Source organism: Burkholderia sp. NRF60-BP8, assembly GCF_001522585.2.
GTDB lineage: Bacteria > Pseudomonadota > Gammaproteobacteria > Burkholderiales > Burkholderiaceae > Burkholderia.
The window spans coordinates 454,278-568,476 of record NZ_CP013373.1 but is presented as its reverse complement, the minus strand read 5'-3'; the positions used below and the strand labels follow the sequence as shown (position 1 = coordinate 568,476).

The window sequence follows — 114,199 nt, the reverse complement described above, 5'->3', positions numbered from 1 at the left end:
CCCGTGCTCGGGCGCCGCGACGATCGAGTATGATTGCCGGATCATGTCTCGCAAACCTCTTGTCGACCCGCGGCGCGTCCGCGAGGAAATCGCCCAGTCAGCCGCCCGCCTGATCGCGGAGGATGGCCAGGACTACGCCGGCGCGAAGCGCAAGGCCGCGCGCCAGTTGCTGGGCGATTCGCGCGTTGCCGGCGAATGGCTGCCGGATAACGACCAGATCGAGGAAGAACTGCGCGAGTATCTCGCGCTGTTCCAGAGCGACACGCAGCCGGACGAACTGCGCCGGCTGCGCGAGATCGCGCTCGACTGGATGCGCCGGCTCGCCGAGTTCCATCCTTATGTGACGGGCGCCGTGCTGAACGGCACCGCGAACGCGCATTCGGATATCCATTTGCAGGCATTCACCGACAACCCGAAGGACGTCGCGATCTACCTGCTGAACCAGAACGTCCAGTACGACGTGTCGGAGACGCGGCATTTCGCGGGCCGCGGCGACGTCGAGACGCTCAGTTTCCTGTGGCGCCCGCGGCGCGACATGGACGCGATCGGCATCCATCTCGCGCTCTATGCGAGCGACGATCTGCGTGGCGCGGTGAAGGCCGACGCGCGCGGGCGCGTCGCCCGCGCGGATGCCGCCGCGCTGCGCGCGCTCGTCGACGCGAGCCAGGCCCCTTCCGAACCGGAATGATTCAACGATGATGAAACGCATGTTGGCGCTCGCGGTGGTCGCGGCCGCCGCCGTCGCCGGCGGGATCGCCGCCGGCCACTGGTTCCGCGGCACGGCCGACGACGGCGTCGCCGTCGCGGCGCCGACCGCCCACGGCAACCCGGTCGACCAGCTGTGGGCGTCGTCGCTCACCGGCATCGACGGCAAGCCGGCCACGCTGGCCGCGTTCAAGGGTCAGAAAGTCGTCGTCAATTTCTGGGCGTCGTGGTGCGGCCCGTGCGTCGAGGAGATGCCCGAGCTCGTGGCGCTGTCGCATCAGTACAAACAGAAAGGCATCCGTTTCGTCGGGATCGGCGTCGATTCCGAGCAGAACGTGAAGACCTTCCTGCAGAAGGTGAAGGTCGACTATCCGGTCTTCGTCAGCGGCTATGCAGGCGCAGATCTGGCCCGGAATTTCGGAAATACCGCCGGCGCGCTGCCGTTTACCGTCGTCATCGACGAAACCGGCAAGGTCCGCGAGACAAAATTGGGACAAATCCAGCCGGCCGAGCTGAAAAAGACGCTCGACGCGCTGTAATCGGCCCGAACGGCGGCCTGCGCGTTGACGGCGATTTGCAGGTCGATCGCCGCAATTTCGCGTGAATTCGCCGATAGTGCGCATCGGCACCGGTAATTCTTGCAGGGCCGGCGCGCCCGACCGTTCGGCAAAACTAGACAAATTTCTCTAAATAGCGCTAAAGTTCGCGCAATTCCGCAGAAATAGAAGCGACCATGACACGATTGCTGGTGCTGCACGGCCCCAACCTGAACCTTCTCGGCACCCGGGAACCGGAGGTGTATGGCCGCGTCACGCTCGCGCAGATCGATCAGGCGCTTGCCGCGCGCGCCCGGGAAGCCGGCGCCGAACTGTCGTCGTTCCAGAGCAACCATGAAGGCGCGCTGGTCGACCGCATCCAGGCCGCGCGGGAGGAACAGACCGATTTCATCCTGATCAATCCGGCCGCGTATACGCATACGAGCGTTGCGATCCGGGACGCGATCGCCGGCGTCGGCATCCCGTTCGTCGAGGTTCACTTGTCGAACGTGCATCGCCGCGAAGCGTTCAGGCACCACTCCTACTTTTCCGACCAGGCCGAAGGCGTGATCTGCGGGCTCGGCTGGAAAGGTTATCTGTACGCGCTCGAGTACGCGCTGGACAAGCTGCAAGGCGCGTCGCGCGGCTGATTTCGCGATCTAGATTCAGCGCCGGCCCCTAACCGGCGCTTTCACGTATTGAAAAGGGGAATTCCCGATGGATCTTCGTAAGCTGAAAACTCTGATCGACCTCGTTTCCGAATCCGGCATCTCCGAGCTGGAAGTGACGGAAGGCGAAGGCAAGGTGCGCATCGTCAAGAACGCGCCGCCGGTCTACGTGCAGCCGACGGCTGGGTATGCCCCGCAAGTCAGCGCGCCGGCGCCGTCGGCCGCGCTGCCGACCGATGGTGCAGCGGCGGCGCCGGCAGCCGGCGCCCCGGCCGCACCGGCCGCCCCGCAGGGCCACGTCGTGACGTCGCCGATGGTCGGCACGTTCTATCGCGCGCCGTCGCCGGGCGCCGACCCGTTCGTGCAGGCCGGCGACACGGTCAAGGAAGGCCAGACGATCTGCATCATCGAAGCGATGAAGCTGCTCAACGAGATCGAGTCGGACAAGGCCGGCGTGATCAAGGAAATCCTCGTCGAGAACGGCCAGGCCGTCGAATACGGCCAGCCGCTTTTCGTGATCGGCTAAGCCCGCCGCGCGGCCACCCTGCCGCGCGCCGCCGATGCTCGCCAGGCGCCGTTCGCGCGCCCCTCGAAGAGACGAATACTCGCTATGTTTGAAAAAATCCTCATTGCCAACCGCGGTGAAATCGCGCTGCGCATCCAGCGCGCGTGCCGCGAACTCGGCGTCAAGACGGTGGTCGTCTACTCGGAAGCCGACAAGGAAGCCAAGTACGTGCGCCTCGCGGACGAAGCCGTCTGTATCGGCCCGGCCCCGTCGAACCTGAGCTACCTGAACATGCCGGCGCTGATCAGCGCCGCGGAAGTGACCGATGCCGAGGCGATCCACCCCGGCTACGGCTTCCTGTCGGAGAACGCCGATTTCGCGGAGCGCGTCGAGCAGTCGGGCTTCACGTTCATCGGCCCGCGCCCGGAAACGATCCGGATGATGGGCGACAAGGTCACCGCGAAGCAGACGATGATCAAGACCGGCGTGCCGTGCGTGCCGGGCTCGGAAGGCGCGTTGCCGGAAGATCCGAAGGAGATCGTCAAGATTGCGCGCGCGATCGGCTATCCGGTCATCATCAAGGCGGCGGGCGGCGGCGGCGGGCGCGGGATGCGCGTCGTGCACACCGAGGCCGCGCTCGTCAACGCGGTCAACATGACCCGCGAGGAAGCCGGCCGTGCGTTCGGCAACCCGCAGGTGTACATGGAGAAGTTCCTCGAGAACCCGCGCCACATCGAGATCCAGGTGCTGTCGGACGCGCACAAGAACGCGATCTGGCTCGGCGAGCGCGACTGCTCGATGCAGCGCCGCCACCAGAAGGTGATCGAGGAAGCGCCGGCGCCCGGCATTCCGCGCCGCCTGATCGACCGCATCGGCGACCGCTGCGCGGACGCGTGCAAGAAGATGGGCTACCTCGGCGCGGGCACGTTCGAATTCCTGTACGAAAACGGCGAGTTCTACTTCATCGAGATGAACACGCGCGTGCAGGTCGAGCACCCGGTATCGGAACTGATCACCGGCGTCGACATCGTGCAGGAACAGATCCGCATCGCAGCCGGCGAGAAGCTCGCGCTGCGCCAGCGCGACATCCAGTTCCGCGGGCATGCGATCGAATGCCGGATCAACGCCGAAGATCCGTTCAAGTTCACGCCGTCGCCGGGCCGGATCACGTCGTGGCATACGCCGGGCGGCCCCGGCGTGCGCGTCGACTCGCACGCCTACAATGGCTATTTCGTGCCGCCGAACTACGATTCGATGATCGGCAAGCTGATCACCTACGGCGCGACGCGCGAGCAGGCGATCCGCCGGATGCGCATCGCGCTGTCGGAAATGGTCGTCGAAGGCATCCAGACCAACATCCCGCTGCACCGCGAGCTGATGATCGACTCGAAGTTCGTCGAAGGCGGCACCAGCATCCATTACCTCGAAAACCGGCTCGCGCAGAAGCAGCAGGTCGCACCGGAAGAAGCGTAAGCATGAGTTATCGCGAACTCGTCGTCGAACTGGCCCGCGAGCATGCGGAGGCGCTGTCCGACGCGCTGCTCGAGCTCGGCGCGCTGTCGGTGTCCGTCGAAGACGCCGACGCCGACACGCCCGACGAACAGCCGCTCTTCGGCGAGCCGGGCCTCGTGCCCGATCGCACCGCGTGGCAGCACTCGCGCGTGGTCGCGCTGCTGTCGGCCGACCATGAACCGGCCGTGCTGCTCGCGGCGGCCGCGAACGAAATCGGCGTCGCCGAGACACCGGCGTTCGTCGTGCGCGACGTCGAGGAGCAGGACTGGGTGCGGCTCACGCAATCGCAGTTCGAGCCGATCCCGATCGGCGAGCGGATCTGGGTCGTGCCGTCGTGGCACGATGCGCCCGATCCCGATGCGCTCGTCCTCGAACTCGACCCCGGCCTCGCGTTCGGCACCGGCAGCCACCCCACCACGCGCCTCTGCATGGAGTGGCTCGAACAGTCGGTGAAGCCCGGCCAGTCGGTGCTCGACTACGGCTGCGGCTCGGGCATCCTCGCGATCCTCGCGAAGAAATGCGGGGCGAACCCCGTGATCGGCATCGACATCGATCCGCAGGCGGTCGAATCGGCGCGCCAGAACAGCGAACGCAACCGGGCGGAAGTCACGTACGGGCTGCCCGATGCATGCCCGGACGGCGAATTCGACATCGTCGTCGCGAACATCCTGTCGAATCCGCTGAAGCTGATGGCATCGATGCTCGCGTCGAAGGTCAAGCCGGGCGGCCGCATCGCGCTGTCGGGCGTGCTCGCGCGCCAAGCGGACGAGGTCGCGGCCGTTTATGCGCGCTACGTCGACATCTCGGTCTGGCGCGAACACGAAGGTTGGGTATGCCTCGCCGGAACCCGCCGCGAAAGCCATTAGAATAGCGCTGTCCTTCACTCTGGCCCGCAGGCCGCCCGGCTCGACATGCTCCTTGCGACGCGCTGCCCTCATTGCGAAACCGTCTTCCGGCTGCAGCAGGAACAGCTCTCGCTGCATCAGGGGCTCGTGCGCTGCGGGCATTGCCACGAAGTCTTCAACGCTTCCGAGTCGCTCGTTCCCGAGTACGCGCAGCAACCCGAACCGGCGTTGACGGAACCGGCTGCCGCGCCGCATGACGGCGACGCACACCAGCAGGCCGCCCCGGTCCGACTGTTCACCGCCGACGCGCCGGCCGGCTTGCCGACCGGCACCGATTACAAGTCGGATGGCTGGGACATGTGGGCGCCGTGGCTCGACGCCGGCGTCGATCCGTCGCTGCAGCACAGCGCCGAGACCGTGCGCACCGAGCCGCTGATCCCGCTCGCGCTCCCGTCCACGGAAGCCGGCGTCGTCCACCTGTCGGGTACGCCCGCGCCGTTCGCCAACGCTCCGGCCGAGCTCGATTCATCGGCTGCCGTCGAGCAACCGGCCGAACCGCATTCGCCGCATTCGCGGCACGAACCGCACGAAACCGGTGAAACCGCGCCCTCACCCGTCGAGCGCGACCCGCGCGAGCCACGCTTCGTCGCCCACCTGCCGTCGGAAACGGAAACCGCCGCCGAACCGGCCGAACCCGTCGGCCACGCGCACTTCGCCGTGCCGGACGACGAACGCACGCCGCGCGAACCGCGCTTTGCGTTCACGCCCGCACCGGCCGTCGCCGAAACCGGGACCGCATCGGAATCCGACACCCTCGCCCGACACGACAAGGCCCCGGCCGGAGCGGCAACCGATGAACCGGCCGTCCAACCGGCCGTCCCACTGACCGTCCCGTTCCCCGCCGCGCCGGCCGACGACGATCGTCCGCACTTCGCCGTCACGCGCGAGACGCGCGCGCCGCAGCGACGCGGAATGCTCGGCGGCTTTTTCGGCGGCCTCGTCGCGGCCGCGCTGGTCGGCCTGCTCGTCGTGCAACTGGCGTGGTGGCAGCGCGAAGCGCTGATGATCTACTGGCCCGTCACGCAGAGCTGGTTCCGGCAGGCGTGTGCGCCGCTCGGCTGCACGGTCGCGCCGCCGCGCGCCATCGACGGGCTGCGGCTCGATGCGACCGACCTGCGCCAGATCGACGGCCCGCACAAGCTCGAACTGAAGGTGCCGCTGACGAACCGCTACCGCGTCGCGCTCGCGTACCCGTCGCTCGAACTCACGCTGCTCGACGACACCAATCACGTCACCGTGCGCCGCGTGCTCGCGCCGCGCGACTACGTGCGCCCGGGCACGCCGATCGACGCCGGGCTGCCGCCCGGCACGACGCAGACGATGGTCGTCCGCCTCGACACGAACGGCACGCCCGCCTCGAATTTCCGCGTCCAGATCTTCTATCCGTGACGCGCCGCGGCGCGCTTGCGCGCCCGTCTCAACCCGCGCGCCCGAGCGGCGCGCTATTTCGGAGCACGAACATGAGCAAAGTTACGCTGGGTGGCAACCCGATCGATCTCGCCGGCACGTTCCCGGCCGTCGGCGCGCAAGCCGCCGATTTCAAGCTGGTCGGCAAGGACCTCGCCGACCTGTCGCTCGCCAGCTTCGCCGGCAAGCGCAAGGTGCTGAACATCGTGCCGAGCCTCGACACGCCGACCTGCGCGACGTCGACCCGCAAGTTCAACGAAGCCGCGTCGTCGCTCGACAACACGGTGGTGGTGGTCGTGTCCGCCGACCTGCCGTTCGCCGCCACGCGCTTCTGCACGACCGAAGGCCTCGAGAACGTCGTGACGGCATCGACGTTCCGCACCGGCCGCGCGTTCGCGAACGCGTACGGCGTCGACGTGACGAGCGGCCCGCTGAACGGCCTGACCGCACGCGCGGTGGTCGTGCTCGACGCGCAGGACAAGGTGATCCATGCGGAACTCGTCGGCGAAATCAAGGACGAGCCGAACTACGATGCAGCGCTCGCCGCACTGAAGTAAGCTTTCTTCCGCTTTCCCCTGCCGCGCCGCGCCCTTCGCGCGGCGTTGTCGCGCAGGGCCCCTCATTTCTACAGGAACGCACACCTTGGCTACGCTGATTTGCGGCTCGATCGCCTACGACTCCATCATGACCTTCGAAGGGCGGTTCCGCGAGCACATCCTGCCCGACCAGGTGCACCTCATCAACCTGAGCTTCCTCGTGCCGACGATGCGCCGCGAATTCGGCGGCTGCGCGGGCAACATCGGGTACGCGCTGCACCTGCTCGGCGGCGACGCGCGCATCATGGGCACGATGGGCGCGCTGGATGCGCAGCCGTACCTCGACCGGCTCGACGCTCTCGGCCTGCGCCGCGACCACGTTCGCGTGCTGCCCGATACGTACACCGCGCAGGCGATGATCACGACCGATCTCGACAACAACCAGATCGCGGCGTTCCACCCCGGCGCGATGATGCAATCGCACCTGAACCATGCGGGCGACGCGCCGGACATCAAGCTCGCGATCGTCGGCCCGGACGGCTTCGACGGGATGGTGCAGCACGTGGAAGAGCTCGCCGAGGCCGGTGTGCCGTTCGTGTTCGATCCGGGCCAGGGCCTGCCGCTGTTCGACGGTGCGACGCTGCGACGCAGCATTGAACTTGCGACCTATGTCGCGGTCAACGACTACGAGGCCAAGCTGGTGAGCGACAAGACGGGATGGTCCGAAGATGAAATCGCCAGCCGGGTCGACGCCCTCGTCATCACGCGTGGCGAGCACGGCGCGACCATCCGCCACAAGCAGGGTGCGGAACAGATTCCGGTCGTGCCGGCCGAGCGCATCGCCGATCCGACCGGCTGCGGCGACGCCTTCCGGGGTGGCCTGCTGTACGGCATCGAGCAAGGCTTCGACTGGGCAACCACCGGCCGCCTCGCAAGCCTGATGGGCTCGCTCAAGATCGCCCATCAAGGGCCCCAGACTTACGTACTGACGCGCGCCGAAATCGACGCACGCTTCGAGACTGCATTCGGTTACAGTCTCAAATGAATATTGTGGGAGAGCAAAGATGTTGACGAAAAAAACCCTCACGCTCGCGGCCATGCTGACCGCCACGCTGACGCTCGCCGGCTGCTTCACGGCGCCCGGTTCGGCGGATGTCTATAGCGTCGGCCAGGCGCAGCGCGAACAGACGGTCCGCATGGGCACGGTCGAAAGCGTCCGTGCGGTGCGCATTCAGTCCGACGGCGGCGGCAGCGCGATCGGCACGCTCGGCGGCGGTGCACTCGGCGCGGTCGCGGGCAGCGCGATCGGCGGCGGCAAAGGCTCGATCCTGACGGCGATCGCCGGCGGCCTCGTCGGTGCGGTCGCAGGTAACGCGGTCGGCGAAAACCTCAGCACCGCGAACGGTGTCGAAATCACCGTGCGCCTCGACAACGGCGATCTGCGCTCGATCACGCAGGCGGCAAGCGGCGAAGCGTTCCGCGCCGGCGAGCGCGTGCGCCTGCTGTCGAGCGGCGGCGTCACGCGTGTCACGCACTGACCGGTATCCTCAGCACGCGGCGCAAGCCGCGATCGAACGCATGTGCGAAGCCGCACATGCGTTTTTTTTCGTCCGCCCGTTCTCGTCCGCGCTCGCGTCGGCCAGCCCCGCCGGGCGCGCCATCGGCAACCACAGGGACGAAAAAAATCCCGCCACCTGAGCCAGATGGCGGGATTGATTGAGTAGCGCTACTCAACCCACGGACACCACGTGAGTGTCCGGGTGATGCTGCTCAGCCGCGATTACGGACGGCTGCCGGTCGGGAACGGCCATGCCGCTGCCGGGTTGAGCGCGGTCTTCACGCCCGATGCCGGCGCAACCGATGCGGTCGACGCGGTCGTTGCCGGCGCAGCCTTCTTCACGACGGCCTTCTTCGGTGCAGCAGCCTTCTTCGCCGGTGCGGCGGCCTTCTTCGCAGGGGCAGCCTTCTTGGCAGGCGCAGCCTTCTTCGCGGCAGCCTTCTTCGCCGGCGCGGCCTTCTTCGCAGCAGCCTTCTTCGCCGGCGCAGCCTTCTTCGCAGCAGCCTTCTTCGCCGGTGCGGCCTTCTTCGCAGCAACCTTCTTCACTGCGACTTTCTTGGCTGCAACCTTCTTCGCAGCGGCCTTCTTGGCCGGTGCTGCCTTCTTCGCAGCAACCTTCTTCACCGCGACTTTCTTCGCTGCAACCTTCTTCGTTGCGACCTTCTTTGCAGCGGCCTTCTTCGCCGGTGCGGCCTTCTTCGCGGCAACCTTCTTCACCGCGACCTTCTTCGCAGCGACCTTCTTCGCAGCGACCTTCTTCACTGCGGCCTTCTTCGCCGGAGCAGCAGCCTTCTTCGCAACGGTCTTCTTGGCGGCAACCTTCTTAGCAGCCGGTTTCTTCTTGGCAGTAGCCATGTTGTTCTCCTTCAGGTTCAGATGAGAGTCAGTTCAAACTACACCCTTCGTCAAAACCCGCTTCCCGCGGACGCTGTTCAGGACGTGCGCTTCGAAGCGGGCTATTCATCGGCGTACGCAGATACCGCGCGCTTACGCTAATGAATACGGTATGGCGCGCGTGACCCCATGGCCTCGCGCGCCAAATCAAGTCGGTAGCCGGCGCACCTCGCGCCGCTACCCCTAATCGCTTGATCAAGCGGACCGCCACACGGCCGTCCGCTTTTTCCGGAGGGAAGTTTGCCCATCCCACTGAAGGGTTCGCAAAGTGCCTGTCGTATCGTTGGGCCGTTAAGGCACCGGGCATGCTTTGCATCAGGCGTTCTTGCTCCTAAACCTTGGGCCGGGGCCGAGAGGCCACCGGCTGCTCCATCATGTAACGGGTTCGCTGCTGCGGGTCATTCCCAGGACAGCGCGCCCCCCGTCTGATACTCGATCACACGCGTCTCGAAGAAGTTGCGCTCCTTCTTCAGGTCGATCATCTCGCTCATCCACGGGAACGGGTTCTCCTCGTTCGGGAACAGCGGGTCGAGGCCGATCTGCTGGCAACGGCGGTTGCTGATGAAGCGCAGATAGCTCTTGAACATCGACGCGTTCAAACCCAGCACGCCGCGCGGCATCGTGTCTTCGGCGTAGCGGTATTCGAGTTCGACAGCCTGCTTGAACAGCTCGCGGATCTCAGCGCGGAATTCCGCGGTCCAGAGATGCGGGTTTTCGAGCTTGATCTGGTTGATCAGGTCGATGCCGAAGTTGCAGTGCATCGACTCGTCGCGCAGGATGTACTGATATTGCTCTGCAGCACCCGTCATCTTGTTCTGGCGGCCGAGTGCGAGGATCTGCGTAAACCCGACATAGAAGAACAGGCCTTCCATGATGCAGGCGAACACGATCAGCGACTTCAGCAGCTTCTGATCCGCTTCGAGCGTGCCGGTCTTGAAGGCCGGGTCCGTCAGCGTATGAATGAACGGGATCAGGAATTCGTCCTTCGCGCGGATCGACGTGACCTCGTGATACGCGTTGAAGATCTCGCCTTCGTCGAGGCCGAGCGATTCGACGATGTATTGGTACGCGTGCGTGTGGATCGCTTCCTCGAACGCCTGGCGCAGCAGGAACTGCCGGCACTCGGGCGCCGTGATGTGGCGGTACGTGCCGAGCACGATGTTGTTCGCCGCGAGCGAATCGGCCGTCACGAAGAAGCCGAGGTTGCGCTTCACGATGCGGCGCTCGTCCTCGGTCAGACCGTTCGGGTCCTTCCACAGTGCGATGTCGCGGGACATGTTGATTTCCTGCGGCATCCAGTGGTTCGCGCAACCGGCCAGATACTTTTCCCACGCCCACTTGTACTTGAACGGCACCAGCTGATTGACGTCAGTCTGGCCGTTGATGATGCGCTTGTCGGCGACATTGACCCGCGCTTCCGTACCGCCGGCGGGAACAGCCGATGCTTGCGGCGGCACCGCAAGATCGCCTTCGAAAATGTCGCGGACCTGATGGGCGGCAGGCGTTGCAGCCTGCATTCCGACAGCCATCCCGGCGGAGGTGCGCATCGCGTTTTGCTGCGCTCCGCTCGCGGGGGTTACGGCAGTCTTCTCGTCATCCCAGTTGAGCATAAATTCTCACCATCAATTTAGAACGGTTTGTACCATCTTTTCCTGAGCGATAAAAGGGTTCGCTCACGAAAAATCCTTTTTTCGATTCGCGTTGCGACCTCGATACAACACTTTGAGCAACGCATCGTCGTTCATGCAGTGCGCGACGTGCGTCGCGCTTGTGTCGCGAGGTGCGCTCGACGCATCGAACGCCGATCGAAACGCGACGCCGTCGGGGATGTTTCGATCGCTTGTCACTGCCTGCAACGCAGGTGTCGCGTTACAGATTCCTTATCATTTTTTTAGTTGAGAGCGGCGCACACTTCAACCTCGATCGGCCGTCGTGTGCGCCGCCCTGACCTGCTTTCTCAGATCAGGCGCACTGCGTTACTGGCACGCTTCGCACTCGTCGAAGCCGGGATCGCCCGGACGCATCGTGCACACCGGACCGTCTGCTTCGACCGGCGCGAGTGCCGGCGCCGCGTTGACCACGCCCGACGACGCATCGCCGCCTGCCGCACCGAAGCCGCCCGCCGCGCCTTGCGCGCCGCCGCTGCCCGAGCCGCCGCTGCCTGCACCGCCCGTCGGCACTGCGTTCAGCGCACCGTGTGCGACCGTCGACTTCTCGACGTGCGTCGCCGCCATCGTGCGGAGGTAGTAGGTCGTCTTCAGGCCGCGCAGCCATGCGAGCTTGTAGACCTCGTCGAGCTTCTTGCCCGATGCGCCGCCCATGTAGATGTTCAGCGACTGCGCCTGGTCGATCCACTTCTGGCGACGCGATGCCGCTTCGACCAGCCACGTCGGGTCGACCTCGAACGCGGTCGCGTAGATCGCGCGCAGGTCGGCCGGGATGCGGTCGATGCGCGACAGCATGCCGTCGAAGTACTTCAGGTCGGCGACCATCACTTCGTCCCACAGGCCGCGTTCCTTCAGGTCGCGGACGAGATACTCGTTCACCACCGTGAATTCGCCCGACAGGTTCGACTTCACGTACAGGTTCTGGAAGGTCGGCTCGATACAGGCCGACACGCCGATGATGTTCGAGATCGTCGCCGTCGGCGCGATCGCGACGCAGTTCGAGTTGCGCATGCCGTGCGCGGCGATCCGCGCACGCAGCGTCGTCCAGTCGAGCGATTCCGACGTGTCGACCTCGACGTAGCCGCCGCGCGCTTCCGTCAGCAGCTTCAGCGTGTCCTGCGGGAGGATGCCGCGATCCCACAGCGAGCCGCGATAGCTCGAGTAGCGGCCGCGCTCTTCGGCCAGCTCGGTCGACGCGTAATACGCGTAGTAGCAGACGGCTTCCATCGAACGGTCGGCGAATTCGACCGCCGCTTCCGACGCGTACGGCGTGCGCAGCAGGTGCAGGCAGTCCTGGAAGCCCATGATGCCCATGCCGACCGGGCGGTGCTTCAGGTTCGAGTTACGCGCCTTCGGCACCGCGTAGTAGTTGATGTCGATCACGTTGTCGAGCATGCGCATCGCGACGCTGATCGTGCGCTTCAGCTTGTCGTGGTCGAGCGCGTAGCTGCCGTCGGCCTGCTTCACCAGGTGGGCGACGAGGTTCACAGAGCCCAGGTTGCACACCGCGATTTCGGTGTCGCTCGTGTTCAGCGTGATCTCCGTGCACAGGTTCGACGAGTGGACGACGCCGACGTGCTGCTGCGGCGAGCGCACGTTGCACGGATCCTTGAACGTGATCCACGGGTGGCCCGTCTCGAACAGCATGCCGAGCATCTTGCGCCACAGCTGCTGCGCCGGAATCTTCTTGAACAGCTTGATCTCGCCGCGCGCGACCTTGTCTTCGTAAGCCGTGTAAGCCGCCTCGAATTCCGCGCCGAACTTGTCGTGCAGGTCCGGGCAGGTCGACGGCGAGAACAGCGTCCACTCGCCGCCTTCCATCACGCGCTTCATGAACAGGTCGGGAATCCAGTTCGCCGTGTTCATGTCGTGCGTACGGCGGCGGTCGTCGCCGGTGTTCTTGCGCAGCTCCAGGAACTCCTCGATGTCGAGGTGCCACGATTCGAGGTACGCGCAGACCGCGCCCTTGCGCTTGCCGCCCTGGTTCACCGCGACGGCCGTGTCGTTCACGACCTTCAGGAACGGCACCACGCCTTGCGACTTGCCGTTCGTGCCCTTGATATGCGAGCCGAGTGCACGCACGCGCGTCCAGTCGTTGCCGAGGCCGCCGGCGAACTTCGACAGCAGCGCGTTTTCCTTCAGCGCTTCGTAGATGCCGTCCAGATCGTCCGCGACCGTCGTCAGGTAGCACGACGACAGCTGCGAGCGGTGCGTGCCCGAGTTGAACAGCGTCGGCGTCGAGCTCATGAAGTCGAAGCTCGACAGCACGTTGTAGAACTCGATCGCGCGCGTTTCGCGGTCGATCTCGTTCAGCGACAGGCCCATCGCGACGCGCATGAAGAATGCCTGCGGCATTTCGATGCGGGTGCCTTCGACGTGCAGGAAGTAGCGGTCGTACAGCGTCTGCAGGCCGAGGTAGCCGAACTGCAGGTCGCGGTTCGCGTCGAGCGCTTCGCCGAGGCGCTTCAGGTCGAACTGCAGCAGCTTGTCGTCGAGCAGGCCGGCGTCGACGCCGCGCTTCAGGAACTGCGGGAAGTATTCGGCGTAGCGGGTCGACATCTCGGCCTGCACGACTTCCTCGCCGAGGATCTCGCGGCGGATCGTGTGCAGCAGGATGCGGGCCGTGACCTGGCTGTATGCCGGATCCTTTTCGATCATCGTGCGCGCCGCGAGGATCGCCGAGTCGTAGACCTGGCTCATCGGCACGCCGTCGTACAGGTTCTTCACCGTCTCCGCGACGATCGGGTCAGGGTTAACCGCAGCGCCGAGGCCGTCGCACGCCGACACGATCAGCGCGCGCAGCGCGTTCAGGTCGAGCGGGCGCGTGACGCCGTTGTCGACCACGTTGATGCCGGTGGTCGACTCGCCGCCCGCGGCCGCCGCTTCCTCGCCCGCATGCTGGCGCTCGAGGTGACGCTTCTCGCGATACAGCACGTACGCACGCGCGACGTTGTGCTCGCCGCCGCGCATCAGCGCGAGTTCGACCTGGTCCTGGATGTCTTCGATATGGAACGTACCGCCGTTCGGGCGGCTGCGCACGAGCGCGCGCACGACGTTGTGCGTCAGTTGCTCGACCTGCTCGCGTACGCGCGCCGATGCCGCGCCCTGCCCGCCATTGACGGCCAGGAAAGCCTTGGTCACCGCGATCGCGATCTTCGACGGTTCGAACGACACGACGCTGCCGTTGCGGCGGATCACCTTGTAGTCGGCGAACGTGGCCTGCGGCGCGAGCGCCTTCGCGCCCTGTTCGGTCCCGCCGAGCGGACGGCTCGAGGCGCTCTCGTACTGGGACGTCGCGTTGTCGGTGGTTTGCATGTGCAAAGCTCCTGGTGTTGGATGGTGCGGAGAGAACCGCGGATTAAAACGAACGCCGCGCCACGCGGTGCGCGAGCGGTAAGAGGCGAGCGATGCGCCGGGGAAGCCGGTTCGGTCGATGCGCGACAACCCGGCCGGTCGTGTGCTTCGTCATGTATACCCTGCCCCGTCGATATTCGCTGCGCTGATCGCGACGCCCGGACCGCCCGGCCTGACGCGCCGCCTTGAGAACCCTGTCCGCCGGCGTTGCCCGCCGGCCGGTGCCGCTCGGGTTTTCCCCTGCGACACACACTATATCTAGTGCAGAACTGCTCAACTGGCACCAAGTATAGTGGACATTCGGAGGACGTCCAAACGGATAATTTGCGATAGAGGTCTTGACATCGCTCACGCGCAGACACGGCAAGGCATTGGTCGGAGAAAAAACTTTCTCCGCTCAAAAAACCCCGCGATCAGTGCTGACGGAAAGGAAAGTATTCGGCGGAAAAACCGGCATCGCTCGCGAAGCGTTGCCAATCGAAGTGCGGGCCCGGGTCGGTCTTGCGGCCCGGCGCGACGTCCGAGTGCCCCGCGAACGCGTCGACCGGGTAGCGCGCGGCGAGCGCGCGGGAGAGCGCGGCGAGCACCGCGTATTGCGCATCGTCGAACGGCACGTCGTCCGCGCCTTCGAGCTCGATGCCGATCGAGAAGTCGTTGCAGCGCGGGCGGCCGAAGAACTCGGACGAGCCCGCGTGCCACGCGCGCTCGTCGCACGACACGAACTGCACGAGCTCGCCGCCGCGGCGGATCAGGAAATGGGCGGACACCCGCACGCCGCGCAGGTGGCGCTGATAATAGGGGTGCGCATCGCAGTCGAGGCGATTCAGGAACAGCGCCTCGATCGCGTCGCCGCCGAATTCGCCGGGCGGCAGGCTGATGTTGTGGACGACCACGAGCGTCGGCACCGCACCCGCGGGCCGCATCTCGAAGTTCGGCGACGGCGCATGACGCGCTTCGCGCACCCAGCCGTTCGCGTCGACCGACAGCACCGGCGCGTCGCTCATCGGGCGTCGCGACCGTTCACGCGCGCGGCGTGGCGCCGCGCATGCTCGGCGCTGCAGAAGTATTCGCCGCTCGCGGCGACGGCGTCGCCCTTCGGCGCATGCACGCCGCATTCGGCGCAGCGCACCATCGGCTCGGGCAGCGACCGCGCGTCGCCGTTCGGGCGCGCGGCGCCGGCGCCGGGCGCACCGTCGTGACCGGCGCCGCGGCCGGCGCGCGCCTGTGCCTGTTCCTGCGCATGGCGCAGTTTGCGCGCGAGCCACGAACCCGCGAAGAAGAGAAGGATCAGGAGAAGAATCTGTCGCATCGGAAACCTGCGGTCAAACCACGGAGCGGTGCAGCAGCACCTCGAAAACGAACCGGCTGCCGACATACGCGAGCAGCAACGCGGCGAACGACACGAGCACCCAGCGCGCGGCGCCGCGGCCGCGCCAGCCCGACGTCTTGCGGGCGATCAGCAGGCCGCCGAACATCAGCCACGACAGGATCGCGAACACCGTCTTGTGATCGAGCCGCAACGCGCGCGCGTCGACCTGCTCGCTGAACAGGATGCCCGATGCGAGCGTCAGCGTGAGCAGCACGAAGCCGGCGCCGATCAGGCGGAACAGCAGCTTCTCGAGCGTGAGCAGCGGCGGCAGCGTTTCGAGCCAGCTCGCGATCCAGCCCGTCGAGCCGTCGCGCCCGCCGCTGCGCAGCGACTGCAGGCGCCGCTCGACCATCAGCATCAGGATCGCGTGCAGCGCGGCGATCGCGAAGAGGCCGTACGCGATGTTCGCGATCAGGAAATGCAGCTTGAACAGCGGCGCCGCGGCATAAGGAAGCACCCGCACGCCGCCGAACACGAGCGGCAGCAGCGACGCGCCGCACGCGAGCGGCAGCACCAGCAGGCGCAGGCTGTCGAGCGGGAAGAAGAAGCTCTCGATCCAGTAGATGCCGGCGCCGAGCCAGAACATCGCGGACAGCGCGAACGCGAAGCCGAACACCATCGCGTCGTTCGGAAAGATCGTCATGTGGAGCAGCACGCCGTGCGCGACCAACGCGGCGAACAGCAGCGCACGGCCGGCCCCGCTCATCCCGGACGCGGCGGACGCGGGAACCGGCACGGCCGGCACGCTCGCGACGAGCGGCGTCGCGCCCTGGCGGTGCGCGCGCCAGCCGGCGACGGCGAGGCCGCCGTACAGGAATGCGGTGAGGGCATACAGTACAATATCCATGTTCGAAGTTTACACTAGGCCCCCTTCCCGCGACGGCTCCCTTTGTTCGGTTCCGCCGCGCCTTCGGGCCCCACTGTCCATCGCTCCCCATGCTCGACAATCTCACTCAACGGATGGCGCGCGTCGTCAAGACGCTGCGCGGCGAGGCCCGGCTCACCGAGGCGAACACGCAGGAGATGCTCCGCGAGGTGCGTCTCGCGCTGCTGGAAGCCGACGTGTCGCTGCCGGTCGTCCGCGAATTCATCGCCAAGGTCAAGGAAAAGGCGCTCGGCGAAGAAGTGATCAGCAGCCTGTCGCCGGGCCAGGCGCTCGTCGGCGTGGTCCAGAAGGAACTGACCGCCGTGATCGGCGGCGACTACGAAGGCAAGGCCGCCGAGCTGAACCTCGCGGTCACGCCGCCTGCCGTGATCCTGATGGCCGGCCTGCAGGGCGCGGGCAAGACCACGACCGCCGGCAAGCTCGCGAAGCTGCTGCGTGAGAAGTACAAGAAGAAGGTGCTGACCGTATCGTGCGACGTGTATCGCCCGGCCGCGATCATGCAGCTGAAAACGGTGAGCGAACAGGTCGGCGCGGATTTCTTCCCGTCGACGCCGGACCAGAAACCCGTCGACATCGCGCTCGCGGCCGTCGACTGGGCGAAGCGCCACTACCATGACGTGCTGATCGTCGACACGGCCGGCCGCCTCGGCATCGACGAAGCGATGATGCAGGAAATCGCCGCGCTGCACGGTGCGCTGAAGCCGGCCGAAACGCTGTTCGTCGTCGACGCGATGCTCGGCCAGGACGCGGTCAACACCGCGAAGGCGTTCAACGACACGCTGCCGCTCACCGGCGTCGTGCTGACCAAGCTCGACGGCGACTCGCGCGGCGGCGCCGCGCTGTCGGTGCGCCACATCACGGGCAAGCCGATCAAGTTCGTCGGCGTCGCCGAGAAGCTCGACGGCCTCGAGGTGTTCCACCCCGACCGGATGGCCAACCGGATCCTCGGCATGGGCGACATCCTCGCGCTGGTCGAGGAAGCGCAGCGCGGCGTCGATGTCCAGGCCGCGCAGAAGCTCGCCGACAAGGTCAAGAAAGGCGGCGACTTCGACCTGAACGATTTCCGCGCGCAGATCTCGCAGATGAAGAACATGGGCGGCCTGTCGTCGCTGATGGACAAACTCCCCGCGCAGTTCCAGCAGGCGGCAGCCGGCGCCGACATGGGCCAGGCGGAGAAGTCGATTCGCCGGATGGAAGGCATCATCAGCTCGATGACGCCCGCCGAGCGCGCGAAACCCGAAATCATCAAGGCGACGCGCAAGCGTCGCATTGCAGCCGGCGCGGGCGTGCCGGTGCAGGAAGTCAACCGGATGCTGAACCAGTACGATCAGATGCGTACGATGATGAAGAAGCTGAAGGGCGGCAACATGCAGAAGATGATGCGCGGCCTGAAGGGCATGATGCCCGGCATGCGCTGATTTCGCCCGTCGGCCAGCGCGCGGGTTTTTGCCGTAGCGCGCGCCTGCCGTTCTGCTTCATCCTTATTTGTATACCGACTGCCCGCCAGAACACATGAACCGCGAAGAAGCCCTCCACATTTTCGACCACTCCGAAGAGATCGTCTCGGCCGACGCCGTCAACGCGTCGATCTCGAAGATGGCCGACGCGATCCGCGCCGAGATCGGCGACGCGTTCCCGCTCGTTCTCTCGGTGATGGGCGGCGCCGCGGTGTTTACCGGGATGCTGCTGCCGCATCTCGATTTCCCGCTCGAATTCGACTACATCCACCTGACCCGCTACCGCAACACGACGCAGGGCAGCCCGGAAATGCACTGGCGCGTCGCGCCGCGCGAATCAGTGAAGGACCGCATCGTGCTCGTGCTCGACGACATCCTCGACGAAGGCGAGACGATGGCCGCGATCCGCGACCGCATCCTCGACATGGGCGCGCAGCGCTTCATGTCGGCCGTGCTGTGCGAGAAGACGCTCGCGAAGGCGAAACCGCTGCACCCCGACTTCTGCGGCTTCTCGGTGCCGGATCGCTACGTGTTCGGCTGCGGGATGGACGCGAAGGGCTACTGGCGCAACCTGCCGACGATCCGCGCGCTGACCGCGAACGTCTGATCGCCGCCCCGCCGGCTATATCAATAGAAAGCGGCGCTCCGGTTTCCCGGAGCGCCGCTTTTTTCGTCGACCGCGCCGCCCGCGCTACGGCTGCAACTGGTGCACGAACGCGCGAATGCCCGCCAGCAGCATCTCGACCGAGATCGCGACGAGCACGAGGCCCATCAGCCGCTCGAACGCGGCGACGGTCCGCTCGCCGAGCCACGCCTGAATCCTTTCGGCCAGCACCAGCGTAATCGCACAGACGATCATCGTGACCGTCAGCGCGCCGACCCACTCGAACATCTTGCCCGGCGCCTGCGACGTCAGCAGCATCACCGTCGCGAGCGCGGACGGCCCGGCCAGCGCAGGGATCGCGAGCGGCACGATGAACGGCTCGCCGCCCGCACGCGGATCGCTGCCGAGCGCACCGTCCGGATGCGGGAAGATCATCCGCAGTGCGATCAGGAACAGCACGATCCCGCCGCCGAGCCGCAGCGACAGGTCGGTGAGGCTCATCATCCGCAGGAAGCGATCGCCGACCACCATGAAGAACAGCAGGATCACGAACGCGATGCCCACTTCCCGCAGGATCAGCTTCACGCGCCGCTCGCGCGGCACGTCGCGCATCGCCGAAATGAACAGCGGGATGTTGCCGAGCGGATCCGTGATCAGCACGAGGAGCACGGTGGCCGACAGGAACGTGTATTCCATCGTGTCCCCCGGTCGCCGCGCTTAGTGCGCGAGCGCGGCGCGGATCTTCTCCGCGACCGTCGCCGCGGCCGTGTCGGCCGGCAGCAGCGTCGCTTCGGTGTCGCGGCGGCCCTGGTACTCGATCTTGCCTTCCTTCAGCCCGCGCTCGCCGATCACGAGACGATGCGGCACGCCGATCAGCTCCCAGTCGGCGAACATCACGCCCGGGCGTTCGCCGCGATCGTCGAGGATCACGTCAATGCCGGCCGCGACGAGTTCCGCGTACAGCTTGTCGGCCGTCTCGCGCACCATGTCGCTGCGGTCATAGCCCATCGGGCACAGCACGACCTCGAACGGCGCGATCGACTCGGGCCAGACGATGCCGCGATCGTCGAAGTTCTGCTCGATCGCCGCGCCGAGAATACGCGTGATGCCGACGCCGTAGCAGCCCATCAGCATCGGCTGCGGCTTGCCCGACTCGTCGAGGAACGTCGCGCCCATCGCTTCCGAGTACTTGGTGCCGAGCTGGAACACGTGGCCGACTTCGATGCCGCGGCAGATGTCGATCGCGCCCTTGCCGTCCGGCGACGGGTCGCCCTTCTTCACGTTGCGCACGTCGGCGACTTCCGGCTCCGGCAGGTCGCGGCCCCAGTTCACGCCGGCGATGTGATAGTCGACCTCGTTCGCGCCGACGACGAAGTCGCTCATGTTCGCGACCGTGCGGTCCGCGATCACCTTCACCGGCTTCTTCGTGCCGACCGGGCCGAGGTAGCCCGGCGGCGTGCCGAACCACTCGACGATTTCCTGCTCGGTCGCGAAGCGGTGGTTCTTCAGGCCCGGCAGCTTCGACACCTTGATCTCGTTCAGGTCGTGATCGCCGCGCAGCATCACGAGCCAGATGGTCGGCTCGGCGCCTTCGTTGTCGGTCGCGAGCACGATCGACTTGATCGTGCGCTCGAGCGGGATGCCCAGCAGTTCGGCGACGGCCTCGCACTTCGCCTTGCCGGGCGTCGCGACCTTTTCCATCGCTTCGGCCGGCGCCGCGCGCTCGGCAATCAGCGGCAGCGCTTCGGCCGCCTCGACGTTCGCCGCGAATTCGGACGTCGGGCAGTACGCGATCGCGTCCTCGCCGGTATCGGCGATCACGTGGAATTCGTGCGAGAAGTTGCCGCCGATCGAGCCGCTGTCGGCCGCGACCGCCCGGAACTCGAGGCCGAGACGCGTGAAGATGCGCACGTACGCGTCGTACATCTTGCGGTACGACTCATTCAGGCCCGCCGCGTCCTTGTCGAACGAATACGCGTCCTTCATGATGAATTCGCGGCCGCGCATCACGCCGAAGCGCGGACGGATCTCGTCGCGGAACTTCGTCTGGATCTGGTAGAAGTTCACCGGCATCTGCCGGTAGCTCTTGATCTGGTTGCGCGCGATGTCGGTGACGACTTCCTCGTGCGTCGGCCCGATCACGAAATCGTTGTCCTTGCGGTCCTTGAAGCGCAGCAGCTCGGGGCCGTACTGCTCCCAGCGGCCCGACTCCTGCCACAGCTCGGCCGGCTGCACGGCCGGCATCAGCAGCTCGATGGCGCCCGCCCGGTTCATTTCCTCGCGCACGATCGCCTCGACCTTGCGAATCGAGCGCAGGCCGACCGGCAGGTAGTTATAGATGCCGCCGGCGACGCGACGGATCATGCCGGCGCGGACCATCAGCTTGTGGCTGACGATCTCTGCGTCGGCCGGTGCCTCTTTCAGGGTGCCGATAAAGAAACGGGAAGCTTTCATGCGGACGGTTCCAAAAACGGCGCCCCCAGGCGGGGCGCCCGAAAAAGTTTCAAGGTGAAAAAGCTGCGCGCCGTGAACAGCGATGGCGCAGATGACGTAGCAGACTAATCAGGGACAATTCAGCCGGTGTGCCCCGCGCGGATTCGCTCCGTCACGGTGCGCAGCGCCCGTTATCTGTTTATAATCAAAGCAATTTTAAAGGATTCGAAGGTGGTTGTATGCTGGATCGTGAAGGCTTTCGCCCGAACGTCGGCATCATCCTCTTGAACGCGCGCAACGAGGTGTTTTGGGGCAAGCGGCTCCGCGAGCATTCCTGGCAGTTTCCTCAAGGTGGGATCAAGTACGGCGAGACCCCCATGCAGGCGATGTACCGGGAACTGCACGAGGAAACGGGCCTGCATCCGGAACACGTCAAGATAATCGGCCGCACCCGCGACTGGTTGCGTTACGAGGTGCCTGACAAGTTCATCAAACGCGAAGTACGCGGTCATTACCGCGGCCAGAAGCAGATCTGGTTCCTGCTGCGGATGGTCGGACGCGATTGCGACATTTGCTTGCGCGCGACCGACCACCCGGAGTTCGATGCGTGGCGCTGGAACGAGTACTGGGTGCCGCTCGATGCGGTGATCGAGTTCAAGCGGGATGTCTATCAGTTGGCGCTGACGGAACTGTCGCGCTTCCTGCGCCGCCCGGCGCAGCGAGCCGAGAAGCCGCGCGGGCCGCGTGTGTCGCGCTATCCGCGCGTCATTGGCGCACCGGCCCAGCCGCTGACGATTGTCGACACATCGGTGGTCTGTTCGGAGATCGAAGTGGAGGCGAGCTCGCTCGACGAGATACCGCCCCGCGTGATCGTCGGCAAATGACGAGTCGGACTGCATGACCGGGCGCGACCTTGGTGTCGCGCCCTTTTTTTACGAGGAATGCATATTGAAAGCGATTGCTCTCGCGCTCGCATCGATCGCCGCGGTGGCCGCCCTGGCCGGCTGCGCGAACTCGAAAGCGCCGTCCAACAAGGATGACAGCGAGTTCGTGTACCTGCTCGACCGTCAGGGGACCTGGAAGGAAAACGCCGTCGATACGCTGCCGCCGCTGCCGCAAACGGGCGACCTGCTGCCGTTCAACGTGTCGCAGAACACGCCGCTGAAGTTCTTCGTCGATGCGAAATCGCTCGACGTCGGTACCGACGGCGTCGTGCGCTACGCAGTCGTCATCACGAGCCCGGCCGGTGCGCGCAACGTGAACTACGAAGGCATCCGCTGCGACACCTACGAATGGCGCCAGTACGCCGGCCTGAACTCGGACCACGACGGCTGGGATCGCACGGTCGAGAACGACTGGCGGCGCATCGAGAACGGCGAGCTGAACGCCTACCACTCCGCGCTCTACCAGGACTACTTCTGTTCGAACAAGATGCCGCAGGGCTCGACCCGGCAGATTCTCGAAAACATCCGGTTCCACCGCACCGCGATGACGCAGTTGCGCTGACGGCACGCGATGCGGGTTGCCCGCATCGTCCCGCGCATGAAAAAGCCCGCATCGCGCGGGCTTTTTCACTTGAACGACGGAACCGGCCGGCGATTACACCAGCACGAGGTTGTCGCGATGAATCAGTTCGGGTTCCAGCATATAGCCGAGCACGGTCTCGATCTCGCCGCTCGGCTTGCGGTGAATCAGCTTCGTTTCCGCGCTGCTGTAGTTCGTGAGCCCGCGCGCCACCTCGCGCCCGTCCGGGCCGACACAGGCGATCACCTCGCCGCGCGCGAACGCGCCCTGCACGTCGGTCACGCCGATCGGCAGCAGGCTCTTGCCGCCGGCCGTCAGTTTCTCGACCGCACCCGCGTCGATCACGACATGGCCGCGCACCTGCAGATGGTCGGCCATCCATTGCTTGCGCGCCGCCATCCGCGCGGTCCGTGCGATCAGTTGCGTGCCGATCGCCTCGCCGGCCGCCAGACGCACGAGCACGTCGGCCTCCCGGCCGCTCGCGATCACGGTATTCGCGCCGCTGTGCGCCGCACGCTTCGCCGCGAGGATCTTCGTCAGCATCCCGCCGCGACCGAGACTCGAGCCGGCCCCGCCTGCCATCGCCTCGAGCTCCGGCGCGCCTGCATTGGCCTCGCCGACGAGCGTCGCGTTCGGGTCCTTGCGCGGATCGGCCGTGAACAGCCCGGACTGGTCGGTGAGGATGATCAGCGCATCGCCTTCGATCAGGTTCGCGACGAGCGCGCCGAGCGTGTCGTTGTCGCCGAATTTGATTTCGTCGGTGACGACGGTGTCGTTTTCGTTGATGATCGGCACGACGCCGAGCCGCAGCAGCGTGAGCAACGTCGATCGCGCATTCAGGTAGCGCTCGCGATCCGCCAGATCGGCGTGCGTGAGCAGGATCTGCGCGGTACGGATGCCGTGCTCGGTGAAGCGGCTTTCGTAGACTTGCGCGAGCCCCATCTGGCCGACCGCGGCGGCGGCCTGCAGCTCGTCGATTTCCCGCGGCCGCTTGCTCCAGCCGAGCCGTTGCATGCCTTCGGCAATCGCGCCCGAACTGACGAGCACGACCTCCTTGCCCTGCGCACGCAGCGCAGCGATCTGAGCCGCCCAGCGGCCGATCGCAGCATGATCGAGCCCCTTGCCGTCGTTGGTCACGAGGCTGGAGCCCACCTTCACCACCAATCGCTTCGAATCCGCGATGATCGAACGCATCCTGCACTGTCTCCTGTATCTGATGCCTGCCCGGCCGGGCGCGATTGAACGCCAACGCCGGGCGGCACGCCCGGCGCGTCAGCGAACGTTCAGGCGTCGTCGCCCGGCGCCGCACCGCCCTTCGCCGGCGGCGCATCGCGGAAACGCACGTCGGCCGCGAGATCCTCCGCCTCCGCCGCACGATGCGCGTCCGAGTGTTCGGAGAGATAGTCGTAGATCGCGTAACACAGCGCTTCGCAGCCCTGGCCCGTCAGCGCCGAGATCTCGAACACGGGGCCGTCCCAGCCGAAGCGGTCGAGGAAATCCGCGACGCGCGCCTCGCGCTCGTCTTCCGGCACCATGTCCAGCTTGTTGAGCACGAGCCAGCGCGGCTTCTCGTAGAGGGCCTCGTCGTACTTGCGCAGCTCGCCGACGATGGCCTTCGCTTCCGCGACCGGATCGACGCTTTCGTCGAACGGTGCGAGATCGACCAGATGCAGCAGCACGCCGGTACGCTGCAGGTGACGCAGGAATTGATGCCCGAGGCCCGCGCCTTCGGCCGCCCCCTCGATCAGCCCCGGGATATCGGCGATCACGAAGCTCTTGCTCGGGCCGACACGCACCACGCCGAGATTCGGCGCGAGCGTCGTGAACGGGTAATCGGCGATCTTCGGCTTCGCGTTCGACACCGACGAGATGAAGGTCGACTTGCCCGCGTTCGGCATGCCGAGCAGGCCGACGTCGGCGAGCACTTTCAGCTCGAGCTTCAGCATGCGCCGCTCGCCCGGCTTGCCGTCCGTCTTCTGGCGCGGCGCGCGGTTCGTACTCGACTTGAAATGCAGGTTGCCGAGGCCGCCGGCGCCGCCCTGCGCGAGCATCACCTGCTGGCCGTGCTCGGTCAGATCGGCGATCAGCTCGCCCGTATCCATGTCGCTGATGATCGTGCCGACCGGCATGCGCAGCGTGACATCGTCGCCGCCCTTGCCGTAGCAATCCGAGCCGCGACCGTTCTCGCCGTTGCGCGCGAGGTGCTTCTTCGCGTAACGGTAGTCGATCAGCGTGTTGATGTTGCGGTCGGCGATCGCGTAAACGCTGCCGCCCCGGCCACCGTCGCCACCGTCCGGCCCGCCGAACGGGACGAATTTCTCACGGCGCATCGACGCGCTGCCATCGCCTCCGTCGCCGGCGATGACTTCGATTCGTGCTTCGTCAATGAACTTCATTCGTCACTCCGCCCAGTATTTCCGCTATTGTGCCGCGCGCCGGCGCGCTTGAACAATCTGCCGTTCGGCCGATCGCACGCCGGTTGCGCGAGGGTCGCCGGCACGCACATGCGCCCGGCGACCCAATAAAAAAGGCCCCGCGAAGACTGCGGGGCCTTTCGGCTACGAAGCCCGTGGGTGCCTGACTTAGGCAGCCGCCGGGACGACGATGACCAGATGCTTCTTGTCCGCGCCCTTCGTCGCGAACTTGACGTGACCGTCGACCAGCGCGAACAGGGTGTGATCCTTGCCCATGCCGACGTTATCGCCAGCGTGCATGCGCGTACCGCGCTGACGCACGATGATGCCGCCGGCATTGATCGCCTGGCCGCCGTACACTTTCACGCCGAGACGTTTCGACTCGGAGTCGCGGCCGTTCCGGGAAGAGCCGCCTGCCTTTTTGTGTGCCATCTGATTGCTCCTTTACCGAGGCGCTTACGCGTTGATCGCGTCGATGCGCAGCTCGGTGTAGTTCTGGCGGTGGCCGCCGTGCTTTTGGTAGTGCTTCCGGCGACGCATCTTGAAGATGGTGACCTTGGCATGACGACCGTGCGACACAACGGTGGCCTTGACGGAAGCCCCACTGACCAGCGGCGCACCGAACTTAATCGATTCGCCTTCGCCCACTGCGAGAACCTGGTCGAGCGTGATTTCAGCGTCAATGTCAGCCGGTATCTGTTCTACTTTGAGTTTTTCGCCAACGGCAACCTTGTACTGCTTGCCGCCGGTTTTTATGACCGCGTACATTGAGAACCTCACTCTGGATCCAATTTTTCCGCACACCACGCGCGGAAAACACGTGATTATACATGGGGTTAGCACCCAAGTCAAAGCCGATCGACGATTGCCGCGCGCGGGCCTCGGCCGGACGGCCAAAATCGCGCTGCCGGTACGTCTGACAGACCGGCATATCGCGGATTCGACTTATAATCCGCGGCATCACCCAATTCCATCATCATGTCGTCGTCCACCGCCTCCCCCACCCTCAGCGCCGCCCACCTGCTCGCCCCGATCACCAGCGACATGGAGCAGGTGAATCGCGTTATCCGGCAAAGCCTCGCGTCCGACGTGCTGCTGATCAACCAGATCGCCGAGTACATCATCGGCGCGGGCGGCAAGCGGCTGCGTCCGGCGCTGCTGCTGCTCGTCGCCGGCGCGCTCGGCGAAACGTCGCACCAGCGGCACGTGCTGGCCGCCGTCGTCGAGTTCATCCACACGGCCACGCTGCTGCACGACGACGTCGTCGACGAATCCGAGCTGCGCCGCGGCCGCCAGACCGCCAATGCGCTGTTCGGCAACGCGGCGAGCGTGCTGGTGGGCGATTACCTCTACTCGCGCTCGTTCGAGATGATGGTCGGCGTCGGCAAGATGCGCGTGATGGAGATCCTGTCCGAAGCGACGACGATCATTTCGGAAGGCGAGGTGCTGCAACTCCTCAACATGCACGACGCGGACGTCGACGAAGCGCGCTACATGCAGGTGATCCGCTACAAAACGGCGAAGCTGTTCGAGGCGTCGGCCCGTCTGGGCGCCGTGCTCGCGGGCGCCGATGCGCCGACCGAGGCCGCCGCAGCCGAATACGGCCGCCGGATCGGCACCGCGTTCCAGATCATGGACGACTGGCTCGACTATGCAGGCACCGCCGAGGCGATGGGCAAGAATGCCGGCGACGATCTCCGCGAAGGCAAGCCGACGCTGCCGCTCATCTATCTGATCGAGCGCGGCACGCCCGAACAGTCGGCGCTCGCACGCGAGGCGATCGAACAGGGCGGCACCGATCGCTTCGACACGATTTTCGAAGCGATCACGCGCTCGGGCGCGCTCGATCACACGCTCGAATGCGCGCGTCAGGAAGCGCAGGTGGCCGCAGCGGCGATTGCCGCGTTCCCCGATTCGATCTACAAGGAAAGCCTGCTCGGGTTGTGCTCATACTCGACGTCGCGGCAATCGTAAGCACGCCGCGAACGGTGAGCGAGGCCTTGTCCCGAAAAATTTCTTCATCCAAGTATTCCCTTTTAGAAAAAACATCGTTATAGTTACGTTCTTGCTTGAGACGACGCAGCGATCTTCATGAAGACGGCGAAGTCCGAAGAGCAAAAATCGGGGTGTAGCTTAGCCTGGTAGAGCGCTACGTTCGGGACGTAGAGGCCGGAGGTTCGAATCCTCTCACCCCGACCAGATTTAAAAAAACCGTGCACCGTGTGCACGGTTTTTTTTCGTCCGGCGGCCGCGGCCCCCGTGTCGCGCGCGACACATCGCGGTCGCCGGCCTCTGCTATATTTCCCCCATCCCTGTCCTTCACTGCCCTTTCCAACGCGTGGACCAAATTCCCTTATGGGCGCAAATCGGCGCCGTCTTCCTGCTTCTCCTCTGTTCCAGCTTCTTTTCCATTTCCGAGACCGCGATGATGGCGCTCAATCGCCATCGGCTGAAGCATCTCGCCGGCCAGGGCGTACTCGGCGCGAAAACCACGCAGGGGCTGCTCACGCGCACTGACTTGCTGCTCAGCGTGATCCTGATCGGCAACAACCTGTTCAACACGATCATCCCGGTCCTCACGACCTCGCTCGCGCTCCATACGTTCGGCCGCAACAACCTCGCGCTGTCGATCGCGACCGGCGTCGTCGCGTTCCTGATCATCGTGTTCGCGGAAATCGCGCCGAAGATCGTCGGCGCGACGTTCCCCGAACGCATCGCGCTGCCCGCGAGCCTCGTGATCGCCCCGCTGATGCGCGTGTTCAAGCCGGTCGTCTGGTTCGTCAATGCGCTCGCGAACGGCGTGCTGTGGGCGCTGCGCATCAACACGAAGAAGGGCCGCGACCAGCGGATGTCGGCCGACGAGCTGCGCGCCATCGTGCTCGAATCGAGCAGTTTCATGCCGACCAAGCACCGCAGCATCCTGCTCAACCTGTTCGACCTCGAGAACATCACGGTCGACGACGTGATGGTGCCGCGCCGCCAGATCGAGTCGCTCAACTTCTACGCGCCGCTCGACGACATCCTGCATCAGCTCGAAACCTGCTATCACAACCGCCTGGTCGTCTACGAAGGCGACATCGACAAGGTGCTCGGGGTGCTGCACGTGCGCAAGACGCTCACCGCGCTGCACAACCAGGATTTCGACCGCGAGACGCTGCGCGCGCTGCTCGCCGAACCGTACTACGTGCCGTCGGGCACGCCGGTGGTCCAGCAGCTCCAGTTCTTCCAGGAAACCCGGCAGCGCACCGCGCTCGTCGTCAACGAGTACGGCGAACTCGAGGGGCTCGTCACGCCCGAGGACATCATCGAGGAACTGATCGGCGAATTCACGACGTCGATGCCGCGCAGCGAACGCGCGGGCGGCTGGGACGAGAACGGCGAATGCATCGTCTCGGCCAGCATGCCGCTGCGCGAACTGAACCGCTGGCTGCACCTGAAACTGCCGACCGACGGGCCGAAGACGCTGAACGGACTGGTACTCGAGATCCTCGAGGAAATTCCGGAAGACGACGTGTGCGTGAAAATCGGCGACGTGATGCTCGAAGTGATGCGCAGCGACGATCAGGCCGTACGCACCGTCAAGCTGTTCAAGCCGCGCGGCGCACGCACCGGACGCGCCGCCGCGCGCTAGCCGAACGGCCGACTGCCGGCGCCGCCCGCGACGCGCGATCATCTGCGCATCACGGTCAACAGGCGGCCAGCGTGCCGGCTCACATGCATTTCCCTTCCTCCGGGGCACCGCTGCACACGCAGTCGTCGCCCGCGCATTCCGGCGCACCGCCGGCCGCCGCGCCCCCTGCACTCGATGCGGCCCAGCTCGACGATGCCCCCGCCGTACGCCTGCTGACGGACACACTGCATGCGGCGCGCGTGCGCGACGCATCGGACATCCACGTCGAGCCGTTCGAAGCCGGCTGGCGCATTCGCCTGCGCGTCGACGGCGTGCTGCATGAACTGGCGCGACCGCCGCTGCACCTGCGCGATGCGCTCGTCACGCGGATCAAGGTGCTCTCGCGCATGGACATCGCCGAGCGGCGGCTTCCTCAGGACGGCCGGCTGCGCATCGCGATCGACGGCGGCACGCGCGGCGACTACCGCGTCAGCTCGCTGCCCACGCTGTTCGGCGAAAAGCTCGTGCTGCGGCGGCTCGAAACGCTGCCGCCCGATCTCACGCTTGCCAACCTCGGCTTCGACGCGCAGCAGGCGGCCGCGATGGAGGCCGCGATCCGCGCGCCGCACGGCCTCGTGCTCGTCACGGGCCCGACCGGCAGCGGCAAGACGCTGTCGCTCTACTGCGCGCTGCAGATGCTCGATCGCGACGCGCACAACGTCTGCACGGTCGAGGATCCCGCCGAGATCCAGCTCGACGGAATCAATCAGGTCGGGGTCGCCGACAAGGCGGGGCTCACGTTCGCGACGGCGCTGCGCGCGTTGTTGCGGCAGGATCCGGACGTCATCATGGTCGGCGAGATTCGCGATGCGGAGACGGCCGATGTCGCGATCAAGGCCGCGCAGACCGGTCATCTCGTGCTGTCGACGCTGCACACGAACGACGCGCCGGCCGCCGTCGCGCGGCTGCTCGACATCGGCGTCGCGCCGTACAACCTCGCCGCCGCGCTGCACCTCGTCACCGCGCAGCGTCTCGTCCGGCGCCTGTGCGTCGCCTGCCGCGTGCGTTCGGACGCGTCGGCGCGCGCGCTGCGGGAATCCGGGTGCGACCCGGCGGCGCTGGCAGCCGGATGGCGGCCGTTCGTCGCGCGCGGCTGTTCCGCCTGTCACGGGATCGGCTATCGCGGCCGCATCGGCCTGCACCAGACGATGCCGGTATCGCCCCGGCTGGCCGAGCGCATCGTCGCGCGGGCGAGCGTCGGCGAACTCGCGCAATGCGTGGCGACCGAGGGCGTGCGCACCCTGCGCGACGCGGCACTCGCGCGCGTCATGGACGGCACGACGAGCATCGCGGAAGCCGTCGCCGCCACACCCGCGGCGTGAACATGCGCACGCCGCCGCGCGAAACCCGCTTTGCATGGCGCGGCCGCCATCGCGACGGCTCGCCGCGCCGCGGGATCGTCATCGCCTTTGACGCCGCGGCCGCGCGCGCCACGCTCGCGCGCGACGGCGTCGCGGTACTGTCGCTCGACGTCCGCGGGCCGGCCCGTCCGCCTGCGGCGGCCGCGCGCGACATCACGCGCTTCACGCGCCAGCTCGCGAGCCTGCTGCAAGCCGGCCTGCCGCTTGCGCCGTCGCTCGAGATGCTCGCGCGCACCCGCACGCGCGACGGCGTGCCGCGCATCGCCGCGGGGCTCGCGCGCGAAATCGTCGGCGGCCGGCGCTTCGCCGATGCGCTCGCACGCTATCCATCGCAGTTCGGCACGCTGTATCGCCAGTTGATCGAAGTCGGTGAAGCGTCCGGTTCGCTCGGCATCGTGCTGACGCGGCTCGCGGAACACCGCGAGCGCGCCGATGCGCAATGGCGCAAGCTGCGCGCGGCGCTCGCGTATCCGGCCGCCGTCATCCTGTTCGCGCTCGCGATCTCGGCAGCATTGATGGTGTGGGTCGTGCCGACCTTCCGTCAGATCTTCGACGGTTTCGGCGCCGCCCTGCCCGCACCGACCCGCGCACTGCTCGCGCTGTCCTCCGCGCTGTCGGCCTGGGGCGGTGTGCTTCTGGCCGGCGCGGCCGCCACGGGGCTCGCCGCGCAGCACGCGCTTCGACGCTCGGCCGCGCTGCGTCATGCGCTCGCGCGACACCTGCTGCGCGCCCCGCTCGCGGGCAGCGCACTGGAGCGGTTCGCGGCCGCACGCTGGTGCCGCTCGCTGGCGACGCTGCTCGGCGCCGGCGTGCCGCTCGCCAATGCATTCGCCACGCTCGAGCGCACGGCCGGCCATCCGGTGTTCGCGCACGCCACCGCGCACATCGCCGCACGCGTGTTGCGCGGCGTGCGTCTGGCCGATGCGATGCAATCGGCCGGCTGCTTTCCGGACGACGTCGTGCAACCGATCGCCGTCGCCGAGGAATCCGGTGCGCTCGACACGATGCTGGCCGACATCGCCGCGTCGTGCGAACGCCAGCTCGACGCGCGCCTCGATGCGCTCGCCGCGCTCGGCGAACCGTTGATCGTGATCGTCCTGGGCGCCCTCGTCGGCGGCCTCGTGATCGCGATGTACCTGCCGATCCTTCAACTCGGCAACGTGGTGTAGCATCGCAACCGATTCTGTCGCCTTTTTGTCCGAACCTCGAGCCTCATGACGCCAGCGCCCCTGTCCGCCGTTTCCGATTCGCCCGAGCGCGCGCTGCTCGCGCTGGCGTTGCTGCCGCCCGCGCTGCAGTATGCGTTCGCGGTCGTCATCGGCCTTTGCATCGGCAGCTTCCTGAACGTGGTCGTGCACCGGTTGCCCGTGATGATGCAGCGCGCGTGGCAGGCGGAGATCGCCGAAGCGACGGGCGCCGCGAGCGCCCCGCCCGACGACGGTTATCCGCCGCGCTACGATCTGTGGCGCCCGCGCAGCACCTGCCCGCACTGCGGCCACGTATTGCGCGCGTGGGAAAACATCCCGCTCGTCAGCTACCTGATGCTGCGCGGGCGCTGCCGCCGCTGCGGCCATGCGATCGGCGTCCGCTATGTGCTCGTCGAACTCGCGTGCGCGCTGCTCGCCGCCGCCTCGCTCGCGGCGTTCGGCCCGACCGTCGCCGCGCTTGCCGCGTTCGCGCTGTGCGCGGCGCTGCTCGCGATGAGCGCGATCGATATCCGGACCGGCTACCTGCCCGACTCGATGACGCTGCCGCTGCTGTGGGCCGGGCTCGTCATGAACCTCGGCGGCACCTTCACGTCGCTGCGCTCGGCCGTGATCGGCGCGATGGCCGGCTACCTGTTCCTGTGGTCGATCTACTGGCTGTTCAAATGGCTGCGCGGCATCGAGGGCATCGGTTTCGGCGACCTGAAGCTGCTTGCCGCGCTCGGCGCGTGGATGGGCTGGGCCGCACTGCCGCAGGTCGTGCTGTTCGCAGCGGTGACCGGTGCGATCGTCGGGCTCGTCGCGACCTGGCGCGGCCGCATGCGCTTCGAGGAGCCGATTCCGTTCGGCCCGTTCCTCGCGGCCGGCGGCGTCGCCACGTTGTTTTTCGGCACCCCTTTCTATGCGGCGCTCGGAGGCTGACATGTTTTCCGTAGGACTCACGGGCGGTATCGGCAGCGGCAAGACGACCGTCGCCGACCTGTTCGGCGCCCGTGGCGCATCGCTCGTCGATACCGACCTGATTGCCCATCGCATCACCGCACCGGGCGGCCTCGCGATGCCGGCGATCGAGCAAGCTTTCGGTCGCGACTTCGTGGCCGCCGACGGCTCGCTCGATCGCGCGAAGATGCGCACGCTGATCTTCAGCGACGATGACGCGCGCCGGCGCCTCGAAGCGATCACGCATCCGCTGATCCGCGCGGAAACCGATCGCGAGGCGCACGAAGCACAGGGCCCGTACGTGATGTTCGTCGTGCCGCTGCTGGTCGAATCGGGCACCTGGAAGGCGCGCAGCGATCGCGTGCTCGTCGTCGACTGCCCGGTCGAAACGCAAATTGCGCGCGTGATGCGGCGCAACGGTTTCACGCGCGAACAAGTCGAAGCGATCATCGCGCGGCAGGCGACGCGCGAAGCCCGCCTCGCGGCGGCCGACGACGTGATCGTCAACGACGCGGTCACGCCCGCCGCGCTCGCCGCGCAGGTCGATGCACTGCATCAACGTTATGTCGGATTCGCGGCCGCCGCGCACTGAGCGTCGCGCGCGATCGTGATGGTGTACGAAATTGGTGCGTTGCTAGGGTAGAGAGGGGGCATTAGAATGTCCTTCATTGTTTCAATCCCTACCGACGAGGCGAGCGCGCTTGATTCTTTACGAGTATCCGTTCAACGAGCGAATTCGCACGCTGTTGCGTCTCGAAGATCTGTTCGAGCGCTTCGCGTTCTTTTTGGCTCAGGAGGACCCGCGTGAACACCACGTCGCGTTGACGACGCTGTTCGAAATCGCCGAGGTAACGGGCCGCGCGGACCTGAAATCGGATCTGATGAAGGAGCTCGAACGTCAACGCCAGACGCTCGCCCCCTTTCGCGGCAATCCGGGCATCGAGCAGAACGCGCTCGAGGCCGTGCTCGGCGAAATCGAGCAGACGCTCGCGAATCTCGCGCAGATGCAGGGCAAGACCGGCCAGCACCTCGTCGACAACGAGTGGCTCGCCAGCATCCGCAGCCGCGCGGTGATTCCGGGCGGGACGTGCAAGTTCGACCTGCCGTCGTACTACGCGTGGCAGCAATGGCCCGCCGAGCAGCGGCGCCAGGATATCGCGAAGTGGATCCTGCCGATGCTGCCGTTGCGCGATGCCGCGGCGATCGTGCTGCGGCTCGCGCGCGAATCGGGTCAGGCGTCGAAGGTCATGGCGATGCAGGGCAGCTACCAGCAGATGCTGTCCGGCCGCACCTACCAGCTGATGCAGGTCCGGGTGCCGCCGGAGCTGCGCGTGATTCCCGAAGCGAGCGCCAACAAATACATGTTGTGGGTGCGGTTCACCATGCAGGACGGCGATGTGCGGCCGCGCGCGGTGGACATCGACGTGCCGTTCCATCTGACACTGTGCAATCTGTAACGGCCGCGTGCCGGATCGATGCTTTCGTATGACTACCGTCGTGAAATGTCCGTCGTGCGGCGCCGAAGTGCGCTGGACGCCTGAAAATCAGTTCCGCCCGTTCTGTTCGGCCCGCTGCAAGCAGCTCGACCTCGGCGCATGGGCCGCGGAAAAGTACCGGATCGGGGGCGCCGCCGACGACGGCCCGTCGTCGGAAGAGGACGGCGCCGACGGCCGTCGCGACAGCTGACCGGCACGACGCCGGCCGCCGGCGATATGGCCCGCCTTTCCGGCAGGCCGCGTCGGCGTCAACGCGACGCCGCTTCCTTCTCGAGCAGTTCCAGCACCGGCAGCGCCGCCGGCAGCAGCGGCGCGACTTCGACCGGCAGTTGCTGCCACACGAACGCCTGCCCTTCCTTGCTGTGCGGCTCGCCCGTCCAGCCCGTCACCTTGCAGAAATAGAGCCGCACGTACGCGTGCGGATAATCGTGCTCGAGCGTGTGCCAGCGGTGGCTGGCCGTGACTTCGATGCCGAGTTCCTCATGCAGCTCGCGCGCAAGCGCGTCCTCGACGCTTTCGCCGGCCTCCAGCTTGCCGCCCGGAAACTCCCAGTAACCTTCATACGGCTTGCCCTGCAGGCGTTGCGCGAGCAGATAACGGCAGCGGCCGACCGGGCCGTCCGGCTGCACCATCACGCCGACCGCGACTTCCGTCACCTTACGGCCGTCCGGCGCCCGCACGGCGCCCTGTGCCAGGTCCTCGCTCATGCCTGCTCCTTGCGGCCCGACCAGTCGCGCGCGAACTGCCATGCGACTCGGCCCGAGCGCGAACCGCGCTCCAGCGCCCATACCAGCGCGTCACCGCGCGCCGTCTCGATCTCCGCATCCGGGCAGCCGAAGTGACGCAGCCAGTGCGCGACGATGTCGAGGTAGTCGTCCTGCTTGAACGGATAGAAGCTGACCCACAGACCGAAGCGCTCCGACAGCGAGATCTTCTCCTCGACGACTTCGCCGGGGTGAATCTCGCCGTCCGGCAGATGCTTGTACGACTCGTTGTCGCTCATGTACTCGGGCAGCAGATGGCGGCGGTTCGACGTCGCGTAGATCAGCACGTTGTCCGACTGCGCGGCGATCGACCCGTCGAGCGCGACCTTCAGCGCCTTGTAGCCCGATTCGCCGTCCTCGAACGACAGGTCGTCGCAGAACACGATGAACCGCTCCGGACGCTGCGAAATCAGGTCGACGATGTCGCCGAGATCGTGCAGGTCGTCCTTGTCGACTTCGATCAGGCGCAGCCCGTCGTTCGCGTACGCGTTCAGGCATGCCTTGATCAGCGACGACTTGCCGGTACCGCGTGCGCCGGTCAGCAGCACGTTGTTGGCCGGCTTGCGCTGCACGAACTGCCGCGTGTTCTGGTCGATCAGCGCTTTCTGGCGATCGATGTTGTGCAGATCGTCGAGCGTGATCGACGACACGGCCGGCACCGGCTGCAGGTAACCGCGCCCCTGGCGCTTGCGCCAGCGGAATGCGTGGGCCGCGTTCCAGTCGATGGCCGCCGGTGCGGGCGGCAGCATCCCTTCGAGACGGCCGAGCAGCGCTTCCGCGCGCGTCAGAAACTGTTCAAGCTTGTCCATGTCGTTGAGCGCTCCCGATCAGGAGCGGTAATCCGCGTTGATGCTCACGTAATCGTGCGACAGGTCGCACGTCCAGACGGTGGCCTGTGCGTCGCCACGGCCGAGCAGCACGCGGATCGTGATCTCGCTCTGCTTCATCACGCGCTGGCCGTCCTCTTCCTGGTAGGCCGGGTTGCGGCCGCCCGCCTTCGCGACGAGCACGTCGTCGAGGTAGAGATCGATCTTGCCGACGTCGAGATCCGCGACGCCCGCATAGCCGATCGCCGCGAGAATCCGGCCGAGGTTGGGGTCGGATGCATAGAAGGCCGTCTTCACGAGCGGCGAATGGCCGATCGCGTACGCGATCTGGCGGCATTCGGCGACGCTCTTGCCGCCTTCGACCTGCACCGTCATGAATTTCGTCGCGCCTTCGCCGTCGCGCACGATCAGTTGCGACAGCACCTGTGCAACTTCCGTCACCGCGTCGCGCAGCGCCGCATAGGCGGGCGAATCGGTCGACGTGATCGCGGGCAGCGTGCTCTTGCCCGACGCGATCAGGATGAACGAGTCGTTCGTCGACGTGTCGCCGTCGATCGTGATGCAGTTGAACGAGCGGTCGGCCACTTCCTTCACGAGCGTGTCGAGCACTGGCTGCGCGACGTTCGCATCGAACGCGAGGAAGCCGAGCATCGTCGCCATGTTCGGCTTGATCATGCCCGCGCCCTTGCTGATGCCCGTCAGCGTGACCGTGTGGCCGTCGATCGCCACCTGGCGCGACGTCGCCTTCGGCAGCGTGTCGGTCGTCATGATCGCCTGCGCGGCGTCGAACCAGTTCGCGGCCTTGCGGTTCGCGAGCGCGGCCGGCAGGCCGGCCTTCAGCCGGTCGATCGGCAGCGGCTCGAGGATCACGCCGGTCGAGAACGGCAGCACCTGCGCCGGCTCGATGCCCGCGAGACGCGCGAGTTCCGTGCAGGTCTCGCGTGCGTTCACGAGGCCCGGCTCGCCGGTGCCCGCGTTCGCATTGCCCGTATTCACGACCAGCGCGCGGATGCCCGCGCCGCCGGCCCGTACTTTCGCCAGATGCTCGCGGCAGACGGTGACCGGCGCCGCGCAGAAACGGTTTTCGGTGAACACGCCCGCGACCGTCGCGCCTTCGTCGACGGAGATGACCAGCACGTCCTTGCGATTCGGCTTGCGGATGTTCGCTTCCGCCCAGCCGAGCGTGACGCCGGCGACGGGATGCAGTTGGGCGGGATCGATCGACGGAAAATTGACAGCCATGGGGCACACCTGCCGGATGGAAAATGCCGGCACATGCCGGCATCGATTGGAAGAACCGGCGGCCGCACGCGCGGGCCGCCGCAACTCACATCACTGACTCGAAGCGACGAACGACGCGGCACGCGTGACGCGCGCCGCCGCCGATCATGACAGCTTCCCGTGACATTGCTTGTACTTCTTGCCGCTGCCGCACGGGCACGGGTCGTTGCGGCCGACCTTCGGCATTTCGCCGCCGGGGCCGCTGTGCGTCATCGCGCTGCCGACCATGTCGGCCGTCGCCGTGGCGGCCGCCGCAGCCGTGACGTTCGCCACCGGCGCGCCGGCGTCCGCGTAGTCGGCGTGCTGGTATTCGACGTTCTCGAGATAACCGCCGCGCTCCTCGATCTGCTCGGCGGCCTCCTCGAGCTGCTCCGGCGACTGGATCTGCACGTTCATCACGATGCGCGTGACTTCCTGCTTGATCGCGTCGAGCATCGCGGCGAACAGCTCGAACGCCTCGCGCTTGTATTCCTGCTTCGGATTCTTCTGCGCATAGCCGCGCAGATGGATGCCCTGGCGCAGGTGGTCGAGCGCCGCGAGGTGTTCGCGCCACAGGCGGTCGACCGTCTGCAGCATCACCGAACGCTCGAATGCGCTGAACGATTCGCGGCCGACCATCGCGACCTTCGCCTCGTACTGCTCGTCGGCGGCCGTCATCACCGCGTCGAGAATCTCCTCGGCCGTGATCGACGACGACTCGTTCACCATTTCCTGGATCGCGAGGTCGAGCTGCCAGTCGTTGCGCAACGCTTCCTCGAGCTCGGGCACGTCCCACTGCTCTTCGATGCTGCCTTCCGGCACGAACTGGCGGACGACTTCGGTAATCACGCCGTGACGCATCGCGGTGATCGTCTCGGTGATGTCGTGCGCCTCGAGCAATTCGTTGCGCTGCTGGTAGATCACCTTGCGCTGGTCGTTCGACACGTCGTCGTATTCGAGCAGCTGCTTGCGGATGTCGAAGTTGCGCGCTTCGACCTTGCGCTGCGCCGATTCGATCGACCGCGTGACGATGCCCGCTTCGATCGCCTCGCCTTCCGGCATCTTCAGGCGATCCATGATCGAGCGCACGCGGTCGCCCGCGAAGATGCGCAGCAGCGGATCGTCGAGCGACAGGTAGAAGCGCGACGAGCCCGGATCGCCCTGGCGGCCCGCACGGCCGCGCAACTGGTTGTCGATCCGGCGCGATTCGTGGCGCTCGGTGCCGATGATGTGCAGGCCGCCCGCGGCCTTCACCTGCTCGTGCAGCGTTTCCCACTCGTCGTGCAGCTTCTGGATGCGGCGCGCCTTTTCGTCGGCCGGGATCGTGTCGTCGGCCTCGATGAACGCGGCCTGCTTCTCGACGTTGCCGCCGAGCACGATATCGGTACCGCGGCCGGCCATGTTGGTTGCGATCGTCACGCGGTTCGGACGGCCGGCTTCCGCGACGATCGCCGCTTCGCGCTCGTGCTGTTTCGCGTTCAGCACTTCGTGCGGCAGCCCGGCCTGCTTCAGCAGGTGCGACAGCAGTTCGGAGTTCTCGATCGACGTCGTGCCGACCAGCACCGGCTGGCCGCGCTCGTAGCAGTCGCGGATGTCGCGGATCACCGCGTCGTAGCGCTCCTTGGCCGTCTTGTAGATCTGGTCCTGCTTGTCGATCCGCTTCGGCGGGCGGTTGGTCGGGATCACGACCGTCTCGAGGCCGTAGATCTCGTTGAATTCGTATGCCTCGGTATCCGCGGTACCGGTCATGCCGGCCAGCTTCGCGTACATCCGGAAGTAGTTCTGGAACGTGATCGATGCGAGCGTCTGGTTCTCGCTCTGGATCTTCACGTGCTCCTTCGCCTCGACGGCCTGATGCAGGCCGTCGGACCAGCGGCGGCCCGCCATCAGGCGGCCCGTGAATTCGTCGACGATGACCACTTCGCCGTTCTGCACGACGTAATGCTGATCCTTGTGGAACAGCGTGTGGGCGCGCAGCGCCGCGTACACGTGGTGCATCAGCGTGATGTTCTGCGGCGCGTACAGGCTCTCGCCCTCGCCGATCAGGCCCCATTCGGCGAGCAGGCGCTCGGCCTTCTCGTGGCCCGATTCCGTCAGGAACACCTGGCGCGCCTTCTCGTCGAGCGTGTAGTCGCCCGGCTTCTCGACGCCCGTGCCGTCGGCCTTCTCTTCGCCGATCTGGCGCTCGAGCAGCGGCGGCAGTGCGTTCATCCGCACGTACAGCTCGGTGTGATCCTCGGCCTGACCCGAAATGATCAGCGGCGTCCGCGCTTCGTCGATCAGGATCGAGTCCACTTCGTCGACGACCGCGAAGTTCAGCGCCCGCTGCACGCGCGCATCGGTCTCGTAGACCATGTTGTCGCGCAGGTAGTCGAAGCCGAATTCGTTGTTCGTGCCGTACGTGATGTCCGCCGCGTAGGCCTGCTGCTTCTGGTCGTGCTCCATGCCGGACAGGTTGATGCCGACCGACAGACCGAGGAAGTTGTAGAGGCGCGCCATCCATTCGGCGTCGCGCTGCGCGAGGTAATCGTTGACGGTCACGACGTGCACGCCGCGGCCGGCCAGCGCATTCAGATACACGGGCAGCGTCGCGACGAGCGTCTTGCCCTCGCCCGTGCGCATTTCCGCGATCTTGCCGTAGTGAAGCACCATGCCGCCGATCATCTGCACGTCGAAGTGCCGCATCTTCAGCACGCGGCGGCTCGCCTCGCGACAGACCGCGAAGGCCTCGGGCAACAGCTTGTCGAGCGACTCGCCGGCCGCGACCCGCTGGCGGAATTCATCGGTCTTGCCGCGCAACTGGTCGTCCGTCAGCTTCTCGATCTGCGTTTCGAGCGCATTGATCGTCGCGACGGTCTTTTGGTATTGCTTGACGAGCCGCTGGTTGCGGCTGCCAAAAATTTTCTGGAGAAAACCGGTTGTCATCGGATCGGATCCTGCGTCGCAGCACCGGCGCCCGGCGCGTGTTGCGCGCCCCGGCGCCCGAGCCTCGGCGGCTTAGCGAATTAGTGGACTCAAACGTCGAATTTTAGCACGCGGGGACGCATGCGCCTGCGTCCCGGCCGGACGGGCATTGCGCGCCCAAGCCGGGCGGACACGGGCGAAAGCTGCCCGTGCGCGGGCCGGCGCGGGTACAATCGGCTGCAACGTCCGCGCGCGTACGCGCTCGAAGAATGCCTCGATGAACCGATTTCCCAAGCGTTTCGGCCCGCTCGCCGCCTATCGCCCGCAACCCGTGTCGGAAGTGCTCGGTCGGACCGACGCATTCGCGGCGCTGCGCGCCGGCGTCGAGCAGATCGCCTCGCTGCAGCGCGACCTGGGTGCGTGCCTGCCCGACTATCTCGCGAATCACGTCGAACCGGGCTTCATCAAGGACGGCACCCTGACCCTCTTTGCCGCGCACAATGCGCTGGCCGCACGGCTGCGGCAGGTCGAAATGCGGCTGCTCGGCGATCTCCAGAAACGCGGCTGGCCGGTGACGACGCTGCGCGTGCGCGTGCGGCCGAAGGACGCGCCGCCGCCGCCGCCCGTGAAGCAGGCGCGGATGACGTCGACCGGCGCCGCCGCGCTGCGCGACCTCGCCGACCACCTCGAACCGTCGCCGCTGCAGGCCGCGCTCGCGCGGATGGCGGCACGGCACGGCGCGAAACCGCGTTGACGCACAGGCCGCGGGCAACCGCCGGCCAATAAAAAAGCGACCCGATGGGTCGCTTTTTTATCGCTTGCGCCGAACGCCGGTCACGCGAAAGCCGTCTGCGCGTCGAATGCAAACCCTTTCGGCGCAGCCTGCGGATCGTCGAACGTCACGATCTCGTACGCGTCTTCGTGTGCGAGCAACTCGCGCAGCAGCGCGTTGTTCAGGCCGTGGCCCGACTTGTACGCGGTGTACGAAGCCAGCAGCGGGTGGCCGATCACGTACAGGTCGCCGATCGCGTCGAGCATCTTGTGCTTCACGAACTCGTCGTCGTAGCGCAGCCCGTCGTTGTTCAGGATCCGGTACTCGTCGAGCACGATCGCGTTGTCCATGCTGCCGCCGCGCGCCAGGCCGATCTCGCGCAGCATCTCGGCCTCGTGCGCGAAACCGAACGTGCGCGCACGCGCGATCTCGCGCACGTACGACGTAGTCGCGAAATCGACTTCGAGCTCCTGGCCCGTCTTGTCGACGGCCGGGTGGCGGAAGTCGATCGAGAACTTCAGCTTGAAGCCGAAATACGGATCGAGACGCGCGAACTTGTCGCCATCGCGGATTTCGACCGGCTTCTTCACCTTGATGAAGCGCTTCGGCGCGTTCTGCTCCTCGATGCCGGCCGACTGGATCAGGAACACGAACGTGGCCGCGCTACCGTCCATGATCGGGATTTCCTCGGCCGTCACGTCGACATACAGGTTGTCGATACCGAGACCCGCACACGCGGACATCAGGTGCTCGACCGTCGACACGCGCACGCCATCCTTCTGCAACACCGACGCGAGCCGCGTGTCGCCGATCGACATCGCCGATGCGGGAATGTCGACCGGCGTCGACAGGTCGACGCGTGAAAAGACGATGCCCGTGCCGGGCGCGGCGGGACGGAGCGTCAACTCGATCTTGCGGCCCGAGTGGACACCGATACCCACGGTCTTCACGATGGATTTGATGGTGCGCTGCTTCAACATGGTCTTCTTCGTCTTGATTGAAGATATCAATCAGGAGTTATATTCGATAGGCGGGATTATAGCGTAATTCCCTATTCGACGCTGTCCGAAACTGCGTATCAATCTGTTTCGACAGTTTACCCGCGCCGATACGGGACGGGCCGATGCCCGGAACGGAGGCGTTTCCGGTCATCAGCCCGTGTTACAACTGCCCTGAGGCCGGCGAGCAGCGTTGCCGGAAGGCAACGGCGCACCGCACGATCAGGACGTCAACGTCGCGAGAACACTCGCCGCATCGCTCACTTCGAATTTGCCCGGCGCCTCGACGGCCAGCGTCTTGACCACACCGCCGTCAACCACCATCGCGTAGCGCAGGGAACGAATTCCCATGCCACGCGCGGACAAATCCTGCGTCAGCCCCAGCGCATGAGTGAAAGCCGCGCTGCCGTCCGCCATCATGCGCACCTTGCCCGCGGTGTGCAGATCACGTCCCCATGCGCCCATCACGAATGCGTCGTTGACGGACACGCACCAGATCTCGTCGATCCCCGCCGCGCGCAATTGCTCGGCGTGCTCGACGTAGCCCGGCACATGCTGCGCCGAACAGGTCGGCGTGAACGCGCCCGGCAATCCGAAGATCACCACCCGCTTTCCCGCAACCTGGTCGCGCACGCTGTAGGCGTTCGGCCCCAGCGTGCACCCTTCGCGCGCGTCGTCGACGAATTCGAACAATTGCGCGTCGGGCAGCGCGTCGCCCACTTGAATCATGGCTGGTCCCTCATAGCGATACGGTTTTTCAGCGTGTTGCGGACAGCACGGCCCATCCCGCCTCGCTCGAGCGAAGAGGGCACCTTTCCCGGCCCGGCGTCGCATCCGACGCGGCCTGCCGTGGTCCGTAGCATCCGTCACGCCGGCGATACCGCGGCGGTGTCGCCGCGGCTTCGCCTGTGTTTACGTCAGTCAGCCTGCTTGCGCAGGAAAGCCGGGATGTCGTACGTGTCGACACCCTTCTCCTGCAGCGCCTGCACGTGCGATGCCGCGGTTTCGCGCGAATTGCGCCACACCGCCGGCGTGTCGAGCGCGCCGTAGTCGGCCGTGCTGACGTGATGCGGCTGCGCATAGCCGTGCGACACCGCGCTGACCGGCTGGTTGTCCGTACCCGTGCGCAGCAGCGTCATCGGAGCCGACTGCTGCTTCTTCGCCGCACGGCCCAGCCCCGTCGCCACGACCGTCACGCGCAGTGCATCGCCCATCGCGTCGTCGTACACCGCACCGAAGATCACCGTCGCATCTTCCGCCGCGTAGCTCTTGATCGTGTTCATCACTTCGCGCGTTTCCGACAGGCGCAGCGAACGGCTCGACGTGATGTTGACCAGCACGCCGCGCGCGCCCGACAGATCGACGCCTTCGAGCAGCGGGCTCGCCACGGCCTGTTCCGCCGCGAGGCGTGCGCGATCGACGCCGGCGACCGTCGCCGTGCCCATCATCGCCTTGCCCTGCTCGCCCATCACCGTCTTCACGTCTTCGAAGTCGACGTTCACGAGGCCGTCGACGTTGATGATTTCCGCGATACCCGCCACCGCGTTGTTCAACACGTCGTCCGCGCACTGGAAGCACTTGTCCATCTCGGCGTCGTCGCCCATCACGTCGAACAGCTTGTCGTTCAGGACGACGATCAGCGAGTCGACGTGATCCTCCAGTTGCTGCGAGCCTGCTTCGGCGACGCGCATGCGCTTGCCGCCCTCGAACTCGAACGGCTTGCTGACGACACCGACCGTCAGAATGCCCATCTCCTTCGCGATCTGCGCGACCACCGGTGCCGCGCCCGTGCCCGTGCCGCCGCCCATGCCGGCCGTGATGAACACCATGTGCGCGCCGCGCAGTGCGTCGGCGATGCGCTCACGCGCCTCTTCGGCTGCCGCACGGCCCATTTCCGGTTTCGCGCCGGCGCCAAGACCCGTGTTGCCAAGCTGGATCACCGACGATGCACGCGAACGCGACAGCGCCTGGGCGTCCGTGTTCATCACGATGAAGTCGACGCCCTGCACGCCGCGGTTGATCATGTGCTGGACGGCATTGCCGCCAGCGCCGCCAACGCCGACCACCTTGATGATGGTGCCGTTGGTTTCGGTTTCCAGCATTTCGAATTCCATTGTTGCCTCCGTCAAGAGAATGACTGCTACTCGGCCGTTATTCGGCAGGAGATCGGGCAACCCCCTGTCGCGCGCCAGCCGCCGGCACCAGCGCGAATTTCGATTCGGTGTGTCAGAAGTTGCTCAGGAACCATTCCTTCATCCGCGAGAACACTTGCCCCGCGTTGCCGGACTGCACGGCGACCTTGCGGCCGCGCATGCGCTGCGCACTGCCTTCGACGAGCAGCCCCATCGCCGTCGAGTAGCGCGGATTGCGCACGACGTCGGAAAGGCCGCCTGCATATTCCGGCGCGCCGATGCGCACCGGTTTCAGGAAAATGTCCTCGCCGAGCTCGACCATGCCCGGCATCATCGACGCGCCGCCGGTAATGACCACGCCGGAACTCAGGAGTTCTTCGTAACCCGATTCGCGCACGACCTGCTGCACGAGCGAGAACAGTTCCTCGACGCGCGGCTCGATCACGGCCGCGAGCGCCTGACGCGACAGCGTGCGCGGGCCGCGTTCGCCGAGGCCCGGCACTTCCACCATTTCGTCCGGATCGGCGAGCGCCTGCTTCGCGATCCCGTAGCCGACCTTGATGTCTTCCGCATCCGGCGTCGGCGTGCGCAGCGCCATCGCGATGTCGCTCGTGATCTGGTCGCCCGCGATCGGGATCACCGCCGTGTGGCGGATCGCGCCTTCGGCGAAGATCGCGATGTCCGTCGTGCCGCCGCCGATGTCGACCAGCACCACGCCGAGATCCTTCTCGTCTTCGGTCAGCACCGCGAGCGACGACGCGAGCGGCTGCAGGATCAGGTCGTTCACTTCCAGCCCGCAGCGGCGCACGCACTTGACGATGTTCTGCGCGGCGCTCACCGCGCCCGTCACGATGTGCACCTTCACTTCCAGCCGGATGCCGCTCATCCCGATCGGCTCGCGCACGTCTTCCTGGCCGTCGATGATGAATTCCTGCGTGAGGATGTGCAGCACCTGCTGGTCGGTCGGGATGTTGATCGCCTTCGCGGTCTCGATCACGCGCGCGACGTCCGTCTGCGTGACTTCCTTGTCCTTGATCGCGACCATCCCGCTCGAGTTGAAGCTGCGGATGTGGCTGCCCGCGATCCCCGTGAACACGTTGGTGATCTTGCAGTCGGCCATCAGCTCGGCTTCCTCGAGCGCGCGCTGGATCGACTGCACGGTGGCCTCGATGTTCACCACCACGCCTTTCTTCAGACCCTTCGACTCGCTCTGGCCGAGACCGATCACCTCGTAGTGGCCCTCGCCCTTCAGCTCGGCGACGATGGCCACCACCTTCGACGTGCCGATGTCGAGGGAAACCAGCAGATCCTTGTAGTCTTTGCTCATAAAGTGCTCTTGCGTGTGATCTCTCGTTACTTCTTGCGCTTGTCGGTATCGGTCAGGAACCGCATGCCCGCCGCGCGAATCGCGAATCCGTTCGGATAACGCAGATCCGCGTACTCGATGTCGTTGCCCCAACGCTCCGTAACGGCCGGCCACGCGGCCACCAGGCGCTGGCTCCGGTCATGCAGCGTGTCGCTGTTGCGCTCCTTGCCCAGCTCGACCTGCATGCCGTTCGACAGCTTCACCGTCCACGCGTACCGCGCCGACAGCGTCACTTCTTCCGGCGCCGCCTTCAGCGGCGCAAACCATTTCCCGAAGTCGCGATACCGCGCGACGACTTCCTTCGCGCTGCCTTCCGGCCCGTCGAACGCCGGCAGCGCCTGCTCCAGCTCGCCCTGGTTCGCGGTGAACAGCTCGCCGTCCACGCTCACGAGCTGATCGCTGCCCCAGGTCCCGAGCGGTTTGTACTCCTCGAGCGTGACAGCCAGCGCATTCGGCCACACCCGACGCACGCTCGCGTGACGCACCCACGGCATCTGCTCGAACGCGGCGCGCGCCGTATCGAGATCGACCGTGAAGAAATTGCCCTTCAGCCGGCCGACCACGCCCGCGCGCACCGTCGGCGAATTGATGTGCTCGGTGTCGCCGTCGATCCGGATTTCCCGCAGCGCGAACGTCGGGCGCTGGATCAGCCAGTAGCAGCCGGCCGCCGCCAACACGAGCAGCAGCAGCGCGTACAGCGCGCTGGCGGCAAGGTTGAGTTGGCGAACGTTGTTCCACATACGTCGTTCCGTTCCTGCGTCAGTCGTTGAGCGTGAGCGACAGCACCTTCACGACCAGCTCCGAATAGCCGATGCCGACCGCGCGCGCGGCCTTCGGCGGCAGCGAGTGGTCGGTCATCCCGGGGGCCGTGTTCACTTCCAGGAAATACGCATTGCCGGCCGCGTCGAGCATGAAATCCGCGCGGCCCCAGTCGGTGCAGCCGAGCACGTCGAACGCGCGCCGCGCGATGCGCTTCAGTTCCGCTTCCTGCTGCGCCGGCAGGCCGCACGGGATCAGGTACTGCGTATCGTCGGCGACGTACTTCGCGTGGTAGTCGTAGAACTCGCCGGCCGGCACGATCTTGATCAGCGGCAGGTCGAGATCGCCGGCGATGCACGCGGTGTATTCGCCGCCGCCTTCGATGCTCTTCTCGACGATCACGATCTTGTCGTGCGTCGCGGCTTCCGCGAGCGCGGCCGGCAGCGCGTCCGCCGTCTTCACCTTCAGCACCGCGACGCTCGAGCCTTCGCTCGCCGGCTTCACGAACAGCGGCAGGCCGAGCTTCGCGACGATGTCGGTCGCGCGCGCGGCAAGGTCGTCGCCGCGCATCACCGTCTCGAACGGCGGCGTCGGCACGCCCGTCTGCTGCCACACGAGCTTCGTGCGGAACTTGTCGAGGCCGAGCGCCGAGCCGAGCACGCCGCTGCCCGTGTAGCGGATACCGTAGAAATCGAGCGCGCCCTGAATCTGGCCGTTCTCGCCGTAGCCGCCGTGCAGCGCATTGAACGCGCGCACGAAGCCTTCGTCCTTCAGGGCCGACAGCGGCCGCTCGGCCGGGTCGAACGGATGCGCGTCGACGCCCGCGTCGCGCAGGCCCTGCAGCACGAGGCGGCCCGAGGTGAGCGACACCTCGCGCTCGGCGGATTCGCCGCCGAACAACACCGCCACCTTGCCGAAACGTTTCGGATCGATCCCGCTCATGTCAGCCTCCGCCGGGCCGCCCCAAGGAGGCTGACCGCCCCCGCGGGGGGCAGCGAACGAAGTGAGCGTGGGGGTAGTTTCATGTCATGCCTTCTGTTGAGTGTGTCGCGCGAGCTTCGCCGGCACGCCGCCGATCGAGCCCGCACCCATCGTGATCACCACGTCGCCGTTCTGCGCGACCTTCGTCAATGCGTCCGGCACGTCGTCGATTGACGCGACGAATACCGGTTCAACCTTCCCCGCCGCGCGCAGCGCACGCGACAACGCATCGCCGCTGGCCGTCGGGATCGCGGCCTCGCCGGCCGCATAGACTTCCGTCAGCACCAGCGCATCGACCGTCGACAGCACGTTGACGAAATCGTCGAAGCAGTCGCGCGTGCGCGTGTAGCGATGCGGCTGGAACGCCAGCACGAGGCGACGGCCCGGAAACGCGCCGCGCGCGGCCGCGATCGTCGCCGCCATCTCGACCGGGTGGTGACCGTAATCGTCGATCAGCGTGTACTGGCCGCCGTCCGCGCTCGGCACTTCGCCGTAACGCTGGAAGCGTCGGCCGACGCCGTTGAATTCCGCCAGCGCCCGCTGGATCGCGTCGTCCGCCACGCCGAGGTCGGTCGCGATCGCGATCGCCGCGAGCGCGTTCTGCACGTTGTGCAGGCCCGGCATGTTCAGCACGACCGCGAGCGGCGCGCGACCTTCGCGGATCACCGTGAAATGCATCCGGCCGTCGCGCGCGTCGATGTCTTCCGCGCGCACCTGCGCGTCCGGCGACAGGCCGTAGCGCACCACCGGCTTCGAGATGAACGGGATGATCTGCCGCACGTTCGGATCGTCGACGCACACGACCGCGCTGCCGTAGAACGGCAGGCGCTGCGTGAATTCGATGAACGCCTGCTTGAGCCGCGCAAAATCGTGGCCGTAGGTGTCCATGTGGTCGGCGTCGATGTTCGTGATGACCTCGATCACCGGATAGAGGTTCAGGAACGACGCGTCCGACTCGTCGGCCTCGGCGACGATGAAGTCGCCCGTGCCGAGCCGCGCGTTCGCGCCGGCGCTGATCAGTCGGCCGCCGATCACGAAGGTCGGGTCCAGCCCGCCCGCCGCGAGCACGCTCGCGACCAGGCTCGTCGTCGTGGTCTTGCCGTGCGTGCCGGCGATCGCGATGCCCTGCTTCAGGCGCATCAGCTCCGCGAGCATCACCGCGCGCTGCACGATCGGCACGCGCTTCGCGCGCGCGGCCAGCACTTCCGGGTTGTCCGAGCGCACGGCCGTCGACACGACGACCGCGTTCGCGCCCTCGATGTTCGCCGCGTCGTGGCCGATCGCGATCCGCGCGCCCAGCGCCTCGAGGCGATCGGTCACCGCATTGCGCGACAGGTCCGAGCCGCTGACCGCGTAGCCGAGGTTGACGAGCACTTCGGCGATGCCGCTCATGCCCGCGCCGCCGATCCCGACGAAATGAATGTGTTTGACGATGTGTTTCATTGCAGTTGTTCCAGGTTCGCGCCGGCCGCCTTCGCGCAGACGCGCGCGACTTCGTCGGTGGCCTCGGGCTTCGCGAGCGCGCGCGAACGTTCCGCCATGGCCGCGAGCGATGCCCGCGACTGGCCGCGCAGCCAGTCGGCGAGCAGTTCCGCCGACAGGTCGCGTTGTTGCACCAGCACGGCCGCGCCCGCATCGGCGAGGAACGCGGCGTTGGTCGTCTGGTGATCGTCGACCGCGTACGGGAACGGCACGAACAGCGCCGCCACGCCCACCGCCGCGATCTCCGACACCGTCATCGCACCCGACCGGCAGATCACCAGATCCGCTGCCGCATACGCGGCCGCCATGTCGTCGATGAACGGCACGAGCCGCACGTCTTCGCCGGCCGCGAAACCGGCCGCTTCGTAATTCGCCTTCAATGCGTCGATGTGCTTCACGCCGGCCTGGTGCACGACGCGCGGGCGCTCGCCCGGCGACAGCAGCGCCAGCGCGCGCGGCACGACTTCGTTCAGCGCGGCCGCCCCGAGGCTGCCGCCGACGACCAGCACGTTCAGCGCTCCGCTGCGCGACGCATAGCGTGCCTGGGGCGGCTCGGTGTGCGCAAGTTCCGCGCGAATCGGGTTACCCGTCCATTCCGCGTGCGGCAGCGCGCCGGGGAACGCGACGAGCACGCGCTTCGCGAGTTTCGCGAGCACCTTGTTGGTCAGGCCCGCGATCGAATTCTGTTCATGCAGCACGAGCGGACGCCCCGACAACGCGGTCATCACGCCCGCCGGGAACGTGATGTAGCCGCCCATTCCGAGCACGACGTCCGGTCGCACGCGGCGCAGCGCGCCGAGGCTCTGCCAGCATGCACGCAGCAGGTTGACCGGCAGCGTCAGCTTGGTCTTCAGACCCTTGCCGCGCAGCCCGCCGAACCGCACGTACTCCATCGGAATGCCGTGCTTCGGCACGAGCGTCGCTTCCATCCCGGCCGGATTGCCGAGCCATACGACGCGCCAGCCCGCCGCTTCCATCCGGTGCGCGACCGCGAGCCCGGGGAACACGTGGCCCCCGGTCCCGCCTGCCATCACCATCAGCGTGCGTTGCGACGCGGTCATACCTTCCCTCCGCGCATCAGCACCCGGTTTTCGTAATCGACCCGCAGCAGCACCGCGAGCGCGACGCAGTTCAGCAGGATGCCCGAACCGCCGTAGCTCACGAGCGGCAGCGTCAAGCCCTTGGTGGGCAGCAGCCCGAGGTTCACGCCCATGTTGATGAACGTCTGCGCGCCGAACCAGATGCCGATGCCCTTCGCCATCAGGCCCGCGAACGTGCGATCGAGCGCGAGCGCCTGGCGGCCGATCTCGAACGCGCGGCGCACGATCCAGTAGAACAGCAGGATCACGACCAGCACGCCGACGAAGCCGAGCTCCTCGCCGATCACCGCGAGGATGAAGTCGGTATGGGCTTCCGGCAGGTAATTCAGCTTCTCGACGCTGCCGCCGAGGCCGACGCCGAACCACTCGCCGCGGCCGAACGCGATCAGCGAGTGCGTGAGCTGGTAAGCCTTGCCCTGCGCGTAGCGCTCGTCCCACGGATCGAGATACGCGAAGATCCGCTCGCGACGCCACGGCGACAGCCACACGAGCATCGTGAACGTGCCGACCGCCGTCGCGACGAGGCCGCCGAACAGCTTGCCGTTCACGCCGCCGAGGAACAGCACGCCCATCGCGATCGCGGCGACCACCATGAACGCGCCCATGTCGGGCTCGAGCAGCAGCAGCGCGCCGACCAGGCCGACCGCGAACGCCATCGGCAGGAAGCCCTTCGCGAAGCTCTGCATGTATTCCTGCTTGCGCACCGTGTAGTTCGCCGCGTAGATCGTCACGGCGAGCTTCATGATTTCCGACGGCTGCATGTTGGTGATGCCGAGCGGAATCCAGCGGCGCGCACCGTTCACGCCCTTGCCGACGTGCGGGATCAGCACGATCACGAGGCCGACGAGCGCGATCAGGAAAAGATGCGGCGCGTACTTGTCCCAGGTCGACACCGGCACGCGGAACGCGATCACCGCCGCGACGAACGCGACGGCGAGCGACACGCAGTGGCGCATCAGGAACGCGTAATCGTGATACGACGCGTATTTCGGCGAATCGGGCATCGCGATCGACGCCGAATACACCATCACGACGCCGAGCCCGAGCAGCGCGATCGCGACCCACAGCAGCGAATAGTCGAAATCGAGCATCCGCGAGCGGCTCGGGCGCACGCCGTTGACGACGCTCGCGAGGCCGCCCGTCGCGGCGCGCGTGGCCGATGCGACGCGGCCGCCCGCGGCATTGCCGCCGGCGTCGCGCCGGTCGTTGAAACGGGAGACGAGGCGATCGGACCAGCTCATGGCGTCGCTCCTTTGTCGATGGCGATTGCGTCGACCGCCGCGCGGAACACTTCCGCGCGATGGGCGTAGTTCCGGAACATGTCGAGGCTCGCGCACGCGGGCGACAGCAGCACCGCATCGCCCGGCTCGGCCAGATCGGCCGCCGCGCGCACCGCGCCTTCGAGCGTCGCGTGGTCGGCGAGCGGCACGCCGGTTTCGGCGAGCGTGTCGCGGATCGCCGGCGCGTCGCGGCCGATCAGCATCACCGCGCGGCACCAGCGCGCGACCGGCGCGACCAGCGGCGCGAAATCCTGCCCCTTGCCGTCGCCGCCCGCGATCAGCACGATCTTCTGCGCGAGCCCGTCGAGCGCGGCCACCGTCGCGCCGACGTTCGTGCCCTTGCTGTCGTCGACGTAATCCACGTCGTCGATCGTCGCGATCACTTCGACGCGATGCGCTTCGCCGCGGTATTCGCGCAGCGCGTGCAGCAGCGGCGCGGCCGGCAGGTCGATCGCACGCGCGAGCCCGAACGCGGCCAGCGCGTTCGCCGCGTTGTGCAGCCCGCGGATGCGCAGCGCGTCGGCCGGCATCAGGCGCTTCTGCGCGATGTCGGGCGTATGTGCGGCGTCGCGCTTGCGCCGGCGCGTCGTCGCCGCTTCATCCGGCGCGTCGCGATCGACGGCTTCCACCAGCCATGCGATACCGTTGTCGCGCGACAGCCCGTAGTCGCCGTCCTGCGTCGGTTCGTTCAGGCCGAACGTGACCGTGCGCGGCGCGTCGGCCGCGCCGACTGTCGGCGCGAACTTCATCACGGTCGCGTCGTCGCGGTTCAGCACGCGCGTCGTCGTCGCGCCGAAGATCCGGCCCTTTGCCTGTGCGTACGCGTCGAAGCTGCCGTGCCAGTCGAGGTGGTCCTGCGTGATGTTGAGGATCGCGGCGGCATCGGGCGCAAACGTGCGCGCGGTCTCGAGCTGGAAGCTCGACAGTTCGAGCACCCATACGTCGGGCAGCGCGGTGTCGTCGATCGCGCTCGCGAGCCGGTCGAGCATCGCCGGGCTGATGTTGCCCGCGACGGCGACCTTCTTGCCCGAGCGCTGGCACAGCAGGCCCGTGAGGCTCGTCGTCGTGGTCTTGCCGTTGGTGCCGGTAATCGCGAGCACCTTCGGCTGGTAGCCGCTCGTGCCGAGCGCGCGCAGCGCCTGCGCGAAGAACTCCAGCTCGCCCCACACCGCGATACCGCGCTCGTTCGCGGCCGCGACCAACGCCGCGAGCGCCGGCTCCAGCGGCGACAGCCCGGGGCTCAGCCCGACGAGCTCGATGCCGCCGTCGAGCAGCGCGGGCGTGAACGCGCCGCCGACGAATTCCGCATCGATGCCTTCGGCCTGCAGCGCGGCAAGGTTCGGCGGCGCCTCGCGGGTATCGGCAATACGCAGCCGGCACCCGTGCCTCGCGCACCATCGCGCGATCGCGAGACCCGATTCCCCGAGCCCCAGTACGAGCACCATCGGCCGTTGCCGATCTCCAAACATCTCGCCAGACATCCTTGTTACCTTTCCTTTACCGCAGCTTGAGGGTGGTCAGACCGAACAGGCACAGCATCAGCGTGATGATCCAGAAACGCACGACCACCTGCGTTTCCTTCCAGCCGGACAATTCGAAGTGGTGATGCAGCGGCGCCATCTTGAGCAGCCGCCGCCCTTCGCCGTAACGCTTCTTCGTGTACTTGAACCACGACACCTGCAGCATCACCGACAGCGTTTCCGCGACGAAGATGCCGCCCATGATGAACAGCACGATTTCCTGGCGCACGATCACCGCGACCGTGCCGAGCGCGCCACCCAGCGCCAGCGCGCCGACGTCGCCCATGAACACCTGCGCGGGGTGCGTGTTGTACCAGAGGAACGCGAGCCCGGCCCCGCCCATCGCGGAACAGAAGATCAGCAGCTCGCCCGCGCCCGGAATGTGCGGGAACAGCAGATATTTTGAATAGACCGCGCTGCCCATCACGTACGCGAACACACCGAGCGACGCGCCGACCAGCACGACCGGCATGATCACGAGGCCGTCGAGACCGTCGGTCAGGTTCACCGCGTTGCTCGCGCCGACGATCACGAAGTAGGTCAGCACGATGAAGCCCCAGACGCCGAGCGGGTAGCTGATCGACTTCAGGAATGGCAGCATCAGGTCGGCGCGCGCCGGCAGCCCCATCGACAGGCCGCTCCTCACCCACGCCATGAACAGGTCGAACACGCGCACGTTGTTCGCCTCGGACACGCTGAATGCCAGGTAGACGGCCGCGAACAGGCCGATCACCGACTGCCAGAAATACTTCTCGCGCGACGACATCCCGCGCGGGTCCTTGTGGACGACCTTGCGGTAATCGTCGACCCAGCCGATCACGCCGAAACCGAACGTGACGAGCATCACGATCCAGATGAAACGATTAGTCAGGTCGCCCCACAGCAGCGTCGCGACCGCGATGCCGATCAGGATCAGCACGCCGCCCATCGTCGGCGTGCCGGACTTGACGAGGTGGGTCTGCGGGCCGTCCTTGCGCACGGCCTGACCGACCTTCATTTGCGTCAGCTTGCGGATCACCCACGGTCCGCACACGAGCCCGATCCCGAGCGCGGTGATGGTGGCCATCACCGCACGGAACGTGAGGTACGTGAACAAGCGCAAAAAGCTTGCGTCTCCTTGCAGCCATTGCGCCAGCGCCAGCAGCATGCTTCCTTCCTTCTACTCAGTGTGCGGCGGGCACGGTGCCCGCCGCGGGTTGGTTCGTCAGCGCGTCGACCACGCGCTCCATCTTCATGTACCGCGAGCCCTTCACGAGCACCGTCGCCTGCGCGCCGTAACCGGCCGCGAGCAGCGCCGCCACGAGCGCGTCGACGTCGCCGAAATGGCGCGCCGTGTCGCCGTATGCGGTGCACGCGTCGCGCGATGCGTCGCCGAGCGCGAACAGCGCATCGATCCCGCGTTCGCGCGCGTACGCACCGATTTCGCGGTGAAATGCCGGCCCTTCGTCGCCGACTTCGCCCATGTCGCCGATCACCAGCACGCGCGGCGCGGGATGCGCGGCGAGTACGTCGATCGCGGCACGCATCGAATCGGGGTTCGCGTTGTACGTATCGTCGACGACGGTTGCGCCCGCGAGGCTGCCGACGCTCGCCTGCTTCACCTGCAGCCGGCCCTTGACCGGTTCGAACGATTCGAGACCCTGGCGGATCGCCGACAGCGCGACACCGGCGCCGAGCGCCGCAGCCGTCGCGGCCAGCGCGTTACGCGCGTTGTGCTCGCCGAGCGCACGCAGCCGCACCGAGACGGTGCCGACCGGCGTGTCGATCGCGAGTTCGCCGCCGTGCACGCGCCCGACGACCTGCGCGTCGTTCTGACGTTCGGCGTCGTGCAGCGCGAAATCGAGGATCCGGTTGCCGGTCGCCGCGACGCGCCAGATGCCCGCGTACGCATCGTCGGCCGGGAACACCGCGACGCCGTCCGGCGGCAGCGCGTGGATCACGGCCGCGTGTTCGAGCGCGACGGCCTCGACCGTCGCCATGAATTCCTGGTGCTCGCGCTGCGCGTTGTTGACGAGCGCGACCGTCGGCGCGGTGAGGCGCGCGAGGACTTCCGTTTCGCCCGGATGGTTCATACCGATCTCGATCACCGCCAGACGGTGCGCGGCCGACAGGCGCAGCAGCGTCAGCGGCAGGCCGACATCGTTGTTCAGGTTGCCGGCCGTCGCGAGCCGCGCGTCGGCGCCGACCGCCGCCGCGAAGATCGACGCGATCATTTCCTTGACCGTCGTCTTGCCGTTGCTGCCCGTCACCGCGACGAGCGGCAGCGGGAATCGCATCCGCCAGCCGTGCGCGAGCGCGCCGAGCGCCGCGCGCGTTTCGCCGCCTTCGATCAGCGGCATCGCGATGCCCGCCGGCGCATGCGCGACGAGCGCCGCGGCGGCCCCGCGCGCGGCGACGTCGCCGAGGAAGTCGTGCGCGTCGAAACGCTCGCCCTTCAGCGCGACGAACAGGTCGCCCGGGCCGACCGTGCGGCTGTCGGTCGACACGCGGTCGAACGTGACGCCCGCGTCGCCGCGGACGGTGGCGCCGGGAATCAGGCGGGCGGCTTCGCCGAGACTGAGCATCGTCATTCGGCGCCTCCCTTGCCGTGCGTCGCGCGCGCTGCGAGCGCGAGCCGCGCGTGATCCTGATCGGAGAACGCGCGCTTCTTGCCCATGATTTCCTGCGTGGCCTCGTGGCCCTTGCCGGCCAGCACGACGACATCCTCGCGCGCGGCGCCGCGCACCGCCTGCAGGATCGCGCTCGCGCGATCCTCGATACGGCGTGCGCGATCGGGCGCGGTCATGCCCGCGACGACCTGGTCGATGATGTGCTGCGGATCTTCGCTGCGCGGGTTGTCGCTCGTGACGACGACTTCGTCGGCGAGCCGCTCCGCGATCGCGCCCATCAGCGGCCGCTTGGTCGCATCGCGATCGCCGCCGCAGCCGAACATGCAGACGAGCCGGCCGCCGCGCGCCGCGGCGATCGGGCGCAGCGCGTCGAGCGTCTTTTCGAGCGCGTCGGGCGTATGCGCATAGTCGATCACGACGAGCGGTTCGTCGTTCTGCAGCCGGCCGCCGAGCCGCTGCATCCGGCCATTGACCGACTCGAGCCGCTCGATCTCGGCGAGGGCCGCCGCAAACGGCACGTCGGCCGCGAGCAGCGAGCCGAGCACGGCGAGCAGGTTGCTGACGTTGAACGTGCCGAGCGTGCCGACCTCGACGTCCGCGTCGCCCCACGACGAGCGCAGGCGGAATGCGGTGCCCGTCGCGGTCGCGCGCACGTCTAGCGCGACCAGCTCGCGATCGGCGTCGGGCGCTTGCGCATCGCCGATCCCGTACGCGATCGTGCGCACGCGGCCGGCCAGCTTCTCGAGCAGGCGGCGGCCCGCTGCGTCGTCGCGGTTGATCACCGCCGCGCGCAGGCCGCGCCACGCGAACAGCTTCGCCTTCGCGGCCTCGTACGCATCGAACGTGCCGTGATAGTCGAGGTGATCCTGCGTGAGGTTCGTAAACACCGCGATGTCGAACGCCGTTCCGTTCACGCGCCCCTGGTGCAGCGCATGCGACGACACTTCCATCGCCACGGCCTGTGCGCCCGCGTCGCGCAATTGCGCGAGGCTGCGCTGCAGTTGCGGCGCGTCGGGCGTCGTGAAGCCAGTCGGCACGAGCTGGCCGGGCATTCCGGTGCCGAGCGTGCCGATCACCGCGCACGGCTGGTGCAGCGCCGTCAGCGCGGTGGCGATCCATTGCGTGCACGACGTCTTGCCGTTCGTGCCCGTGACACCGACCGCGAGCAGGCTGTCGCTCGGATCGCCGTACCAGCCGCTGGCGATCTCGCCGGCGAGCTGGTCGAGCGCCGGCACCGCGAGCGCGACGGGTACGGTCGGCGCGTCGGTCAGCCCTTCCGGCTGATACAGCACGGCGGCCGCCCCGCGCGCGACGGCATCGGCCATGAAAGCGCGGTTATCTGCCCCGTCGACCGCATACGCGACGAACACGTCGCCAGCCTCGAGGCTGCGCGTGTCGGCATGCAGTTGCGCCGCGGGGGCCACATGCTGACGCAGCCACGCGAGCGCGGCTGCGATCTGCTGATGCGCCGGATGGGAACTGCGGGCGGCGCTCATCGAACGACTCCTGGTGAATTACGCGTCGTGCTGGACACGATCATATGCTTTGCACCGCTCCCCGCGGCCAGCTTTTGCGGGCCCTTCGCGGCAGCGGATTCCGGCGAATCGTCGGACACGACGAGCTGCTTGATCGGCATGTTCGGCGGGACGTTCAGCGCACGCATCGTGTCGCCGGCGATCGCCGAAAATACGGGGCCGGACACCTGGCCGCCGAAGTGGCTGCCGGCGGTCGGCTCGTCGACCGACACCGCGATCACGACGCGCGGATTCGGCATCGGCGCCATCCCGACGAACGACGCGCGGTACTTGCGCGTGTAGCCGTGACCTTCGTGCTTGTACGCGGTGCCGCTCTTGCCGCCGACGCGGTAGCCCGGCACGGCCGCATCCGGCGACGTGCCGCCCGGCGCGACCACCGTCTCGAGCATCGCGCGCACTTCGCGTGCGGTGGTCGGATTGAACACCTGCGTGCCCGCGATCGGTTGATTGGGGTCGGTCTTGAAAATGGTCACGGGCATCAGCTCGCCGTCGTGCGCGATCGCCGTGTACGCCCGTGCGAGCTGGAACAACGACACCGACAGGCCGTAGCCGTACGACATCGTCGCCTGCTCGATGCGGCGCCAGCTCTTCCACGGACGCAGACGGCCGGCCACCGCGCCCGGGAAGCCGACCTTCGGCGCCTGGCCGAGGCCGATGCTCGTATACATATTCCACATTTCCTCGGGCCGCATCGTCATCGCGATCTTCGTCGCGCCGATGTTGCTCGACTTCTGGATCACGCCGCCGACCGTCAGCGTGCCGAAACCCGCGTCATCGGTGATCGGCGCGCCGTCGAGCACGAAATGCCCGTTGCCCGTCTCGACGAGCGTGTTCGGCGTCACGCGGTGCAGGTCGAGCGCGAGCGACACGGTGAACGGCTTCATGATCGAGCCCGGCTCGAACACGTCGGTCATGATCCGGTTGCGCAACTGCTCGCCCGTCATGCGCGAGCGGTCGTTCGGGTTGTACGTCGGGTAGTTGACGAGCGCGAGCACTTCGCCGGTACGCACGTCGACGACCATCGCCGCGCCGGCCTTCGCCTTGAACTTCTCGACGGCGGCCTTCAGGTTCGCGTACGCGATGTACTGGATCTTGCTGTCGATCGACAGGTCGACGTCGGTGCCGTTGTGCGGCGGAATCTGCTCGGCGACGTCCTCGACGATGTGCCCCATCCGGTCCTTGATCACGCGACGCATGCCCGACGTGCCGGACAGCATCTTCTGGTCGCCCAGTTCGACGCCTTCCTGCCCTTCGTCCTCGACGTTCGTGAAGCCGATCAGGTGAGCGGTGATCTCGCCTTCCGGATAGAAGCGCTTGTATTCGTTGCGCTGATAGATGCCGGGAATGTCGAGCGCGGCGACCTTGTCGGCGACGTCGATCGGCACCTGGCGCTTCACGTAGACGAAACCCTTGTCTTCCGACAGCTTCACGCGCAGCTCCTTCGACGTCATGCCGAGGAGCTTGCCGAGCTGGTTGATCTTGTCCGCGTCGAGATCGTCCGGCACCGCGTCGGGAATCGCCCAGATCGCGCGCACCGGCAAGCTCGTCGCGAGCACGAGCCCGTTACGGTCGAGAATCTTGCCGCGCGTCGCCGGCAGTTCGATCGTGCGCTGATAGCGGCTTTCGCCCTGCTTCTGATAGAACGCGTTGCCAGGCCCCTGGATCCAGAACGCCCGAGCGGCCAGCGCGACGAACGCCATGAACAGCAGGAACACGACGAGCTTCGAGCGCCACATCGGCAAATGGACGCCCAGCACGGGGCTCGACGAGAACTTCACGTTCTGGCGCTTCGGGGACGGCTTCATCGCGCGCCCCCCTTGCCCTTGCCGGTCGTGTCGGCCGATGCCGCGATCGGCGCGTCGATCGCCTTCGCGGCGCCAGGCGGCAGCGTCAGGTATTGCGTGCGGCCGGTCGAGATCGGCTGCATTTTCAGCGAATCGTTCGCGAGCTGCTCGATGCGCGACGTCTTCGACAGCGCGCTCTGCTGATATTGAAGCTGCGCGTAGTCCTGCTGGAGCTGACGCTCCTGCGACTGCGCGCGCTGCAGCTGGATGAAGATCTGGCGTTGCTGGTTCGTCGAGTTGACGACCGACAGCGCGCAACCCATCACGATGATCAGCAGGAAGATGTTGAGGCGGCTCATGGCGTGACGCGCTCCGCGATGCGCATCACGGCCGAGCGGGCGCGCGGATTCGCGGCGACTTCCGCTTCGCTCGGAAACTGGCGGCTGATGATCTTGAGCGGCGGACTCGGGAGGTCGACGGCGCGAATCGGCAGACGACGATCGACTGCAGGCGCACTCGCGTGCGCCTGCATGAATCGCTTGACGATCCGGTCCTCGAGTGAATGAAAGCTGATGACCACCAGCCGCCCCCCTTGCTCCAGCAACGACAATGCCGCGTCTAGTACGACTTGCAGGTCCGCAAGCTCTTGATTGACGTGAATCCGTATAGCCTGAAAGGTGCGGGTTGCCGGATCCTTGCCCTTCTCACGGGTTTTGACGACGTGACCCACGATTTGGGCAAGCTCGCCCGTGGTGTCGAGAGGCCCAAGACGGTCGGACTCTGCCCGGCGAGCAACAAGCGCCTTTGCAATCTGAAAAGCAAACCGTTCTTCCCCATAATCCCGTATCACCTCCGTCAATTCCTGCACCGAAGCCCGCGCGAGCCATTCGGCCGCCGACTCGCCACGCGTCGGATCCATTCGCATGTCCAGCGGACCATCGGCGCGGAAGCTGAAGCCGCGCGCCGGATCGTCCACCTGCGGCGAGGACACGCCCAGGTCCAGCAACACCCCTGACACCTTCTCGACGCCGCGCGCCGCAAGCGCGTCGCGCATCGATGCAAAGCTGTCGTGCACGATCGAGAAGCGCGCATCCTCGATGCCCTGCGCCGTCTCGATCGCCCTCGGATCCTTGTCGAACGCGATCAGCCGCCCGGCCGGCGCCAGCCGCGCGAGCACCGCGCGGCTATGGCCGCCGCGCCCGAACGTGCCGTCGACATACACGCCGTCCGGCCGCGTCACGAGCGACTCGACCGCTTCATCCAACAGCACCGTCCGATGCCGCAATTCATTTCCCATCGCGGGCGTCTCCGTCACCGCAATCAGAACGTGAAATTCTTCAGCGCGTCGGGCATACCCTGCGCCATCGCTGCCTGCTCCTTCGCGTTGTAGGTCTGCGAATCCCACAGCTCGAAGTGACTACCCATTCCCAACAACATGACTTCCTTTTCCAGTCCGGCTGCCATGCGCAGCTCGGGCGATACAAGAATCCGGCCCGCGCTGTCGAGATCGACGTCCATCGCATTGCCGAGAAAAATTCGCCGCCACCAGTGGGCGTCCATCGGCAGCGCGGCGATCTTGGCGCGGAACACTTCCCATTCGGGGCGCGGAAACAGCAACAGGCAGCCGTCCGGGTGCTTGGTCACAGTCACCCGTCCTTCTGCCTGTCCTTGCAGCGCTTCGCGATAGCGAGCCGGCACCGACATCCGCCCTTTCGCATCGAGCGTCAGCGCCGACGCCCCTTGGAACACTTTCCGCTCTCCCGTTCAGGGCACCGAAGCACCCGCTCAATGCTGAGAATTTAGCCGGAATAGCCTGCTAAATCACACAAAAATACACTTTCTCACACTGTCTCCCACTTTAGAGGAAGGGTGTGGCACGGTCAAGGGAGCGGCTCGCTTTTTTGACGAATTTTGTTAGTTAGAACAAGGACTTACGCGCACATGCTCATGCGGCCCCTCATTCCAAAAACCGTTATAAATGAATGAGCTAGTGCAACTTGTGAAGGTGATACGTGAGAAAGGCGGGCCAGACGGGCGTGTGGACGGGGCTTTCGGGGGCGGGAAAACGAGGAGTGAGCGGACGGTATCGGGGGCGGCGAACCGGGGCGGCGTCCCACGCCACCCCGGCGCAAATCTCAGAGATAGTACGCAGTGCTCGTCATGACTTTCGACGCGGCGCGCATCAGCATCCGCGCCGGCAGCGGCAGCTCGATGCCGCCGGCGTCGGTCGCGGCCTTGCCGTGCTTGACCTCGTCGATCCGCATCTGGTCGACGATCGCGCGCGACGCGGTGTCGGCCGCCGGCAGCTCGGACATGTGGCCTTCGAGGTGGCTCTCGACCTGCCGCTCCGTCTCGGCCATGAAGCCGAGGCTGACCTTGTCGCCGAGCGTGCCGGCCGCCACGCCGATCGCGAGCGCGCCGGCATACCAAAGCGGGTTCAGCAGGCTCGGGCGCGAATCGAGTTCCTTCAGGCGGTGCGCGGTCCATGCGAGGTGGTCCTCCTCCTCGCGCGCGGCCTCCTCGAACATCGCCTTCGCCGACGCCGTGCGCGCGGTGAGCTTCTGCGCCTGGTAAAGCGCCTGCGCGCAGACCTCCCCGACGTGATTCACGCGCATCAGCCCGGCCGCGCGCGTGCGTTCGGCGGGCGTCAGTTCGACGTCGGGCGCATCGGCCGGCACGGGCACGGGCCGGCTCATCCGGCTAATGCCGGTCAGCGACCGCAGGCCGCGATCGAATTCGCTGATCAGTTCATCCAACACCATCCTGTTCTCCTGGCTGCAGGTGCCGCTGCGCGCGGCAAGGGCACGAGTCCGCCGCGTAACCGACTTGATTATTCAGCGGAAATTGCGGTTAACCCGTGATTTTAACCATTGTTGCATAAAGGAAACATAGCGGCGTTGAGCTGCAGCATTTCGCTTTGTGGCAAAAAACGGCTTTGCTACATTACGTGCGACTTCTTGCGAAGTTGATGGGGCCCGTCAACAGAACATAACTATCCGCCCCGCCAAAAAAATTCAGTGATTCTTGGAGATCCGTTAATGAAAAAGTCGCTTCTCGCGCTCGTCGCGCTGGGCGCGTTCGCTGGCGCTGCCCATGCGCAAAGCAGCGTGACGCTTTACGGCATCATCGATGAAGGCCTGCTCTTCAACAACAACGCAGGCGGCAAGCACCTGTACAGCATGGCCAGCGGCGTGATGCAAGGCAGCCGCTTCGGCCTGCGCGGCACCGAAGACCTCGGTGGCGGCCTGAAGGCGATCTTCACCCTCGAAAACGGTTTCGACGTGAACAGCGGCAAGCTCGGTCAGGGCGGCCTGATGTTCGGTCGTCAGGCTTACGTCGGCCTGTCGAGCCCGTACGGTACGGTCACGCTGGGTCGTCAGTACGACTCCGTCGTCGACTTCGTCGGCCCGCTCGAGGCAGGCGACCAGTGGGGCGGCTACATCGCCGCTCACCCGGGCGACCTCGACAACTTCAACAACGCGTATCGCGTGAACAACGCGGTCAAGTTCACGAGCCAGAGCTACGGCGGCCTCACGTTCGGCGGCCTGTACAGCTTCGGCGGCCAGGCTGGCCAGTTCTCGAAGAACCAGGTCTGGTCGCTCGGCGCAGGCTACAACAACGGCCCGCTGGTTCTCGGCGTCGGTTACTTGAACGCACGTACGCCGAACCAGTTCGGCGGCATGTTCAACAACGGGTCGACGTCGTCGTCGGTCTCGTCGCCGATCTACGGCGCGTACGCGAACAACGCGAACACGTATCAGGTCATCGGTGCAGGCGGCGCGTACACGTTCGGCGCAGCGACGATCGGCGCGACGTACTCGAACACGAAGTTCAAGGGCTTCTCGGCAGGCCCGTTCGTGAACCAGACCGCGACGTTCAACAACGGCGAAATCAACTTCAAGTACCAGTTGACGCCGGCGTTGATCCTCGGCGCAGCGTACGACTACACGCAAGGCAGCAAGATCGACGGCAATTCGGCAGCCAAGTACCACCAGGGCTCGCTGGGCGTCGACTACTTCCTGTCGAAGCGCACCGACGTCTACGTGATCGGCGTGTACCAGCACGCATCGGGCAACGTGCTCGATTCGAACGGCAACGTCCTGAAGGCAACGGCAGCGATCAACGGTCTGGCCGGGTCGAGCACCAGCAACCAGGTCGCAGCACGCGTCGGTATCCGTCACAAGTTCTAATCAGCTTGTCTGACAAGCCGCAGCATATTGAAGGCGCCTTCGGGCGCCTTTTTCTTTTCTGACGGCGCGGGGATGTTGGCGGGTTGGCGGGTTGGCGGGTTGGCGGGTTGGCGGGTTGGCGGGTTGGCGGGTTGGCGGGTCGGCAGGTCGGCAGGTCGGCAGGTCGGCAGGTCGGCGAGTCGCGATAAACCACGTCGCGTGCGCCCCCGAACCGGCCAGGCTGGCGGCCACCTCCGCACGAAACAGGCACTTCCCCGCAGCCGCAAACAAAAAACCCGGCAACAGGCCGGGCTTTTCGTTCAACCGTATCGCTGCGCGCGTTACGCTCGGCCGTCGCGCAGCTCGCGCCGCAGGATCTTGCCGACGTTCGTCTTCGGCAGCTCCGTGCGGAATTCGACCAGCTTCGGCCGCTTGTACCCGGTGAGCCGCTCCTTGCAGTAAGCAAGGATGTCCTTGTCGGTCAGCGACGGATCCTTTTTCACGACGAACAGCTTCACGGCTTCGCCGGAATGCTCGTCCGGCACGCCGACTGCCGCGACCTCGAACACACCCGGATGCGACGCCACCACGTCCTCCACTTCGTTCGGATACACGTTGAAGCCCGACACGAGAATCATGTCCTTCTTGCGATCGACGATCTTCACGTAACCGCGGGCATCCATCACGCCGACGTCGCCCGTCTTGAAGAATCCGTCCGCGAACATGACCTTCGCGGTCTCGTCCGGCCGGTTCCAGTAGCCGGCCATCACCTGCGGCCCGCGGATGCAGATCTCGCCGGGCTCGCCGAGCGCGACGTCATTGCCGGCATCGTCGCGAATCGCGACTTCGGTCGACGGCAGCGGCAAGCCGATCGTCCCGCTGTATTCGGTGGCCGTCACGGGGTTGCAGGTCGCCACCGGCGACGTTTCGGACAGCCCGTATCCTTCGATGATCGCAGTACGGGTCTTTTCATACCACCGCTTCGCGACGCCTTCCTGGATCGCCATGCCACCGCCGTTGGCGATCACAAGCTTCGACAGGTCGAGCTGGTCGAAGTCGGGATGGTTTAGCAGCGCGTTGTACAGCGTGTTGACGGCGGGGATCGTCGAGATCCGGTAACCCTTCAGTTCCTTGATCATGCCGGCGATGTCGCGCGGGTTCGGGATCAGGACGCCCATGCCGCCCGTGCGCATCGTCAGGAAACCGCAGACGGTCAGTGCGAACACGTGATACAGCGGCAGCGCGACAACCGTCACGAATTGTTCCACGTCGGGGTACTTGTCGTGGGCCGGCTGATGCCAGGCGCCGGCCTGCAGCACGTTCGACACGATGTTCCGGTGCAGCAGCGTCGCGCCCTTCGCAACGCCGGTCGTACCGCCCGTGTACTGCAGGAACGCGACGTCGTCGGGGCCGATCTTCTGCGGCCTGAACGCCTGTCGTGCGCCCTCCGAGAGCGCGGCCTTGAAGCGCGTGAACGACGGCAGTTGCCACGCAGGCACCATCTTCTTCACGTTGCGCACGACGTAATTGACGATCCATCCCTTGATGCCCAGCAGGTCGCCCATCGATGCGACGACCACGTGCTTGACGGCCGTATTGGCGATGACGGCCTGCAACGTCGACGCGAAATTCTCCAGGATGACGATCGCCTCGGCACCGCTGTCCTTCAACTGATGCTCGAGCTCGCGCGGCGTATAGAGCGGATTGACGTTGACCACGGTATAGCCGGCGCGCAGGACCGCAGCGATCGTCAGCGGGTACTGCAGCACGTTCGGCATCATGATCGCGACGCGCGCCCCGCGAGCCAGGCCGCGGGACTGCAGCCAGGCGCCGAACTGACGCGACAGCTTGTCGAGTTCGCCGTACGTGATCCGCTTGCCCATGCAAACGAACGCGGTACGGTCGCGATACTGCCGGAAGCTTTCGTCGAGCAGGTCCGGGACGGACGGATAAGGAGAGGAGTCGATTTCGGCTGGAACGCCGGGTGGGTACGATTTCAGCCAAATTTTGTCCATACCGCGCGTCTCCTCACAGATTTTCGAATGGTCGTGCTAAAACGCATCGTAACGGCTCCCCCGCCCCGAGACAACAGGGTTAGATGTCCACTTCGAACTTGCGTGTCAATTTCGTCTGATCATACGGCGATATTCGATCAAATCCGCTCAACTTCCACAAGACAATCGTAAAACGTCGCCGAATTGCCCAGATCGGTCAGCGCCTGGCTCGTCACCTCGTTCGCATTCTTGCCGTCCGGCGACAGTTTCTTCCACCAGATCGACAACCCGACGACGAGCCCGGCCCGCGCGCGATCGGTGATTCGCGCGCGGGCCTGCATCGAGCCGCGGTCGTTGAAGATGCGGACGATGTCGCCCTCTGCGATGCCGCGAGCGCTGGCGTCGGACGGATGCATGTCGAGGTGCGGCTCGCCTTCCGTCGAACGCAGGCTGTCGACGTTCACGAACGTGCTGTTCAGGAAGTGGCGGGCCGGCGGCGAAATCATCGCCAATGGATAGCGTGCGGCGAGCTCGGGCGCGGCTTCGGTGGATTCGAACGGCGGCAGGTAGTCGGGGACGGGGTCCATGCCCATCTGCTCGAGCCGCGGGCTGTAGAACTCGCACTTGCCGGAGGGCGTGCGGAAACCGCCATTCGCGAACGGCGCCTCCGGCAGCTTGAGCTTCAGCCAGCCGACCCGCTTCAGCGTGTCCCAGTCGCTGTCGAGCGCCGGATCGTCCCAGCGAAGCGCCGCGCGCGCGACCTCTTCGTCGCTGTGATAGAGCGCGGGTTCGTCGAGGCCCATGCTGCGCGCGATCCCGCGAAAGATCTCCGTGTTCGGCCGCGCGTCTCCCACCGGCGAGATCGCTGGCAGGTTCGCCATCACGTAGGTATGGCCATACGATTTATGGACATCCAGATGTTCGAGCTGCGTGGTCGCCGGCAATACAATGTCGGCGAAATCGGCCGTATCTGTCTTGAAGTGCTCGAGAACGACCGTGAACAAATCGTCACGTGCAAAGCCCGCGGCGACTTTCGACGAGTCCGGTGCAACCGCCACCGGATTCGAGTTGTACACGATCACTGCTTCGACTTTCGGCCCGAACGTCGCGTCCCCCGGATGCAGCAGTGCGTCGCCGATCGCGTTCATGTTGATGATGCGAGGCAGCTTGTGCGGCCAACCCGGCATCAGGTCCGGACGCAGCAGCGCCGCCTGATTGACGGGCGCCGATTCCGACGACGAGAGCAGCAGGCCGCCTGCCCGATCGCGCCACGCTCCCGTCAGCGCCGGCAGGCTGGCAATCGCGCGCACGGCATTGCCGCCGCCGCGAACACGCTGCATGCCGTAGTTGAGGCGGATCGATGCCTTCCGGGTAGCGCCGTAGCGACGCGCAAGATCGATCAGCACCGACGCATCGATGCCGCAGATCTCCGCCACGCGTTCCGGCGGATAGGACAGTGCGCGCGCCTTGAGCGCGTCGAAGCCGAGCGTATGGTCGGCGATGTAATCGTGATCGAGCAGGTTTTCGGTAATCACCACATGCATCATGCCGAGCGCAAATGCACCATCGGTACCAGGCTTCAGTGCGATGTGCTGATGGCATTTCTCCGCGGTCAGCGAACGATATGGATCGATCGCGACAAGACGCGCGCCACGGCGCTTCGCTTCCTGCGCGCGGGTCCAGAAGTGCAGGCTCGATGCAATCGGATTCGCGCCCCATATCAGAATCAGCTCGCTTTCCTCGAAGTATTCAAGGTGCATGCCGACACTGCCGCCGTAGGTATATCGCAGCCCCGCTGCGCCGGCTGCCGCGCAGATCGTCCGCTCCAGCCGCGAGGCGCCGAGCTTGTGGAAGAAGCGCTGGGCGATGCCTTCGCCTTGCACGAGCCCCATCGTTCCCGCATAGCTGTACGGCACGATCGCTTCCGGCGCGCGTGCGGCGATTTCACCGAGGCGACGTCCTATCTCGTCGAACGCTTCGCTCCAGCTGATCGGCACGAAGCGCCCCTCTCCCTTCGGGCCGACCCGCTTGAGCGGGACAGTGAGGCGATCGGGATGATGAACGCGATCCGCGTATCGGCTGACCTTCGTACACAACACGCCCTGCGTCGGCGGATGGTCGGGATCGCCCGTGACCTTGATTGCCTTGCCGTTCTCGACGGTCACCCGCATGGCGCACGTGTCCGGACAATCATGCGGGCAAACAGCCCGGGCTACCTGGGTGGCGGCGTTCATCGTTTTGAATGCAAAGAGGGGGATTCGCAAATTTTACGTGGACCCGCCGAATAAAGCGCCGGTTTCGCGCCGATTTTGGATTAGCCGGACGAAAACGGGATAACGTGGCCGGCTCTAGGAAGCGGAAAGTTGGTCGCACAAGCGCGCCTGACGATACGCTGCGGCGCGCAAGTTGCGATCTTGATCGAGGATACGATCAATAATCGATTGAATCGCGAAAGATAGGAGCGGTTGATGGGATTTGATGTTGCAATTGATGCGGTGCCGGAGTGCTAACGCCGATAGGCTGGGTGACGCTTTCCGCCTGCACCGCGTATTTCCGCCGTGCCAATGCAAAAACCCCCGCCTTTCGGGCGGGGGTTCTTGGCTTAGGGAGCCTGACGATTACCTACTTTCACACGGGAATCCGCACTATCATCGGCGTAGAGTCGTTTCACGGTCCTGTTCGGGATGGGAAGGGGTGGGACCGACTCGCTATGGTCATCAGGCAAAGAGGGTTGTTGCGTTGCTTCGCAGCGCAACCAATCCGGGAAGAAGCAGTAATTTTGAGTTGTGTGTATCGCACACGAGAATCAACAAGTCCTGTTAAGGCAGACTTGTTATAGGATCAAGCCTTACGGGCAATTAGTATCGGTTAGCTGAACGCATTACTGCGCTTACACACCCGACCTATCAACGTCCTGGTCTCGAACGACCCTTCAAGGAGGTCTAGCCTCCAGGGATATCTCATCTTAAGGCGAGTTTCCCGCTTAGATGCTTTCAGCGGTTATCTCTTCCGAACATAGCTACCCGGCGATGCCACTGGCGTGACAACCGGTACACCAGAGGTTCGTCCACTCCGGTCCTCTCGTACTAGGAGCAGCCCCCTTCAAATATCCAACGCCCACGGCAGATAGGGACCAAACTGTCTCACGACGTTTTAAACCCAGCTCACGTACCTCTTTAAATGGCGAACAGCCATACCCTTGGGACCGGCTACAGCCCCAGGATGAGATGAGCCGACATCGAGGTGCCAAACACCGCCGTCGATATGAACTCTTGGGCGGTATCAGCCTGTTATCCCCAGAGTACCTTTTATCCGTTGAGCGATGGCCCTTCCATACAGAACCACCGGATCACTATGACCTGCTTTCGCACCTGCTCGACTTGTCGGTCTCGCAGTTAAGCACGCTTATGCCATTGCACTATCAGCACGATTTCCGACCGTACCTAGCGTACCTTCGTACTCCTCCGTTACGCTTTGGGAGGAGACCGCCCCAGTCAAACTGCCTACCATGCACTGTCCCCGACCCGGATCACGGGCCAAGGTTAGAACCTCAAACAAACCAGGGTGGTATTTCAAGGACGGCTCCACCGAAACTAGCGTTCCGGTTTCATAGCCTCCCACCTATCCTACACAGATCGGTTCAAAGTCCAATGCAAAGCTACAGTAAAGGTTCATGGGGTCTTTCCGTCTAGCCGCGGGTAGATTGCATCATCACAAACACTTCAACTTCGCTGAGTCTCGGGAGGAGACAGTGTGGCCATCGTTACGCCATTCGTGCAGGTCGGAACTTACCCGACAAGGAATTTCGCTACCTTAGGACCGTTATAGTTACGGCCGCCGTTTACCGGGACTTCAATCAAGAGCTTGCACCCCATCATTTAATCTTCCGGCACCGGGCAGGCGTCACACCCTATACGTCCACTTTCGTGTTTGCAGAGTGCTGTGTTTTTATTAAACAGTCGCAGCCACCAGTTTATTGCAACCCCTTCACCCTCCTGGCGCAGGCCAGTCAAGCTACAAGGGCGTACCTTATCCCGAAGTTACGGTACCAATTTGCCGAGTTCCTTCTCCCGAGTTCTCTCAAGCGCCTTAGAATACTCATCTCGCCCACCTGTGTCGGTTTGCGGTACGGTCATCGTTAGACTGAAGCTTAGAGGCTTTTCTTGGAACCACTTCCAATTGCTTCGCGACCTAAGTCGCTCGCGCCACACCCTTGAATCCTGCGCCCGGATTTGCCTAAGCGCCTTCTCCAATGCAGCGACCGGGACTTCCAACACCCGGACAACCTTCCGCGATCCGTCCCCCCATCGCATCTAACGACGGTGCAGGAATATTGACCTGCTTCCCATCAGCTACGCATTTCTGCCTCGCCTTAGGGGCCGACTCACCCTACGCCGATGAACGTTGCGTAGGAAACCTTGGGCTTACGGCGAGGGGGCCTTTCACCCCCTTTATCGCTACTCATGTCAGCATTCGCACTTCCGATACCTCCAGCACGCTTTTCAACGCACCTTCGCAGGCTTACGGAACGCTCTCCTACCATGCGAGCAAGCTCGCATCCGCAGCTTCGGTATATAGCTTAGCCCCGTTACATCTTCCGCGCAGGACGACTCGATCAGTGAGCTATTACGCTTTCTTTAAAGGGTGGCTGCTTCTAAGCCAACCTCCTGACTGTTTTAGCCTTCCCACTTCGTTTCCCACTTAGCTATATTTGGGGACCTTAGCTGGCGGTCTGGGTTGTTTCCCTCTTGACACCGGACGTTAGCACCCGATGTCTGTCTCCCGTGATTGCACTCTTCGGTATTCGGAGTTTGCTATGGCGGGGTAATCTGCAATAGACCCCCCAACCATGACAGTGCTCTACCCCCGAAGGTGAGACACGAGGCACTACCTAAATAGTTTTCGGAGAGAACCAGCTATTTCCAGGTTTGTTTAGCCTTTCACCCCTATCCACAGCTCATCCCCTAACTTTTCAACGTTAGTGGGTTCGGACCTCCAGTACGTGTTACCGCACCTTCATCCTGGCCATGGATAGATCACCTGGTTTCGGGTCTACGCCCAGCAACTGAACGCCCTATTCGGACTCGCTTTCGCTACGCCTGCCCTATACGGTTAAGCTTGCTACTGAACGTAAGTCGCTGACCCATTATACAAAAGGTACGCCGTCACCCCTTGCGAGGCTCCGACTGTTTGTATGCATGCGGTTTCAGGATCTATTTCACTCCCCTCCCGGGGTTCTTTTCGCCTTTCCCTCACGGTACTGGTTCACTATCGGTCGATCACGAGTATTTAGCCTTGGAGGATGGTCCCCCCATCTTCAGACAGGATTTCACGTGTCCCGCCCTACTTGTCGCACACCTAGTTCTTTCATACTGTTTTCGCCTACAGGGCTATCACCTGCTATGGCCGCACTTTCCAGAGCGTTCGGCTAACAATACAAATAAAGAGTGCAAGGCTCATCCCATTTCGCTCGCCACTACTTTGGGAATCTCGGTTGATTTCTTTTCCTGCGGTTACTTAGATGTTTCAGTTCACCGCGTTCGCTTCACATGGCCTATGTATTCAGCCATGGATACTCCATAAGGAGTGGGTTTCCCCATTCGGATATCCCCGGATCAAAGCTTGTTTGCCAGCTCCCCGGGGCTTTTCGCAGGCTACCGCGTCCTTCATCGCCTGTGATCGCCAAGGCATCCACCACATGCACTTGTTCGCTTGACCCTATAACGAGTCTGTCTCATCTTTCGACGCTACAGTCGCTACAGGTTGAGTTCTCGCGTGTCGCTCAGCGTTAGTGCTTTAGCACTTACGCGGAGCCCACACTACGTGTGTGCCGTATTCCAAATTGAGCCGAACATGAAGTTCGAATCATCTTGAGATACATCGATACAATCACAACCCGGATAGTTTCCACGTCCATCTCAAAGACGCTTCCGCTATCCAAATTACTTACTTCTTCCAGATTGTTAAAGAACGACAGCCGATACTTACTACGTACCGCTCTGACTGGCTCAATCGCCAATGACAAAGGTTCGACGCAGTCGAACGCTTGTCATTGAAGATTGGTGGAGGCAGACGGGATCGAACCGACGACCCCCTGCTTGCAAAGCAGGTGCTCTCCCAGCTGAGCTATGCCCCCCATGAGTACAGATGCCTCAGGTGTGTACCGCCAGACAAATGGTGGGTCTGGTTGGATTCGAACCAACGACCCCCGCCTTATCAAGACGGTGCTCTAACCGACTGAGCTACAGACCCCTGAGTCTGTCTTTAAATTTACAGCCGATAAGCGTGAGCGCTCAACTTCGCGAGATAGCTCTGGAAAGGAGGTGATCCAGCCGCACCTTCCGATACGGCTACCTTGTTACGACTTCACCCCAGTCATGAATCCTACCGTGGTGACCGTCCTCCTTGCGGTTAGACTAGCCACTTCTGGTAAAACCCACTCCCATGGTGTGACGGGCGGTGTGTACAAGACCCGGGAACGTATTCACCGCGGCATGCTGATCCGCGATTACTAGCGATTCCAGCTTCATGCACTCGAGTTGCAGAGTGCAATCCGGACTACGATCGGTTTTCTGGGATTAGCTCCCCCTCGCGGGTTGGCAACCCTCTGTTCCGACCATTGTATGACGTGTGAAGCCCTACCCATAAGGGCCATGAGGACTTGACGTCATCCCCACCTTCCTCCGGTTTGTCACCGGCAGTCTCCTTAGAGTGCTCTTGCGTAGCAACTAAGGACAAGGGTTGCGCTCGTTGCGGGACTTAACCCAACATCTCACGACACGAGCTGACGACAGCCATGCAGCACCTGTGCGCCGGTTCTCTTTCGAGCACTCCCACCTCTCAGCAGGATTCCGACCATGTCAAGGGTAGGTAAGGTTTTTCGCGTTGCATCGAATTAATCCACATCATCCACCGCTTGTGCGGGTCCCCGTCAATTCCTTTGAGTTTTAATCTTGCGACCGTACTCCCCAGGCGGTCAACTTCACGCGTTAGCTACGTTACTAAGGAAATGAATCCCCAACAACTAGTTGACATCGTTTAGGGCGTGGACTACCAGGGTATCTAATCCTGTTTGCTCCCCACGCTTTCGTGCATGAGCGTCAGTATTGGCCCAGGGGGCTGCCTTCGCCATCGGTATTCCTCCACATCTCTACGCATTTCACTGCTACACGTGGAATTCTACCCCCCTCTGCCATACTCTAGCCTGCCAGTCACCAATGCAGTTCCCAGGTTGAGCCCGGGGATTTCACATCGGTCTTAGCAAACCGCCTGCGCACGCTTTACGCCCAGTAATTCCGATTAACGCTTGCACCCTACGTATTACCGCGGCTGCTGGCACGTAGTTAGCCGGTGCTTATTCTTCCGGTACCGTCATCCCCCGACTGTATTAGAGCCAGGGATTTCTTTCCGGACAAAAGTGCTTTACAACCCGAAGGCCTTCTTCACACACGCGGCATTGCTGGATCAGGCTTTCGCCCATTGTCCAAAATTCCCCACTGCTGCCTCCCGTAGGAGTCTGGGCCGTGTCTCAGTCCCAGTGTGGCTGGTCGTCCTCTCAGACCAGCTACTGATCGTCGCCTTGGTAGGCCTTTACCCCACCAACTAGCTAATCAGCCATCGGCCAACCCTATAGCGCGAGGCCCGAAGGTCCCCCGCTTTCATCCGTAGATCGTATGCGGTATTAATCCGGCTTTCGCCGGGCTATCCCCCACTACAGGACATGTTCCGATGTATTACTCACCCGTTCGCCACTCGCCACCAGGTGCAAGCACCCGTGCTGCCGTTCGACTTGCATGTGTAAGGCATGCCGCCAGCGTTCAATCTGAGCCAGGATCAAACTCTTCAGTTCAAACCTGTTACTGTTTTCGGTTTCGTTAGAAACCGGTCGCTCACTCAAAGCTGACAGGAATATGAATCACTTCATAAACCTGACTTACTTTAGTGTGAGACTCTTGATACTTTTGCTATCTGATCCGAGGATCAGCTCGCTTTCATCAAGCGCCCACACTTATCGGCTGTTAATTTTTAAAGAGCATTCTGCGAGGGAACCTGAAGTTTCCCGGCAGCGCTGCGTTTTCAGCAGCAGAGAAACGAGATTATGAACCGTGTTTCGCAGCTCGTCAACAACTTTCTGCACGACATCGTTGCGACTGCGGGGCCATCTTTCTGCGCCGTCGGGCTCGCTACTTCCGAACCTCAACAGCACCGCTTCCCTTCCTCCCGCGCCGCGTTTCCGTTAGCGCGAAAGAGGCGTGATTCTATGCATCCGCCCCCGTCCGCGCAAGCCTTTTGTGAAGAAAGTTTGAAAAAGCCTCCGTGCGCTGCCGCGCACGGAGGCTTTTGAGGAACCGGGCGAAGCAATCACGCCGAGAATCGACACAGAGCGGACAGCGGACTTGCCGCGGCGCACGGTGCCGGCCGATCAGCGGTGCTTGAACACTGGCTTGCGCTTCTCGACGAATGCCGCCATCCCTTCCTTCTGGTCTTCGGTTGCGAACAGCGAATGGAACAATCGCCGCTCGAAGTGGACACCTTCAGCCAGCGTCGTCTCGTACGCGCGGTTCACCGACTCCTTGACCATCATGACCGCCGGCAGCGAGAACTCGGCGATCGTCGTCGCGGCGGCAATCGCCTCGTCGAGCAGTTTGTCGGCCGGCAGCACGCGCGATACGAGCCCGGCACGCTCGGCCTCGGCGGCGTCCATGAACCGCGCGGTCAGGCACATGTCCATTGCCTTCGCCTTCGATACCGCGCGCGGCAAACGCTGCGTGCCGCCGGCACCCGGCATGACGCCCAGCTTGATTTCCGGCTGACCGAACTTGGCCGTGTCCGCCGCGAAGATGATGTCGCACATCATCGCCAGCTCGCAGCCACCGCCCAGCGCAAAGCCCGAAACCGCAGCGATGATCGGTTTGCGGATCTCGCGGACCGTCTCCCAGTTGCGCGTGATGTAGTCGCCCCGATAGACATCCATATAAGAGTAGGCCGCCATCATGCCGATGTCCGCGCCGGCCGCGAACGCCTTCTCGCTCCCGGTCACGACGATCGCGCCGATAGCGTCGTCCGCATCGAACGCCTTCAGCGCAGCGCCCAGCTCGTCCATCAGCGCATCGTTCAGCGCATTCAGTGCCTTCGGACGGTTCAGCGTCACCAGACCGACACGACCGCGAGTCTCCACCAGGATGTTCTCGTAAGCCATCTATTTCTCCTCGATCAATGAAATGAGAAACGCCTCGCACATGCGAATAGTTTGATGCTACCATTCTCCGACCAACCGGTCGGTTAATTAATCGATCCGATCCCTCTCAACGTTCATCAGGCCGCCGCCATGACCCATGCCCTGTTCACGAAGCACGAAGACACGCTGAAACACGCACTCGCCGCCATCGAGAGCCGCGGGTACTGGAGCCCGTTCGCCGAAATGCCGAGCCCCAAAGTGTACGGGGAAAGCGCAAACGCGGACGGTGAGGCCGCGTTCAAGTCGCACCTCGACAAGACTTTCGTGCTCGACCAGCCGGCGTCCGGTGAAACGGTCGGCGCTGAGCGCTCGCCGTACGGCATCGCGCTGGGTGTCCGGTATCCGAAATCGACGCCCGACGCACTGATCGCTGCCGCAGCCGCCGCGCAGCGCACGTGGCGCGAAGCCGGCCCGAGCGCGTGGATCGGCGTCAGCCTCGAAATCCTCGCGCGCCTGAACCGCGCAAGCTTCGAAATTGCCTACAGCGTGATGCACACCACGGGGCAAGCCTTCATGATGGCGTTCCAGGCCGGCGGCCCGCACGCGCAGGACCGCGCTCTCGAGGCGGTCGCCTATGCGTGGGACGAGCTGCGCCGCATCCCGGCGGATGCGCACTGGGAAAAGCCACAAGGCAAGAACCCGCCGCTGGCGATGCACAAGCGCTATACGATCGTGCCGCGCGGCACGGGCCTCGTGCTCGGCTGCTGCACGTTCCCGACCTGGAACGGCTACCCGGGCCTGTTCGCCGATCTGGCAACCGGTAATGCCGTGATCGTCAAACCGCATCCGGGCGCGATCCTGCCGCTCGCCATCACGGTGCGGATCGCCCGCGACGTGCTGCGCGAAGCCGGGTTCGATCCGAACGTCATTACGCTCCTCGCGACCGAACCCAACGACGGCGCCCTCGTCCAGGATCTCGCGCTGCGTCCCGAGATCAAGCTGATCGACTTCACCGGCAGCACGCAGAACGGCACGTGGCTCGAACGCCATGCCCACCAGGCGCAGGTCTACACCGAGAAAGCAGGCGTCAACCAGATCGTGATCGACTCGACCGACGACCTGAAGGCCGCCGCCAAGAACATCGCGTTCTCGCTGGCGCTGTACTCCGGCCAGATGTGCACGGCACCGCAGAACATCTACGTGCCGCGCGACGGCATCCGGACGGCCGACGGCCATGCGAGCTTCGACGAGGTCGCGCAAGCGATCGCGATTGCCGTACAAAAACTCACCGGCGACCCGGCACGCTCGGTCGAACTGATCGGAGCGATCCAGAACGACGGCGTGACCGCGCGTATCGACGACGCACGCAAACTCGGCCGCGTGCTCGCGGACAGCGTGCCCCTGCAGCATCCCGCCTTCCCCGATGCGCGCGTGCGCACGCCTCTCGTGCTGCAACTCGACGTGGCCGACCGCGAGAAATTCACGCAGGAGTGGTTCGGCCCGATCTCGTTCGTGATCGCGACCGACTCGACCGCGCAATCGCTCGATCTGGCTGGGGCAATCGCCGCCGAGCATGGCGCACTGACCCTCTCCGTCTACAGCACCGACGAAGCGATCGTCAACGCCGCACACGACGCAGCGGTGCGTGGCGGCGTCGCGCTGTCGATCAACCTGACAGGCGGCGTATTCGTCAACCAGTCGGCCGCCTTCTCCGACTTCCACGGCACGGGCGCGAATCCGGCCGCCAACGCCGCGCTGGCCGACCCGGCCTTCGTCGCCAACCGGTTCCGCGTGGTTCAGAGCCGCGTCCATGTTGCCCCGAAGGCCGTACCTGCGGAAGCTGGCCAGACGGCATAACCCGAATGGCCGACGTGCAAACGCCGCCACGTTCTCTACCATGAACGAATCCGCCACCCGGCGGGTTCGTCACTCACCGATACGCTCATGACAGACGCCTACATCTGCGACGCGATTCGCACTCCCATCGGCCGCTACGGCGGCGCCCTGAAAGATGTCCGCGCCGACGATCTCGGCGCGGTGCCGCTCAAGGCGCTGATCGAGCGCAACCGCGACGTCGACTGGGCGGCGATCGACGATGTGATCTACGGCTGCGCGAACCAGGCCGGCGAGGACAACCGCAACGTCGCGCGCATGTCGGCGCTGCTGGCGGGCCTGCCCACGGCCGTGCCGGGCACGACGCTGAACCGATTGTGCGGCTCCGGAATGGACGCCGTCGGCACGGCCGCGCGCGCGATCAAGGCCGGTGAAGCGCGCCTGATGATCGCAGGCGGCGTCGAGAGCATGACGCGCGCGCCGTTCGTGATGGGCAAGGCCGCGAGCGCGTTCGCGCGCCAGGCCGATATCTTCGATACGACGATCGGCTGGCGCTTCGTCAATCCGCTGATGAAGCCGTTGTATGGCGTCGATTCGATGCCGGAGACAGCCGAGAACGTCGCGGTCGACTACAACATCAGCCGCGCGGATCAGGACCTGTTCGCGCTGCGCAGCCAGCAGAAGGCCGCGCGGGCGCAACAGGACGGCACGCTCGCCGAGGAAATCGTGCCGGTCACGATTGCTCAGAAGAAGGGCGATCCGGTGGTCGTGTTGCGCGACGAGCATCCGCGCGAAACGTCGCTCGAAGCGCTCGCGAAGCTGAAAGGCGTCGTGCGCCCGGACGGCTCGGTCACGGCCGGCAACGCGTCGGGCGTGAACGACGGCGCCTGCGCGCTGCTGCTCGCCAATGCACAGGCGGCCGACCAATACGGCCTGCGCCGCCGCGCGCGCGTCGTCGGGATGGCGACGGCCGGCGTCGAGCCGCGCGTAATGGGCATCGGCCCCGCGCCGGCCACGCAGAAGCTGCTGCACCAGCTCGGCATGCGCATCGACCAGTTCGACGTGATCGAACTGAATGAGGCGTTCGCGTCGCAAGGTCTCGCGGTGCTGCGCATGCTCGGCGTCGCCGACGACGATCCGCGCGTGAACCCGAACGGCGGTGCGATCGCGCTCGGTCACCCGCTCGGCGCATCGGGTGCGCGGCTCGTCACCACGGCGCTCCATCAACTCGAGCGTACCGGCGGCCGCTTCGCGCTCTGTACGATGTGCATCGGCGTCGGCCAGGGCATCGCGCTCGCGATCGAACGCGTGTAACCGACGCGCCGCGCGCCTATAACGAAGTCATGAAGGAGACACTGCATGTCCTATCAGGCGATCCAGCTGGATATCGATCAGGCCGCGCGCGTGGCCACGATCACGCTCAACCGCCCCGACAAGCTCAACAGCTTCACGCGGGCGATGCATCGCGAACTGCAATCGGCGCTCGATGAAGTCGAGGCGGCGGGCGCACGCGCACTGATTCTGACGGGTGCGGGACGCGGCTTTTGCGCGGGCCAGGACCTCGCCGACCTCGACTTCACGCCAGGCGCGTCCACCGACCTCGGCACGCTGATCGACGAGCATTTCAATCCGCTGATCCGCCGCCTGCAGCGTCTGCCGATTCCGGTGATCGCCGCCGTCAACGGCACGGCGGCCGGCGCCGGCGCGAATCTCGCACTTGCGTGCGACCTGGTGTTCGCCGCCCGCTCGAGCAGTTTCATCCAGGCCTTCGTCAAGATCGGACTCGTACCCGATTCGGGCGGCACGTGGTTCCTGCCGCAACGCGTCGGCATGGCACGCGCGCTGGGGCTCGCGCTGACCGGCGACAAGCTCGGCGCCGAACAGGCCGAACAGTGGGGCCTGATCTGGCGCGCGGTCGACGACGACGCGCTCGTCGCCACGGTCCGCCAGCTTGCCGCCCAGCTCGCGCAGCAGCCGACGCTCGCCATCGCGTCGATCAAGCAGTCGATGCGAGACAGCGTCACGAACACGCTCGATCAGCAGCTCGACCTCGAGCGCGATCTGCAGCGCAAGCTCGGCCAGTCGGACGACTATGCGGAAGGGGTGAAGGCCTTCATCGAGAAGCGCACGCCGCGCTTCGAAGGGCGTTGACATGATGAACGCCACCGCCACGCTCGACCCCGATTCGCTCGCCCGCGCCACCGCGCAGGCCATGTACGACGCCGACGCCTGCAGCCGCGCGTTCGGCATGGAAATCGTCGAAGTACGCGCCGGCTACGCCCGCCTGCAAATGCGCGTGCGGCCCGAATTCCTGAACGGGCACCAGACCTGTCACGGCGGCATCATCTTCACGCTCGCCGATTCGACTTTCGCGTTCGCGTGCAACTCGTACAACCTGAATGCGGTCGCGGCCGGCTGCTCGATCGAATTCCTGCGCCCCGTGCACGGCGGCGACGTGCTGACGGCCGAGGCGGTCGAACAGGCGCGTGCCGGCCGCCACGGCATCTACGACATCCGTGTCACGAACCAGACAGGCGACACGATCGCGATGTTTCGCGGCAAATCCGCCCAGATCAAGGGCACGGTCATCCCGGAAGACCGCTGACGTCGACGGCCCGCCCATAACAAACACTGGAGACATGCATGACTACCCCGCTACCGCTCGAGCCGATCGAGACCGCCTCACGCGACGAGCTGACCGCGCTGCAGCTCGAACGCCTCAAGTGGTCGCTCCGGCACGCGTATGACCACTCGCCCGTCTATCGCCGCAAGTTCGACGAAGCCGGTGTGCATCCGGATGATCTGAAAACGCTCGCCGACCTGTCGCGCTTTCCGTTCACGACCAAGGGCGATCTGCGCGACAGCTATCCGTTCGGGATGTTCGCGGTGCCGCAGGACCAGATCTCGCGCATCCACGCGTCGTCGGGCACGACCGGCAAGCCGACGGTCGTCGGCTATACGGCCGCCGACATCGATACGTGGGCGAATCTCGTCGCACGCTCGATCCGCGCCGCCGGTGCGCGCCGCGGCGACAAGGTCCACGTCAGCTACGGCTACGGGCTGTTCACGGGCGGGCTCGGCGCGCACTACGGCGCCGAACGCGCAGGGCTGACCGTGATCCCGTTCGGCGGCGGCCAGACCGAAAAGCAGGTACAGCTGATCCAGGATTTCCGGCCCGACATCATCATGGTCACGCCGAGCTACATGCTGTCGATCGCCGACGAGATCGAGCGCCAGGGCCTCGATCCCGTGCAGAGTTCGCTGCGCATCGGCATCTTCGGCGCGGAGCCGTGGACCAACGACATGCGCGTCGCGATCGAACAGCGGATGGGCATCGACGCGGTCGACATCTACGGGCTATCCGAAGTGATGGGCCCGGGCGTCGCGTCCGAATGCGTCGAGACCAAGGACGGCCCGACCATCTGGGAAGACCACTTCTATCCGGAAATCATCGATCCCGACACCGGCGAAGTGCTGCCGGACGGCCAACTCGGCGAACTCGTGTTCACGTCGCTGACGAAGGAAGCGCTGCCGATCATCCGCTATCGCACGCGCGACCTCACGCGCCTGTTGCCGGGCACCGCCCGGACGATGCGCCGGATGGAGAAGATCACCGGCCGGTCGGACGACATGATGATCGTGCGCGGCGTCAACGTGTTCCCGACACAAATCGAGGAACAGTTGCTCAAGCAGCGCGCGCTCGCGCCGCACTATCAGATCGTGCTGACCAAGGAAGGTCCGCTCGACGTGCTGACGCTCAACGTCGAGCCGTGCCCGGAAACCGCGCCCGACACCGCGGCGATCCAGGCGGCAAAACAGGCGCTCGCGTACGACATCAAGTCGCTGATCGGCGTGACGGCCGTGATCAACGTGCTGCCCGTGAACGGCATCGAGCGCTCGGTCGGCAAGGCGCGCCGCGTCGTCGACAAACGCAAGGGCTGAGGTCGCTCGCCGCGCATGCGGCGCGCAGCGGCCGATCCGCGCCTGCAAACGAAACAGCCCGGTCGGCCGATGCCGATCGGGCTGCTCTATTCCAAAGCGTCGTTCGAAGTGACGCGCACAGCATTACGCGAACCGAAATCGCATGGGCACACCGGCGATCAGACCGGCACGCCCACGCGCACGAGGCGCGCCCCGCGCCATCAATGCCACGTATCGTTCATGAGCGACGATCCAGCGAACCCGCGCCGCTCCAAAATCACGAATTCGGGAACAGCAGCCACATCCTGCCGACCTGCTTCATCCGGCCGGCCAGGTCGCCGGCATCGTCGCCGAGCCCCCAGAAATAGTCTGCCCGCACGCCGCCCTTGATCGCCGAGCCCGTATCCTGCGCGAACACGAGCCGGTTCATCGGCGTGTTCGTCAGCGGACGCGTGGTCTGCAGGAACACCGGCGTGCCGAGCGGGATCGACGACGGATCGACCGCGATCGAGCGCTCCGGGGTCAGCGGCACGCCGAGCGCGCCGATCGGACCGTCCGCGCCGCCGTGCGGCGCATCTTCCTTGGTCGGCATGTCGCGGAAGAACACGAAGCGCGGATTCGTGTCGAGCAGCGCGTCGACACGCGTCGGGTTCGCCTTCGCCCAGGCCTTGATGCCCTGCATCGTCGCCTGCGCGGGCGTCAGTTCGCCGCGATCGAGCAGCCACTTGCCGATCGAACGATACGGCTGGTTGTTGGTGCCGCCGAAGCCGACCCGCATCACCGAACCGTCGTCGAGCAGCACGCGACCCGAGCCCTGCACCTGCAGGAAGAATGCCTCGATCGGATCGTCGACCCACACGAGCTCGTTGCCGTTCAGGATGCCGGCGCGCTCGAGCTGCGCGCGTGCCGGCAGCGCGGCGCCCGCGCGATAGCCGGCCGGCCAGCGATAGAGCGCGTATTGATACGGGCCGCGACGCACGCGCGAGCCGTGCAGCAGCGGCTCGTAATAGCCGGTCACGAGCCCGTCGAGCGTCCCGTCGGTATTCGCGAGCTGGAACGGCGTGAAATACGTTTCGAAGAAGGTGCGTGCGCTGCTGACGTCGAGTTCGTCGAGCCGGTCGGCGGCCGCGCAAGCGCGCGCCCACGCGGGCTGGCGCGCGAGCCGCGCGCAGTTCTGCCGCAGCGCGGCCGTCGCGCCGATCAGCGAATCGTCCTGCCAGCCCGGCACCTGCTGCCACGCGACCGGCGTGAGCCGCTTCGCGGCGACCTGCCCCGGCACGATCGCCGCGCCGGTCGGCGGCTTCAGCGCGGAGGTTCGCGTCGGCGCGCCGCCGCACGCGGCGAGCAGCGCCGCCGCCGCGGCTGCGGCCATCCACCCGGCCAGCCGGGGCCCAAACCACATACAATGTCCGTTCTTGATGGAAACCGCCATGTCAGATTTTCTCGACCAATATCCAATGCTCATCTTCGCGCTCGAAGCCTTCGTAGCGCTTGCCCTGCTGATCTTCATCGTCGTGTGGACGTCGTCGGGCAGGAAGAAGCACGCCCGCAGCAACGACCGCAAGCTGCGCTGAGCGCCGCCGCGCGCTCGATTCAATGCAACGTGCGCGGCATGTGCAGGGCGAACTCGTCGACCGGCGCCTCGAAACGCTCACCGTCCTCCGCCACGCAGAAGTACGCACCGCGCATCGTGCCGACCGGCGTCGCGATCACGGCCCAGCTCGTGTATTCGAAATGCTCGCCCGGCTGCAGCAGCGGCTGGTGGCCGACGACGCCGAGCCCCTTCACTTCCTGCACGTGGCTCTCGCTGTCCGTGATGATCCAGTGGCGCGCGATCAGTTGGGCCGCGACCTGTCCCGTGTTGCGGATGGTCAGCGTGTACGCGAATGCGTATTGACGGTGATCGGGGTCGGATTGTTCCGGCAAGTAGCTGGTTTTCACCGAAACGGTGAACTGATACTGACTCATGGTGTGTCCGCTGTAGGTAACCGCGCGCGCCGACTCGAGCGGCCGGGCCGCGGGCGCGCTGCATTGGTTCGGCATTCTATGCGCAATCGGGTCGTAACCGCACGGCCTGCCGCCGCGCACCGGGTCGCCGGACGGTAGAATGACGGTTTTGCGCCGCAACGTCCCCCGCTTCCCTGTCATGACTCAATTCCGCATCGCTCCCAGCATCCTGTCGGCCGACTTCGCACGGCTCGGCGAAGAAGTCCGCAACGTGGTCGCCGCCGGCGCCGACTGGATTCACTTCGACGTCATGGACAACCATTATGTGCCGAACCTCACGATCGGCCCGCTCGTCTGCGAGGCGATCCGCCCGCACGTGCAGGTACCGATCGACGTGCACCTGATGGTGCGCCCAGTCGACCGGATCGTGCCCGATTTCGCGAAGGCCGGCGCGAACCTGATCAGCTTCCACCCGGAAGGCTCGGACCACATCGACCGTACGCTGTCGCTGATCCGCGACCACGGCTGCAAGGCCGGCCTCGTGTTCAATCCGGCCACGCCGCTGAACTACCTCGATCACGTGATGGACCGCCTCGACTTCGTGCTGCTGATGTCGGTGAACCCGGGCTTCGGCGGCCAGTCGTTCATTCCGGAAACGCTGAACAAGCTGCGCGAGGCACGCGCCCGCATCGACGCGTACACCGAACGCACGGGCCGCGAGATCCTGCTCGAAGTCGACGGCGGCGTGAAGGCCGACAACATCGCGGAAATCGCGGCAGCCGGCGCCGACACGTTCGTCGCGGGTTCGGCGATCTTCGGCAAGCCCGACTATCGCAAGGTGATCGACGAGATGCGCGCGGCGCTCGCCACCGTCGAGCGGAGCTGACGCCGTGGCCGACTCGTCGTTCGCCGGCCACGCGCCGGCCGGAGCCGCCACGGGCGCGGCCGCGATCCGCTTTGCCGCACCGCGCATCGATGCCGCGCTGATCGACCTCGACGGCACGATGGTCGACACGGCCGACGATTTCACGGCCGGCCTGAACGGGATGCTCGCGCGGCTCGGCGCGCCGGCCACGTCGCGCGACGAAGTGATCGGCTACGTCGGCAAGGGCTCCGAACACCTGATCCAAAGCGTGCTGAAGCCGCGCTTCCCGGCCGATGAAGCGCACGCGCGCTTCGACGACGCGCTCGCGATCTACCAGACCGAATACGCGAAGATCAACGGTCGCCACACGCGTCTCTATCCGGACGTGGCGGCCGGGCTCGACGCGCTGCGCGCGGCCGGCATCCGGCTCGCGTGCGTGACGAACAAGCCGCACCGCTTCGCGGTCGAACTGCTCGAGCAATACGGGCTGGCCGGCTGCTTCGGCATCGTGCTCGGCGGCGACAGCGTCGCGCGCAAGAAGCCCGATCCGCTGCCGATGCTGACGGCCTGCGACGCGCTCGGCGTCGCGCCGGGCACCGCGGTCGCGATCGGCGACTCGGAAAACGACGCGCTGGCCGGCCGCGCGGCCGGGATGGCGACGCTGACGGTGCCGTACGGCTACAACCACGGCAAAGCTATACAAACGATAAATTCGGATGGTATAGTCGATTCGTTGCTGGTCGCGGCTCGCGCAATTTCCGCGCACAACGCCGGCCGGCCAACCCTCTGATTATTTCTTCCATCCGCATGTTTCTGAATAAAAAACGGAGTCTGAGCAGCATCGACCGGGGAGCCTGGCCCTGGCGTCGCTGGTCGCGCTAACCTCTTCGATGAGGTACGCTGAAGCACGTCTTCAGCGCCGTTTTTTATCTCGCTGCGCATCCGCGCGCCGATCGTCGCACTACCTCGAGTTCCACCGCATCCGAACGCTTGCGTTCAGGATCGGCCGCAGGCTCGCGACGTTCACGCCCGGAGCGCCGGCCGGCAACAGGCACTTCTCGATCGACCGCCCTTTCGCCGACGGCCACCCGCGCAGCGTCAAGTGATCCCTGGCGCCCGCGCCGCTCGTCCCGAACAGGACCGGAACATGACCGAACTCGAATTCCAATCGCTCGCGAACGAAGGCTACAACCGCATTCCGCTGATCGCGGAAGCGCTCGCCGATCTCGAAACGCCGCTGTCCCTCTACCTGAAGCTGGCCCAGCCCGAACGCGCGGGCGCCAACTCGTTCCTGCTCGAATCGGTGGTCGGCGGCGAACGTTTCGGCCGCTACTCGTTCATCGGCCTGCCCGCCCGCACGCTCGTGCGCACCCGCAACGGCGTGTCGGAAGTCGTGCGCGACGGCAAGGTCGTCGAGACGCACGACGGCGACCCGTTCCAGTTCATCGAATCGTTCCAGGCGCGCTTCAAGGTCGCGCAGCGCCCGGGCCTGCCGCGTTTCTGCGGCGGCCTCGCCGGCTACTTCGGCTACGACGCGGTGCGCTACATCGAGAAGAAGCTCGCGAACACCGCGCCGCGCGACGATCTCGGGCTGCCCGACATCCAGTTGCTGCTGACCGAGGAAGTCGCGGTGATCGACAACCTCGCCGGCAAGCTCTACCTGATCATCTACGCGGACCCGGGCCAGCCCGAAGCGTACGCGAAGGCAAAACAGCGCCTGCGCGAACTGAAGCAGCGCCTGCGCACGACCGTGCAGCCGCCCGTCACGTCGGCGAGCGTGCGCACCGAGACGTTCCGCGAGTTCAAGAAGGACGACTATCTGGCCGCCGTGCGTCAGGCGAAGGAATACATCGCGGCCGGCGAGCTGATGCAGATCCAGGTCGGCCAGCGGCTCACGAAGCCGTACCGCGACAATCCGCTGTCGCTGTATCGCGCGCTGCGTTCGCTGAACCCGTCGCCGTACATGTATTACTACAACTTCGGCGATTTCCACGTGGTCGGCGCGTCGCCGGAAATCCTGGTGCGCCAGGAAAAGCGCGGCGACGACCAGATCGTCACGATCCGGCCGCTGGCCGGCACGCGTCCGCGCGGCAACACGCCGGAGCGCGACGCGGAGCTCGCGACCGAACTGCTGAACGATCCGAAGGAGATCGCCGAGCACGTGATGCTGATCGACCTCGCGCGCAACGACGTCGGCCGCATCGCGGAGATCGGCTCGGTGCAGGTCACCGACAAGATGGTGATCGAGAAGTACTCGCACGTGCAGCACATCGTCAGCTCGGTCGAAGGCAAGCTGAAGCCCGGCATGACGAATTACGACGTGCTGCGCGCGACGTTCCCGGCCGGCACGCTGTCCGGCGCGCCGAAGGTGCGCGCGATGGAACTGATCGACGAGCTCGAGCCGGTCAAGCGCGGGCTGTACGGTGGTGCGGTCGGCTACCTGTCGTTCTCGGGCGAGATGGATCTCGCGATCGCGATCCGCACGGGTCTGATCCACAACGGCAACCTGTACGTGCAAGCGGCGGCCGGCGTCGTCGCGGATTCGGTGCCCGAATCCGAATGGCAAGAGACCGAGAACAAGGCGCGCGCGGTGCTGCGTGCGGCCGAACAGGTCCAGGACGGCCTCGATAGCGACTTCTGACCGGAGACTGACCATGCTGCTCATGATCGACAACTACGACTCGTTTACCTACAACCTGGTCCAGTACTTCGGCGAACTCGGCGAGGACGTGCGCACCTACCGCAACGACGAAATCACGCTCGGCGACATCGCGCGCCTGAATCCCGACACCATCTGCCTGTCGCCGGGCCCGAGCAATCCGCAACATGCGGGCATCACGCTCGACGTGCTGCGCGAATTCGCGGGCAGGAAGCCGATCCTCGGCGTCTGCCTCGGCCACCAAGCGATCGGCGAAGCGTTCGGCGGCCGCGTCGTGCGCGCGAAGACCATCATGCACGGCAAGGTGAGCCGGATCGAAACCGACTGCCGCGGCGTGTTCGCCGACCTGCCGAAGCATTTCGACGTCACGCGCTATCACTCGCTCGCGATCGAACGCGAATCGCTGCCCGATTGCCTCGAGGTGTCCGCGTGGACCGACGACGGCGAGATCATGGGCGTGCGCCACAAGACGCTGCCGGTCGAAGGCGTGCAGTTCCACCCGGAATCGATCCTGTCCGAGCACGGCCATGCGCTGCTCGAGAATTTCCTGAAACAGAGCCGCGCCGCGGCCGCACCGGCCGCCTGACGGGAGACGCACGATGACGATTACCCCGCAGGAAGCGCTGCAGCGCACGATCGAGCACCGCGAGATCTTCCACGACGAAATGCTGCACCTGATGCGGCTGATCATGCGCGGCGACATGTCGCCCGTGATGGCGGCCGCGATCATCACTGGGCTGCGCGTGAAGAAGGAGACGATCGGTGAGATCGCCGCCGCCGCGACCGTGATGCGCGAATTCGCGAACCACGTCGAGGTGCGGGACAACTCGAATTTCGTCGACATCGTCGGCACCGGCGGCGACGGCTCGCACACGTTCAACATCTCGACCGCGTCGATGTTCGTCACGGCGGCCGCGGGCGCGAAGGTCGCGAAACACGGCAACCGCGGCGTGTCGAGCAAGTCCGGCAGCGCCGACGTGCTCGAGGCGCTCGGCGTGAACATCGACCTGCAGTCGGACCAGGTCGCCGCATCGATCGCCGAAACCGGCATGGGCTTCATGTTCGCGCCGAACCATCATCCGGCGATGAAGAACATCGCGGCCGTGCGCCGCGAGCTCGGCGTGCGCACGATCTTCAACATCCTCGGCCCGCTGACCAATCCGGCCGGCGCGCCGAACCAGCTGATGGGCGTGTTCCACCCCGACCTCGTCGGCATCCAGGTGCGCGTGATGCAGCGCCTCGGCGCGCAGCACGTGCTCGTCGTGTACGGCAAGGACGGAATGGACGAGGTGTCGCTCGGCGCCGCGACGCTCGTCGGCGAATTGCGCGACGGCGAGGTGCACGAATACGAGATCCATCCGGAGGACTTCGGCCTGCAGATGGTGTCGAACCGCACGCTGAAGGTGGAAAATGCCGACGAATCGCGCACGATGCTGCTCGGCGCGCTGGACAACCAGCCGGGCGTCGCACGCGAGATCGTCACGCTGAACGCCGGCACCGCGCTTTACGCGGCCAATATCGCCGAGTCGATCGCGGACGGCATCCAGCTGGCCCGCGAAGCGATCGCGAGCGGCAAGGCCCGCGCGAAGGTCGACGAGCTCGTGCGCTTCACGCAGCAGTTCAAGCGCTGACCCTCTTACGAATCAAGCAGGAACCTCTATGAGCGACATTCTCGACCGAATCATTGCCGTCAAGCGCGAAGAAGTAGCGGCGGCCATGCGCAGCACGCCGCTCGAGGCGCTGAAGCTGGAAGCCTCCGCGCGCGACCTGCGCGACTTCGTCGGCGCGCTGCGGGCGAAACACGCGGCCGGCAACGCCGCCGTGATCGCCGAAATCAAGAAGGCAAGCCCGTCGAAAGGCGTGCTGCGCGAGCATTTCGTGCCAGCCGACATCGCGCGCTCGTATGCGGCGCACGGCGCCGCGTGCCTGTCGGTGCTGACCGACGAGCAGTTCTTCCAGGGCGGCGTCCGCTACCTCGAGGAAGCGCGCGCGGCCTGCACGCTGCCGGTGCTGCGCAAGGACTTCATCGTCGACGCGTACCAGATCGTCGAAGCCCGCGCGATGGGTGCCGACGCGATCCTGCTGATCGCCGCCGCGCTCGACACGCCGCTGATGCAGGATCTGGAAGCCTATGCGCACTCGCTCGGCCTCGCGGTGCTGGTCGAAGTGCACGATCGCAACGAGATGGAACAGGCGCTGACGCTCAAGACGCCGCTGCTCGGTATCAACAACCGCAACCTGCGCACGTTCGAGACGTCGATCCGGACCACGCTCGACATGCTCGACATGATTCCGGCGGATCGCATCGTCGTGACCGAATCGGGCATCCTGTCGCGCACCGACGTCGACACCATGCGCGCGGCGAACGTGAACACGTTCCTCGTCGGCGAGGCGTTCATGCGCGCCGACCAGCCGGGCGAGGAACTCGCGCGGATGTTCTTCTGATGGCGATCGAAAAGGAAATCAAGCTCGCGCTGCCGGCCGGCCAGGCCGACGCCGCGCGCCGCTTCTTCGAGACGCTGACCGGCGAACCCGGCCACGCGATCACGCTCGCGAACGTCTATTACGACACGCCCGATCTCGCGCTGGCGCGCTCGAAGAGCGCGGTGCGCGTGCGCCGCACGCCGGACGGCTGGCTGCAGACGTTCAAGACGGTCGGCAGCGCGGAAGGCGGCCTGCACCGCCGCCACGAATGGGAGCTGCCGGTCGCGGGCGACGCGCTCGAGATCGACGCGCTCGTCGCGGCCTGCGACGTGCCGGAAGCCGCCGCCGCACTGAACGACGCGGCCGGCGCACTGTACGCGCTGTTCCGCACGGATTTTTCGCGTACGCTGTGGCGCATCGCAATCGGCGGCGCGACCGTCGAGGCCGCGGTGGACCTCGGCGAGATCGTCGTCCAGGCGGAACACGAAACGCGCCGCGAACCGATCAGCGAAATCGAACTCGAACTGATCGACGGCCCGGAAACGGCGCTCGCGACGCTCGCCGCCGAACTGCAGCAGGCGCTGCCGGGCCTCGTTCCCGAAAACATCAGCAAGGCGCAGCGCGGCTACCGGCTGCGCGCGCAATAAACACGCATCACGCATGGCAACCCGCAAGACTTCCCGCGCGCCGCAACAGGCGTCGCTGTTCGACGATCCCATGCCGGAACCGGCACCGGACGATATTCCGTCCGCGGCTTCCGAGCCGCCCGCGGCTCGGCGAAAATCCGCGAAGCAGGCGGCCGCACCGGCGCCCGCGCCGGCCCCGACCGCCTCGGCACCGCAACCCGGTGCCGCCGACGTGCCGCATCTCGCCGCGCAATTCGACGCGCTGCCGGCCGTCTGGCGCGACGTGCTGAAACCGTTCACCGACAGCGACGCGTACGCGCCGCTGTGCCGCTTCGTCGACGAGGAGCGCGCGGCCGGCAAGACGGTCTACCCGACCGACGTGTTCCGCGCACTGCGCCTGACGAGCCCGGACGACGTGAAGGTCGTGATCCTCGGCCAGGACCCGTATCACGGCGACGACCGCGGCACGCCGCAGGCGCACGGCCTCGCGTTCTCGGTGCCGCCGGCCGTGCGCACGCCGCCGTCGCTGCGCAACATCTTCAAGGAAATCGCCGCGAATTTCGGTCACGACACGCCGCGTCACGGCTGCCTCGATACGTGGGCGCGCCAGGGCGTGCTGCTGCTCAACACCGTGCTGACGGTCGAGCGCGGCGCGGCCGCGAGCCATGCGAAGCGCGGCTGGGAGCAATGCACGGACACGCTGATCCGCGAGCTCGCCGGCCGCCATCGCGGGCTCGTGTTCATGCTGTGGGGCGCGCACGCGCAGGCGAAGCGCGCACTGTTCGACGCGAACGCGCATTGCGTGCTCGAGGCGCCGCATCCGTCGCCGCTGTCCGCGCACCGCGGCTTCCTCGGCTGCCGCCATTTCGCGCTCGCGAACGACTATCTGATCGACGCGGGCCGCGAACCGATCGACTGGCGCCTGCCGGACGTAGCCGAAACGCTCGCGTGACGGCCTGGGGCCCGTTCACCCTGATAACGGGCTTGCGCTGGCCCCAGGGTTCGCCGGGCGAATACGAAAATGCCGCGTCCCTTTCGGGGCGCGGCATTTTTTATCGGGCGATGCAGCGGGTGCACCGCACCCGCATCGACCTGACGCGTTACGCGGCGGCGATCGCTTCGCGTGCGCTGGCCAGCGCGGCGCTCTGCGCATCCGGGCCGAGGTTCAGGCCTTCGGCGTAGATGAAGCTCACGTCGGTCATGCCGACGAAGCCGAGGAACGTGCGCAGGTACGGCGTCTGGCTGTCGTTCGGCGTACCGGCATACTTGCCGCCGCGCGCCGTCACCACGTGAACCTTCTTGCCCTTGATCAGGCCCTCCGGACCGTTCTCGGTATAGCGGAACGTGACGCCTGCGCGGGCGATCCAGTCGAAGTACGTCTTCAGTTGCGACGAGATGCCGAAGTTGTACATCGGTGCGCCGATCACGATGATGTCGGCAGCCTGCAGCTCGGCGATCAGCGCATCGCTCTTCGCGACGATCGCATTCTGTTCCGCGGTGCGCTTGTCGGCCGGCGTGAAGAACGCGCCGAGCACCGATTCGTCGAGGTGCGGCAGCGCATCGGCCAGCAGGTCGCGAACCACGACGTTCGCGCCGGGGTTCGATTGTTGCAGCTTTGCCGTCAGTTCGTTGGCCAGCAGCGTGGATTGCGCACCTTGCGAACGCGCGGCGGAATTGATTTGCAGAATGGTCGTCATGTCAGGCTCCGGTAGGGTTGCGCTTCGGTAGCGCGAGTGACGCCATTGTGCGGGGCCGCATGACCGCGAAAAAGCGGGTTCAGGGCGACGGATCGTTGCAGCAGCGGGACAATACCCGATCGCGCCCCGATACCCGCTCGCGTAGGGTTACCCGTTCAGCCACGCTTCGCGGGCCTTCGTGGCCGCAGCCGGCCTCGCGGCCGCCGTCAGCCGGTAGCGAGTGACTTCCGGACCGTCGAGCTTCAGTTTCGCGGTGCGCAGCTCGTCGCGGCGAAACGCGTGGATCTCCACCTTGTCGCCCGGCCGATAGCGGGCCAGCAGCGCATCCAGGTTCGTGCCCGTTACGCGCAACCCGTCCACCGCGATCAGCGTGTCGCCGGCCGACAACCCCGCGCGATGCGCGGCGCCGCCTTCGTAGACGGCCGCCAACGTGCAGTCCGGGCCGCCACGCAAGCGCGCGCCGATCGTCGGCTTCTCGGCCGCGCCGAGCGCGACGTCGGGGGCCAGCGTCACGCCGAACGGCGCGAATAGTTCGCCGAGCGGCAGGTCGCGCGTACCGTGCACGGCGTCGGCGAACAGGCGGCCGAGCGCGACGCCCGTCGCCTCTTCGATCAGCGTCTCGACTTCGTTTTCCTCCACGCCCGCCTGCTTGCCGCGATAGAAGTCGCGGCCGTAGCGTTGCCACAGCAGGCGCATCACGTCGTCGAGCGACTTCCGGTTACGCGTCTGCGCGCGGATCGCGAGGTCGAACGCGAGCGCCACGAGCGAGCCCTTCGTGTAATAGCTGACGATCGCATTGGTCGCGTTCTCGTCCTGACGGTAGTACTTGATCCACGCGTCGAACGAGCTTTCCGCGACGCTCTGCTTGAGCCGGCCCGTGCCGCGCAGCACGCCGCCGATCGTGCGGCCGAGCGCCGCGAAATATTCGTCCTGCGACATCAGCCCGCTGCGGACCAGCATCAGGTCGTCGTAATACGACGTGAAGCCTTCGAACAGCCACAGCAGCGACGTGTAGTTCTCGCGCGCGAGGTCGTACGGCACGAACGCCGCCGGCTTGATGCGCTTCACGTTCCACGTGTGGAAATACTCGTGGCTGCAGAGGCCGAGATACGTGCGATAGCCTTCCGTCGTTTCCGGCCGCCCCTTCACCGGCAGGTCGGTCCGGTTGCAGATCAGCGCGGTCGACGCGCGATGCTCGAGGCCGCCGTAGCCGTCGCTGACCGCGAGCGTCATGAACACGTAGCGGTCCATCGGCGCCTTCTTCGACTTCGGCTCGAACAGCGCGATCTGCGCTTCGCACACGCGTTTCAGGTCGCTACGCAGCCGCTCCAGGTCGAGCTGCGTCACGCGCCCCGCGATCACGATGTCGTGCGGCACGCCGTGCGCGTCGAACGTCGCGAGCGCGAATTCGCCGATCGTCACCGGATGGTCGGACAGTTCGTCGTAGTTCGCCGCGCGATACGCGCCGAAACCGTAGCGCTTCGTCCCGCTCGCCTCGGGCAGCGCGGTGCCGACCCGCCACGTGCGAAACGCCGCGCCGGCCGGTTTCGCGATGTCGACTTCGCACGGCGCGTGCTCTCGACCGGCGACGCTCAGGAACACGGCCGTCGCGTTGAAGAAGCCGCCCGACTCGTCGAGATACGCGGAGCGCACCGACAGGTCCCACGCATAGACGTCGTAGCGCAGCGTCAGCGCGCCGGTCACGAGCGCGGCCTGCCACGTGTGCTTGTCGGTCTTCGCGATGCGTACCTTGCGGCCCGCGTCGTTGAACGCGCGCAGCGTCACGATGTTGCGCGCGAACTCGCGCACGAGGTAGCTGCCCGGAATCCATACCGGCAGCGAGAAACGCTGGCCTTCGGGATCGGGATCGGCAACCGTCACCGTCACTTCGAACAAGTGCGCGGCAAGATCTTTCGGGACAATCGAATAGCGGATCGGCTGAGTCATCGTGGCAATCGGTCGGGGCGGGCGAAAACGAAGAGAGGCGCCGGCAGATCATGCGGGCGCCCCTCGCTGGCCGGGCCGTGCGCCCGGCGTGCGGTCGGTTACTTGCTCGAGGCGAGCGCCTGGTTGAGCTGCTCGGCCGATACCGCGCCCGGCAGGCGGCGGCCGTCCGGCAGGAAGATCGTCGGCGTGCCGGTGACGTTCATCCCGCGGCCGAGCGCGAGGTTCTTGTCGAGCGCGGTGGTGTCGCAGGTACCGGCGCCGGACGGCGCGCGGTGGTCGAGCATCCAGCTTTCCCACGTTTTTGCGCGGTCGGTCGCACACCAGATCGCCTTCGACTTCGCGGTCGAATCCGGTGACAGCACCGGGTACAGGAACGTGTAGACGGTCACGTTGTCGATCGACTGCAGCGTCGTCTCGAGCTTCTTGCAGTACGGGCAGTTCGGATCGGAGAACACCGCGATCTTGCGGGTGCCGTTGCCCTTGACGACCTTGATCGCATTCGCGAACGGCAGGCTCGCGAAGTCGATCTTGTTGATTTCGGACAGGCGGGCGTCGGTCAGGTTCTTGTGCGTCCTGGCGTCGACGAGATCGCCGAGCAGCACGTAGTCGCCGGCCGCGTCGCTATAGATGATCTGCGAGCCGAGGTTCACTTCGTAAAGGCCTGCCACCGGCGATTTCGACACGCTCTTGATCGGCGCGTCGTTGCCGAGACGGGCTTGCAGCGTGGCCTTCAGCTTGTCGGTGGTCTGGTCGGCCTGCGCGGTGCAGCCAAGCGTCGCCATCGTGACGGCCAGCGCCAGCGATGCGATGCGGATCGTTTTTTTCATCGAAATCTTCCTTCAGCTCAATCGGAGTGCACGGCACAGTGTACGCCGTAACGGAACCGTCTCCGACCGGCGCGGCGGCGGAAGGTTCGTTCAGCCGAGCGCGGCCGACACGAGCCAGCGCTTCACGAGCGGCTGCGCGCCGACGAACGCCATGCCCGCATTGCGCACGGCCTTCGCGAGCGAGCCCGGCACCGCGAACAGCCGCTGCAGGCCGTCGGTCGCGACCATCAGCGCGCGGATGTCCTCGCGGCGCGAACGCTCGTAGCGACGCAGCAGCACCGTATCGCCGAGATTGCGGAAGCTTTCCTTGCCCGCGATCGCGTCGGCGAGCGCCGCGACGTCGCGCAACCCGAGGTTCATCCCCTGCCCCGCGAGCGGGTGGATCAGGTGCGCGGCATCGCCGACCAGCGCGACGCGCGGCGCGATCAGCTTGTCGACCGTCTGCAGCGCCAGCGGGAAGCCGGCGGCCGGCGTCACGCATTCGAGCGTGCCGACCTGGCCGTGCGACACGCGCTCGACCTCGGCCGCGAGCTGCGCCGGATCGAGTGCGAGCAGTGCGTCCGCGTGTGCGGTGTGCGCGGACCACACGAGCGACACGTGGCCGTCCGGCAGCGGCAGCAGTGCGACGATCTCGCCTTCCCGGAACCACTGGTAGGCCGTCTCGCGGTGCGGCAGCGACGCCTTGAAGTTCGCGACGACGCCCGTCTGCCGGTAGTCGCGCCGCTCTACCCTGGCCCCCATTTGGGAACGCACCCACGAATGCGCGCCGTCGGCGCCGACGACGAGATCCGCTTCGAGCACCTGCCCCGACGACAGCGTGAGCACAGCCGCGTCGTCGCGCACGTCGAAGCCCTGCGCACGCGCGTCGAACCACGTGAGGTTCGGCTGGAATCGCAGCGCGGCGTCGAGCGATGCCTCGACCAGCGACGATTCGGCGATCCATGCGAGCTGCGGCACGGACGCCTGATAGGCGGAGAAATGCAGTTCGGCATGCGCATCGCCATACACGCGCATGTCGTACACCGGCGCGAGCCGGCCGTGGTCGAGCGCCTGCCAGACCCGCAGCCGCTCGAGCAACGCCTGCGAACTGGACGACAGCGCGTAGACACGCGTATCGAACGCGAGATCCGCGGGGCGCGGCGTGGCCGGCTGGGCGAGCAAGGCTGTCTTGTAGCCGGACTGGGTCAGCGCGAGCGCGGCCGTCTTGCCGACGAGCCCGCCGCCGACCACGGCGACGTCGAAGGTGTGGTGGGCAGTCATGGCGGGCATTATAGCCGCGGGGCCAAACCCTTACGCGGCCGGACTTTGCGGGAAATCAGCAGAACCGCGGGCCGGTGCGCCGACGCGGCGGCCCGCCGCATCGGCCGTTCGGCGCCCCGCCCGGAATCCGGGGCGCCGGCACGGTACAATAGCGTTTTTGACCGTCGGCCCGCCGCGCTCCACGCGCCGGCCGCCCTTTTTTCCCGCGCCGCCGTGCCCTGTCCGGCCGCGCCGCCTCACCCGTCCGAAGGATTCCATGAGTCTCAAATGCGGCATCGTCGGCTTGCCCAACGTCGGCAAGTCCACCCTGTTCAATGCGCTGACCAAGGCCGGCATCGCCGCCGAGAACTACCCGTTCTGCACGATCGAGCCGAACGTCGGCATCGTCGAAGTGCCGGATACGCGCCTGAAGGCGCTCTCCGAGATCGTCAAGCCGGAGCGCGTCGTGCCGGCCGTCGTCGAATTCGTCGACATCGCGGGCCTCGTCGCGGGTGCGAGCAAGGGTGAAGGCCTCGGCAACCAGTTCCTCGCGAACATCCGCGAAACCGACGCGATCACGCACGTCGTGCGCTGCTTCGAGGACGAAAACGTCATTCACGTCGCCGGCAAGGTCAGCCCGATCGACGACATCGAAGTGATCAACACCGAACTGGCGCTCGCCGACCTCGGCACCATCGAGAAGGCGCTCACGCGCTACTCGAAGGCGGCGAAGTCGGGCAACGACAAGGAAGCGGCGAAACTCGTCGCCGTGCTCGAGAAGGTGCGCGCGCAGCTCGACCAGGGCAAGGCCGTGCGCGGCCTCGCGCTGTCGGACGACGAGCAGGCGCTGATCAAGCCGTTCTGCCTGATCACCGCGAAGCCGGCGATGTACGTCGCCAACGTGAAGGACGACGGTTTCGAGAACAACCCGCACCTCGAGGCGGTGCGCAAGTACGCGGAAAGCGAAAACGCGCCGGTGGTCGCCGTGTGCGCGGCGATCGAGGCGGAAATCGCCGATCTCGACGACGCGGACAAGGAAGCCTTCCTCGCCGACATGGGCATGGAAGAGCCGGGCCTCGACCGCGTGATCCGCGCGGGCTTCAAGCTGCTCGGCCTGCAGACCTACTTCACCGCGGGCGTGAAGGAAGTTCGCGCGTGGACGATCCACATCGGCGATACCGCACCGCAGGCGGCCGGCGTGATCCACACCGACTTCGAGCGCGGCTTCATCCGTGCGCAGACGATCGCGTTCGACGACTTCGTCGCGTACAAGGGCGAGCAAGGCGCGAAGGAAGCCGGCAAGATGCGCGCGGAAGGGAAGGAATATGTCGTGCACGATGGCGACGTGATGAACTTCCTGTTCAACGTCTGAGCGTTGCTGTCGCATCGAGCGTAAAAAAGCCCGCTGAATGCGGGCTTTTTCTTTTCGATGGCGGAAAACCGACTCATTCCCGACCGACGACCTTCAGCGTCCCGGACATATGCAGGAACTGTCCGTCCTTCATCGCGATGTTCGTATCCACCGCGCCGCGTTCGAAATCCTCGACGTGCACGACGTTCGAACCGGTGGACGGCTCATGCCAGTACACCATGTACACCTGCGGACGGACCTCGCGCGCCGTGTACTGCACCGTATCCGTCACGCCCTTGAATTGGCCGGCCGTGCCGACGAACGACATCGTCTTGTCGTCCTTGAAGTTCAGGTCGAACGCGGTAGCGCCGAACTGCACGCGCACCGTCTTGCCCGCCGCAGGGAACGGCGCCGGCGCGGGCCACTGCATCTCGCCCTTCGCAACCTTCGCGCTCAGCTCGAGCGACGACTTCTCGCCAAGGTCCGGGTAGCGCGCCTCCATCGCCGCGATCAGCGTCGTCGAATCCTTCGCGCGCACCGCTTCCTGGTCGAACGCCTTGACGTAATTCCGCGTGAACGCGACGCCCGTGGTGAACGGCTGGCTGCCGTCGCGGTTCGGCAGGAAGTGGCCGGGCACGACGCGCGCCGGCTTCAGCGCATCGATCCGGTCGAGCGTCGCCAGCCAGTTCGCGTGCGACAGCGGCGTCTGCGTGTCGGCCATCCAGACATGAACGTTCGCGGCGACCGGGATGCCACCGACCACGGTCCGCGCGGAAGGAATCCATACGAACGTGCGATCGGGCGCCGGGCCGTCGAGCCCGACGATGCGCAGCGGCTCGCCATCGACGCGCAGCGTATTGCCGTCGAGCGGCTGCGGCACGATCACCGAAGTCGGCGCGTTGTCCTTCAGGATCGGGCCCCAGTAGGCAAGCTTGCCGTCCTTGCTGGCCTCGATCGCGGCGACGGTCTGCGGCGTCGCGACGATCTTCGCATCCGGGAACGCCGCGTGAATCGTTTCCAGCCCGAAGTAATAGTCGGGATCGCTGTGGCTCACGTAGACGGCCTTGAGCGTCTTGCCGCTCGCCTTGATCCGGCTCACCAGCGCCTGAGCGTCGTTGCGCTGGAACTGGGCGTCGATCAGGATCGCCTCCGTTTTGCCCGAAACGATTTCGGACGAAACCGGGAAGATGGCATGCGCGCCCGGATTGTAGACATCGACGGTCAACGGGGCGGCGATGCTCGCGGATGCGGCGCCGAGTAGTGCAGTCGCCGCGAATGCGGAAGAAAACAGATGACGGATCGACATGGTCGGACTCTTGATGGGTTGTGAGTGCCCGTAGAATAAATGAAACCATTTCGGTAACAAATAGCCCATTCATCGATGGCCTATTTCCCAACAGGAACGAATCGATCGCGACGCGGCCGTCTGAGCGGACGCCGGCCGGGCCGTTACCCGGTAATCCTTGATGAATAAAAAAAGCCCGGCCGGCATACGCCGGTCGGGCCACGATACTTCCGGGCGGTATCACTCAGGTGCTATCGCATCCGGCCGCTCGCGCGCTCACGTCGCCGACACCCGCCGCCCCGCGTTCGCCTGCGCATCGCGCCCGCGCTTGTTCAGCCACGACCCGAGCAGCACGATCGACGCCAGCACGGCCGTCGCGCCGACTTCCATCCTGTGCTCCTCGCTGACGAACATCACGGTCAACGTGCCGCAGATGAACAGGATCACGGCCCATGTGAGCCACGGGAACAGCCACATCCGCAGCGTCAGGTCGGCGCCGCCCGCTTCGAGCGTCTTGCGCATCCGCAACTGCGAGATCGCGATCACGAGATACACGAGCAGCGCGATCGCGCCCGACGTCGCGAGCAGGAAGCTAAACACCTGCTCCGGCATCAGATAGTTCGCGATCACGGTCAGGAAACCGAACGCGGTCGACGCCAGCACGGCCGCGCGCGGCGTGCCGGTCGAATCGGTGCGATGCAGGAAGGCCGGCGCGTCCTGGCGCCGGGACAGCGAGAACAGCATCCGCGACGCCGTGTACAACGCCGAATTCAGGCAGCTCGCGACCGACACGAGCACGATCACGTCGATGATCGCCTTCGCGTTCGGCACGCCGATCAGCTCCATCGCGCGCTGATACGAGCCGTGCTTCGGCAGCAGCGGATCGTTCCACGGCACGATGGCCGCGACGACGAGGATCGAGCCGAGATAGAACAGCGTGATACGCCAGATCACGGAGTTCGTCGCGCGCACGATCTGGCGTTGCGGGTTGTCCGATTCGGCGGCCGCGATCGTCACGATCTCGGTGCCGAGGAACGAGAACATCGTCGTCAGCATCGCCGCGAGCACCGCGCTCGCGCCGTGCGGCATGAAGCCGTCGTGCACGAACAGGTTCGACACGCCCGACACGGCCGGCGCGGGGATGATGCCGACGATCGCCGCGCCGCCGATGCACAGGAACACGACGATCGCGACGACCTTGATCAGCGCGAACCAGAATTCGAATTCGCCGTAGTTCTTGACGGAGAAGAGGTTGGTGACGGTGAGCAGCAGCGTGATGCCGAGCGCGAAGATCCACGTCGCGATGCCCGGGAACCACGCATTGAGGATGGTCGCGGCGGCGGTCGCCTCGATCGGGATCACGAGCACCCAGAACCACCAGTACAGCCAGCCGATCGTGAAGCCGGCCCAGTGGCCGATCGCGCGATCGGCATAGGTCGAGAACGACCCGCTGTCTGGATGCGCGACGGCCATTTCGCCGAGCATGCGCATCACCAGCACGACCAGCACGCCCGCGATCGCATACGCGAGTATCGATGCCGGCCCGGCCTCCGCGATCGCGTGGCCGGAGCCGACGAACAAGCCCGCGCCGATGACGCCGGCAATCGACATCATCGTCACGTGACGCTGCTTCAGGCCAGTGCCGAGGCCTGTGTTGCTTCCACTCATCTGTCTCTCTCCAAAAAACGGTTCCGGTACGACCGGTGTCGCGTGAAGGCGGCGCGGGGGAGTTGTCGTTGTCGAATCCGGCTGCGGCCCCGCGTGCGATCGCACGCGGGCACAAGGCCGGACCGGGCCGTTCCGGTCGGGTCGTCCGCGCAGTCTGCGAAGCTGCGGGTGCGATGCGGCGCGCCGGGCGCCGGCGCATCGCGTACGCCCGTTCCGTCGGCTGTCGTCAGCCGCCTTCGAAGCGAAGGAGTGTAAGCATCAAACGGTTCGTCACTAAGAACCAATTGAAGAATTTCGATGGAACCACTCGTTGCATCGATACGAACCGATGCAACGCTTGATCCGGTTCGGCGGCGGCCCGTGCGCCGCGCGCGCCGCTCAGTTCGCGTCGCGGACGGTTTCGTCCCGCCACTTCGCCGGCACGCGTGCGTTCCATTCTCGCAGAAGCAGGTTTTTCACGGCGTCGGGATGCGCGGCCGACAGGCGCACCAGCACGATCGGCCAACCGACATAGTGATCGGTCACGTAATACACGTCGGGCGCCGATTCGATCAGCCATGCGCGCTCGTCGGGGCCGACGCCCTTCACGACGAGCGTGTCGCCGTCCTCGCGCAGCCGCGCGAGCACTTTTCCCTTCACCTTCAGCGCGGGCGTGCCGTACGACGTGCCTTCCTCGACGCCGCGCCACGCCAATGCGATCTGCCGGACTTCGTCGAATGTCACGATGCCTCCCCGACCATGCGTCGACGGTTGACGGTCCGGCCACCTTACCGGAAACCGCGCGACGCGCCCAGCGGACGGCGTTATCCGCCGGCCGCGCGCGCAGCGGCCGGCGCACGCCCGGTGGTCGCGACGATCGCGAACGCGATCGCATTCGCGGCGGCGCTCGCGAGGATCGGCACGAGATAGCCGCCGCCGGCATCGTAGACGAAGCCGGCGGCGGCCGGCCCGATCAGCGTGCCGAACGCGACGCTCGTGTACAGAATGCCGATGATCGCGCTCACGTTGCGGCCGCCGAAATAGTCCATCACGACCGCCGGCAGCACGGCGACCCAGCCGCCGTAGAACACGCCGAACACGAGCGCGAACGCAGCGAGCGTCGCGACGGTGCCGGCGCCCGCCCACCCGATCAGCGCGACGGCCATGCCGGCGAACATCGCGAGCAGCGACGCGCGGCGGCCGAAGCGGTCGGCCAGGCCGCCGAGGAAGAAGCGGCCGACCGTGCTGCCCACGCCGATCGCGCCGAGCAGCAGCACGGCCGTCGACGGCGCGACGCCGTGATCGAGCGCATATGGCACGAGGTGAACGAACGGGACGAACACACCGAACGAGCAGACGAGGCAGGCCGCATAGAGACTCGCGAACGGCCGCGACGTGACGGCTTCGCGCACCGTCGCGCCGGCATGCACGTTCGCGCCGGTCGATGCAGCGGCGGCATTCCGGCTGCCCTCGCCGGCGACATCGCCGTCCGGCAGCCATCCGCGCCTGCGCGGATCGTTCTCGATCAGCAGCGACATGCCGGCTCCCAGCACGAGCGCGATCGCGGCCAGCGTGAAATACGCACCGCGCCAGCCGACCTGCGCGATCAGCGCGGACGCGAGCGGCGGCATCGCCAGCGTGCCGACGCCGATCCCCGCGACCGCGAGCCCCGATGCGAACCCGCGCCGGCGCACGAACCAGCGCTGCACCGCGCCGACGGCCGGCACGTACGCGCAACCGACGCCTAGCCCGACACCGAGCCCGTACGCGACATAGACCTGCAGCAGCGTATGCGCGGCGCCGGCGGCCGCGAGCCCCGCGCCGGTCAGCAGCATCCCGGCGACGGCGAGCCGCCGCGAGCCGAAACGATCGGCGAGCGGCCCGCTGACGATGCCGAAGCCGAAGTACAGGAAGCCGGCGAGCGAGAACACGAGCGAGATCTGGCCGCGCGACGCGGCGAAATCCCGCTGCAGCGACTCGACGAACGCGCTGAACGTATACGCGCTGCCGAACCCGACGAACGTGACGGCGAACGCGGCCGCCACCACGTACCAGCCGTAGAAAAGGCGCGATGTGCCCGGGCGGTTCATGACGATGCTCCTTTCGGGTTCCACCGGCTGCCGGGCGGCATCCGGATTGCCCCGTGGATATAGTTGAACTATGTTGATCGCATCGGCCGCCGACAGGCAGCCGCGCAACAGGCGATCCGATGTGTCGACGTTACTCGCGCGTACGCGTCGCCTCAAACCATATTTCGTCGGCCTTTCGCTTTAGAAAAACTGAATGAATCGTTCCCGCCTGCCGCCACTCAACGCGTTGCGCGCCTTCGAAGCCGCCGCCCGCCACCTGTCGGTGAAGTCGGCGGCCGAGGAGCTGTCGGTCACGCCCGGCGCGGTGAGCCAGATGATCCGCACGCTCGAGACCCACCTCGGCGTGCAACTGTTCGAGCGCGTGAACCGCGGCATCCTGCTGACGGCCGCCGGCCGCGACTACCTGCCGCCGGTGCGCAACGCGTTCCGGCAGATCGCCGACGCGTCGCAGCGCGTGTCGGGCGCCGCCGACAGCGGCGTGCTGACGGTGAGCGTCACGCCGTTCTTCGCGTCCGCGTGGCTCGTCCCGCGCCTCGCGCAGTTCCGCCAAGCCAGCCCCGACGTCGACCTGCAGGTCGTCACGAGCCATGCGCTCGCGGATTTCTCGCGCGACGGCGTCGACGTCGCGATCCGCCACGGTCTCGGGCGCTACGTCGGGCTGTGCAGCGAACGGCTGCTGACGGTCGAAATCGTCGCGCTCGCGTCGCCCGACCTCGTCGCGCGGCTCGGCATGCCGGCGACGCCGGCCGAGCTCGTCGGCTGGCCGCAACTGCACGACGCCGAACGCAAGGGCTGGCACATCTGGTTCGGCGCGCAGCGGATCGACGATTTCGGCCCGCCGCGCGGCCCTGCGTTCGACGACTCGGGCCTGCTGCTGCAGGCGATCGTCGCCGGCCAGGGCGCCGGGCTGCTGCCGGCCGCGATGGTGCGCGGCGAGCTGGCGAGCGGCCGGCTCGTGCAGCTTGCCGACGCCGCGTGGCTCGACGATTTCGCGTACTACCTCGTCTATCCGCCGCATCACGCGGAACGGCCGAAGGTTGCCGCGTTCCGGCGGTGGATTCTCGACGCCGCGCGGGCCGACGGCGCGGCGTCGATGTCCGGCGCGGCGTAGCGTCGCGCGGGTACACGGCGCGGATCCGCTAACATGCGGCGCGGGCCACCGGCCCGGCATCGACGACAACGACGACAACGACGACAACGACAACAACGAACATAACGAGAGAGACCATGCGTACCCTGCTCCATCGCGCGACCCATGCCGCGGCCCTGTCCGCGACCCTGTCCGCCGCGCTCTTCGTCGCGGGCGCCGCGTTGCCCGCTTCCGCGCACGCGTATCGCGCGCCGCCCGGCTACGGCAACGAAGCCGATCTCGACCGTCACGACACGTATCGCAACCGCGACGGCGAAACCGTGCATGCGCCCGCGCATTCGAAATCGGGCCGCGTGCCGGACGGCGCGAGCGCGCGTTGCCGCGACGGCACGTATAGCTTCAGCCGGCACCGGCGCGGCACCTGCTCGGGGCACGGGGGCGTCGCCGCATGGCTGTGAGCGCGGGTCGGCCGAATGGCCTGCACCGCGCCAGCGGCAGCCGGCGGCGCAGTACAATACGCGCTCGCACCGCCGCGCCCCGCGCGGCACGCTCCGTACCGAATCTCCCGACGCCGCCCCGCCCGCGCGCTGCGCGGTCGTCTCAACCACTTCTGACTTTCACACCGAAATGGCCCAATACGTTTTCACGATGAACCGGGTCGGCAAGATCGTGCCGCCCAAGCGCCAGATCCTGAAGGACATCTCGCTGTCGTTCTTTCCCGGCGCGAAGATCGGCGTGCTCGGCCTGAACGGCTCGGGCAAGTCGACGCTGATCCGCATCATGGCGGGCATCGACAAGGACATCGAAGGCGAAGCGACGCCGATGCCGAACCTGAACATCGGCTACCTGCCGCAGGAGCCGCAACTCGATCCGACGAAGACCGTGCGCGAAGCCGTCGAGGAAGGCCTCGGCGACCTGTTCCAGGCGAACAAGAAGCTGGAAGAAATCTACGCGGCGTATGCCGAGCCGGACGCCGACTTCGACGCGCTCGCGGCCGAGCAGGCGAAATACGAGGCGATCCTCGCGTCGAGCGACGGCGGCAGCCCCGAGCAGCAGCTCGAAGTGGCCGCCGACGCGCTGCGCCTGCCGGCATGGGACGCGAAGATCGAGCACCTGTCGGGCGGCGAAAAGCGCCGCGTCGCACTGTGCAAGCTGCTGCTCGAAAAACCCGACATGCTGCTGCTCGACGAGCCGACCAACCACCTCGACGCCGAATCGGTCGACTGGCTCGAGCAGTTCCTGGTGCGCTTCCCGGGCACCGTCGTCGCCGTCACGCACGATCGATACTTCCTCGACAACGCGGCCGAGTGGATTCTCGAACTCGACCGCGGCCACGGCATTCCGTGGAAGGGCAACTACAGCAGCTGGCTCGACCAGAAGGAAGAGCGCCTGAAGCAGGAAGAAGCGTCGGAATCCGCGCGCCAGAAGGCGATCAAGAAGGAACTGGAGTGGGTGCGCCAGAATCCGAAGGGCCGCCAGGCGAAGTCGAAGGCGCGTATCGCGCGCTTCGAGGAGCTGAGCAGCCAGGAATACCAGAAGCGCAACGAAACGCAGGAAATCTTCATTCCGGCCGGCGAGCGCCTCGGCAACGAAGTGATCGAGTTCAAGAACGTCAGCAAGTCGTTCGGCGACCGCCTGCTGATCGACAACCTGAGCTTCAAGATCCCGGCCGGCGCGATCGTCGGCATCATCGGCCCGAACGGCGCCGGCAAGTCGACGCTGTTCAAGATGCTGACCGGCAAGGAACAGCCGGATTCGGGCGAAGTCGTGATGGGCCCGACGGTGAAGCTCGCGTACGTCGACCAGAGCCGCGACGCGCTCGACGGTTCGAAGACCGTGTTCGAGGAAATCTCGGGCGGCGCCGACGTGCTGACGGTCGGCAAGTACGAAACGCCGTCGCGCGCGTACATCGGCCGCTTCAACTTCAAGGGCGGCGACCAACAGAAGATCGTCGGCAACCTGTCCGGCGGCGAACGCGGCCGCCTGCACCTCGCGAAGACGCTGATCTCGGGCGGCAACGTGCTGCTGCTGGACGAACCGTCGAACGACCTCGACGTCGAGACGCTGCGTGCGCTGGAAGACGCGCTGCTCGAATTCGCGGGCTCGGTGATGGTGATCTCGCACGATCGCTGGTTCCTCGACCGAATCGCGACGCACATCCTCGCGTTCGAAGGCGATTCGCAGGTCACGTTCTTCGACGGCAACTACCAGGAGTACGAAGCCGACAAGCGTGCGCGCCTCGGCGAGGAAGCCGCGAAGCCGAAGCGCCTGCGCTACAAGCCGATCAGCCGCTGACCGGCACGGCCCGGGCATCCGGCGCCGCGATCGCACGGCGCCGGATGCCGAAAGCGGCCGTTTCCGGAACGGCCCAACGAAAAAGCGAGCCCTTGGCTCGCTTTTTTTCGCCCGACGTCCGCCCCGCCGCTTAAGCGAGCGCGCCCAGCTCGCGCAGCCGCGCCTCGGTCGCCGCCGCGCTCGTATGATGAATGCCGTGCCAGCCGAGCGCCGTCGCAGCCGCGGCGTTCTTCGCGTTGTCGTCGATGAACACGAGCTCGTGCGGCGCGATGCCGGGCAGGTGCGGATCGATCCGCGCATGCATCTCGCGGTAGATCGCCGGATCGGGTTTCACGAGCTTCACGCGGCCCGACACGACGATGTCCTTGAACCGGCGCAACACCGGGAAGTTGTCCCATGCATACGGAAACGTCTGCGCGGACCAGTTCGTCAGCCCGAACAGCGGCATCCCCTGCGCGTCCAGCCGGTCGACGAGGGCCGCGCCCTCTTCGAGCACGCCGCCGATCATCTCGTGCCAGCGCGCGTAGAACGCGCGGATCAGCGCTTCGTGCTCCGGAAACTTCGCGACGAGTTCGGCCGTACCTTCCTCGATCGTCTGCCCGCCGTCCTGACGGACCACCCAGTCCATCGCGCACACGTGCGTGAGGAACCAGCGGCGCTCGGCGGCGTCGGGAATCAGTTCGCGGTAAAGGTACTCGGGGCTCCAGTCGATCAGCACGCCGCCGAAGTCGAACACCACGGCCTTGATCGTCATGCGAACTCCGTGGCGAGCACGTCTGCGAGCGGACGCGGCGTCACCGCGTTACCCGACAGCGAATTGTTGTTCCAGACGAAGTGATGATGCGCGACGATCTGCGCCGCCGACAGGTGGGCGCGCTCGTTCGTCGTATGCAGATCGGACACGACGGTGGTCCGGTAGCCGAGCAGCGCGGCACGGCGCGCGGCCGAATCGACGCAGAACTCGGTCGCATAGCCGCAGATCAGCACCGAGCGGATGCCGTGGCGATCGAGCTGCGCCGCGAGCGGCGTGTCGTGGAACGCGTCGCTCGCCTGCTTGCGCACGCGCCAGTCGTCGCGACCGACGACCAGCCCCGCATGCAGTTCCCAGCCCGGCGTGCCGGGCACGATGTCGTCGTCCGCATCGCCGTCGTGCTGCACGAAGCACACCGGCGCGTTCGCCGCGCGCGCTGCCGCCGTCAGCCGGTTGATGCCCGACACCACGTCGTCGAGCCGGTATGCGGGCTGCGCCCGCTCCACCAGCCCGCGCTGCATGTCGATCACGATCACCGCAGTGTCCGCCATGACTTGCCCTCGCTGTGATTGTTCCGCCGTCGTGCGGCCGCTATCCGGCCGCCCTCCGGCCATTACCGCGCGTTGCGTCAGATCGGCTGCGTGCGCGCATCGAGCCACGCCTTCGCGTCGCCGCTCAGGTGCCGGCCGACGCGCTCGCGCACCGTCGCGTGATACGTGTTCAGCCACGCGCGCTCTTCATCGTGCAGCATCTCGATCAGCACGCAGCGCGTGTCGATCGGGCACAGCGTCAACGTCTCGAACGCGAGGAAATCGCCGAATTCCGTCTGCCCGGCCGCACGGTTCACGACCAGGTTCTCGATCCGGACGCCCCACTGGCCCGGACGGTACACGCCCGGCTCGATCGACGTGATCATGCCCTCTTCCATCGCCGTGTACGGCTCGGCCGGCGCGTAGTGCGAGATGACCTGCGGACCTTCGTGCACGTTCAGGAAGTACCCGACGCCATGCCCGGTGCCGTGGCCGTAGTCGAGCCCGGCCGCCCACATCGGCGCACGCGCGATCGCGTCGAGCATCGGCGAGCGAATGCCGCGCGGGAAGCGGGCGCGCGACAGCGCCATCATCGATTTCAGCACGATCGTGAAATCGCGCCGCTGCAGGTCGCTGACGGTGCCGACCGGCACGACGCGCGTGATGTCGGTCGTGCCCGTCATGTACTGGCCGCCCGAATCGATCAGCAGCAGCCCGTCGCCGGCGATCGTCGCGTGCGACTCGCGCGTCGCGTGGTAGTGCGGCATCGCGCCGTTCGCGTTGAAGCCGGCGATCGTCGCGAAGCTCGCCGACACGTAGCCGGGGCGGCGGGCGCGCGCGGCCGTGAGCTGTTCCTCGATCGTCAGCTCGGTGATCGTCTCGCGATTGACGGCCTGTTCGAACCACGCGAAGAACTCCGCGAGCGCGGCGCCGTCATGCTCCATCGTCACGCGTACGTGCTCGATCTCGGCGGACGTCTTGCGCGACTTCGCGAACGTCGACGGATTCACGGCCTCGACGAGCTTCACGCCGGCCGGCACGGCCTCGAGCGTGCCGAACGTCACGCGGCGCGGGTCGATCAGCAGCGTCGCGCCGTCGGGCAGCGCCGCAAGCGACGCACGCGCGGCGTCGTAGGCGCGGACGTCGACGCCGTCCTGCGCGAGCGACGCGGCCAGCGCCGGCGGCACCTTGCCGTCGGCGACGAACAGCGTCGCGCGATCGGTGCCGATCATTGCGTGCGCAACGAACACCGGATTGAAGTTGACGTCGGCGCCGCGCAGGTTGAACAGCCACGCGAGATCGTCGAGCGTCGACACGAAGTGCCATTGCGCGCCCTGCGCGTGCATCGCGCGGCGCACGTCGGCGAGCTTGCTCGCGCGCGTCGTGTCGGCCAGCGGCGCGACGTGCTCGAATACCGCGTGGCCGGGCAGCCCCGGCCGCTCGGGCCAGATCGCGTCGAGCAGGTCGACGTCGGTACGCAGCGCGATGCCGCGCGCACTCAGCGCGGCCGTCAACCCGCGCGCGGCCGCGACGCCGAGCACGGCGCCGTCGACCCCGACCGTCGCGCCGGCCGCCACGTTCCGCGCGAGCCAGTCGACGTGCGGTGCGCTCTGCTGCCCGCCCGTCATCTTCATCAACTGCACGCCCGTGCCCGCCAGTTCGGCATCGGCCTGCACCCAATAGCGGCTGTCGACCCACAGCCCCGCGAAATCCGCGGTCACGACCAGCGTGCCGACCGAGCCCGTGAAGCCGGACAGCCAGCGGCGCGCCTGCCAGCGCTCGGGCAGGTATTCGGACAAGTGGGGGTCGGCGGACGGCACGAGATAGGCGGCCAGATTCTCGCGGGCCATGGCGTCGCGCAGCAGCGCGAGACGGGCCGGCACCGGCGAGACTTCGGGGAGACGGGCATTCATGATTTCACCTGAGAGCATTCAGCGACGGGCCGACAGCGCGACCGTCACGGCTACGGCGAGGAACGCGACGCCGGTGCAGACCGGCCATTCGAGCGTCTCGCCATCGTAAAACAGTCCCGAGAGATTGCCGACCATGCGGGCGGCGGCCGCGCCCACGATGCCGACGAGCACCGCGATCCACCACGCCGGCCGGCCCGTGCGCCGCAGCGGATGCAGCCAGCGGCCGAACAGCCCGACGGCCGCTCCCAGGACAAGGATTCCAAACCAGTTCATTCAACGCCTTCTATAAATTCAGATTCGTCCCATAGGCGTGAACGCTGCCAGCGGCTAGCATCGATTCATCCATCGAACCCGAGACCAGCCGGGCGCCGCGAACATTCGAGTGTAGGGGCCGACTCGACGTTATGGCAAGCGCACACCGGCTGCCGTATTGAAGAAATCCTCATGCGAATCGCTCTGATCGATCCGGAATCGCGCCATACCGCACTCCTGAACCGCCTGCTCTTCGCGGGCGGTCACGTGTGCCATGCGTTTTCGTCCAGCACCGCATTCTTCCAGTGGCTCGCTGCCGACAACACCTGCGACATGCTGGTCACCGGCCACTGGGCCGGCGACCAGCCGGCGCAGGAAGTCATCCCGCGCGCGCAGGCGGTCCTGCCCGGGTTGCCGGCCATCGCGGTGATGCAGTCGGCGCGCGAAAGCGAAATCGTGTCGTGCCTGCACGCCGGCGCCGACGATTGCCTCGTGCGCCCGGTGAGCGGGCCCGAACTGCTCGCGCGCGTCAATGCACTGAGCCGGCGCGCCGGCGTACGGCGGGCGCCCACCCGCTCGCGCGAAATGTATGGCGAATACGCGTTCGACGCCACGCATTGCCTCGTGCGTTTCGGCGACGCAATCGTTTCACTCACGCCGAAAGAGTTCCGTTTCGCACAATTGCTGTTCACGAACCTGTCGCGGCCCGTGTCGCGCGCGCACATCCTGGAAACGGTATGGGCACGCCGCCGCGACATGAAGTCGCGCACGCTCGACACGCACGCGTCCCGGCTGCGCAGCAAATTGCAGTTGCTTCCGGAGCGCGGCTACCAGCTGTTGCCGCTCTACGGCTTCGGCTATCGGCTCGACCGCGTACCGATCGAGCCCCCAAATTCGCGGCCGCGCCACGCCGATGCCCGGTATGCGGCGAGTGAGGAAATCGCCGAAACGCTATAATATGGGGCTAAACGATAGCCCTCGATATGCAACTCCTCACGATCGGAATCAATCACCACACTGCGCCTGTCGCCCTGCGCGAACGCGTGGCGTTTCCGCTCGAGCAGATCAAGCCGGCTCTCGTTACGTTCAAGAACGTGTTTCTCGGCCCGCAGGCGCCCAATACGCCCGAAGCGGCGATCCTCTCCACCTGCAACCGCACCGAACTGTATTGCGCGACCGACGATCGCGCGGCCCGCGAAGGCGCGATCCGCTGGTTGTCGGAGTATCACCGGATTCCGGTCGACGAGCTCGCGCCGCACGTCTATGCGCTGCCGCAGTCCGAAGCGGTCCGGCACGCGTTCCGCGTCGCCTCCGGCCTCGATTCGATGGTGCTCGGCGAAACCCAGATTCTGGGCCAGATGAAGGATGCCGTTCGCACCGCGACGGAAGCCGGCGCGCTCGGCACCTATCTGAATCAGTTGTTCCAGCGCACGTTCGCGGTCGCGAAGGAAGTGCGCGGCACGACCGAAATCGGCACGCAGTCGGTGTCGATGGCCGCCGCCGCGGTTCGCCTCGCGCAGCGGATCTTCGAAAAGGTGTCGGATCAGCGCGTGTTGTTCATCGGCGCCGGCGAGATGATCGAGCTGTGCGCGACGCACTTCGCCGCGCAAGGCCCGCGCGAGCTCGTCGTCGCGAACCGTACGGCCGAACGCGGCCAGCGGCTCGCCGAACGCTTCAACGGCCGCGCGATGCCGCTGGCCGATCTGCCCACCCGCATGCACGAATTCGACATCATCGTGTCGTGCACCGCATCGACGCTGCCGATCATCGGCCTCGGCGCGGTCGAGCGCGCGGTGAAGGCGCGCCGCCACCGTCCGATCTTCATGGTCGACCTCGCGGTGCCGCGCGACATCGAGCCCGAAGTCGGCAAGCTGAAGGACGTGTTCCTCTACACCGTCGACGATCTCGGCGCGATCGTGCGCGAAGGCAATGCATCGCGTCAGGCCGCGGTCGCCCAGGCCGAGGCGATCATCGAGACGCGCGTGCAGAATTTCATGCAATGGCTCGACACGCGCAGCGTCGTGCCGGTGATCCGTCACATGCATACGCAGGCCGACGCGCTGCGCCGGGCCGAAGTCGAGAAGGCGCAGAAGCTGCTCGCGCGCGGCGACGATCCGGCGGCCGTGCTCGAAGCGCTGTCGCAAGCGCTGACCAACAAGCTGATCCACGGCCCGACGAGCGCGCTCAACCGCGTCAACGGCGCCGATCGCGATTCGCTGATCGACCTGATGCGCGGCTTCTACCAGCACGCGCCCCGCTCGAACGACCCGTCCGGCCACTAGCGCCGCTCGCCCTGCCGCCGGCCGGTCGTGGTTCTGCCGCCGGTCTATCCTTTCCGAATACCCCTTTGCCCGGGAGCGCCGCTCCACACCATGAAGACGAGCATGCAACGCAAGCTCGACCAGCTTTCCACACGGCTGGCCGAACTGAACGATCTGCTGAGCCGCGAAAACGTCACGGCCGACCTCGACCAGTACCGCAAGCTGACACGCGAACATGCGGAACTCGGCCCGGTCGTCGAGCAATACGCGTTATGGCGCCAGTCGCGCAGCGACGAGACGGCCGCGCAGGAACTGCTCGCCGATCCGTCGATGCGCGATTTCGCGGAAGACGAAATCCGCCGCGCGCGCGAGGACATGGCGCGCCTCGAGACCGAGCTGCAGAAGATGCTGCTGCCGAAGGACCCGAACGACGACCGCAACATCTTCCTCGAAATCCGTGCGGGCACGGGCGGCGACGAATCTGCGCTGTTCGCGGGCGACCTGCTGCGCATGTATCTGCGCTTCGCGGAACGCCAGCGCTGGCAGGTCGAAATGATGTCGGAAAGCGCGTCGGATCTCGGCGGCTACAAGGAAGTGATCGTGCGGATCGCGGGCCAGGGCGCGTATTCGCGCCTGAAGTTCGAATCGGGCGGCCATCGCGTGCAGCGCGTGCCGGCCACCGAGACGCAAGGGCGCATCCATACGTCCGCGTGCACGGTCGCCGTGATGCCGGAAGCCGACGAGATCGGCGAGGTCGAGATCAATCCGGCCGACCTGCGCATCGACACGTTCCGCGCGTCCGGCGCCGGCGGCCAGCACATCAACAAGACCGATTCGGCGGTGCGCGTCACGCACCTGCCGACCGGGATCGTCGTCGAATGCCAGGACGACCGCTCGCAGCACAAGAACAAGGATCGCGCGCTGAAGGTGCTCGCCGCGCGCATCAAGGACAAGCAGTATCACGAGCAGCATGCGAAGGAAGCGGCGACGCGCAAGAGCCTGATCGGCTCCGGCGACCGCTCGGAGCGGATCCGTACGTACAACTTCCCGCAGGGCCGGATGACCGATCACCGGATCAACCTGACGCTGTACCGGCTCGAGGCGATCATGGACGGCGATCTCGACGAACTGATCGGCGCGCTCGTCACCGAGCACCAGGCCGAGCTGCTCGCATCGCTCGGCGACGCCGACTGAGGCCGCGATGTCCGACACCACCGCCGACGCGCTGCTGCGCGCCTCGCCGCTCGACCCCGTCGATGCACGCGTGCTGCTCGCGCACGCGCTCGGCTGGACCCGCACGCAACTGATCACGCGCGGCGACGCGCCGCTCGACGCCGCCGCGGTCGAACGCTACCGCGCGCTCGAAGCGCGGCGCATCGCCGGCGAGCCCGTCGCGCAACTGGTGGGGATGCGCGAGTTCTTCGGCCGCCCGTTCGAGGTGACGCCCGACGTGCTGATCCCGCGCCCCGAAACCGAGCTGCTCGTCGAAGCCGCGCTCGATGCGATCGACGGGCTGCCGCACGCCGCCGTGCTCGATCTCGGCACCGGCAGCGGCGCGATCGCCGTGTCGATCGCGGCCGAGCGTCCCGATGCGCGCGTGTGGGCGCTCGACCGGTCGCCGGACGCGCTCGCGGTCGCGCAACGCAATGCCGACAAACTGCTCGGCACGCCGCGCCCCGGCGGCCCGCTGCACTGGCTGCAGAGCGACTGGTACGCGGCGCTCGATCCCGCGCTCGCGTTCGATACGATCGTCAGCAACCCGCCGTACATCGCGCAGCACGATCCGCACCTCGGACAAGGCGACCTGCGTTTCGAGCCGCGCGGCGCGCTCACCGACGATGCCGACGGTCTCAGCGCGATCCGCACGATCGTCGCGGGCGCCGGCGCCTATCTGAAACCGGGCGGCACGCTGTGGATCGAGCACGGCTACGATCAGGCCGAAGCCGTCCGCGCGATACTGGCGTCGCACGGCTTCGTCGCGGTCGAATCGCGCGCCGATCTCGCCGCCATCGAACGCACGACCGGCGGCCGCCTGCCGGGCTGACGCCCGGCCCGCCCGGTTGAAATCCGCTATCATTTCGATCTAACGCCCCGCAAACGCAAGGTCAGTCATGGACACCCAACAACGTATCAAGCAAATCGTCGACGAAAACCAGGTCGTGCTCTTCATGAAGGGCAACGCGCAATTCCCGATGTGCGGCTTCTCGGGCCGCGCCGTGCAGGTGCTGAAGGCCTGCGGCGTCGACCAGTTCAAGACGGTCAACGTGCTCGAGGACGACGAAATCCGCCAGGGCATCAAGGCATTCTCGAACTGGCCGACCATCCCGCAGCTCTACGTGAAGGGCGAATTCATCGGCGGCTCGGACATCATGATGGAGATGTACCAGTCGGGCGAACTGCAGCAACTGTTCGCCGCCGCTTGATACGCGGCACCCGTCCCCCTTTCGATGGCATCTCCCAGCGCGCCGCCACGCCGGCTGATCGTCGCGATCACCGGCGCCACCGGCGCGATTTACGGTGTGCGGCTGCTCGACCTGCTGCGCGCCGCTGGCGGCGTCGAAACGCACCTGCTGATTTCGAACGCCGGCTGGCTCAACATCCAGCATGAACTGAAGCTGCCGAAGGCCGATGTCGAAAGCCGTGCGGACGTCGTGCATTCGGTGCGCGACGTCGGCGCGACGATCGCGTCGGGTTCGTTCGCGACCGACGGCATGGTGATCGCACCCTGCTCGATGAAGACGCTCGCGAGTGTCGCGCACGGGCTGTCCGACAACCTGATCACGCGCGCGGCCGACGTCACGCTGAAGGAACGCCGCCGTCTCGTGTTGATGGTGCGCGAAACGCCGTTCAACCTTGCGCATCTGCGCAACATGACCGCCGTCACCGAAATGGGCGGCATCGTCTTTCCGCCGTTGCCGGCGTTTTATGCGATGCCGAAGACGATCGAGGAACTCGTCGACCAGACCGTCACGCGCGTCCTCGACCTCTTCGCGCTCAGCGCGCCGCTCACGACGCCGTGGGCGGGCATCCGGCACGCGCAGTAACCACGCCGCTTTTGCGCGCATCTCCATCGATCTTCGCGGCAATTCCGGCGATTTCCCGCTTTCGGTGCGAATCCGCATTCGACTGATCGGCGCCGCCGCGATTATCAACGAACAAGCGTCAATCAAATTCCCGTTCGCCGATTTATCAATGCACGGTACACGCCTATAGTCACAGGCAAATCCTTCTGCAGGTCACCACCATGAACCGCTTGCCTTCGCTGTACCTGTCCCACGGCGCCCCGACGCTGCCGATCGACCCGGCGCTGCCGTCCGGCGCATTCACGCACCTCGGCGCCGAACTGCCGCGCCCGCGCGCGGTGCTGATGCTGTCCGCGCACTGGGGCACGCAACGGCCGGTCGCGAGCGTCGCCGCGCATCCGGACACGATTCACGACTTCTACGGTTTCCCGCAGGCGCTGTACGACATCCGCTATCCGGCGCCGGGCGCACCCGACGTCGCCGAGCGCGCGGCCGCGCTGCTGAACGCGGCCGGCATCGCGACCGCGACGACCGAACACGGCCTCGATCACGGCGCGTGGGTGCCGATGCTGCTGATGTTTCCGGAAGCCGACGTGCCGGTCGCGCAACTGTCGATCCAGCCGCGCGCGGACGCCGCGCATCACTTCGCGCTCGGCCGTGCGCTGCGGCCGCTGCGCGACGACGGCGTGATGGTGATCGGCTCGGGCCAGATCACGCACAACCTGCGCGCCGCCGATTTCGGCGCGGCGCCCGAGGACGCGGATCCGCGCGTCGCGGAATTCACGGACTGGTTCGAGGCGAAGCTTGCCGCGCGCGACGTCGACGCGCTGCTCGACTACCGTCGGCAGGCGCCGCACGCGGCGCTGATGCATCCGACCGACGAGCATCTGCTGCCGGTCTTCGCGGCGCTCGGCGCGGCGGACGACGACTACCGGCTCGGCATCCAGTCGCTCGGCACCTACCAGCGCGTGCTCGCGATGACGAACTACGTGTTCGCGAGCGCCGGCGCCTGAGCCGCGGCGCAGCGGCCGAGCCAGCAAAAAGCCCGCCCGGGCATCGCTCGGGCGGGCTTCTTTTTATCGCTGCATCCTGCCGCCGCCGAATCCGGCGACAGGTGGGCCGTCAGACACCGACCCCTTCGAGGATCTCGTCGTGCGACTCGCGCTCGTCGAGATACTGGGTCCGGTAACCGGTATTCACGCCCCAGAAGTAGAACACCAGCGAGATCGCCGCGACGACCACCATGTCCCAGCCGTACGGCAGCAGGTCGTGACCGCCGAATTCCTTGCTGCCGATCAGCGACAGCACGGCCATCGTCGGCAGGTACGCGACCAGCCACCATGCCGCCTTCAGGTCGGCGCCCCAGCCGGTCCAGCCCGCCTTCGCCTGGAAGTAGAAATACACCGGCAGCGCGACGATCATCAGCAGGATGATTTCGCCCGTCAGCGGCCACTTTGCCCAGTACAGGATCAGCGACGCGCACACGAACGCGAACGGTGCGATCAGCTTCATCAGCGGAATCGACAGCGGACGCTCGATGTCGGTCGCCGAACGGCGCAGCGCCATCAGGCTGATCGGGCCGGTCAGATACGAGATCACCGTCGCGACCGAGATCACCGCCGCGAGCGAGCTCCAGCCGCGGAAGAAGAACAGGAAAACGAACGACACGAGCAGGTTGAACCACATCGCCTGGCGCGGCACGCCGTAGATCGGGTGCACGTTGCCGAACATCTTCGGCATCGTGTTGTTGCGCTCCATCGCGTAGATCATGCGGGTGGTCGTCGCCATGTAGGTCGTACCGGTGCCGCTCGGGCTGATGAACGCGTCGACGTACAGCAGGATCGCGAGCCAGTTCAGGTTCAGCGCGATCGCGAGTTCCGCGAACGGCGACGAGAAGTTGAAGTGCGCCCACCCCTTCGCGACGTCGGCCGGGTTCACCGAACCGATATACGCCATTTGCAGCAGCACGTAGATCACGAGCGCGAGCAGGATCGACGTGATCACCGCGAACGGCACGCTGCGCGCCGGATTGCGCGCTTCGCCCGCCAGATTCACCGGGCTCTGGAAGCCGTTGAACGCAAACACGATGCCGCTCGTCGCGACCGCGGTCAGCACGGCCGACCAGCCGTACGGCGCGAAGCTCGTACTCGACGCGGTGCCGAGGTTTTCCGCGTGGAAGCTCGTCAGCATCAGGCCGAGGATCGTCAGGCCGGGGATCAGGAACTTGAAGATCGTGATCGCAGTGTTCGCCCGCGCGAAGGCCTTGACGCCCCAGTAGTTCAGCATGAAGTAGACGACGACCAGCACGGCCGACAGCAGCAGGCCGAGTGTCTGCAATTCGCCGTTCACGAACAGTGCATGCGCCCACGGATACGGCCACGTGCTCATGTACTGGATCGACGCTTCGGCCTCGATCGGGATCACGGAGACGATCGCGATCCAGTTGGCCCATGCGCTGATGAAGCCCACCAGCGAACCGTGCGAGTAGCGCGCGTAGCGCACCATGCCGCCCGACTCGGGGAACATCGCGCCCAGTTCCGCATACGTCAGCGCAATCGCGAGAATCACGACGGCGCCGATGATCCAGGCGCAGATCGCCGCCGGACCGGCGATCTTCGCGGCCTTCCAGGCACCGAACAGCCAGCCCGAGCCGATAATCGAACCCAGCCCCGTCAGCATCAATGCAAACGGGCCGATGTTCCGTTGA

At 66.0% G+C, this 114,199-nt stretch carries 102 protein-coding genes, 3 tRNA genes and 3 rRNA genes (1 of these 108 running past the window's edge); 50 read left to right on the top strand and 58 right to left on the bottom strand.

Annotated features, from left to right (window positions below; genetic code table 11):
• The first annotated feature begins 43 nt into the window (after positions 1-43).
• The 10 genes from WS54_RS15800 to WS54_RS15755 all read left to right on the top strand — a co-directional run bounded on the left by WS54_RS15800 (position 44) and on the right by WS54_RS15755 (position 8,312).
• On the top strand, positions 44-688 hold the full coding sequence (locus tag WS54_RS15800; protein WP_059500937.1) for a hypothetical protein: 645 nt from the start codon (positions 44-46) through the stop codon (positions 686-688).
• A gap of 7 nt (positions 689-695) precedes the next feature.
• On the top strand, positions 696-1,244 hold the full coding sequence (locus WS54_RS15795) for a TlpA family protein disulfide reductase (RefSeq protein WP_059779125.1): 549 nt from the start codon (positions 696-698) through the stop codon (positions 1,242-1,244).
• A gap of 194 nt (positions 1,245-1,438) precedes the next feature.
• Entirely contained in the window at positions 1,439-1,891 is a 453-nt protein-coding gene (gene aroQ, locus WS54_RS15790; protein WP_027783493.1) for a type II 3-dehydroquinate dehydratase, read from the top strand.
• 67 nt (positions 1,892-1,958) lie between these two features.
• Positions 1,959-2,435: an acetyl-CoA carboxylase biotin carboxyl carrier protein gene (gene accB, locus WS54_RS15785; protein WP_034206358.1), complete on the top strand. Its 477-nt coding sequence runs from the start codon at positions 1,959-1,961 to the stop codon at positions 2,433-2,435.
• Positions 2,436-2,519: 84 nt separating this feature from the next.
• Positions 2,520-3,887: an acetyl-CoA carboxylase biotin carboxylase subunit gene (accC, locus tag WS54_RS15780; protein WP_059500935.1), complete on the top strand. Its 1,368-nt coding sequence runs from the start codon at positions 2,520-2,522 to the stop codon at positions 3,885-3,887.
• Between the two features lie 2 nt (positions 3,888-3,889).
• Positions 3,890-4,792, top strand: coding sequence for a 50S ribosomal protein L11 methyltransferase (gene prmA, locus WS54_RS15775; RefSeq protein WP_034206357.1), 903 nt, complete (start codon positions 3,890-3,892; stop codon positions 4,790-4,792).
• Positions 4,793-4,837: 45 nt separating this feature from the next.
• Positions 4,838-6,220 carry a zinc-ribbon and DUF3426 domain-containing protein gene (locus tag WS54_RS15770; RefSeq protein WP_059779124.1) on the top strand — a complete coding sequence of 461 codons (1,383 nt, stop codon included), beginning with the start codon at positions 4,838-4,840 and terminating at the stop codon, positions 6,218-6,220.
• Positions 6,221-6,291: 71 nt separating this feature from the next.
• The gene (gene tpx / locus WS54_RS15765) at positions 6,292-6,795 is read left to right on the top strand and encodes a thiol peroxidase (RefSeq protein WP_027783488.1); all 504 of its coding nucleotides are present in this window, start codon (positions 6,292-6,294) and stop codon (positions 6,793-6,795) included.
• Between the two features lie 85 nt (positions 6,796-6,880).
• Positions 6,881-7,819 (top strand): carbohydrate kinase family protein, encoded by a 939-nt coding sequence (locus WS54_RS15760; protein ID WP_034206354.1) that lies wholly within the window; start codon positions 6,881-6,883, stop codon positions 7,817-7,819.
• Positions 7,820-7,838: 19 nt separating this feature from the next.
• Positions 7,839-8,312 carry a glycine zipper 2TM domain-containing protein gene (locus tag WS54_RS15755; protein ID WP_006476977.1) on the top strand — a complete coding sequence of 158 codons (474 nt, stop codon included), beginning with the start codon at positions 7,839-7,841 and terminating at the stop codon, positions 8,310-8,312.
• A gap of 242 nt (positions 8,313-8,554) precedes the next feature.
• Here WS54_RS15755 and WS54_RS15750 read toward each other — a convergent pair whose 3' ends face one another.
• From WS54_RS15750 to WS54_RS15710, 7 genes are all read right to left on the bottom strand, one after another.
• Entirely contained in the window at positions 8,555-9,187 is a 633-nt protein-coding gene (locus WS54_RS15750; protein ID WP_082724985.1) for a histone H1-like DNA-binding protein, read from the bottom strand.
• A 28-nt stretch (positions 9,188-9,215) separates the two neighbouring features.
• Positions 9,216-9,542, bottom strand: a complete 327-nt coding sequence (locus WS54_RS15745; protein ID WP_080334256.1) for a hypothetical protein — start codon at positions 9,540-9,542, stop codon at positions 9,216-9,218.
• An 82-nt stretch (positions 9,543-9,624) separates the two neighbouring features.
• The gene (locus WS54_RS15740) at positions 9,625-10,836 is read right to left on the bottom strand and encodes a ribonucleotide-diphosphate reductase subunit beta (RefSeq protein WP_006476978.1); all 1,212 of its coding nucleotides are present in this window, start codon (positions 10,834-10,836) and stop codon (positions 9,625-9,627) included.
• Positions 10,837-11,202: 366 nt separating this feature from the next.
• On the bottom strand, positions 11,203-14,208 hold the full coding sequence (locus WS54_RS15730) for a ribonucleoside-diphosphate reductase subunit alpha (protein WP_034206351.1): 3,006 nt from the start codon (positions 14,206-14,208) through the stop codon (positions 11,203-11,205).
• 452 nt (positions 14,209-14,660) lie between these two features.
• A complete protein-coding gene (ampD, locus tag WS54_RS15720) occupies positions 14,661-15,251 on the bottom strand; it encodes a 1,6-anhydro-N-acetylmuramyl-L-alanine amidase AmpD (RefSeq protein WP_034206350.1) in 591 nt (196 codons plus the stop codon).
• The gene (locus WS54_RS15715) at positions 15,248-15,556 is read right to left on the bottom strand and encodes a PP0621 family protein (protein ID WP_034206349.1); all 309 of its coding nucleotides are present in this window, start codon (positions 15,554-15,556) and stop codon (positions 15,248-15,250) included. Before WS54_RS15715 ends, ampD begins: the two co-directional genes overlap by 4 nt.
• Before the next feature lie 13 nt (positions 15,557-15,569).
• Positions 15,570-16,463: a cytochrome C assembly family protein gene (locus WS54_RS15710; RefSeq protein WP_034206348.1), complete on the bottom strand. Its 894-nt coding sequence runs from the start codon at positions 16,461-16,463 to the stop codon at positions 15,570-15,572.
• An 89-nt stretch (positions 16,464-16,552) separates the two neighbouring features.
• Here WS54_RS15710 and ffh point away from each other — a divergent pair, with 89 nt between their 5' ends.
• On the top strand, positions 16,553-17,920 hold the full coding sequence (ffh, locus tag WS54_RS15705; RefSeq protein ID WP_059779123.1) for a signal recognition particle protein: 1,368 nt from the start codon (positions 16,553-16,555) through the stop codon (positions 17,918-17,920).
• A 94-nt stretch (positions 17,921-18,014) separates the two neighbouring features.
• Positions 18,015-18,566, top strand: a complete 552-nt coding sequence (locus WS54_RS15700; RefSeq protein ID WP_006489240.1) for a hypoxanthine-guanine phosphoribosyltransferase — start codon at positions 18,015-18,017, stop codon at positions 18,564-18,566.
• A gap of 84 nt (positions 18,567-18,650) precedes the next feature.
• Here the strand turns inward: WS54_RS15700 and WS54_RS15695 are convergent, their stop codons facing one another.
• Positions 18,651-19,259 (bottom strand): MarC family protein, encoded by a 609-nt coding sequence (locus WS54_RS15695; protein ID WP_006496761.1) that lies wholly within the window; start codon positions 19,257-19,259, stop codon positions 18,651-18,653.
• 21 nt (positions 19,260-19,280) lie between these two features.
• Positions 19,281-21,017, bottom strand: a complete 1,737-nt coding sequence (locus WS54_RS15690) for a proline--tRNA ligase (protein WP_059500922.1) — start codon at positions 21,015-21,017, stop codon at positions 19,281-19,283.
• A 218-nt stretch (positions 21,018-21,235) separates the two neighbouring features.
• On the opposite strand from WS54_RS15690, the gene WS54_RS15680 reads away from it, so the two are divergent.
• The gene (locus WS54_RS15680; protein WP_059779122.1) at positions 21,236-21,880 is read left to right on the top strand and encodes an RNA pyrophosphohydrolase; all 645 of its coding nucleotides are present in this window, start codon (positions 21,236-21,238) and stop codon (positions 21,878-21,880) included.
• 13 nt (positions 21,881-21,893) lie between these two features.
• On the top strand, positions 21,894-22,502 hold the full coding sequence (locus WS54_RS15675) for a CNP1-like family protein (protein ID WP_059779121.1): 609 nt from the start codon (positions 21,894-21,896) through the stop codon (positions 22,500-22,502).
• 93 nt (positions 22,503-22,595) lie between these two features.
• Here the strand turns inward: WS54_RS15675 and proB are convergent, their stop codons facing one another.
• The 4 genes from proB to rplU all read right to left on the bottom strand — a co-directional run bounded on the left by proB (position 22,596) and on the right by rplU (position 25,702).
• Positions 22,596-23,714 carry a glutamate 5-kinase gene (proB, locus tag WS54_RS15670; RefSeq protein ID WP_034206343.1) on the bottom strand — a complete coding sequence of 373 codons (1,119 nt, stop codon included), beginning with the start codon at positions 23,712-23,714 and terminating at the stop codon, positions 22,596-22,598.
• An 89-nt stretch (positions 23,715-23,803) separates the two neighbouring features.
• On the bottom strand, positions 23,804-24,916 hold the full coding sequence (cgtA, locus tag WS54_RS15665; RefSeq protein WP_059779120.1) for an Obg family GTPase CgtA: 1,113 nt from the start codon (positions 24,914-24,916) through the stop codon (positions 23,804-23,806).
• A 186-nt stretch (positions 24,917-25,102) separates the two neighbouring features.
• Positions 25,103-25,366, bottom strand: a complete 264-nt coding sequence (rpmA, locus tag WS54_RS15660; protein ID WP_034206341.1) for a 50S ribosomal protein L27 — start codon at positions 25,364-25,366, stop codon at positions 25,103-25,105.
• Positions 25,367-25,390: 24 nt separating this feature from the next.
• The gene (gene rplU / locus WS54_RS15655) at positions 25,391-25,702 is read right to left on the bottom strand and encodes a 50S ribosomal protein L21 (protein ID WP_027783472.1); all 312 of its coding nucleotides are present in this window, start codon (positions 25,700-25,702) and stop codon (positions 25,391-25,393) included.
• A gap of 210 nt (positions 25,703-25,912) precedes the next feature.
• Here rplU and WS54_RS15650 point away from each other — a divergent pair, with 210 nt between their 5' ends.
• From WS54_RS15650 to WS54_RS15610, 9 genes are all read left to right on the top strand, one after another.
• A complete protein-coding gene (locus tag WS54_RS15650) occupies positions 25,913-26,908 on the top strand; it encodes a polyprenyl synthetase family protein (RefSeq protein ID WP_059779119.1) in 996 nt (331 codons plus the stop codon).
• Positions 26,909-27,056: 148 nt separating this feature from the next.
• A tRNA-Pro gene (locus WS54_RS15645) sits at positions 27,057-27,133 on the top strand.
• Positions 27,134-27,272: 139 nt separating this feature from the next.
• Complete coding sequence (locus WS54_RS15640; protein ID WP_059779117.1) at positions 27,273-28,565, top strand: HlyC/CorC family transporter; 1,293 nt, start codon at positions 27,273-27,275, stop codon at positions 28,563-28,565.
• An 83-nt stretch (positions 28,566-28,648) separates the two neighbouring features.
• Entirely contained in the window at positions 28,649-29,926 is a 1,278-nt protein-coding gene (locus WS54_RS15635; protein ID WP_059779116.1) for a GspE/PulE family protein, read from the top strand.
• A 2-nt stretch (positions 29,927-29,928) separates the two neighbouring features.
• Positions 29,929-31,134, top strand: coding sequence for a type II secretion system F family protein (locus tag WS54_RS15630; RefSeq protein ID WP_059779114.1), 1,206 nt, complete (start codon positions 29,929-29,931; stop codon positions 31,132-31,134).
• 45 nt (positions 31,135-31,179) lie between these two features.
• Positions 31,180-32,091: a prepilin peptidase gene (locus WS54_RS15625; RefSeq protein ID WP_059779112.1), complete on the top strand. Its 912-nt coding sequence runs from the start codon at positions 31,180-31,182 to the stop codon at positions 32,089-32,091.
• A gap of 1 nt (position 32,092) precedes the next feature.
• Positions 32,093-32,701, top strand: a complete 609-nt coding sequence (gene coaE, locus WS54_RS15620; RefSeq protein ID WP_059779110.1) for a dephospho-CoA kinase — start codon at positions 32,093-32,095, stop codon at positions 32,699-32,701.
• 109 nt (positions 32,702-32,810) lie between these two features.
• Positions 32,811-33,566, top strand: coding sequence for a cell division protein ZapD (gene zapD / locus WS54_RS15615; RefSeq protein ID WP_027783465.1), 756 nt, complete (start codon positions 32,811-32,813; stop codon positions 33,564-33,566).
• A gap of 28 nt (positions 33,567-33,594) precedes the next feature.
• A complete protein-coding gene (locus WS54_RS15610) occupies positions 33,595-33,795 on the top strand; it encodes a DNA gyrase inhibitor YacG (RefSeq protein ID WP_059779109.1) in 201 nt (66 codons plus the stop codon).
• A gap of 58 nt (positions 33,796-33,853) precedes the next feature.
• On the opposite strand, the gene WS54_RS15605 is transcribed toward WS54_RS15610, so the two are convergent.
• The 4 genes from WS54_RS15605 to secA form a co-directional block, all read right to left on the bottom strand.
• Positions 33,854-34,312 (bottom strand): NUDIX domain-containing protein, encoded by a 459-nt coding sequence (locus WS54_RS15605; RefSeq protein ID WP_059779106.1) that lies wholly within the window; start codon positions 34,310-34,312, stop codon positions 33,854-33,856.
• The gene (locus WS54_RS15600; protein WP_034206332.1) at positions 34,309-35,178 is read right to left on the bottom strand and encodes an ATP-binding protein; all 870 of its coding nucleotides are present in this window, start codon (positions 35,176-35,178) and stop codon (positions 34,309-34,311) included. Before WS54_RS15600 ends, WS54_RS15605 begins: the two co-directional genes overlap by 4 nt.
• Before the next feature lie 18 nt (positions 35,179-35,196).
• Positions 35,197-36,438, bottom strand: a complete 1,242-nt coding sequence (gene argJ, locus WS54_RS15595; RefSeq protein ID WP_059779104.1) for a bifunctional glutamate N-acetyltransferase/amino-acid acetyltransferase ArgJ — start codon at positions 36,436-36,438, stop codon at positions 35,197-35,199.
• A gap of 144 nt (positions 36,439-36,582) precedes the next feature.
• Positions 36,583-39,381 carry a preprotein translocase subunit SecA gene (gene secA / locus WS54_RS15590; protein WP_059779102.1) on the bottom strand — a complete coding sequence of 933 codons (2,799 nt, stop codon included), beginning with the start codon at positions 39,379-39,381 and terminating at the stop codon, positions 36,583-36,585.
• Positions 39,382-39,637: 256 nt separating this feature from the next.
• On the opposite strand from secA, the gene WS54_RS15585 reads away from it, so the two are divergent.
• Complete coding sequence (locus tag WS54_RS15585; RefSeq protein ID WP_059779100.1) at positions 39,638-40,114, top strand: DUF721 domain-containing protein; 477 nt, start codon at positions 39,638-39,640, stop codon at positions 40,112-40,114.
• Between the two features lie 80 nt (positions 40,115-40,194).
• On the opposite strand, the gene lpxC is transcribed toward WS54_RS15585, so the two are convergent.
• The 18 genes from lpxC to coq7 form a co-directional block, all read right to left on the bottom strand.
• Positions 40,195-41,112: a UDP-3-O-acyl-N-acetylglucosamine deacetylase gene (lpxC, locus tag WS54_RS15580; protein ID WP_059779098.1), complete on the bottom strand. Its 918-nt coding sequence runs from the start codon at positions 41,110-41,112 to the stop codon at positions 40,195-40,197.
• A 240-nt stretch (positions 41,113-41,352) separates the two neighbouring features.
• The gene (locus WS54_RS15575; RefSeq protein ID WP_059779096.1) at positions 41,353-41,859 is read right to left on the bottom strand and encodes a peroxiredoxin; all 507 of its coding nucleotides are present in this window, start codon (positions 41,857-41,859) and stop codon (positions 41,353-41,355) included.
• 188 nt (positions 41,860-42,047) lie between these two features.
• On the bottom strand, positions 42,048-43,244 hold the full coding sequence (gene ftsZ, locus WS54_RS15570) for a cell division protein FtsZ (protein WP_006477012.1): 1,197 nt from the start codon (positions 43,242-43,244) through the stop codon (positions 42,048-42,050).
• A gap of 112 nt (positions 43,245-43,356) precedes the next feature.
• Entirely contained in the window at positions 43,357-44,589 is a 1,233-nt protein-coding gene (ftsA, locus tag WS54_RS15560) for a cell division protein FtsA (protein ID WP_006487138.1), read from the bottom strand.
• A 26-nt stretch (positions 44,590-44,615) separates the two neighbouring features.
• The gene (locus WS54_RS15555) at positions 44,616-45,368 is read right to left on the bottom strand and encodes a cell division protein FtsQ/DivIB (protein WP_034206327.1); all 753 of its coding nucleotides are present in this window, start codon (positions 45,366-45,368) and stop codon (positions 44,616-44,618) included.
• Positions 45,369-45,387: 19 nt separating this feature from the next.
• Positions 45,388-46,329 (bottom strand): D-alanine--D-alanine ligase, encoded by a 942-nt coding sequence (locus WS54_RS15550; RefSeq protein WP_034206326.1) that lies wholly within the window; start codon positions 46,327-46,329, stop codon positions 45,388-45,390.
• Between the two features lie 84 nt (positions 46,330-46,413).
• A complete protein-coding gene (gene murC, locus WS54_RS15545; protein WP_034206325.1) occupies positions 46,414-47,811 on the bottom strand; it encodes a UDP-N-acetylmuramate--L-alanine ligase in 1,398 nt (465 codons plus the stop codon).
• Positions 47,808-48,911, bottom strand: a complete 1,104-nt coding sequence (gene murG / locus WS54_RS15540) for an undecaprenyldiphospho-muramoylpentapeptide beta-N-acetylglucosaminyltransferase (protein WP_059779093.1) — start codon at positions 48,909-48,911, stop codon at positions 47,808-47,810. The genes murC and murG overlap by 4 nt, the downstream gene beginning before the upstream one ends.
• The gene (ftsW, locus tag WS54_RS15535) at positions 48,908-50,191 is read right to left on the bottom strand and encodes a putative lipid II flippase FtsW (RefSeq protein WP_027783454.1); all 1,284 of its coding nucleotides are present in this window, start codon (positions 50,189-50,191) and stop codon (positions 48,908-48,910) included. The genes murG and ftsW overlap by 4 nt, the downstream gene beginning before the upstream one ends.
• Entirely contained in the window at positions 50,188-51,699 is a 1,512-nt protein-coding gene (gene murD / locus WS54_RS15530; protein ID WP_059779091.1) for a UDP-N-acetylmuramoyl-L-alanine--D-glutamate ligase, read from the bottom strand. The genes ftsW and murD overlap by 4 nt, the downstream gene beginning before the upstream one ends.
• A gap of 28 nt (positions 51,700-51,727) precedes the next feature.
• Positions 51,728-52,897, bottom strand: a complete 1,170-nt coding sequence (mraY, locus tag WS54_RS15525) for a phospho-N-acetylmuramoyl-pentapeptide-transferase (protein WP_006477019.1) — start codon at positions 52,895-52,897, stop codon at positions 51,728-51,730.
• Positions 52,898-52,913: 16 nt separating this feature from the next.
• The gene (locus WS54_RS15520; protein WP_059779084.1) at positions 52,914-54,320 is read right to left on the bottom strand and encodes a UDP-N-acetylmuramoyl-tripeptide--D-alanyl-D-alanine ligase; all 1,407 of its coding nucleotides are present in this window, start codon (positions 54,318-54,320) and stop codon (positions 52,914-52,916) included.
• Positions 54,317-55,855 (bottom strand): UDP-N-acetylmuramoyl-L-alanyl-D-glutamate--2,6-diaminopimelate ligase, encoded by a 1,539-nt coding sequence (locus WS54_RS15515; RefSeq protein ID WP_059779082.1) that lies wholly within the window; start codon positions 55,853-55,855, stop codon positions 54,317-54,319. Before WS54_RS15515 ends, WS54_RS15520 begins: the two co-directional genes overlap by 4 nt.
• Positions 55,852-57,699 (bottom strand): peptidoglycan D,D-transpeptidase FtsI family protein, encoded by a 1,848-nt coding sequence (locus WS54_RS15510; RefSeq protein ID WP_059779080.1) that lies wholly within the window; start codon positions 57,697-57,699, stop codon positions 55,852-55,854. Before WS54_RS15510 ends, WS54_RS15515 begins: the two co-directional genes overlap by 4 nt.
• On the bottom strand, positions 57,696-58,037 hold the full coding sequence (gene ftsL / locus WS54_RS15505; protein ID WP_034206321.1) for a cell division protein FtsL: 342 nt from the start codon (positions 58,035-58,037) through the stop codon (positions 57,696-57,698). The genes WS54_RS15510 and ftsL overlap by 4 nt, the downstream gene beginning before the upstream one ends.
• The gene (gene rsmH / locus WS54_RS15500) at positions 58,034-58,975 is read right to left on the bottom strand and encodes a 16S rRNA (cytosine(1402)-N(4))-methyltransferase RsmH (RefSeq protein WP_034206320.1); all 942 of its coding nucleotides are present in this window, start codon (positions 58,973-58,975) and stop codon (positions 58,034-58,036) included. Before rsmH ends, ftsL begins: the two co-directional genes overlap by 4 nt.
• Positions 58,976-58,998: 23 nt before the next feature.
• Positions 58,999-59,427, bottom strand: a complete 429-nt coding sequence (gene mraZ, locus WS54_RS15495; protein WP_006487094.1) for a division/cell wall cluster transcriptional repressor MraZ — start codon at positions 59,425-59,427, stop codon at positions 58,999-59,001.
• A gap of 386 nt (positions 59,428-59,813) precedes the next feature.
• Positions 59,814-60,440, bottom strand: a complete 627-nt coding sequence (gene coq7 / locus WS54_RS15490) for a 2-polyprenyl-3-methyl-6-methoxy-1,4-benzoquinone monooxygenase (RefSeq protein ID WP_059779078.1) — start codon at positions 60,438-60,440, stop codon at positions 59,814-59,816.
• Between the two features lie 276 nt (positions 60,441-60,716).
• Between coq7 and WS54_RS15485 the strand changes: the two genes are divergently transcribed.
• Positions 60,717-61,868, top strand: a complete 1,152-nt coding sequence (locus WS54_RS15485; RefSeq protein WP_034206318.1) for a porin — start codon at positions 60,717-60,719, stop codon at positions 61,866-61,868.
• A gap of 320 nt (positions 61,869-62,188) precedes the next feature.
• Here the strand turns inward: WS54_RS15485 and WS54_RS15480 are convergent, their stop codons facing one another.
• From WS54_RS15480 to WS54_RS15440, 8 genes are all read right to left on the bottom strand, one after another.
• Positions 62,189-63,862 (bottom strand): long-chain fatty acid--CoA ligase, encoded by a 1,674-nt coding sequence (locus tag WS54_RS15480; RefSeq protein ID WP_059779076.1) that lies wholly within the window; start codon positions 63,860-63,862, stop codon positions 62,189-62,191.
• Between the two features lie 137 nt (positions 63,863-63,999).
• The gene (locus WS54_RS15475) at positions 64,000-66,075 is read right to left on the bottom strand and encodes a molybdopterin-containing oxidoreductase family protein (RefSeq protein WP_059779074.1); all 2,076 of its coding nucleotides are present in this window, start codon (positions 66,073-66,075) and stop codon (positions 64,000-64,002) included.
• Positions 66,076-66,450: 375 nt separating this feature from the next.
• Positions 66,451-66,563: ribosomal RNA gene (gene rrf / locus WS54_RS15470) — 5S ribosomal RNA — on the bottom strand.
• Between the two features lie 115 nt (positions 66,564-66,678).
• A 23S ribosomal RNA gene (locus tag WS54_RS15465) occupies positions 66,679-69,559 on the bottom strand.
• Positions 69,560-69,901: 342 nt separating this feature from the next.
• Positions 69,902-69,977, bottom strand: a tRNA-Ala gene (locus tag WS54_RS15460).
• 39 nt (positions 69,978-70,016) lie between these two features.
• Positions 70,017-70,093, bottom strand: a tRNA-Ile gene (locus WS54_RS15455).
• A 64-nt stretch (positions 70,094-70,157) separates the two neighbouring features.
• Positions 70,158-71,690: ribosomal RNA gene (locus tag WS54_RS15450) — 16S ribosomal RNA — on the bottom strand.
• The 16S, 23S and 5S rRNA genes sit together here with 2 tRNA genes alongside, the layout of an rRNA operon.
• A 573-nt stretch (positions 71,691-72,263) precedes the next feature.
• Positions 72,264-73,040, bottom strand: coding sequence for an enoyl-CoA hydratase (locus WS54_RS15440; RefSeq protein WP_034209849.1), 777 nt, complete (start codon positions 73,038-73,040; stop codon positions 72,264-72,266).
• 129 nt (positions 73,041-73,169) lie between these two features.
• Here WS54_RS15440 and paaN point away from each other — a divergent pair, with 129 nt between their 5' ends.
• The 5 genes from paaN (at position 73,170) to paaK (ending at position 78,794) form a co-directional block, all read left to right on the top strand.
• On the top strand, positions 73,170-74,876 hold the full coding sequence (gene paaN / locus WS54_RS15435) for a phenylacetic acid degradation protein PaaN (protein WP_059780265.1): 1,707 nt from the start codon (positions 73,170-73,172) through the stop codon (positions 74,874-74,876).
• A gap of 87 nt (positions 74,877-74,963) precedes the next feature.
• Positions 74,964-76,166 (top strand): 3-oxoadipyl-CoA thiolase, encoded by a 1,203-nt coding sequence (gene pcaF, locus WS54_RS15430; protein WP_059780266.1) that lies wholly within the window; start codon positions 74,964-74,966, stop codon positions 76,164-76,166.
• Positions 76,167-76,211: 45 nt separating this feature from the next.
• A complete protein-coding gene (paaG, locus tag WS54_RS15425; RefSeq protein WP_059780267.1) occupies positions 76,212-77,003 on the top strand; it encodes a 2-(1,2-epoxy-1,2-dihydrophenyl)acetyl-CoA isomerase PaaG in 792 nt (263 codons plus the stop codon).
• Position 77,004: 1 nt separating this feature from the next.
• Positions 77,005-77,457, top strand: a complete 453-nt coding sequence (paaI, locus tag WS54_RS15420) for a hydroxyphenylacetyl-CoA thioesterase PaaI (protein WP_059499657.1) — start codon at positions 77,005-77,007, stop codon at positions 77,455-77,457.
• 38 nt (positions 77,458-77,495) lie between these two features.
• Positions 77,496-78,794, top strand: coding sequence for a phenylacetate--CoA ligase PaaK (gene paaK, locus WS54_RS15415; RefSeq protein WP_034209844.1), 1,299 nt, complete (start codon positions 77,496-77,498; stop codon positions 78,792-78,794).
• Between the two features lie 256 nt (positions 78,795-79,050).
• On the opposite strand, the gene mltA is transcribed toward paaK, so the two are convergent.
• Complete coding sequence (gene mltA, locus WS54_RS15410; protein ID WP_230624987.1) at positions 79,051-80,175, bottom strand: murein transglycosylase A; 1,125 nt, start codon at positions 80,173-80,175, stop codon at positions 79,051-79,053.
• 28 nt (positions 80,176-80,203) lie between these two features.
• Here mltA and WS54_RS34265 point away from each other — a divergent pair, with 28 nt between their 5' ends.
• Positions 80,204-80,347, top strand: a complete 144-nt coding sequence (locus WS54_RS34265) for a hypothetical protein (protein ID WP_230624986.1) — start codon at positions 80,204-80,206, stop codon at positions 80,345-80,347.
• Between the two features lie 19 nt (positions 80,348-80,366).
• On the opposite strand, the gene apaG is transcribed toward WS54_RS34265, so the two are convergent.
• Positions 80,367-80,741: a Co2+/Mg2+ efflux protein ApaG gene (gene apaG / locus WS54_RS15405; protein ID WP_006477037.1), complete on the bottom strand. Its 375-nt coding sequence runs from the start codon at positions 80,739-80,741 to the stop codon at positions 80,367-80,369.
• Between the two features lie 178 nt (positions 80,742-80,919).
• On the opposite strand from apaG, the gene rpe reads away from it, so the two are divergent.
• The 8 genes from rpe to WS54_RS15365 all read left to right on the top strand — a co-directional run bounded on the left by rpe (position 80,920) and on the right by WS54_RS15365 (position 88,246).
• Positions 80,920-81,606, top strand: coding sequence for a ribulose-phosphate 3-epimerase (rpe, locus tag WS54_RS15400; protein ID WP_006482066.1), 687 nt, complete (start codon positions 80,920-80,922; stop codon positions 81,604-81,606).
• 4 nt (positions 81,607-81,610) lie between these two features.
• Entirely contained in the window at positions 81,611-82,375 is a 765-nt protein-coding gene (locus tag WS54_RS15395) for a phosphoglycolate phosphatase (RefSeq protein ID WP_059780268.1), read from the top strand.
• Positions 82,376-82,732: 357 nt separating this feature from the next.
• Positions 82,733-84,226: an anthranilate synthase component I gene (trpE, locus tag WS54_RS15390; protein ID WP_059780269.1), complete on the top strand. Its 1,494-nt coding sequence runs from the start codon at positions 82,733-82,735 to the stop codon at positions 84,224-84,226.
• Between the two features lie 13 nt (positions 84,227-84,239).
• Complete coding sequence (locus WS54_RS15385) at positions 84,240-84,830, top strand: aminodeoxychorismate/anthranilate synthase component II (RefSeq protein WP_059780270.1); 591 nt, start codon at positions 84,240-84,242, stop codon at positions 84,828-84,830.
• A 13-nt stretch (positions 84,831-84,843) separates the two neighbouring features.
• Complete coding sequence (gene trpD / locus WS54_RS15380; protein WP_034209840.1) at positions 84,844-85,875, top strand: anthranilate phosphoribosyltransferase; 1,032 nt, start codon at positions 84,844-84,846, stop codon at positions 85,873-85,875.
• 28 nt (positions 85,876-85,903) lie between these two features.
• Complete coding sequence (gene trpC / locus WS54_RS15375; protein WP_059499662.1) at positions 85,904-86,689, top strand: indole-3-glycerol phosphate synthase TrpC; 786 nt, start codon at positions 85,904-85,906, stop codon at positions 86,687-86,689.
• On the top strand, positions 86,689-87,315 hold the full coding sequence (locus tag WS54_RS15370; RefSeq protein WP_034209838.1) for a CYTH domain-containing protein: 627 nt from the start codon (positions 86,689-86,691) through the stop codon (positions 87,313-87,315). The genes trpC and WS54_RS15370 overlap by 1 nt, the downstream gene beginning before the upstream one ends.
• Before the next feature lie 13 nt (positions 87,316-87,328).
• Positions 87,329-88,246, top strand: coding sequence for a uracil-DNA glycosylase (locus WS54_RS15365; protein ID WP_034209837.1), 918 nt, complete (start codon positions 87,329-87,331; stop codon positions 88,244-88,246).
• Between the two features lie 148 nt (positions 88,247-88,394).
• Here the strand turns inward: WS54_RS15365 and WS54_RS15360 are convergent, their stop codons facing one another.
• The 4 genes from WS54_RS15360 to WS54_RS15345 all read right to left on the bottom strand — a co-directional run bounded on the left by WS54_RS15360 (position 88,395) and on the right by WS54_RS15345 (position 93,034).
• Positions 88,395-88,991, bottom strand: coding sequence for an FMN-dependent NADH-azoreductase (locus WS54_RS15360; RefSeq protein WP_034209836.1), 597 nt, complete (start codon positions 88,989-88,991; stop codon positions 88,395-88,397).
• Between the two features lie 147 nt (positions 88,992-89,138).
• Positions 89,139-90,938 carry a M61 family metallopeptidase gene (locus WS54_RS15355; RefSeq protein ID WP_059780271.1) on the bottom strand — a complete coding sequence of 600 codons (1,800 nt, stop codon included), beginning with the start codon at positions 90,936-90,938 and terminating at the stop codon, positions 89,139-89,141.
• A gap of 98 nt (positions 90,939-91,036) precedes the next feature.
• The gene (locus tag WS54_RS15350) at positions 91,037-91,765 is read right to left on the bottom strand and encodes a DsbC family protein (protein ID WP_059780272.1); all 729 of its coding nucleotides are present in this window, start codon (positions 91,763-91,765) and stop codon (positions 91,037-91,039) included.
• Positions 91,766-91,855: 90 nt separating this feature from the next.
• Entirely contained in the window at positions 91,856-93,034 is a 1,179-nt protein-coding gene (locus WS54_RS15345) for a UbiH/UbiF family hydroxylase (protein WP_059780273.1), read from the bottom strand.
• Between the two features lie 247 nt (positions 93,035-93,281).
• Here WS54_RS15345 and ychF point away from each other — a divergent pair, with 247 nt between their 5' ends.
• Entirely contained in the window at positions 93,282-94,376 is a 1,095-nt protein-coding gene (ychF, locus tag WS54_RS15340; protein WP_059780274.1) for a redox-regulated ATPase YchF, read from the top strand.
• A gap of 73 nt (positions 94,377-94,449) precedes the next feature.
• Here ychF and WS54_RS15335 read toward each other — a convergent pair whose 3' ends face one another.
• The 4 genes from WS54_RS15335 to WS54_RS15320 all read right to left on the bottom strand — a co-directional run bounded on the left by WS54_RS15335 (position 94,450) and on the right by WS54_RS15320 (position 99,377).
• Positions 94,450-95,661 (bottom strand): MBL fold metallo-hydrolase, encoded by a 1,212-nt coding sequence (locus tag WS54_RS15335; RefSeq protein ID WP_059780275.1) that lies wholly within the window; start codon positions 95,659-95,661, stop codon positions 94,450-94,452.
• 255 nt (positions 95,662-95,916) lie between these two features.
• Positions 95,917-97,308 (bottom strand): GABA permease, encoded by a 1,392-nt coding sequence (gabP, locus tag WS54_RS15330; RefSeq protein ID WP_059780276.1) that lies wholly within the window; start codon positions 97,306-97,308, stop codon positions 95,917-95,919.
• Between the two features lie 378 nt (positions 97,309-97,686).
• On the bottom strand, positions 97,687-98,031 hold the full coding sequence (locus WS54_RS15325) for an MmcQ/YjbR family DNA-binding protein (RefSeq protein ID WP_059780277.1): 345 nt from the start codon (positions 98,029-98,031) through the stop codon (positions 97,687-97,689).
• A gap of 80 nt (positions 98,032-98,111) precedes the next feature.
• On the bottom strand, positions 98,112-99,377 hold the full coding sequence (locus tag WS54_RS15320; RefSeq protein ID WP_059780278.1) for an MFS transporter: 1,266 nt from the start codon (positions 99,375-99,377) through the stop codon (positions 98,112-98,114).
• Between the two features lie 193 nt (positions 99,378-99,570).
• Between WS54_RS15320 and gcvA the strand changes: the two genes are divergently transcribed.
• The 3 genes from gcvA to ettA all read left to right on the top strand — a co-directional run bounded on the left by gcvA (position 99,571) and on the right by ettA (position 102,762).
• Positions 99,571-100,488 carry a transcriptional regulator GcvA gene (gene gcvA / locus WS54_RS15315; RefSeq protein WP_059780279.1) on the top strand — a complete coding sequence of 306 codons (918 nt, stop codon included), beginning with the start codon at positions 99,571-99,573 and terminating at the stop codon, positions 100,486-100,488.
• A 116-nt stretch (positions 100,489-100,604) separates the two neighbouring features.
• Positions 100,605-100,925, top strand: coding sequence for a DUF3761 domain-containing protein (locus tag WS54_RS15310; RefSeq protein ID WP_034209828.1), 321 nt, complete (start codon positions 100,605-100,607; stop codon positions 100,923-100,925).
• Between the two features lie 169 nt (positions 100,926-101,094).
• Positions 101,095-102,762: an energy-dependent translational throttle protein EttA gene (gene ettA, locus WS54_RS15305; RefSeq protein WP_059499686.1), complete on the top strand. Its 1,668-nt coding sequence runs from the start codon at positions 101,095-101,097 to the stop codon at positions 102,760-102,762.
• A gap of 130 nt (positions 102,763-102,892) precedes the next feature.
• Here the strand turns inward: ettA and WS54_RS15300 are convergent, their stop codons facing one another.
• From WS54_RS15300 to WS54_RS15285, 4 genes are all read right to left on the bottom strand, one after another.
• Positions 102,893-103,516, bottom strand: coding sequence for an HAD family hydrolase (locus tag WS54_RS15300; RefSeq protein WP_034209826.1), 624 nt, complete (start codon positions 103,514-103,516; stop codon positions 102,893-102,895).
• On the bottom strand, positions 103,513-104,064 hold the full coding sequence (locus WS54_RS15295) for a cysteine hydrolase family protein (protein ID WP_034209825.1): 552 nt from the start codon (positions 104,062-104,064) through the stop codon (positions 103,513-103,515). The genes WS54_RS15300 and WS54_RS15295 overlap by 4 nt, the downstream gene beginning before the upstream one ends.
• A 77-nt stretch (positions 104,065-104,141) precedes the next feature.
• Entirely contained in the window at positions 104,142-105,956 is a 1,815-nt protein-coding gene (locus WS54_RS15290) for an aminopeptidase P family protein (protein WP_059780280.1), read from the bottom strand.
• 18 nt (positions 105,957-105,974) lie between these two features.
• Complete coding sequence (locus WS54_RS15285; protein WP_034209823.1) at positions 105,975-106,229, bottom strand: hypothetical protein; 255 nt, start codon at positions 106,227-106,229, stop codon at positions 105,975-105,977.
• A 171-nt stretch (positions 106,230-106,400) separates the two neighbouring features.
• Here WS54_RS15285 and WS54_RS15280 point away from each other — a divergent pair, with 171 nt between their 5' ends.
• The 7 genes from WS54_RS15280 (at position 106,401) to WS54_RS15250 (ending at position 112,505) form a co-directional block, all read left to right on the top strand.
• Positions 106,401-107,165 carry a response regulator transcription factor gene (locus WS54_RS15280; protein ID WP_034209822.1) on the top strand — a complete coding sequence of 255 codons (765 nt, stop codon included), beginning with the start codon at positions 106,401-106,403 and terminating at the stop codon, positions 107,163-107,165.
• A 26-nt stretch (positions 107,166-107,191) separates the two neighbouring features.
• Positions 107,192-108,490: a glutamyl-tRNA reductase gene (gene hemA / locus WS54_RS15275; RefSeq protein WP_034209821.1), complete on the top strand. Its 1,299-nt coding sequence runs from the start codon at positions 107,192-107,194 to the stop codon at positions 108,488-108,490.
• 90 nt (positions 108,491-108,580) lie between these two features.
• A complete protein-coding gene (gene prfA / locus WS54_RS15270; RefSeq protein ID WP_034209820.1) occupies positions 108,581-109,663 on the top strand; it encodes a peptide chain release factor 1 in 1,083 nt (360 codons plus the stop codon).
• A 7-nt stretch (positions 109,664-109,670) separates the two neighbouring features.
• Positions 109,671-110,513 (top strand): peptide chain release factor N(5)-glutamine methyltransferase, encoded by an 843-nt coding sequence (prmC, locus tag WS54_RS15265; RefSeq protein ID WP_034209819.1) that lies wholly within the window; start codon positions 109,671-109,673, stop codon positions 110,511-110,513.
• 67 nt (positions 110,514-110,580) lie between these two features.
• Positions 110,581-110,892, top strand: a complete 312-nt coding sequence (grxD, locus tag WS54_RS15260) for a Grx4 family monothiol glutaredoxin (RefSeq protein WP_006477066.1) — start codon at positions 110,581-110,583, stop codon at positions 110,890-110,892.
• Between the two features lie 24 nt (positions 110,893-110,916).
• Positions 110,917-111,513 carry a UbiX family flavin prenyltransferase gene (locus WS54_RS15255; RefSeq protein ID WP_034183704.1) on the top strand — a complete coding sequence of 199 codons (597 nt, stop codon included), beginning with the start codon at positions 110,917-110,919 and terminating at the stop codon, positions 111,511-111,513.
• A 200-nt stretch (positions 111,514-111,713) separates the two neighbouring features.
• Complete coding sequence (locus WS54_RS15250; RefSeq protein WP_034209818.1) at positions 111,714-112,505, top strand: DODA-type extradiol aromatic ring-opening family dioxygenase; 792 nt, start codon at positions 111,714-111,716, stop codon at positions 112,503-112,505.
• A 109-nt stretch (positions 112,506-112,614) separates the two neighbouring features.
• Here the strand turns inward: WS54_RS15250 and WS54_RS15245 are convergent, their stop codons facing one another.
• Positions 112,615-114,199 carry the 3' portion of an APC family permease gene (locus WS54_RS15245; protein ID WP_034209817.1) on the bottom strand. 14 nt of this gene lie beyond the right edge of the window, so only the last 1,585 of its 1,599 coding nucleotides appear in the window; its start codon lies beyond the right edge, outside the window; the stop codon is at positions 112,615-112,617.

Bases quoted from the DNA above. Each gene is read 5' to 3' on its own strand.
- WS54_RS15510 (WP_059779080.1), bottom strand. From the start codon at position 57,699: ATGAAGCCGTCCCCGAAGCGCCAGAACGTGAAGTTCTCGTCGAGCCCC.
- WS54_RS15715 (WP_034206349.1), bottom strand. From the start codon at position 15,556: ATGCGACAGATTCTTCTCCTGATCCTTCTCTTCTTCGCGGGTTCGTGG.
- ftsL (WP_034206321.1), bottom strand. From the start codon at position 58,037: ATGAGCCGCCTCAACATCTTCCTGCTGATCATCGTGATGGGTTGCGCG.
- ftsW (WP_027783454.1), bottom strand. From the start codon at position 50,191: ATGAGCTGGTCCGATCGCCTCGTCTCCCGTTTCAACGACCGGCGCGAC.
- WS54_RS15300 (WP_034209826.1), bottom strand. From the start codon at position 103,516: ATGACGATCAAGGCCGTGGTGTTCGACTTCGGCGGCGTGCTGATCGAC.
- coaE (WP_059779110.1), top strand. From the start codon at position 32,093: ATGTTTTCCGTAGGACTCACGGGCGGTATCGGCAGCGGCAAGACGACC.
- grxD (WP_006477066.1), top strand. From the start codon at position 110,581: ATGGACACCCAACAACGTATCAAGCAAATCGTCGACGAAAACCAGGTC.
- lpxC (WP_059779098.1), bottom strand. From the start codon at position 41,112: ATGTTGAAGCAGCGCACCATCAAATCCATCGTGAAGACCGTGGGTATC.
- paaI (WP_059499657.1), top strand. From the start codon at position 77,005: ATGATGAACGCCACCGCCACGCTCGACCCCGATTCGCTCGCCCGCGCC.
- WS54_RS15600 (WP_034206332.1), bottom strand. From the start codon at position 35,178: ATGGACAAGCTTGAACAGTTTCTGACGCGCGCGGAAGCGCTGCTCGGC.
- rpmA (WP_034206341.1), bottom strand. From the start codon at position 25,366: ATGGCACACAAAAAGGCAGGCGGCTCTTCCCGGAACGGCCGCGACTCC.
- WS54_RS15605 (WP_059779106.1), bottom strand. From the start codon at position 34,312: ATGAGCGAGGACCTGGCACAGGGCGCCGTGCGGGCGCCGGACGGCCGT.
- rsmH (WP_034206320.1), bottom strand. From the start codon at position 58,975: ATGGGAAATGAATTGCGGCATCGGACGGTGCTGTTGGATGAAGCGGTC.
- tpx (WP_027783488.1), top strand. From the start codon at position 6,292: ATGAGCAAAGTTACGCTGGGTGGCAACCCGATCGATCTCGCCGGCACG.
- WS54_RS15290 (WP_059780280.1), bottom strand. From the start codon at position 105,956: ATGAATGCCCGTCTCCCCGAAGTCTCGCCGGTGCCGGCCCGTCTCGCG.
- WS54_RS15385 (WP_059780270.1), top strand. From the start codon at position 84,240: ATGCTGCTCATGATCGACAACTACGACTCGTTTACCTACAACCTGGTC.
- WS54_RS15520 (WP_059779084.1), bottom strand. From the start codon at position 54,320: ATGACGATGCTCAGTCTCGGCGAAGCCGCCCGCCTGATTCCCGGCGCC.
- WS54_RS15350 (WP_059780272.1), bottom strand. From the start codon at position 91,765: ATGAAAAAAACGATCCGCATCGCATCGCTGGCGCTGGCCGTCACGATG.
- WS54_RS15255 (WP_034183704.1), top strand. From the start codon at position 110,917: ATGGCATCTCCCAGCGCGCCGCCACGCCGGCTGATCGTCGCGATCACC.
- WS54_RS15610 (WP_059779109.1), top strand. From the start codon at position 33,595: ATGACTACCGTCGTGAAATGTCCGTCGTGCGGCGCCGAAGTGCGCTGG.
- WS54_RS15285 (WP_034209823.1), bottom strand. From the start codon at position 106,229: ATGAACTGGTTTGGAATCCTTGTCCTGGGAGCGGCCGTCGGGCTGTTC.
- ychF (WP_059780274.1), top strand. From the start codon at position 93,282: ATGAGTCTCAAATGCGGCATCGTCGGCTTGCCCAACGTCGGCAAGTCC.
- ettA (WP_059499686.1), top strand. From the start codon at position 101,095: ATGGCCCAATACGTTTTCACGATGAACCGGGTCGGCAAGATCGTGCCG.
- ftsZ (WP_006477012.1), bottom strand. From the start codon at position 43,244: ATGGAATTCGAAATGCTGGAAACCGAAACCAACGGCACCATCATCAAG.
- mltA (WP_230624987.1), bottom strand. From the start codon at position 80,175: ATGTGGTTTGGGCCCCGGCTGGCCGGGTGGATGGCCGCAGCCGCGGCG.
- murG (WP_059779093.1), bottom strand. From the start codon at position 48,911: ATGACCGCGTCGCAACGCACGCTGATGGTGATGGCAGGCGGGACCGGG.
- WS54_RS15310 (WP_034209828.1), top strand. From the start codon at position 100,605: ATGCGTACCCTGCTCCATCGCGCGACCCATGCCGCGGCCCTGTCCGCG.
- WS54_RS15740 (WP_006476978.1), bottom strand. From the start codon at position 10,836: ATGCTCAACTGGGATGACGAGAAGACTGCCGTAACCCCCGCGAGCGGA.
- WS54_RS15335 (WP_059780275.1), bottom strand. From the start codon at position 95,661: ATGTCGATCCGTCATCTGTTTTCTTCCGCATTCGCGGCGACTGCACTA.
- cgtA (WP_059779120.1), bottom strand. From the start codon at position 24,916: ATGAAGTTCATTGACGAAGCACGAATCGAAGTCATCGCCGGCGACGGA.
- WS54_RS15555 (WP_034206327.1), bottom strand. From the start codon at position 45,368: ATGTGGAACAACGTTCGCCAACTCAACCTTGCCGCCAGCGCGCTGTAC.
- WS54_RS15250 (WP_034209818.1), top strand. From the start codon at position 111,714: ATGAACCGCTTGCCTTCGCTGTACCTGTCCCACGGCGCCCCGACGCTG.
- WS54_RS15475 (WP_059779074.1), bottom strand. From the start codon at position 66,075: ATGAACGCCGCCACCCAGGTAGCCCGGGCTGTTTGCCCGCATGATTGT.
- WS54_RS15795 (WP_059779125.1), top strand. From the start codon at position 696: ATGATGAAACGCATGTTGGCGCTCGCGGTGGTCGCGGCCGCCGCCGTC.
- WS54_RS15295 (WP_034209825.1), bottom strand. From the start codon at position 104,064: ATGGCGGACACTGCGGTGATCGTGATCGACATGCAGCGCGGGCTGGTG.
- WS54_RS15730 (WP_034206351.1), bottom strand. From the start codon at position 14,208: ATGCAAACCACCGACAACGCGACGTCCCAGTACGAGAGCGCCTCGAGC.
- mraY (WP_006477019.1), bottom strand. From the start codon at position 52,897: ATGCTGCTGGCGCTGGCGCAATGGCTGCAAGGAGACGCAAGCTTTTTG.
- ampD (WP_034206350.1), bottom strand. From the start codon at position 15,251: ATGAGCGACGCGCCGGTGCTGTCGGTCGACGCGAACGGCTGGGTGCGC.
- pcaF (WP_059780266.1), top strand. From the start codon at position 74,964: ATGACAGACGCCTACATCTGCGACGCGATTCGCACTCCCATCGGCCGC.
- prmA (WP_034206357.1), top strand. From the start codon at position 3,890: ATGAGTTATCGCGAACTCGTCGTCGAACTGGCCCGCGAGCATGCGGAG.
- WS54_RS15690 (WP_059500922.1), bottom strand. From the start codon at position 21,017: ATGAAAGCTTCCCGTTTCTTTATCGGCACCCTGAAAGAGGCACCGGCC.
- WS54_RS15635 (WP_059779116.1), top strand. From the start codon at position 28,649: ATGCATTTCCCTTCCTCCGGGGCACCGCTGCACACGCAGTCGTCGCCC.
- WS54_RS15320 (WP_059780278.1), bottom strand. From the start codon at position 99,377: ATGAACCGCCCGGGCACATCGCGCCTTTTCTACGGCTGGTACGTGGTG.
- proB (WP_034206343.1), bottom strand. From the start codon at position 23,714: ATGCGTTCGATCATCGCGGATTCGAAGCGATTGGTGGTGAAGGTGGGC.
- WS54_RS15700 (WP_006489240.1), top strand. From the start codon at position 18,015: ATGAACCGCGAAGAAGCCCTCCACATTTTCGACCACTCCGAAGAGATC.
- accB (WP_034206358.1), top strand. From the start codon at position 1,959: ATGGATCTTCGTAAGCTGAAAACTCTGATCGACCTCGTTTCCGAATCC.
- WS54_RS34265 (WP_230624986.1), top strand. From the start codon at position 80,204: ATGTCAGATTTTCTCGACCAATATCCAATGCTCATCTTCGCGCTCGAA.
- coq7 (WP_059779078.1), bottom strand. From the start codon at position 60,440: ATGGTGTTGGATGAACTGATCAGCGAATTCGATCGCGGCCTGCGGTCG.
- murD (WP_059779091.1), bottom strand. From the start codon at position 51,699: ATGTTTGGAGATCGGCAACGGCCGATGGTGCTCGTACTGGGGCTCGGG.
- ftsA (WP_006487138.1), bottom strand. From the start codon at position 44,589: ATGAGCAAAGACTACAAGGATCTGCTGGTTTCCCTCGACATCGGCACG.
- WS54_RS15370 (WP_034209838.1), top strand. From the start codon at position 86,689: ATGGCGATCGAAAAGGAAATCAAGCTCGCGCTGCCGGCCGGCCAGGCC.
- aroQ (WP_027783493.1), top strand. From the start codon at position 1,439: ATGACACGATTGCTGGTGCTGCACGGCCCCAACCTGAACCTTCTCGGC.
- WS54_RS15345 (WP_059780273.1), bottom strand. From the start codon at position 93,034: ATGCCCGCCATGACTGCCCACCACACCTTCGACGTCGCCGTGGTCGGC.
- trpD (WP_034209840.1), top strand. From the start codon at position 84,844: ATGACGATTACCCCGCAGGAAGCGCTGCAGCGCACGATCGAGCACCGC.
- WS54_RS15680 (WP_059779122.1), top strand. From the start codon at position 21,236: ATGCTGGATCGTGAAGGCTTTCGCCCGAACGTCGGCATCATCCTCTTG.
- WS54_RS15585 (WP_059779100.1), top strand. From the start codon at position 39,638: ATGAACCGATTTCCCAAGCGTTTCGGCCCGCTCGCCGCCTATCGCCCG.
- murC (WP_034206325.1), bottom strand. From the start codon at position 47,811: ATGAAACACATCGTCAAACACATTCATTTCGTCGGGATCGGCGGCGCG.
- accC (WP_059500935.1), top strand. From the start codon at position 2,520: ATGTTTGAAAAAATCCTCATTGCCAACCGCGGTGAAATCGCGCTGCGC.
- WS54_RS15480 (WP_059779076.1), bottom strand. From the start codon at position 63,862: ATGGACAAAATTTGGCTGAAATCGTACCCACCCGGCGTTCCAGCCGAA.
- paaN (WP_059780265.1), top strand. From the start codon at position 73,170: ATGACCCATGCCCTGTTCACGAAGCACGAAGACACGCTGAAACACGCA.
- trpC (WP_059499662.1), top strand. From the start codon at position 85,904: ATGAGCGACATTCTCGACCGAATCATTGCCGTCAAGCGCGAAGAAGTA.
- argJ (WP_059779104.1), bottom strand. From the start codon at position 36,438: ATGGCTGTCAATTTTCCGTCGATCGATCCCGCCCAACTGCATCCCGTC.
- WS54_RS15695 (WP_006496761.1), bottom strand. From the start codon at position 19,259: ATGGAATACACGTTCCTGTCGGCCACCGTGCTCCTCGTGCTGATCACG.
- rplU (WP_027783472.1), bottom strand. From the start codon at position 25,702: ATGTACGCGGTCATAAAAACCGGCGGCAAGCAGTACAAGGTTGCCGTT.
- WS54_RS15750 (WP_082724985.1), bottom strand. From the start codon at position 9,187: ATGGCTACTGCCAAGAAGAAACCGGCTGCTAAGAAGGTTGCCGCCAAG.
- rpe (WP_006482066.1), top strand. From the start codon at position 80,920: ATGACTCAATTCCGCATCGCTCCCAGCATCCTGTCGGCCGACTTCGCA.
- WS54_RS15710 (WP_034206348.1), bottom strand. From the start codon at position 16,463: ATGGATATTGTACTGTATGCCCTCACCGCATTCCTGTACGGCGGCCTC.
- WS54_RS15800 (WP_059500937.1), top strand. From the start codon at position 44: ATGTCTCGCAAACCTCTTGTCGACCCGCGGCGCGTCCGCGAGGAAATC.
- WS54_RS15440 (WP_034209849.1), bottom strand. From the start codon at position 73,040: ATGGCTTACGAGAACATCCTGGTGGAGACTCGCGGTCGTGTCGGTCTG.
- WS54_RS15630 (WP_059779114.1), top strand. From the start codon at position 29,929: ATGCGCACGCCGCCGCGCGAAACCCGCTTTGCATGGCGCGGCCGCCAT.
- WS54_RS15515 (WP_059779082.1), bottom strand. From the start codon at position 55,855: ATGAGCGCCGCCCGCAGTTCCCATCCGGCGCATCAGCAGATCGCAGCC.
- WS54_RS15770 (WP_059779124.1), top strand. From the start codon at position 4,838: ATGCTCCTTGCGACGCGCTGCCCTCATTGCGAAACCGTCTTCCGGCTG.
- prfA (WP_034209820.1), top strand. From the start codon at position 108,581: ATGAAGACGAGCATGCAACGCAAGCTCGACCAGCTTTCCACACGGCTG.
- gcvA (WP_059780279.1), top strand. From the start codon at position 99,571: ATGAATCGTTCCCGCCTGCCGCCACTCAACGCGTTGCGCGCCTTCGAA.
- WS54_RS15365 (WP_034209837.1), top strand. From the start codon at position 87,329: ATGGCAACCCGCAAGACTTCCCGCGCGCCGCAACAGGCGTCGCTGTTC.
- WS54_RS15280 (WP_034209822.1), top strand. From the start codon at position 106,401: ATGCGAATCGCTCTGATCGATCCGGAATCGCGCCATACCGCACTCCTG.
- WS54_RS15550 (WP_034206326.1), bottom strand. From the start codon at position 46,329: ATGAGCGGGATCGATCCGAAACGTTTCGGCAAGGTGGCGGTGTTGTTC.
- WS54_RS15355 (WP_059780271.1), bottom strand. From the start codon at position 90,938: ATGACTCAGCCGATCCGCTATTCGATTGTCCCGAAAGATCTTGCCGCG.
- prmC (WP_034209819.1), top strand. From the start codon at position 109,671: ATGTCCGACACCACCGCCGACGCGCTGCTGCGCGCCTCGCCGCTCGAC.
- WS54_RS15625 (WP_059779112.1), top strand. From the start codon at position 31,180: ATGACGCCAGCGCCCCTGTCCGCCGTTTCCGATTCGCCCGAGCGCGCG.
- WS54_RS15650 (WP_059779119.1), top strand. From the start codon at position 25,913: ATGTCGTCGTCCACCGCCTCCCCCACCCTCAGCGCCGCCCACCTGCTC.
- WS54_RS15575 (WP_059779096.1), bottom strand. From the start codon at position 41,859: ATGATTCAAGTGGGCGACGCGCTGCCCGACGCGCAATTGTTCGAATTC.
- trpE (WP_059780269.1), top strand. From the start codon at position 82,733: ATGACCGAACTCGAATTCCAATCGCTCGCGAACGAAGGCTACAACCGC.
- apaG (WP_006477037.1), bottom strand. From the start codon at position 80,741: ATGAGTCAGTATCAGTTCACCGTTTCGGTGAAAACCAGCTACTTGCCG.
- WS54_RS15485 (WP_034206318.1), top strand. From the start codon at position 60,717: ATGAAAAAGTCGCTTCTCGCGCTCGTCGCGCTGGGCGCGTTCGCTGGC.
- WS54_RS15360 (WP_034209836.1), bottom strand. From the start codon at position 88,991: ATGACGACCATTCTGCAAATCAATTCCGCCGCGCGTTCGCAAGGTGCG.
- WS54_RS15755 (WP_006476977.1), top strand. From the start codon at position 7,839: ATGTTGACGAAAAAAACCCTCACGCTCGCGGCCATGCTGACCGCCACG.
- hemA (WP_034209821.1), top strand. From the start codon at position 107,192: ATGCAACTCCTCACGATCGGAATCAATCACCACACTGCGCCTGTCGCC.
- gabP (WP_059780276.1), bottom strand. From the start codon at position 97,308: ATGAGTGGAAGCAACACAGGCCTCGGCACTGGCCTGAAGCAGCGTCAC.
- WS54_RS15745 (WP_080334256.1), bottom strand. From the start codon at position 9,542: ATGCAAAGCATGCCCGGTGCCTTAACGGCCCAACGATACGACAGGCAC.
- WS54_RS15675 (WP_059779121.1), top strand. From the start codon at position 21,894: ATGACCGGGCGCGACCTTGGTGTCGCGCCCTTTTTTTACGAGGAATGC.
- paaG (WP_059780267.1), top strand. From the start codon at position 76,212: ATGTCCTATCAGGCGATCCAGCTGGATATCGATCAGGCCGCGCGCGTG.
- secA (WP_059779102.1), bottom strand. From the start codon at position 39,381: ATGACAACCGGTTTTCTCCAGAAAATTTTTGGCAGCCGCAACCAGCGG.
- ffh (WP_059779123.1), top strand. From the start codon at position 16,553: ATGCTCGACAATCTCACTCAACGGATGGCGCGCGTCGTCAAGACGCTG.
- paaK (WP_034209844.1), top strand. From the start codon at position 77,496: ATGACTACCCCGCTACCGCTCGAGCCGATCGAGACCGCCTCACGCGAC.